The sequence below is a fragment of the Nonomuraea longispora genome (assembly GCF_004348345.1).
GTDB lineage: Bacteria > Actinomycetota > Actinomycetes > Streptosporangiales > Streptosporangiaceae > Nonomuraea > Nonomuraea longispora.
Genome location: NZ_SMJZ01000001.1, coordinates 54,460 through 140,806 on the forward strand (window position 1 = coordinate 54,460; position 86,347 = coordinate 140,806).

Annotated in this window: 90 protein-coding genes, 1 tRNA gene, 1 pseudogene and 1 riboswitch (1 of these 93 cut by a window edge); of the genes and pseudogenes, 44 read left to right on the plus strand and 48 right to left on the minus strand. The window is 70.2% G+C overall.

From position 1 onward, the window contains the following. The 4 genes from serS to E1267_RS00350 all read right to left on the minus strand — a co-directional run. On the minus strand, positions 1 to 179 hold the beginning of the coding sequence (serS, locus tag E1267_RS00335) for a serine--tRNA ligase (RefSeq protein ID WP_132328417.1). 1,084 nt of this gene lie to the left of the window's left edge; the window shows 179 of its 1,263 coding nt (coding positions 1-179); the start codon lies at positions 177 to 179; the stop codon falls past the left edge of the window. Positions 180 to 264: 85 nt separating this feature from the next. Continuing rightward, positions 265 to 1,185 carry a prephenate dehydratase gene (gene pheA / locus E1267_RS00340; RefSeq protein WP_132328419.1) on the minus strand — a complete coding sequence of 307 codons (921 nt, stop codon included), beginning with the start codon at positions 1,183 to 1,185 and terminating at the stop codon, positions 265 to 267. A gap of 70 nt (positions 1,186 to 1,255) precedes the next feature. Then, complete coding sequence (locus E1267_RS00345; RefSeq protein ID WP_132328421.1) at positions 1,256 to 1,675, minus strand: DUF4446 family protein; 420 nt, start codon at positions 1,673 to 1,675, stop codon at positions 1,256 to 1,258. A gap of 22 nt (positions 1,676 to 1,697) precedes the next feature. Further along, entirely contained in the window at positions 1,698 to 2,891 is a 1,194-nt protein-coding gene (locus E1267_RS00350) for a glycosyltransferase 87 family protein (RefSeq protein WP_132328423.1), read from the minus strand. Between the two features lie 385 nt (positions 2,892 to 3,276). Between E1267_RS00350 and E1267_RS46090 the strand changes: the two genes are divergently transcribed. After that, positions 3,277 to 5,832, plus strand: a complete 2,556-nt coding sequence (locus E1267_RS46090) for a hypothetical protein (protein WP_246063300.1) — start codon at positions 3,277 to 3,279, stop codon at positions 5,830 to 5,832. Positions 5,833 to 6,106: 274 nt separating this feature from the next. On the opposite strand, the pseudogene mptB reads toward E1267_RS46090, so the two are convergent. The 3 genes and pseudogenes from mptB to E1267_RS00370 form a co-directional block, all read right to left on the minus strand. Further along, positions 6,107 to 7,480, minus strand: a pseudogene (mptB, locus tag E1267_RS47590) (polyprenol phosphomannose-dependent alpha 1,6 mannosyltransferase MptB); the annotation flags it as partial. Continuing rightward, the gene (locus E1267_RS00365; protein WP_132328425.1) at positions 7,407 to 8,135 is read right to left on the minus strand and encodes a glycosyltransferase family 2 protein; all 729 of its coding nucleotides are present in this window, start codon (positions 8,133 to 8,135) and stop codon (positions 7,407 to 7,409) included. The gene E1267_RS00365 and the pseudogene mptB, both read right to left, overlap by 74 nt. A gap of 30 nt (positions 8,136 to 8,165) precedes the next feature. After that, on the minus strand, positions 8,166 to 8,513 hold the full coding sequence (locus E1267_RS00370; RefSeq protein ID WP_132328427.1) for an STAS domain-containing protein: 348 nt from the start codon (positions 8,511 to 8,513) through the stop codon (positions 8,166 to 8,168). Positions 8,514 to 8,702: 189 nt separating this feature from the next. On the opposite strand from E1267_RS00370, the gene E1267_RS00375 reads away from it, so the two are divergent. Beyond that, positions 8,703 to 9,107, plus strand: coding sequence for a hypothetical protein (locus tag E1267_RS00375; protein WP_132328429.1), 405 nt, complete (start codon positions 8,703 to 8,705; stop codon positions 9,105 to 9,107). Between the two features lie 78 nt (positions 9,108 to 9,185). On the opposite strand, the gene E1267_RS00380 is transcribed toward E1267_RS00375, so the two are convergent. Continuing rightward, positions 9,186 to 10,319 carry a sensor histidine kinase gene (locus E1267_RS00380; RefSeq protein ID WP_220449283.1) on the minus strand — a complete coding sequence of 378 codons (1,134 nt, stop codon included), beginning with the start codon at positions 10,317 to 10,319 and terminating at the stop codon, positions 9,186 to 9,188. Continuing rightward, positions 10,319 to 11,017, minus strand: a complete 699-nt coding sequence (locus E1267_RS00385) for a response regulator transcription factor (RefSeq protein WP_132328431.1) — start codon at positions 11,015 to 11,017, stop codon at positions 10,319 to 10,321. Before E1267_RS00385 ends, E1267_RS00380 begins: the two co-directional genes overlap by 1 nt. A 94-nt stretch (positions 11,018 to 11,111) precedes the next feature. On the opposite strand from E1267_RS00385, the gene E1267_RS43960 reads away from it, so the two are divergent. The 3 genes from E1267_RS43960 to E1267_RS00395 all read left to right on the plus strand — a co-directional run bounded on the left by E1267_RS43960 (position 11,112) and on the right by E1267_RS00395 (position 12,216). Beyond that, positions 11,112 to 11,285, plus strand: a complete 174-nt coding sequence (locus E1267_RS43960; protein ID WP_161714338.1) for a hypothetical protein — start codon at positions 11,112 to 11,114, stop codon at positions 11,283 to 11,285. A gap of 4 nt (positions 11,286 to 11,289) precedes the next feature. Then, positions 11,290 to 11,490, plus strand: a complete 201-nt coding sequence (locus tag E1267_RS00390) for a DUF6412 domain-containing protein (RefSeq protein ID WP_132328433.1) — start codon at positions 11,290 to 11,292, stop codon at positions 11,488 to 11,490. A gap of 84 nt (positions 11,491 to 11,574) precedes the next feature. After that, positions 11,575 to 12,216 (plus strand): YidC/Oxa1 family membrane protein insertase, encoded by a 642-nt coding sequence (locus E1267_RS00395; protein WP_132328435.1) that lies wholly within the window; start codon positions 11,575 to 11,577, stop codon positions 12,214 to 12,216. Here E1267_RS00395 and E1267_RS00400 read toward each other — a convergent pair. Together E1267_RS00400 and E1267_RS00405 are read right to left on the minus strand one after the other, a co-directional pair. Beyond that, a complete protein-coding gene (locus E1267_RS00400; protein WP_246063302.1) occupies positions 12,200 to 12,637 on the minus strand; it encodes an ATP-binding protein in 438 nt (145 codons plus the stop codon). The genes E1267_RS00395 and E1267_RS00400 overlap by 17 nt on opposite strands. 134 nt (positions 12,638 to 12,771) lie before the next feature. Then, positions 12,772 to 14,637 carry a sensor histidine kinase gene (locus tag E1267_RS00405; protein WP_246063304.1) on the minus strand — a complete coding sequence of 622 codons (1,866 nt, stop codon included), beginning with the start codon at positions 14,635 to 14,637 and terminating at the stop codon, positions 12,772 to 12,774. A gap of 97 nt (positions 14,638 to 14,734) precedes the next feature. On the opposite strand from E1267_RS00405, the gene E1267_RS00410 reads away from it, so the two are divergent. Next, positions 14,735 to 15,310: a methylated-DNA--[protein]-cysteine S-methyltransferase gene (locus E1267_RS00410; RefSeq protein WP_132328439.1), complete on the plus strand. Its 576-nt coding sequence runs from the start codon at positions 14,735 to 14,737 to the stop codon at positions 15,308 to 15,310. On the opposite strand, the gene E1267_RS00415 is transcribed toward E1267_RS00410, so the two are convergent. From E1267_RS00415 to E1267_RS00425, 3 genes are all read right to left on the minus strand, one after another. Then, positions 15,273 to 16,607 carry a purine-cytosine permease family protein gene (locus E1267_RS00415; RefSeq protein ID WP_132328441.1) on the minus strand — a complete coding sequence of 445 codons (1,335 nt, stop codon included), beginning with the start codon at positions 16,605 to 16,607 and terminating at the stop codon, positions 15,273 to 15,275. The genes E1267_RS00410 and E1267_RS00415 overlap by 38 nt on opposite strands. Continuing rightward, positions 16,598 to 16,710, minus strand: a riboswitch (TPP riboswitch). (Overlaps the previous gene by 10 nt.) A gap of 152 nt (positions 16,711 to 16,862) precedes the next feature. Beyond that, positions 16,863 to 17,186 carry a rhodanese-like domain-containing protein gene (locus tag E1267_RS00420; protein ID WP_132328443.1) on the minus strand — a complete coding sequence of 108 codons (324 nt, stop codon included), beginning with the start codon at positions 17,184 to 17,186 and terminating at the stop codon, positions 16,863 to 16,865. 45 nt (positions 17,187 to 17,231) lie between these two features. Further along, positions 17,232 to 17,669: a winged helix-turn-helix transcriptional regulator gene (locus E1267_RS00425; RefSeq protein ID WP_132328445.1), complete on the minus strand. Its 438-nt coding sequence runs from the start codon at positions 17,667 to 17,669 to the stop codon at positions 17,232 to 17,234. A 75-nt stretch (positions 17,670 to 17,744) separates the two neighbouring features. Here E1267_RS00425 and E1267_RS00430 point away from each other — a divergent pair, with 75 nt between their 5' ends. Beyond that, positions 17,745 to 19,223, plus strand: coding sequence for an MFS transporter (locus E1267_RS00430; protein WP_132328447.1), 1,479 nt, complete (start codon positions 17,745 to 17,747; stop codon positions 19,221 to 19,223). 58 nt (positions 19,224 to 19,281) lie between these two features. Here the strand turns inward: E1267_RS00430 and E1267_RS00435 are convergent, their stop codons facing one another. Both E1267_RS00435 and E1267_RS00440 read right to left on the minus strand, forming a co-directional pair. Then, positions 19,282 to 20,160 carry an Fpg/Nei family DNA glycosylase gene (locus tag E1267_RS00435; RefSeq protein WP_132328449.1) on the minus strand — a complete coding sequence of 293 codons (879 nt, stop codon included), beginning with the start codon at positions 20,158 to 20,160 and terminating at the stop codon, positions 19,282 to 19,284. 47 nt (positions 20,161 to 20,207) lie between these two features. Continuing rightward, the gene (locus E1267_RS00440) at positions 20,208 to 20,813 is read right to left on the minus strand and encodes a TenA family protein (RefSeq protein WP_132328451.1); all 606 of its coding nucleotides are present in this window, start codon (positions 20,811 to 20,813) and stop codon (positions 20,208 to 20,210) included. Positions 20,814 to 20,836: 23 nt separating this feature from the next. On the opposite strand from E1267_RS00440, the gene E1267_RS00445 reads away from it, so the two are divergent. Next, positions 20,837 to 21,499: a GOLPH3/VPS74 family protein gene (locus E1267_RS00445; RefSeq protein WP_132328453.1), complete on the plus strand. Its 663-nt coding sequence runs from the start codon at positions 20,837 to 20,839 to the stop codon at positions 21,497 to 21,499. Between the two features lie 5 nt (positions 21,500 to 21,504). Here E1267_RS00445 and E1267_RS00450 read toward each other — a convergent pair whose 3' ends face one another. Beyond that, positions 21,505 to 22,770, minus strand: a complete 1,266-nt coding sequence (locus tag E1267_RS00450) for an LCP family protein (RefSeq protein WP_246063307.1) — start codon at positions 22,768 to 22,770, stop codon at positions 21,505 to 21,507. Between the two features lie 289 nt (positions 22,771 to 23,059). On the opposite strand from E1267_RS00450, the gene E1267_RS00455 reads away from it, so the two are divergent. Next, entirely contained in the window at positions 23,060 to 24,406 is a 1,347-nt protein-coding gene (locus E1267_RS00455) for a hemolysin family protein (RefSeq protein ID WP_132328455.1), read from the plus strand. Beyond that, on the plus strand, positions 24,403 to 25,419 hold the full coding sequence (locus E1267_RS00460) for a hemolysin family protein (RefSeq protein WP_132328457.1): 1,017 nt from the start codon (positions 24,403 to 24,405) through the stop codon (positions 25,417 to 25,419). The genes E1267_RS00455 and E1267_RS00460 overlap by 4 nt, the downstream gene beginning before the upstream one ends. A gap of 435 nt (positions 25,420 to 25,854) precedes the next feature. Here E1267_RS00460 and E1267_RS00465 read toward each other — a convergent pair. Then, positions 25,855 to 25,937: transfer RNA gene (locus E1267_RS00465), tRNA-Leu, on the minus strand. Between the two features lie 199 nt (positions 25,938 to 26,136). Between E1267_RS00465 and E1267_RS00470 the strand changes: the two genes are divergently transcribed. From E1267_RS00470 to pknB, 7 genes are all read left to right on the plus strand, one after another. Next, on the plus strand, positions 26,137 to 26,877 hold the full coding sequence (locus tag E1267_RS00470) for an FHA domain-containing protein (protein WP_132328459.1): 741 nt from the start codon (positions 26,137 to 26,139) through the stop codon (positions 26,875 to 26,877). Between the two features lie 17 nt (positions 26,878 to 26,894). Beyond that, complete coding sequence (locus E1267_RS00475) at positions 26,895 to 27,365, plus strand: FHA domain-containing protein FhaB/FipA (protein WP_132328461.1); 471 nt, start codon at positions 26,895 to 26,897, stop codon at positions 27,363 to 27,365. Beyond that, positions 27,362 to 28,660, plus strand: a complete 1,299-nt coding sequence (locus E1267_RS00480; RefSeq protein WP_132328463.1) for a Stp1/IreP family PP2C-type Ser/Thr phosphatase — start codon at positions 27,362 to 27,364, stop codon at positions 28,658 to 28,660. The genes E1267_RS00475 and E1267_RS00480 overlap by 4 nt, the downstream gene beginning before the upstream one ends. After that, positions 28,661 to 30,055, plus strand: coding sequence for an FtsW/RodA/SpoVE family cell cycle protein (locus E1267_RS00485; RefSeq protein ID WP_132328465.1), 1,395 nt, complete (start codon positions 28,661 to 28,663; stop codon positions 30,053 to 30,055). Then, a complete protein-coding gene (locus E1267_RS00490) occupies positions 30,052 to 31,512 on the plus strand; it encodes a peptidoglycan D,D-transpeptidase FtsI family protein (protein ID WP_132328467.1) in 1,461 nt (486 codons plus the stop codon). Before E1267_RS00485 ends, E1267_RS00490 begins: the two co-directional genes overlap by 4 nt. 21 nt (positions 31,513 to 31,533) lie before the next feature. Then, complete coding sequence (locus E1267_RS00495) at positions 31,534 to 32,904, plus strand: protein kinase domain-containing protein (RefSeq protein WP_132328469.1); 1,371 nt, start codon at positions 31,534 to 31,536, stop codon at positions 32,902 to 32,904. Between the two features lie 83 nt (positions 32,905 to 32,987). Next, positions 32,988 to 34,856 (plus strand): Stk1 family PASTA domain-containing Ser/Thr kinase, encoded by a 1,869-nt coding sequence (gene pknB, locus E1267_RS00500; protein ID WP_132328471.1) that lies wholly within the window; start codon positions 32,988 to 32,990, stop codon positions 34,854 to 34,856. 138 nt (positions 34,857 to 34,994) lie between these two features. Here pknB and E1267_RS00505 read toward each other — a convergent pair whose 3' ends face one another. From E1267_RS00505 to E1267_RS00510, 3 genes are read right to left on the minus strand one after another with little or no spacing between them, the layout of a single operon-like run. Further along, a complete protein-coding gene (locus E1267_RS00505) occupies positions 34,995 to 35,567 on the minus strand; it encodes a glutamine amidotransferase-related protein (RefSeq protein WP_132328473.1) in 573 nt (190 codons plus the stop codon). After that, positions 35,564 to 35,722, minus strand: coding sequence for a hypothetical protein (locus E1267_RS43965; RefSeq protein WP_165959400.1), 159 nt, complete (start codon positions 35,720 to 35,722; stop codon positions 35,564 to 35,566). The genes E1267_RS00505 and E1267_RS43965 overlap by 4 nt, the downstream gene beginning before the upstream one ends. A gap of 1 nt (position 35,723) precedes the next feature. Continuing rightward, positions 35,724 to 36,341 (minus strand): class E sortase, encoded by a 618-nt coding sequence (locus tag E1267_RS00510; RefSeq protein ID WP_132328475.1) that lies wholly within the window; start codon positions 36,339 to 36,341, stop codon positions 35,724 to 35,726. A gap of 157 nt (positions 36,342 to 36,498) precedes the next feature. Between E1267_RS00510 and E1267_RS00515 the strand changes: the two genes are divergently transcribed. After that, positions 36,499 to 36,744, plus strand: a complete 246-nt coding sequence (locus E1267_RS00515) for a cell division protein CrgA (protein ID WP_132328477.1) — start codon at positions 36,499 to 36,501, stop codon at positions 36,742 to 36,744. A gap of 35 nt (positions 36,745 to 36,779) precedes the next feature. Here the strand turns inward: E1267_RS00515 and E1267_RS00520 are convergent, their stop codons facing one another. Together E1267_RS00520 and E1267_RS00525 are read right to left on the minus strand one after the other, a co-directional pair. Beyond that, positions 36,780 to 37,646: a rhomboid family intramembrane serine protease gene (locus E1267_RS00520; protein WP_165959401.1), complete on the minus strand. Its 867-nt coding sequence runs from the start codon at positions 37,644 to 37,646 to the stop codon at positions 36,780 to 36,782. A 115-nt stretch (positions 37,647 to 37,761) separates the two neighbouring features. Next, complete coding sequence (locus E1267_RS00525; protein ID WP_132328479.1) at positions 37,762 to 38,301, minus strand: peptidylprolyl isomerase; 540 nt, start codon at positions 38,299 to 38,301, stop codon at positions 37,762 to 37,764. 171 nt (positions 38,302 to 38,472) lie between these two features. Here E1267_RS00525 and E1267_RS00530 point away from each other — a divergent pair, with 171 nt between their 5' ends. Then, complete coding sequence (locus E1267_RS00530) at positions 38,473 to 38,961, plus strand: YtxH domain-containing protein (RefSeq protein ID WP_132328481.1); 489 nt, start codon at positions 38,473 to 38,475, stop codon at positions 38,959 to 38,961. An 80-nt stretch (positions 38,962 to 39,041) separates the two neighbouring features. On the opposite strand, the gene E1267_RS00535 is transcribed toward E1267_RS00530, so the two are convergent. Next, positions 39,042 to 39,494: a hypothetical protein gene (locus tag E1267_RS00535; RefSeq protein WP_132328483.1), complete on the minus strand. Its 453-nt coding sequence runs from the start codon at positions 39,492 to 39,494 to the stop codon at positions 39,042 to 39,044. Positions 39,495 to 39,619: 125 nt separating this feature from the next. On the opposite strand from E1267_RS00535, the gene E1267_RS00540 reads away from it, so the two are divergent. Both E1267_RS00540 and E1267_RS00545 read left to right on the plus strand, forming a co-directional pair. After that, positions 39,620 to 40,291 (plus strand): response regulator transcription factor, encoded by a 672-nt coding sequence (locus E1267_RS00540; protein ID WP_132328485.1) that lies wholly within the window; start codon positions 39,620 to 39,622, stop codon positions 40,289 to 40,291. Beyond that, positions 40,288 to 41,733: a sensor histidine kinase gene (locus E1267_RS00545; RefSeq protein ID WP_132328487.1), complete on the plus strand. Its 1,446-nt coding sequence runs from the start codon at positions 40,288 to 40,290 to the stop codon at positions 41,731 to 41,733. The genes E1267_RS00540 and E1267_RS00545 overlap by 4 nt, the downstream gene beginning before the upstream one ends. On the opposite strand, the gene E1267_RS00550 is transcribed toward E1267_RS00545, so the two are convergent. Together E1267_RS00550 and E1267_RS00555 are read right to left on the minus strand one after the other, a co-directional pair. Beyond that, complete coding sequence (locus E1267_RS00550) at positions 41,702 to 42,688, minus strand: GNAT family N-acetyltransferase (RefSeq protein ID WP_132328489.1); 987 nt, start codon at positions 42,686 to 42,688, stop codon at positions 41,702 to 41,704. The genes E1267_RS00545 and E1267_RS00550 overlap by 32 nt on opposite strands. A 184-nt stretch (positions 42,689 to 42,872) precedes the next feature. Next, on the minus strand, positions 42,873 to 43,670 hold the full coding sequence (locus E1267_RS00555; protein ID WP_165959402.1) for an MBL fold metallo-hydrolase: 798 nt from the start codon (positions 43,668 to 43,670) through the stop codon (positions 42,873 to 42,875). Between the two features lie 31 nt (positions 43,671 to 43,701). On the opposite strand from E1267_RS00555, the gene E1267_RS00560 reads away from it, so the two are divergent. After that, positions 43,702 to 44,133: a VOC family protein gene (locus tag E1267_RS00560; RefSeq protein WP_132328492.1), complete on the plus strand. Its 432-nt coding sequence runs from the start codon at positions 43,702 to 43,704 to the stop codon at positions 44,131 to 44,133. Here E1267_RS00560 and E1267_RS00565 read toward each other — a convergent pair whose 3' ends face one another. The 3 genes from E1267_RS00565 to E1267_RS00575 form a co-directional block, all read right to left on the minus strand. Further along, a complete protein-coding gene (locus tag E1267_RS00565) occupies positions 44,134 to 44,775 on the minus strand; it encodes a response regulator transcription factor (protein WP_165959403.1) in 642 nt (213 codons plus the stop codon). Beyond that, entirely contained in the window at positions 44,766 to 45,923 is a 1,158-nt protein-coding gene (locus tag E1267_RS00570) for a sensor histidine kinase (RefSeq protein WP_165959404.1), read from the minus strand. The genes E1267_RS00565 and E1267_RS00570 overlap by 10 nt, the downstream gene beginning before the upstream one ends. 62 nt (positions 45,924 to 45,985) lie before the next feature. Further along, positions 45,986 to 47,791, minus strand: coding sequence for a flavin-containing monooxygenase (locus E1267_RS00575; protein WP_132328494.1), 1,806 nt, complete (start codon positions 47,789 to 47,791; stop codon positions 45,986 to 45,988). Between the two features lie 174 nt (positions 47,792 to 47,965). Between E1267_RS00575 and E1267_RS00580 the strand changes: the two genes are divergently transcribed. After that, on the plus strand, positions 47,966 to 49,312 hold the full coding sequence (locus E1267_RS00580) for a hypothetical protein (protein WP_132328496.1): 1,347 nt from the start codon (positions 47,966 to 47,968) through the stop codon (positions 49,310 to 49,312). Between the two features lie 73 nt (positions 49,313 to 49,385). On the opposite strand, the gene E1267_RS00585 is transcribed toward E1267_RS00580, so the two are convergent. After that, on the minus strand, positions 49,386 to 49,784 hold the full coding sequence (locus E1267_RS00585; RefSeq protein WP_220449287.1) for a phosphatase domain-containing protein: 399 nt from the start codon (positions 49,782 to 49,784) through the stop codon (positions 49,386 to 49,388). Between the two features lie 810 nt (positions 49,785 to 50,594). Here E1267_RS00585 and E1267_RS00590 point away from each other — a divergent pair. The 3 genes from E1267_RS00590 to E1267_RS00595 all read left to right on the plus strand — a co-directional run bounded on the left by E1267_RS00590 (position 50,595) and on the right by E1267_RS00595 (position 52,554). Further along, positions 50,595 to 51,464, plus strand: a complete 870-nt coding sequence (locus tag E1267_RS00590) for a hypothetical protein (protein WP_132328500.1) — start codon at positions 50,595 to 50,597, stop codon at positions 51,462 to 51,464. 349 nt (positions 51,465 to 51,813) lie between these two features. Next, positions 51,814 to 51,936, plus strand: a complete 123-nt coding sequence (locus tag E1267_RS47055; protein ID WP_281283573.1) for a hypothetical protein — start codon at positions 51,814 to 51,816, stop codon at positions 51,934 to 51,936. Positions 51,937 to 51,972: 36 nt separating this feature from the next. Further along, positions 51,973 to 52,554 carry a hypothetical protein gene (locus E1267_RS00595; protein ID WP_132328502.1) on the plus strand — a complete coding sequence of 194 codons (582 nt, stop codon included), beginning with the start codon at positions 51,973 to 51,975 and terminating at the stop codon, positions 52,552 to 52,554. A 10-nt stretch (positions 52,555 to 52,564) separates the two neighbouring features. On the opposite strand, the gene E1267_RS00600 is transcribed toward E1267_RS00595, so the two are convergent. Both E1267_RS00600 and E1267_RS00605 read right to left on the minus strand, forming a co-directional pair. Beyond that, positions 52,565 to 53,221 (minus strand): glycosyltransferase family 2 protein, encoded by a 657-nt coding sequence (locus E1267_RS00600; RefSeq protein ID WP_132328504.1) that lies wholly within the window; start codon positions 53,219 to 53,221, stop codon positions 52,565 to 52,567. Beyond that, the gene (locus E1267_RS00605) at positions 53,218 to 54,189 is read right to left on the minus strand and encodes an NAD-dependent epimerase/dehydratase family protein (protein ID WP_132328582.1); all 972 of its coding nucleotides are present in this window, start codon (positions 54,187 to 54,189) and stop codon (positions 53,218 to 53,220) included. Before E1267_RS00605 ends, E1267_RS00600 begins: the two co-directional genes overlap by 4 nt. Before the next feature lie 139 nt (positions 54,190 to 54,328). On the opposite strand from E1267_RS00605, the gene E1267_RS00610 reads away from it, so the two are divergent. From E1267_RS00610 to E1267_RS00625, 4 genes are read left to right on the plus strand one after another with little or no spacing between them, the layout of a single operon-like run. After that, entirely contained in the window at positions 54,329 to 55,645 is a 1,317-nt protein-coding gene (locus tag E1267_RS00610) for a glycosyltransferase 87 family protein (protein ID WP_132328506.1), read from the plus strand. Further along, positions 55,642 to 55,941 carry a hypothetical protein gene (locus E1267_RS00615; RefSeq protein ID WP_132328508.1) on the plus strand — a complete coding sequence of 100 codons (300 nt, stop codon included), beginning with the start codon at positions 55,642 to 55,644 and terminating at the stop codon, positions 55,939 to 55,941. Before E1267_RS00610 ends, E1267_RS00615 begins: the two co-directional genes overlap by 4 nt. 29 nt (positions 55,942 to 55,970) lie before the next feature. Beyond that, positions 55,971 to 56,585 carry a TIGR04282 family arsenosugar biosynthesis glycosyltransferase gene (locus E1267_RS00620; protein WP_246063308.1) on the plus strand — a complete coding sequence of 205 codons (615 nt, stop codon included), beginning with the start codon at positions 55,971 to 55,973 and terminating at the stop codon, positions 56,583 to 56,585. After that, the gene (locus E1267_RS00625; RefSeq protein WP_132328510.1) at positions 56,582 to 57,193 is read left to right on the plus strand and encodes a methyltransferase domain-containing protein; all 612 of its coding nucleotides are present in this window, start codon (positions 56,582 to 56,584) and stop codon (positions 57,191 to 57,193) included. Before E1267_RS00620 ends, E1267_RS00625 begins: the two co-directional genes overlap by 4 nt. Here the strand turns inward: E1267_RS00625 and E1267_RS00630 are convergent. Further along, complete coding sequence (locus E1267_RS00630) at positions 57,190 to 58,011, minus strand: NUDIX hydrolase (RefSeq protein WP_220449284.1); 822 nt, start codon at positions 58,009 to 58,011, stop codon at positions 57,190 to 57,192. The two genes, E1267_RS00625 and E1267_RS00630, sit on opposite strands and share 4 nt — an antisense overlap. 163 nt (positions 58,012 to 58,174) lie before the next feature. Between E1267_RS00630 and E1267_RS00635 the strand changes: the two genes are divergently transcribed. The 3 genes from E1267_RS00635 (at position 58,175) to katG (ending at position 61,402) form a co-directional block, all read left to right on the plus strand. Beyond that, entirely contained in the window at positions 58,175 to 58,630 is a 456-nt protein-coding gene (locus tag E1267_RS00635) for a hypothetical protein (RefSeq protein ID WP_132328512.1), read from the plus strand. Between the two features lie 73 nt (positions 58,631 to 58,703). Continuing rightward, positions 58,704 to 59,141: a Fur family transcriptional regulator gene (locus E1267_RS00640; protein ID WP_132328514.1), complete on the plus strand. Its 438-nt coding sequence runs from the start codon at positions 58,704 to 58,706 to the stop codon at positions 59,139 to 59,141. Positions 59,142 to 59,173: 32 nt separating this feature from the next. After that, complete coding sequence (katG, locus tag E1267_RS00645; protein ID WP_132328516.1) at positions 59,174 to 61,402, plus strand: catalase/peroxidase HPI; 2,229 nt, start codon at positions 59,174 to 59,176, stop codon at positions 61,400 to 61,402. A gap of 46 nt (positions 61,403 to 61,448) precedes the next feature. Here katG and ehuA read toward each other — a convergent pair whose 3' ends face one another. From ehuA to E1267_RS43970, 5 genes are all read right to left on the minus strand, one after another. Further along, the gene (gene ehuA, locus E1267_RS00650) at positions 61,449 to 62,210 is read right to left on the minus strand and encodes an ectoine/hydroxyectoine ABC transporter ATP-binding protein EhuA (RefSeq protein WP_132328518.1); all 762 of its coding nucleotides are present in this window, start codon (positions 62,208 to 62,210) and stop codon (positions 61,449 to 61,451) included. A 46-nt stretch (positions 62,211 to 62,256) separates the two neighbouring features. Further along, a complete protein-coding gene (gene ehuD / locus E1267_RS00655) occupies positions 62,257 to 62,910 on the minus strand; it encodes an ectoine/hydroxyectoine ABC transporter permease subunit EhuD (RefSeq protein WP_132328519.1) in 654 nt (217 codons plus the stop codon). Beyond that, a complete protein-coding gene (ehuC, locus tag E1267_RS00660; RefSeq protein ID WP_246063310.1) occupies positions 62,907 to 63,641 on the minus strand; it encodes an ectoine/hydroxyectoine ABC transporter permease subunit EhuC in 735 nt (244 codons plus the stop codon). Before ehuC ends, ehuD begins: the two co-directional genes overlap by 4 nt. A gap of 7 nt (positions 63,642 to 63,648) precedes the next feature. Further along, the gene (gene ehuB, locus E1267_RS00665; RefSeq protein WP_132328521.1) at positions 63,649 to 64,584 is read right to left on the minus strand and encodes an ectoine/hydroxyectoine ABC transporter substrate-binding protein EhuB; all 936 of its coding nucleotides are present in this window, start codon (positions 64,582 to 64,584) and stop codon (positions 63,649 to 63,651) included. Positions 64,585 to 65,596: 1,012 nt separating this feature from the next. After that, a complete protein-coding gene (locus E1267_RS43970; RefSeq protein ID WP_165959405.1) occupies positions 65,597 to 66,067 on the minus strand; it encodes a hypothetical protein in 471 nt (156 codons plus the stop codon). A 56-nt stretch (positions 66,068 to 66,123) separates the two neighbouring features. Between E1267_RS43970 and proS the strand changes: the two genes are divergently transcribed. Further along, positions 66,124 to 67,566, plus strand: coding sequence for a proline--tRNA ligase (proS, locus tag E1267_RS00675; protein ID WP_132328523.1), 1,443 nt, complete (start codon positions 66,124 to 66,126; stop codon positions 67,564 to 67,566). On the opposite strand, the gene E1267_RS00680 is transcribed toward proS, so the two are convergent. After that, entirely contained in the window at positions 67,560 to 67,916 is a 357-nt protein-coding gene (locus tag E1267_RS00680) for a winged helix-turn-helix transcriptional regulator (RefSeq protein WP_132328525.1), read from the minus strand. The two genes, proS and E1267_RS00680, sit on opposite strands and share 7 nt — an antisense overlap. A gap of 81 nt (positions 67,917 to 67,997) precedes the next feature. Between E1267_RS00680 and E1267_RS00685 the strand changes: the two genes are divergently transcribed. Both E1267_RS00685 and E1267_RS00690 read left to right on the plus strand, forming a co-directional pair. Beyond that, positions 67,998 to 68,660 carry an NAD(P)-dependent oxidoreductase gene (locus tag E1267_RS00685; RefSeq protein WP_132328527.1) on the plus strand — a complete coding sequence of 221 codons (663 nt, stop codon included), beginning with the start codon at positions 67,998 to 68,000 and terminating at the stop codon, positions 68,658 to 68,660. 230 nt (positions 68,661 to 68,890) lie between these two features. Next, positions 68,891 to 70,435, plus strand: a complete 1,545-nt coding sequence (locus E1267_RS00690; RefSeq protein ID WP_132328529.1) for a type 1 periplasmic-binding domain-containing protein — start codon at positions 68,891 to 68,893, stop codon at positions 70,433 to 70,435. Here E1267_RS00690 and E1267_RS00695 read toward each other — a convergent pair. From E1267_RS00695 to E1267_RS00710, 4 genes are read right to left on the minus strand one after another with little or no spacing between them, the layout of a single operon-like run. Beyond that, entirely contained in the window at positions 70,425 to 71,609 is a 1,185-nt protein-coding gene (locus E1267_RS00695) for an FHA domain-containing serine/threonine-protein kinase (RefSeq protein WP_132328531.1), read from the minus strand. The genes E1267_RS00690 and E1267_RS00695 overlap by 11 nt on opposite strands. Next, complete coding sequence (locus E1267_RS00700; protein WP_132328533.1) at positions 71,610 to 72,647, minus strand: hypothetical protein; 1,038 nt, start codon at positions 72,645 to 72,647, stop codon at positions 71,610 to 71,612. A 21-nt stretch (positions 72,648 to 72,668) separates the two neighbouring features. Next, positions 72,669 to 73,715 carry a protein phosphatase 2C domain-containing protein gene (locus E1267_RS00705; RefSeq protein ID WP_132328535.1) on the minus strand — a complete coding sequence of 349 codons (1,047 nt, stop codon included), beginning with the start codon at positions 73,713 to 73,715 and terminating at the stop codon, positions 72,669 to 72,671. Further along, positions 73,712 to 74,413: a vWA domain-containing protein gene (locus E1267_RS00710; RefSeq protein ID WP_132328537.1), complete on the minus strand. Its 702-nt coding sequence runs from the start codon at positions 74,411 to 74,413 to the stop codon at positions 73,712 to 73,714. The genes E1267_RS00705 and E1267_RS00710 overlap by 4 nt, the downstream gene beginning before the upstream one ends. A 124-nt stretch (positions 74,414 to 74,537) precedes the next feature. Between E1267_RS00710 and E1267_RS00715 the strand changes: the two genes are divergently transcribed. Further along, the gene (locus E1267_RS00715) at positions 74,538 to 75,431 is read left to right on the plus strand and encodes an aminoglycoside phosphotransferase family protein (protein WP_132328538.1); all 894 of its coding nucleotides are present in this window, start codon (positions 74,538 to 74,540) and stop codon (positions 75,429 to 75,431) included. A 95-nt stretch (positions 75,432 to 75,526) separates the two neighbouring features. Here the strand turns inward: E1267_RS00715 and E1267_RS00720 are convergent, their stop codons facing one another. Both E1267_RS00720 and E1267_RS00725 read right to left on the minus strand, forming a co-directional pair. Next, on the minus strand, positions 75,527 to 76,444 hold the full coding sequence (locus tag E1267_RS00720) for a DUF6924 domain-containing protein (RefSeq protein ID WP_132328540.1): 918 nt from the start codon (positions 76,442 to 76,444) through the stop codon (positions 75,527 to 75,529). A 14-nt stretch (positions 76,445 to 76,458) separates the two neighbouring features. Beyond that, a complete protein-coding gene (locus E1267_RS00725) occupies positions 76,459 to 76,962 on the minus strand; it encodes a helix-turn-helix domain-containing protein (protein ID WP_132328542.1) in 504 nt (167 codons plus the stop codon). A gap of 87 nt (positions 76,963 to 77,049) precedes the next feature. On the opposite strand from E1267_RS00725, the gene E1267_RS45265 reads away from it, so the two are divergent. From E1267_RS45265 to E1267_RS00755, 5 genes are all read left to right on the plus strand, one after another. Beyond that, positions 77,050 to 77,319, plus strand: a complete 270-nt coding sequence (locus tag E1267_RS45265; protein WP_132328544.1) for a hypothetical protein — start codon at positions 77,050 to 77,052, stop codon at positions 77,317 to 77,319. Positions 77,320 to 77,491: 172 nt separating this feature from the next. Next, entirely contained in the window at positions 77,492 to 78,367 is an 876-nt protein-coding gene (locus E1267_RS00735) for a hypothetical protein (RefSeq protein ID WP_132328546.1), read from the plus strand. Next, positions 78,361 to 81,075: an outer membrane protein assembly factor BamB family protein gene (locus E1267_RS00740; protein WP_132328548.1), complete on the plus strand. Its 2,715-nt coding sequence runs from the start codon at positions 78,361 to 78,363 to the stop codon at positions 81,073 to 81,075. Before E1267_RS00735 ends, E1267_RS00740 begins: the two co-directional genes overlap by 7 nt. Positions 81,076 to 81,138: 63 nt before the next feature. Next, positions 81,139 to 81,465, plus strand: a complete 327-nt coding sequence (locus E1267_RS00745; protein WP_132328550.1) for a PadR family transcriptional regulator — start codon at positions 81,139 to 81,141, stop codon at positions 81,463 to 81,465. A 183-nt stretch (positions 81,466 to 81,648) separates the two neighbouring features. Continuing rightward, positions 81,649 to 82,059 carry a type II toxin-antitoxin system VapC family toxin gene (locus E1267_RS00755; RefSeq protein ID WP_132328552.1) on the plus strand — a complete coding sequence of 137 codons (411 nt, stop codon included), beginning with the start codon at positions 81,649 to 81,651 and terminating at the stop codon, positions 82,057 to 82,059. Between the two features lie 28 nt (positions 82,060 to 82,087). Here the strand turns inward: E1267_RS00755 and E1267_RS00760 are convergent, their stop codons facing one another. The 3 genes from E1267_RS00760 to E1267_RS00770 form a co-directional block, all read right to left on the minus strand. Further along, positions 82,088 to 82,237 (minus strand): hypothetical protein, encoded by a 150-nt coding sequence (locus E1267_RS00760; RefSeq protein ID WP_220449285.1) that lies wholly within the window; start codon positions 82,235 to 82,237, stop codon positions 82,088 to 82,090. 125 nt (positions 82,238 to 82,362) lie between these two features. Beyond that, positions 82,363 to 82,539 (minus strand): hypothetical protein, encoded by a 177-nt coding sequence (locus E1267_RS43980; protein ID WP_165959407.1) that lies wholly within the window; start codon positions 82,537 to 82,539, stop codon positions 82,363 to 82,365. Positions 82,540 to 83,062: 523 nt separating this feature from the next. Beyond that, on the minus strand, positions 83,063 to 84,433 hold the full coding sequence (locus E1267_RS00770) for a hypothetical protein (RefSeq protein ID WP_132328554.1): 1,371 nt from the start codon (positions 84,431 to 84,433) through the stop codon (positions 83,063 to 83,065). Between the two features lie 413 nt (positions 84,434 to 84,846). Here E1267_RS00770 and E1267_RS00775 point away from each other — a divergent pair, with 413 nt between their 5' ends. Beyond that, positions 84,847 to 86,076, plus strand: coding sequence for an IS110 family RNA-guided transposase (locus tag E1267_RS00775; protein ID WP_132328556.1), 1,230 nt, complete (start codon positions 84,847 to 84,849; stop codon positions 86,074 to 86,076). A 111-nt stretch (positions 86,077 to 86,187) separates the two neighbouring features. After that, positions 86,188 to 86,347: helix-turn-helix domain-containing protein (locus E1267_RS47060; protein WP_132328558.1), on the plus strand; the 160-nt coding region annotated here is incomplete at its 3' end.

Consider the following 86,347-nt stretch of genomic DNA (forward strand, 5'->3'; position numbering starts at 1 on the left):
GACACCGACTTGCCCATACTCTTCTGCTCGGCGCGCATGGACTCGAACGCGGTCAGCGCGGACCGCCGGCGTTCGTCCAGGTCGAGCAGCGTGTCGACGACGGAGTCGTCCTCACCGCGGGCACGCTGCGACGCCCGTAGCCGGTCGGGATCCTCACGAAGGGTACGCAGGTCAATCACAAGGAAAGGCTACCGGCGCCGGACAGCGGCCCGCCCCTCCATTTCCCCGAGTCGCCACACGACCCGCGTACCGGGTGGTCGGTGATCAGACCTGGCCGGCGCGGACCCGCGCCAGCCACTCGGCCGCCTCGCCGAACGCGTCGTCGGACGTGCCGCGCCTGATCCGCGTCGTCACCCCGTCGGCCCGCGGATAGCTGCCCAGGAACCGCACCTCGCCGCAGACCCGGTGCAGCCCCGCGATCGCCTCGCCCACGCGGGCGTCGGTGATGTGCCCCTCGAAGTCGAAGTGGAAGAAGTAGCGGCCGATGCCGTCGCCGGTCGGCCGCGACTCGATGCGCGTCAGGTTGACCCCGCGCACCGAGAACTCCGTCAGCATCTCCAGCAGCGCGCCCGGGTGGTCGTCGGCGAGGAAGACGACCAGCGTGGTGCGGTCGGAACCGGTCGGTTCGGGCAGCGGCTGAGGAGGGCCCACCCGGACGAACCTGGTCACCGTGTCGGACCTGTCGCCGATGTCGGCGGCCAACTCGACCAGCCCGTAGTGCTCGCCCGCGATCCGGGCGGCGATGGCCGCGTCGTACGGAGACCCGGGTAGCGACACCTCCTGGGCCGCGGCCGCCGTCGAAGGGGCGGCCACCACGACGGCGTCGGGCAGCTCGCGGGAGATGAAGGCGCGGCACTGGGTGATGGCGGCGGGATGCGTGTAGACCCGCTTGACGTGGACGATCTCGGTGTCGGGCCGGGCCAGCAGCGAGAACTGCACGGGCAGCAGCAACTCGGCCGTGATGAGCAGCGGCTCGCCCCAGGCGAACTCGTCGAGCGTCGTGGTGATGGCGCCCTCGATCGAGTTCTCCAGCGGCACGACGGCGCCGTCGGCATCGCCCGCGCGGGCGGCGTTGAGCGCGGCGCTCACGTTGGCGCAGGGCAGGCGCTCGGCGGTGGGGTCGAGCAGCCGCAGGGCCTCTTCGGTGAAGGTGCCTTCGGGGCCGAGATAGGCGAGTCTGGGCATGGGTCCAGAGTATCCGCAGGTGGACAGCGCATGGTGACCATTCCGGCGAGCGCGTGAGCCGCGGGCCGCTCTACGCGGGCCGGGAAACCCGTGGCGTGACCGACGGACCCAGCCCCAGCCTGGCCGCCCTGACAGCCTCCTCCTCTTCCGGCGACAGCTGCTGCTCGCCCTTCCCGCCGACCACGGACCGCACGTACGTACGCGTCTCGCTGCGCCCGTTGATCGAGGTCAGCACGATGCCGTCGCCCAGCGCATTGATCATCGCCACCGAGAACGACAACCGCCCGGTCATCTCCGCGAGGGCGTCGTACCGGCAGACGGCCACGTCCCTGATCGCCCTGAGATCGCACACGCTCTCGTGCGTGCGCCGGGCGAGCATCCGCCGGCAGTCCTCCACCGTGGCCTGCGCCCGGCGCAGGGCCAGACAGCCGATGAGCACGCCGCTGGCCCCTGCCAGAACGCCCGCGAAGACCCATGCTGTAATGAGCACGACACCGAGGGTATTCGCTGGGTCAGGCGAGCATCCGGCGTTTCGGCACCCAGGACGCCAGCAACCACACCAGGGCCAGCGCTCCCAGCCCGAACCCGTTCTGGACGATCTTCCCGAGCACCAGGCTGACCCCTGGGATGTCGGCCGCCTTCAGCGAGACACCCCACCACGGGACGGGCACCACGTAGTACAGCCACACCCCGGCCGCCACCCGCAGCCTGACCGGGTCACGGCCGTCGCCGACGATCGCACCGAGCACCACGACCACGTACGCGAGGTGGTGGATCCAGGCGACCGGCGAGAGCAGCACGGCCATCAGCCCGACGAGCGCGACCGCCGTGACGGTGTCTCCCGCCTGGTAGGCGTCCTTCGCGCCGCGGAACCCGTACCAGCCGACCGCGATCACGATCGCCAGCCAGATCGCCGACGTCAGCAGGTCGGGCATGTACAGCCGGATCAGCATGCCGCGGATCGACTGGTTGGTGGTGGCCGCGTTCGCGCCGAGGCGTTCGGGATCGAGCAGCGCCGAGAACCAGAAGTCGGCCGCGTCCTGCGGGATCACCGCGAACGGCAGCAACGTGAGCACCGCCGCCGCGAACGACGCCATGAAAAACGTCCGCCACTGCCTGGTGACCAGCAGGTAGATGAGGAAGACGCCGGGCGTCAGCTTCACCGCCGTCGCGAGCCCGATCAGGAACCCGCGCGGCCACCACGGCCTCCTGGCCACGCAGTCCGCCAGGCACAGGGCGACCAGCAGGATGTCGACCTGCCCGAACCGCACCTGATCCCTGATGGGCATCACGTACGCGCAGGCCACCATGAACAGGCCGAACACCCACGGCAGGTATTTCCGCCACGTGCCCAGGGCGTCCCTGAACGCGTAGCCGACGGTCACGGCCAGCGCCACGAAGATCCCGGCCGTCCACACCCACTGCGCCACGCCCCAGGGCATCCCGGCCAGCCCGGCCGCCAGCATCGCCGCGACCGGCGGATAGGTGAACGGCAGCAACTGCGGCGCGGGCGTGAAGTAGTCGTACACCGGCCGGCCATCGAGGAGCATCTGCCCCCCGGTGCGGTAGACGTCCAGGTCGACCAGGCGCTGGTCGTCAGGATTGGTGAGCCACGTGTGCACCAGCGGGGTCACGGCCGCCGCGACCACGAGCACCACGACCGCCCAGGCCCACCACTGCCGCCTGCTCGCCGGGCCGTCGGTCATCGCACCTTCTCCCCCGGCCTGTCGCCCGCGCCGCGGGGCGCCCTCAGCGCTTCCCCCGCGCGCAGGCGTGGTCACCGGCTCGGGTGACGGGCCGGTCGCGGACGCTTCGGGTTCGGGACTCGATGTGGTCAAGGGTCAACGGAGGGTCGCTCGCCGCACGACCGGAACCTGCCCTGCCTTCTTGGGCAGGCACGTACGTACGGACCTCATGACCGAGCAGCGTACCGTGCCCGGCACGCCCCACCCGCCGCCGGTTCGCCCAGGGTGGGTACGTCCGTTCGCCGTCCTGGCGGCGTACGGGCCGACGCACGACCCTAGGGGGTCTGCGCCCAGCATCTACGATCGAACGCACATCCTTGCCCGACGAACGCTGGAGTTCCCGCACATGCCCAACGACGCCGACGCCAGGCCGGACCCGTACGACGGCCGGCACGAGTCACGCGGCCGGCGACGTGTGCGACCAGGACGTCCGTTCCACCGCGTGATGACGTTGCTGCTGGGCACCACCCTGGCCGCGTCCATCACCCCCGCGACGGCGCACGCGCAGACCACGCAGACGACGCACACGAGGACGGCACAGGCGGTCCAGGCGACGCGCGCGGAGACCACCCACACCGCGAGCACGGAAGCGACGCGGACGGCACACACGGGAAGGGCGGGGGCGTGGGAGGTCAAGGGACGGGTGGCCGTGGTCGGCGTGCCCGGCCTCGAGTGGAGCGACGTCGACCGGTCACGGACGCCCCACCTGTGGGATCTCGTCAGCCGAGGCTCCTCCGCCTCGCTCTCCACGCGTACGGTCCCGCCCCCTGACCGGGGCATCACCTGCCCCACGGCGGGCTGGCTGACCGTCTCCGCCGGCCAGCGAGCCGGTACGCCGGGCAAGGGCTGCTCTCCGGCACCCGGGCCCCGGCCATCAGGTCGAGGCGCCACGATTCCCGGATGGGACACGTTGAGCGCGTACCAGGGCGAGACCGGCTTCGACGCCCGGCTGGGCACGCTGGGCCGGCTCGTACGGGAGGGCGGCGGGCAGGTGGCGGCGATCGGCCCGGGAGCCGCGCTTGCCGCAGCGGACACTTCCGGAAATATCCCGACCTACGCCCCTGACCTGGGCTCCGTCACCGACCTGACCCCCTACGATCTCGTCGTCTTCGAAGCCGCCGACCTGGCGACCGCCTGGGCCTCCCGCCCCCTGGACGAGTACGGCGTTCCCACCCCGCTGCCCGCCGACGACAGGAGAACGGCGGTGGCGCGGGCCGACCGGCAGATCGGCGCCCTGATCGGCAAGCTGCCCGCCGGGACCTCCGTCCTGGTAGCGGGCATCTCCGACGTGACGCCCAACGCCCACCTCCACGTGGCCATCGCCACCGGCCCGTCAGCGCCGGGTGGCCCGCCGTTCCCGCACGGCCGCCTCACCGCGACCTCCACCCGCCAGGACTCCCTGGTCACGATCACCGACCTCACCGCCACCGTCGTACAGCTCCTCGGCCTGCCCGCGACCCGCGAGATCGTCGGCCGCCCGTGGCGATCAGGGGACGCCACCCCACTCGACCCGGCCGGCGCGGTGATGGACCTGGCCGACGCCGACCTCGCCAGCCAGGTGCTCCGCGACGTACGCGGCCCCTTCTTCACCGTCCTGGTGACGGTGCAACTCCTCTTCTACGCCCTCGCCGCCCTCGCTCTCCGCCGCCGCTCCAGGAACGGCGCGAACCGCACCACCCGCCCCGAACCAGACCAGAACCACCCGCCACAAGCCGCCGCTGCCCCGCCGGACACCCCCGCACCCGGGTCACAGCGGGACGTCCCCACCAGGCCGGACGCGGCCTCGGACGTGCCGCCGTCGGCGGACGCCCGGACCGTGGGCCTGGCGAGCGCGTCCACGTTGCTCGTCGCCGTGCAGGCCGTCGCGGTCGTGAGCGGGGCCATTCCCGTGTCGACCTTCCTGGCTCAGCTGGTGCCGTGGTGGACGCTGCCGGTCCCGATGGTGTCGGTGATCGTGACGATCGTCGCCATCGCCGCCCTGATCACCGCCGCGGCCTTCGCGGGGCCGTGGCGTTCGCACGTGCTCGGACCGCTCACCGTGGTCGCCGCCGTCACCTCGCTGGCGCTCCTCCTCGACGTCATGACCGGCTCCACGCTCCAGGTCAATGCCGTGACCGGTTATGAGCCCGTCACCGGCGGACGGTTCTACGGCTTCAGCAACATCGCCTTCGCCGTCTACGCCACCGGCACCGTGCTCGGCCTGGCAGGGGTGGCCCAGTGGCTCCTCGGCAAGGGGGTGGCCAGGGTCGTGGTCGTCGTGACGTGCGCGGTCTATGGAGGGCTGGCGGTCTTCGCGGACGGATGGCCGTCATGGGGCGCCGACTTCGGTGGTGTGCCGGCCTTCGTGGTGGGTCTGGCCGTCTTCCTCATCCTCCTTTCGGGCAGGCGCGTATCGGCGTTGAGACTGGCGCTCGTGGGCCTGGCGGGGGCGCTGCTCGTGGGGACGCTGGCCGTGTTCGACTGGCTGCGGCCCGAGGTTCAGCGTACGCACCTGGGCGGTTTCGTCCAGCAGATCATCGACGGCCAGGCGTGGACGGTCGTCTGGCGTAAGTTCACCGCCATGGTCGGCGTCACGGTCGGCAACTGGTCACTGACCCTCCTCACCGTGGTCGCGCTGGCCTTCCTCCTCCTGGTGCTCGCCCGGCCGTCGCGCTGGGGCGCCTCCGCGCTCGGCCAGGTGTACGCCCTCGCCCCGGTGCTCAGGGCGGGCCTGTTCGGCACGCTCACGTGCGCGTTCGTCGCCTTCCTCATGAACGACTCGGGCATCGCCATCCCCTCTATGGCGTTGACGGTCGCGGTGCCGCTGACGCTGGCGGCGTGTGTGCGCGCCCTGCAGCTCGCCACGCCCACACCAGCAGCGCCACGGTCAGGGCCAGCAGCGCCCACGCGAGCTGAGGCCTGAGCACCGTCCTGAGCCACTCGAGGTCCTGTGGCTGGCCCTCCACCCTGGCGGGCAGGTAGGCCAGCGACAGGATCAGCAGGTGTGCGACCACGAAGCCGTCCAGTGCCGACGCCCCCACGAGCGCCAGCAGCCCCAGCGCCAGCCCGTCGTACCACGGCAGCACGTAGGGGGTCGCGAACACGTACGCCACCACCAGCACCATCGCCACGACGGGAGCCCCCTGGACCGTCCCAGAACCGGGCTCGGTGGCCCGGGAGGGAAGGGGCGACGCGCCTGGGGTGAGGCGGAACAGGAACCAGGCGATGAGCGCGAGCACCAGGAGGGAGCCGACCTGGATCTCTCCCCGGTAGGCGCTGCCGGTGCCCACGACGGACTGCAGCCAGCCCTGCGCGAGCTTCCAGAACGAGGCGTGCGAGATCGCCTTGCTGGTGCGGGTCACCGGCTCGATCGCCGCCGTTCCGACGATCGCGTAACCGGCGACGACCACGGCGAGGGCGCACCCGGCCATGACCGCCAGACGGGCAGGTCGCCGTCGCAACTCCCAGGCCGGCCCAAGAGCGACGAGACCGGCGTTGACCTTGATCGCCACGCCGAGTCCGAGCAGGATGCCCGACCCCGCAGGACGCTCCCTCGCCAGCAGGGCCGCGACCATGCACGCGATGGCGAGGGTGTCGACGTGCATGCCCGCCACCAACTGGTAGAGCAGCAGCGGGTTGGCCGTCCACAACAACGCGGCACGCAGGCGCCTGGCCGGGTCGTGCCGGGTGAACCGGTCGATGAGCAGGCCCGTCACGATGAACGCCGCGGCGTTGAACAGGGCCAGCACGAATATCGTCAGCCGGAGCGAGTCTCCGCCCACCCAGCTCGCCACCGCCTGCAGCGCCGTCGCCACCGGGCCGTAAACGCTCGGCTCCTCCCGCCACGGTTCCTCGACGGCACCGGCGATGGGGTCGCCGGGCAGATCCGCCGCGCCGTGGGCGTAGGGGTCGAGGCCCAGCGTGACCATGCGCCCGTAGACGGCGTAGTTGAGATGGTCGCCGGAACCGGACGGGGGCAGGAACGCCAGCAGCCCCGCCGCCATGCAGCCCATGAGGACCACCGATCGCACGAGGTCAGGACGGGCGGCCGGGAGCCTGCAGGCGAGGGGCAGGGCGAGCAGGAGACCGAGGCCGCCGAGGACGAGGGCGGCGGCGGCCAGGACGATCGTGAGATGCGGATCCGGCCGGACGTCGAGGGAGTAGGGCGGCTGCCAGGCAGGGCCGGTCAACGCGGGGACCATCGGCGAGGGGCCGAGCAGTCCGATGGTGAGCGTCAGCAGGATCGAGGCGCCGATCGCCGCCGCGGCCGCCCACCCGAGCCGGCCTCGTGCCTTGTCGTGCCGCGATTGCGAAGTCACCGGAAGATTCCAGCACACTCGCAAGGTGGCTCCGGACGGACGCCGGTGGGCTGTGGACAACCGCGTCCGGGGCCGCTCCCTTGTGGACGATTGTGGACGACGCCGGGGGTGTTCTCGCGTCCGAGACCGGACACCTCGGCGGCAAACGAACCGGCACGCTTTCACGTACGGGAGATGGTCAGCGTTTGGGGCGGAGTTTGTCCAGATTTTGCCTGACAAGTGGCTCCCGCGTGGCCAATGCGCGCGCCACATCGCGAAGCTGGACCGCCCGATGGAGTTGTGCCCGCCAGTCGGTGCCCGTGGCGCGGTGTGCCATGTCGACCTCGACCTCGGTGACCCGGAACCCCTTGCGCAGCAGATCGATCGTCAGCGCCGTCTCCACGCCGAACCCGTGCGCCAGCGGCCTGGCCGCCTCGAACGCGGCTCTGGTGAGGCAGCGCTGGCCGTTGAGCGGCTGGGCGGGCTCGAAGCCGGTGGCGCGGCGGATGCCCTCTTTGGACAGGCGGACGACTAAGCCGTGGCCGCCGAGCCGCACCCGGGTGGCGAACACGGCGATCGTCATGTCCACCTCGCCGGCGCGTACGGGCTCGATGAGCGGCGCGGCGGCCTGGGCTGTGTCGCCCAGGTCGGCGTCGAGGAAGAGGAGATGGCGGGGAGCGGCGTCCTCGTCGAGGAGGCGTACGGACTCCGCGCCCGTCTCCATGGCGGCGGCCTTGCCCTTGTTGCGGCTGTGACGCACCACCCGGGCTCCCGCCGCGCGGGCGACCCTGCCGGTCCGGTCGGACGAGCCGTCGTCGACGACCACGACGAGGTCGACGCCGGGCAGCGCCATGGCCGCCCTGACGGTGGCCGCGATGCGGTCCGCCTCGTTGGCGGCCGGGATGACGGCCGCCGTGTCACCGCCCATGGGACGTCACCTCCGGACCCGCGGCATCCGTCATGATCCCTCTGCTATGAGGAACTCCTGCGGCACCTCGTCGTACACGGTGAACACCGAGTCGAGGCCCGTGACCTGCAGGATCTTGCGTACGGCGGGGCGCGGCGCGGCCACGTCGAGCGCCCCGCCCTGCTCTTTCATGCGCTTGAGTGCCGAGAGCAGCACGTTCATCCCCGTGGAGTCGCAGAAATCCACGGCGGACATGTCGATGACCACCCGGCTTGGCCCCTCCTGCAGCAGCCGAGTGAACTCGGATTGCAGGTGGGGCGCCGTGTACAGGTCGATTTCTCCGGTGATGGCGACGAGCGCGCACCCGGCCTGTGATCGAGTCGAGACCTTGAGCTCCACATGGGCAGGCTAGCGGCGCGGAGGCTTCCGGTCACGTTGTCACGCCGATAGGGCAACCACAGGTTTTTGTCCTCCGTTTGGGCTTCATGGAAACGGAGAGTACGCGAAGCTTGACAGCGTGACATCGGAACTGGCAACCGCGTCATGGCGAAGGAGGGGCTGGGGCACGTCTGTCGGGCCCCCGGATCGATGAACGCAGACAAATCTGAAGATCCTCAGCGTCAGGGGCTCCGCGAACGGCTGGAGACCATCCTCATCCGCACAGAGAAGGCCACCTCATGGGATGACGAAGCAGGGCGCCTCCGCGGCCTGGTGAACCACGAAGGCTATGTCCCCATCCGCACCCGGCTCGCGGTCGAGGACCTCGACTTCCTCGCCGACGCGCGGGCCGACCTGCTCAGGTTCTCGGAGCTCGGGCTCCGGCTGCTGGACCTCCACCAGCCGAGGGACGCGGGAGGCATCACGAGTGACACGGCGCATCCCATCCTGCGGTGCAGAAGTTGCATGTGGCGCTGGCCCTGCCCGACATTTCGGGCGATGTCGGAGTCGTTCGGGCTCCCACGCTCCGACGTCGACCTCCCGGAGAGCGCCTGAATGTCCGGACGCGGCCTGACCGTGCGAACGGGGACCGCCCGGGCGTCCGGCCAGGAAGCGCCCGCGCACCCCGAGAGGTCACCCGGCGACGAGGGGCAGCCGGATCTCGAACCGGCACCCCGGCCCGTCGTTGACCACCTCGATCCTTCCGTCGTGCGCCTCCACGATCCCCTGCGCGATGGCCAGCCCGAGCCCCGCCCCTCCGTCGGCCGTGGGGGTGCGCGCGGCCTCACCCCGGAACGCCACCTCGAACAACCGGGGCAGATCCTCCTCGGGGATGCCTCCGCAGCAGTCGGTCACCGACAGGCAGGCCATGCCCGTGTCGTCCACGCGTGCCCTCAGCACCACGGTCCGGTCGGACGGCGTGTGCCGGATGGCGTTGACCACCAGGTTGCCGAGGGCCCGTCCCAGAGCCCCGGCGTCGGCCTCCACGGGCACGACGTCCGCCGCCTCGGCCGTGAGCACCACGCCCTTGGCGCGGGCCAGCGGCTCGGCACCGGCCAGGGTGTCGGCGACGAGGTCGGCGAGCCCGATCCTGGCCCGTGACAGCCGCAGGGCGCCCGCGTGGATGCGTGACAGCTCGAACAGGTCGTCCACCATCGCCGAGAGCCGCTCGACCTCCTGCTTGATCTGCCCGTGGTAGCGGGCGACCGTCTCGGGGTCGGAGACCACGCCGTCCTCCAGCGCCTCGGCCATGGCCCGCATCCCGGCCAGCGGCGTACGCAGGTCGTGGCTCACCCACGCCACCAGTTCCCGCCGCGCCCCTTCGAGCGCCCGTTCGCGCGCGTACGCCTCCTCCAGGGTGTTGGCGATCGTCTGGAGCTCGGCGGGCAGCCCCTTGGGCGCCACGAACGGCGGCTCGCGTACGGCGGCCACCAGCCGTCTGCTCTCCCCGACCACCCGCTTGGCCAGCACGAACGCGACCCCGAGCCCCACGAGCCCGCCCACGGTCACCACGCTCAGCACGAAGTCCTTCACCGCCCCCGCGATGATCATCCTCATGATGATCGCCACGACGCCCGCCAGCGTGGCCGCCACGGCGACGACCACGACCACGGCCAGCATCACGCCGATCGACCGGGTGCGCAGCCGCCACATCACCGCGACGCCGGCGAAGGCGATCAGCAGCCCGAGCCCGGCGGTGACCGCGACGACCATGGCCAGTTCGCCGACGGCCACCGCCGGCTGGGTCAGGGCGGGCACCGGAGCCATCAGGAGCCGTCTTCCAAGGGTTCGTACCGGTATCCGACCCCCCACACGGTCACGATCCTGCGCGGCCTGGTGGGGTCGGGTTCGATCTTCTCGCGCAGCCGCCGCACGTGCACGGTCACGGTGGAGGAGTCGCCGAACGACCATTCCCACACCTGGTTGAGCAGCGCGGACCGGCTGAACGCCTGGCGAGGGTTGCGCATCAGGTGGGCCAGCAGGTCGAACTCCCGCGCCGTCAGCATGACCTCCTCGTCCTCCAGCCGCACCTCGTGGGCGCCCACGTCGACCACCAGGCCGGCGTCGCGGAGCACACCGGTGCCGCCCGTGACGGAGGCGCCGCGGGCGCGGCGCAGCACCGACTGGACGCGCAGGGCCAGCTCGCGGGGGCTGAACGGCTTGGTCACGTAGTCGTCGGCGCCGGTCTCGAGCCCGACCACCCGGTCGATCTCCTCGCCGAGCGCGGTCAGCATGATCACGGGTACGGGCCAGCGTTCCCTGAGCTTCCTGCACACCTGCAGCCCGTCGATCTTGGGCAGCATCAGGTCGAGCACCATCAGGTCCGGCGGGTGCGCCAGCGCCCTGCGCAGCGCTTCGACGCCGTCGCCGACGCATTCGACCTCGTGCCCGTCGCGCTCCAGATAGCGGGCAACGACCTCGGAGACGGTCGGATCGTCGTCGACCACCAGGATGCGGCTGTTCACCACTTCACGGTACGGCCCGACTCCGCCAAGACGGCAAGGACGTCATTACTTCGTAAGCGTCGCGGATCATGCCATGAGGACGTACGGTTGTTCCATGGGTAGAGTCGTGATGCTGGTTCTCGGGACCTTGCTGGGTCTCTTCGTGTTGTTCAACTTCCTCCTGCCGATGGTGCTGGGGCTGCTCAAGGTCGCCCTGATCATCGGTGTGGTCGCTCTGCTCGTCTTCGTCGTGGTCACGGTGATGGGCAAGTCCTCAAGGTCGCATTGAGCCGGTGACGCAGTTCCTGTTCGACCCGTGGCTGGTGGGGATCACCCTGGTGGCGGTCCTGCTGCTGGTCACGTGGGCGGCCACGTTGCTGCCCGCCTTCGGCGGCGAGCCGCGGCGTTTCCCGCTGACCTACGCGCGCCGTACGGCGTTCCAGCGTCTGCGCGATCCTGACGCGGCCGGGCGTCCGCGTCCACGCGCGCCCTAGGCATGCCCCGCTTCCTTCCAAGCGGGGCTCTTCAGGCTTGAGCCGGGTGAGCCCTTCCTCCCTTCATCGAAGAAGACAGGGCTCATGATCGATTCACTTGTCACGTTCGTCATCACCGTGTCCGGTGGGCATGCCGCGCTCGGCATCGTGCTCTTCACGCTGGCCGTACGACTCCTGCTGCTGCCGCTCAACGTGCGCCAGGCGCGCACCACCAGGATCAAGGAGAGGCTCGCGCCCAGCCTGCGCGCGCTGCAGAAGCGCCACCAGCGCAATCCCGAGCGGCTGGCGAAGGAGGTCTCCGCCCTCTACGCCAAGGAGGGCACCTCGCCGTTCGCCGGGATCATGCCGATGCTGGCACAACTTCCGTTCCTGTGGCTGATGTACCGGGTGGCCACGCATCCGACCGCGCTGGCCGGTCATGACCTGTTCGGGGCTCCGCTGGGGCAGCAGGTGGCGGGCGTGATCGCGCATTACGGTCTGGCCAGCACCCCGGTTTTGGTCTTCATCTTGGTCATCGTGCTGGTCGCGGCCGTTGCGTGGCTCTCGGCCCGGCAGATCAAGATCACGGAGGAGCAGCCCGAGCTGATGAGGAAGATCATGCCGCTGCTGCCGTACGGCTCCGTGCTCGCCGCGCTGGTGCTGCCACTGGCGGCCGGGATCTATCTGCTCGTCTCCACGGCGTGGGCCGTGAGCGAGCGGGCCGTGCTCGCTAGCCGGCCTCTCTGAGCGTCGCCACCTGCCCGTTCACCGAACCGGTGCCGTGGGGGGCGGGCAGGATGGCCCACACGGTCGTGGTGTCGCCCTCGTGCCGGACGCCCCAGCTTTCCGCCACATATTCGACGATGCCGAGCCCTCGGCCGCCGAGTGAGGACAGAGTCGGGCGGCCGGCGCGTGGCTCCGTCGCCGCCCCTCCGTCGCTCACCGCCACCTCGATGTGATCCTCGTTACGCAACCACGCGACCCGCACCATGCCGGAAGGAAGCGGATGCGCGTGCCGGAGCGCGTTGCTCAGCAGTTCGCTCACCACGAGCACCGCGTCGTCGATCGCCGCGGAGAAGACCCCACAGTCCCGCAGGTCAGTGCTCAGACGCTGGCGGGCGACGGCGACGCTGGACGGCGCGTACGGCAGCAGCACCACGCTTGACACACCCACCTCCCCGTTCCCTGTGCCCCCCGCGGGAACACTCCCCGGTACGACCGAAATGCCCCGTTACTCGACCCCAGAAACCGCATCTCGATCACAGCTTGTACACATTGGACGATAGATCAGCGCAACTGTGACTACCTCGTTACCGCATCGGTGTGTCGGATCCGATAGGGCAGAACGAGCCGCATGCGGGTGCCGCCTCCCGGTCTCGGATGGGCGCTCACGTCTCCCCCTTGTGCCCTCGCGAGGCTGCGGACGATGTAGAGCCCGAGCCCTACTCCACCAAACCTTCTCCGATCGCCGCTGTCCACCTGGACGAACCGCTCAAAGATCCGCTCCCGGTCAGTAGGGGCGATACCGACGCCCTCATCGTCGACGACCACGACCACGTTGCCGGACTCCGGCCAGGCCTCCACCGCGATCAACCCGCCTTTGGGCGAGTACTTGAAGGCGTTCTCCAGCAACTGCCCGAGGACGATGTCCGTCGCCAGCGCGTCGCCCAGCACGTTCGGCAGCTTGTCGGGGATTCTCACCTCGACCCGGTGCTTGTCGGACAGCACCGGCAGCCCGAGCGTGGCGGCCTGGATCCGCTCGGCCAGGTCGAACTCCTCGATGCGGACCTTGAGCTCGTCCGCCCCCGCCCTGGAGCCCAGCAGCAGGTGGTCCATGAGCTGCCCGAGCGACCTGGACCGCTCGGCGATCGTGTGCACGGCCGCGCGGCGCTCGGGATCGCCCAGCTTGTCCCAGCGCGAGTCAAGCGTGCTGGCGAACCCCCGCACGATCGTGATCGGCGTACGCAGCTCATGGCTGGTCGTGGCGAGGAACAGGTCCTTGGCCTCCTCCAGCTCCTTGGCCGCGGTCACGTCGCGGAAGTCGATGACCACCTCGCCGGTCTCCTCGATCCGCGCGCTCACCACGTCCAGCCAGCGGCCCGTCTCCATCTGGAACGTGACCTTCTCGCCCGGCTCGGGCAGTGGGAACGGCGGAGGCCCGCCGATGACGTCGTCGGCCGAGAATGCGGTCAGCGCGGCGGCGGCCGGGTTCCAGCGGACCACGCGGCCCGCCCCGTCGAGCACGGCGATGCCGTCGGCGCTCGCGTCGAAGACGGCCCGCTCGTGGGCCCGCTGCCGCACCGCGTCCTGGTAGGCGACGGCGTTGCCCACGGCGATGCCCGCGTGCCCGGCGAGCAGTTCCAGCAGCTCCAGTTCGAGATGCCCGGGGACACGCCCGGCGAAGAGCGCGTAGAGGGCACCGTACGGGCGCCCCCCGACGGCGGCCAGGCCCAAGGTGATCGTGTGCAGGCCGTCCAGCCGCGCCCACACCAGCTCGTCGAGCCCGTTCGTCTCCAGCATGACGGTCTTGCCGGTGCGTAACAGCTTGTCCACGAGGCTCGTACGCAGGTCGGTGGTGGTGCCCCTGATGGCCTCGGGCAGCTGGTACGTGCTGACCAGGCGCAGCCGGTCACCCTCGATCAGCACGAACCCGCCCGCGTCCGCGCCGGTCAGCTCGGTCAGGCTGGCCGAGATCCGGTCGAGCACGGCCGAGAGCTCCAGCTCGGAGTTGATGTCGCCGACGACGTCCGTCAGCCGGCGCACGAGACGTTCCCTGCGCGCCATGCGATGCCTGGCCAGCTCGTCGGCCCGCGCCGGATGGTGCACGCAGATGTATCCGGCCACGGCGTTGCCCAGGCGCAGCGCGCTGATGTCCACCCGGAGGTCGAGGAGGACGCCGTCCTTTCGCAGGCGTTTGGTACGCAACGACACCGACTCGCCCGTGCGTACGCGCTCCAGCACGGCGTTGAGCTCGGCGGTCAGCTCGCCCGGCACGATCGGCGCCCGCCGCCCGAGCAGGCCCTCGGCCGTCCACCCGAACAGCCGCTCGGCGGCCTCGTTCCAGACCAGCACGCTCTGGTCACGGTCGAGCGCCACGACGGCGTTGGGCGAACCGGCGAGCACCGCACGCGCGATCTCATCGTCACTACCGGCCCATTCGTCCCCCACACCTCCATAGTGCACGTGGCTAGGTAGGTGCGTCGGGCGATCCGTCCGATACGCTGCGGTCACGGCGATTCTCGGTGGGTGTGGAGGGTGAGGGCGAATGGCGAGCGGTGATCTCGATGCCCTGTTGCGGGTGACCTCCAGCACCTACCGCGGCGAGACGCCTCCCGACATCGCGTTCGGCACCTACGACGGCGCCGTGGGCAGGCTGGTGCTGGCCGTGACGGGCAAGGGCATCGCGGCCTGCAGCTTCGAGAGCGAGAACGACGTCTTCGAGTTGGTCAGCCGGCATGTGGGCACGTTCATCGGCAACGACGCCCGGCGGCTCGACCCGGTGCGCAGAGAGCTCGACGCCTACTTCTCCGGCCGACTGCGCGCGTTCGCCACGCCGGTCGACTGGGCGCTGGCCACCACGTTCGCCCGCTCGGTGCTGCAGAAGACCATGGCGGTCCCCTACGGCACGACCACGACGCTGGAGCAGATCGGCCAGAGCATCGGCAGGCCGCGCGCGTTGCGCGCGATCGGCAACGCGCTGGCCTCCAACCCCGTCTGCGTGATCGTGCCCTGCCACCGGGTGGTGCGCGAGGACGGCGCGCTCGGCGACTACGCGGGTGGCGCGAGCGCCAAGCAGCACCTGCTCAACGTCGAGCAGCGCGCCTCCGCGACACGCCGATGACGGCGGTCACGAGGGCCGCCACCACCGCCGCGCCGAGTGCGCCGTTCATCCACGGTTGCCGGGTGAAGCCGATGGCGTCGCGGGCGGAGGCCCAGACCCCGTCCCACGCGGCGATCGTGGGCGTCGAGGTGGTCAGCCAGTAGGCGGCGAAGCCGAGCGCCCACGGCACCAGCATCGACCAGCGCGAGGGGGCGTTCTCGCCCGTGTTCCAGCGGCCGCCGCCGCCGAAGGCGAAATAGTCGACGGCCAGCACCGCGAACATCGGGACGAACACCGCCCCGATCACCCCCAGGAACGCGCCGTACGAGGTGACGTCCACGACGAGGGCGATCACGACGGTGAACACGCCGATGGCGGTCGAGATGATCCGCCGGTCCACGCGCGGCATCAGGTTCTGCAGCGACATGGTGGTGGAGTAGACGTTCGCGAACGACTGGTCGGTCTCGCGCAGCACCAGGATGCCGAAGAACAGCGCGCCCAGCGGGGCGGCCACGAACGGGTCGAACACGGCCGTGTTGTCGGCGTTCACGGCGGCGGCGCCGGCGATGGCCACGGCGTAGACGCCGAGCCCGAGGCAGGCCACCTGGGCGATCGTGTAGCCGCCGACGATCCCGGTGAACGCCGCCCGCGCGGAGCGGGAGTGCCGGGCGAAGTCGGCGGCCAGCGGCACCCAGGACACCGACAGCGCGATCACGTAGTCGACGGCCGGGGCGAACCCGGTCCACGACCCGCCGGCGGGGGCGGGCGTCTCGGACAGGAAATGCCAGGTGAACCAGATCATCGACACGATCACGCCGACGGTGACGTAGCGCCGCAGCAGCCGGATCGCGCCCAGCGGCCAGATCGTGAGCGCGGTGGTCAGCACACCCGCCACCACCACCCACACGGGGTACGCCACCCCGTCGAAGATCGCGCTGGCGGCCTTGGCGATCACCCACAGCTCGAAGGCGCCCCAGCCGAGCATCTGCACGATGTTCAGCACCGTGGGCGCGTACGAGATCCTGGCCCCGAACAGGCCGCGCAGCAGCACCATCGCGGGCTGGCCCGTACGGGTGCCGGGGATGGCGGAGAGACCGACCATGGCCGTGCCGACGAGGCTGCCGACCACCGTCGCCACCAGCGCGGCGGCCAGGCTGAGCGGCGCGTCGCCGGTCGGGTCGAGCAGGAGCAGCGCCCCTGAGAAGCCGAGGAGGCTGACACCGAGGTTGGCCCAGAGCGCGCCCTGGTCGAGCACGCCCAGGGTCTTGGGGGGCTGCCCGTCGAGGGTCAGCGGAACTTCGTCGGCCACATGCGACATCGCACACTCCCTACGCCGGCATTACCCGGACAGGTTCATGCGGTCGGCGACAGCCGTAGTCGCCCTCTCAGCCTGATTGCCTCAAGCTCCCGCGGATCGATTTGTTGTCTGCGGAGCAGGAATGTCCCAGTTCCGCGGGCCCCATGATGCCTCATCCCTCCGAGTTCGGCCAGCCCGGGAGCCGCAGGCAGGGCCACCCAGGGCACACGTGGGTGGCCCTTCTGCCTGCTCGGGAACGCCCGCAGGGTGTTCGGCTCAGGCCACGAAGGGCCGCTCCTCCGTCTCGCTGACCAGCGGACGCCCGGCCGCCTCCCACGACTGCATGCCGCCCCCGACGTTGACCGCGTCGCGCCCGAGCTGGTTGAGCCAGGCCGCCACCTGCAGCGACCGGCCGCCGACCCGGCAGACGACATAGATCGTCCGGTCGCCCGGCACCTCGTCGACCCGGCCCTGGATCTGGGTCATCGGGATGTGCACCGCCTCACGGGCGTGGCCCGCCCGCCATTCGTCCTGCTCGCGGACGTCGAGAAGGTAGGCGTCCGCGGGAATGTCGCTCGGCTCGATCTCTGGAACGGTCATGACCCCATCATCTCGCGGCGACGGCGGCCGGCGACCGGGCCCGCCTCACGGAGTGGGGCCATGAGCACGGGCGTCGTACGCGGCGCGTGCGCGGGCGATCTCCTCCTGGTGCGCCTCGGTCCAGGTGACCAGGGGCTTGATGGTCTCGTGCAGCGTACGGCCGAGCGGCGTCAGCGCGTAGTCGACCCTCGGCGGCACGACGGGGTGAACCGTGCGGCTGACCAGGCCGTCGCGTTCGAGCTGGCGCAGGGTGACGCTCAGCATGCGCTGGCTGACGCCGTCGATCTCGCGGCGGAGCTGGGTGAAACGCATGCTCTCGCAGTCGAGCATGGCGATGACCAGCAGCGACCACTTGTCGGCGATGCGGTCGAGGATCTGGCGCACCTCGCAGTCCTCACGGGTGTCCCACAGGCGGGCGTCATAGTCGTCGTCGGCCACGGTGCCCGCGGAGTAACCGAGTGATTCGGAAGTGCCTTCTTCCATGACATCCCATGATGGCCAATGATGTGGACGGTTACAACAAGGAACCGACATGCATTTGAGTAACCGGGGGTTGTCATGCCTGTCCCTGCTCGTAGGTGGGGCGTACTGATCGTTCTGTGCGGGGCCATCTTTCTCGAAGGCATCGACGTCGCCATGCTGAACGTCGCCCTCCCCGCCATCCGTGCCGACCTCGGGGTGTCCACGGGCATGCTCAGCGGCGTGGTGAGCGCCTACGTGCTCGGCTACGGCGGCTTCATGCTGCTCGGCGGCCGGGCGGCCGACCTGCTGGGCCGGCGGCGCATGTTCCTGCTCTGGCTGGGGGTGTTCCTGGCCTTCTCCGGCCTCGGCGGGGTGGCGAACGACGGCTGGGTGCTGCTGCTGGCGAGGTTCGTCACCGGGGTGGCCGCCGGGTTCATGACGCCCGCGGGGTTGTCGCTGATCACCACGAGCTTCCCCGAGGGCCGCGACCGCAACCGCGCCCTGATCATCTACGGGAGCACCGGCGCCGCCGGCTTCGCGCTCGGCCTGGTGTTCGGCGGAGTGCTCACCGAGTTCGGCTGGCGCTGGGTCTTCTTCGCGCCGGTCCTGATGTCACTGGCGATCCTGCTCGCCGCGATCGTACTGATCAAGGAGCCGCCCGCCGGCGAGCGCCCGGCGGGCGGGTTCGACCTCGCGGGCGCGGCGAGCGTGACGGGCGCGATGATGTTGCTGGTCTACGGCTTGGTACGCCTTGAGCACCCCGCCGAGGGCCTGCCGCTGACGCTCGCGGTCTTCGCCGTGGCCGCGGGGCTGCTGGCGGCGTTCGCGGCCATCGAGCGCCGCTCCCCGCACCCTCTGGTCCGCCTGCGCATCTTCAGGTCGGCCGCGCTGGTCCGCGCCAACGTGACGGCCGTGCTGCTCACGGCCTCGTTCTTCGGCTTCCAGTTCCTCGTCACCCTCTATCTGCAGGAACTGCGCGGCTGGTCACCCATGCAGACGGGGCTCGCCCTGCTGGTGGCCGCCGCCGACGTGGTGATCGCCCCGACGCTCACCCCCCGGCTGGTCAACCGGTACGGCAACGCCAAGGTCATCCTCGGCGGCCTGCTGGCGGGTCTGCTGGCGTACGCGCTCTTCCTCGGCGCCGGGCTGGACTGGACCTACGCCGCGATGGTGCCGTCGATGGCGCTGCTCGCCCTGATGTTCGCCTTCGCCTACGGCCCGCTCATGATCACGGCCACGGACGGGATCGCGTCCGCGGAACAGGGACTGGCCGGCGGGCTGATCAACTCGTCGTTCCAGTTCGGCGCCGCACTCGGCGTGTCGATGGTCACGGCCGTCAACGTGGCCGCCCTCGGCGACGCGACCACGCAGGAAGCCGGAATGGCCGCCCTCCGCACGGCCCTGACGGTCCCCGTGACGACCGCCCTCCTGGCAAGCGCCATCGCGGCAACGGCCCTCATGTCCAGACGGCCCGGCGGCACACCCGGAAACGCGGGCCAGGTGAAAACCACGGAACACGGCCAAGACGACGCTCGTCACGGCGAGCAGCCCGTGAGCCTTCACGACCGGCCATGACAGGCGCCAGCCGACATCGGCGCGTGCGGTGACGGCGGCTGTGCCGTAAGAACAAGAATCACTTCAGAAGACGAGAAAGCCTCCTGTCGGCGAGGGGCTTGCCGCCGGTCTGGCAGGTCGGGCAGTACTGCAGGGACGAGTCGGCGAACGACACCTCGCGGATCGTGTCGCCGCAGACGTCGCACGGCTGCCCCGCCCGGTTGTGCACGCGCAGCCCCGACTTCTTCTCCGCCTTGAGGTCCTTCGCGGCCAGCCCGTGCGCCCGCTCGACCGCCTCGCCGAGTGTGGTGACGATGGCTTCGTGCAGGTCGGCGATCTGTGTGTCCGTGAGCGTCGCGGCGATCTTGAACGGCGACATCCTGGCCGCGTGCAGCACCTCGTCGGAATAGGCGTTGCCGATGCCGGCGATGATCTTCTGGTCGCGCAACAGGCCCTTGATCTGGGTGCGGTTGCCGCCCACGATGCGTTTGAGCGCGGCGACCGTGAACGACGGGTCGAGGGGGTCGGGGCCGAGCGCGGCGATGCCGGGCACCTCGTCCGGATTTCTTGTGACATAGACGGCGAGCCGCTTCTGGGTGCCCGCCTCCGTCAGTTCGAAGCCGGGCGCCTGGCCCTCGTCGTCGGGCGTCAGCCGCACCCGCACCGCGAGCGGCCCCTTGCCCGGACGGACGGGCTTCGCACCCGACAGGTCGTCGCGCCAACGCAGCCATCCCGCCCTGGCCAGGTGGATGACCAGGTGCAGGCCGTCGCAGTCGAGGTCGAGGAACTTGCCGTGCCTCGCCACGCCGGTGATGGTCAACCCGCCGAGCGCCGTGGCCGGCGGGTCGAACGTCTTGAGCGCCTGGAAGCCGACCACGTCGACCCCCAGGATCGTGCGCCCCACCGCCCGCTCGCGCAGGAAGTGGGTGAGAGACTCCACTTCGGGAAGTTCCGGCATGTCACCAGGGTACGGTCCCGCGCCGCGCCGTCCACAGCCTGTGGACGCTACGGCACGCTCCAGAAGGCCAGCTCGTGCGCCATGCCCTCGGTGAACTTCGCCTCCGCCCGCGACGGGTCGGGATCGGCATCGTCGATCATCTCGGCGATGCGTACGGTGAGCGCGGCGAACCCGGGATCGGCGTACGTGTCCACCCAGGCCCGATATCTCGGCTCACTGGGCGGATTCTCGGCCAAGATCCGGCCGAGCGTCGAGTAGCCCCACATACACGGATAAAGCGCCGCCAGCCCTTCCCCGTACGACGCCGCCGACTCCAGCAGGAACCCCGTGTACGCCGCACACGCCGGCCCCTTCACCGCGCCCCCCAGATCGGCCCCGAACTCCGCCGACAACGACCTGTGCAGGTTCAGCTCGTCGTGGTACGTCGCGTGCGCCAGGTCCACCAGGTCGCCCAGATGCGCGTCGGGCGCCTGCCAGGCAAGCCGCGAGAACACCCGTACGTAGTCCAGCAGGAACAGGTAGTCCTGCTCCAGCCACGACCTGAACACCGGTTCCGCCAGGTCACCGCGGCCGATGCCGACCACGGTGGGATGGTCGAGCTGCGCCTGCAGCAAGGGACGGCCGATGGCGTGCAACTTCTCGGACAAGCTCATAAAGGGGAGGTTAGTGTCGAAACATGACTGTGACGATCGCCGAAGAGTTCCTCCTGCTGGCCTACCGGGACGACAAGGGCACCCCGCTCATCGACTCCACGCGACTCGACTCCGCGCTCGCCGGCGCGCTCCTCGCCGAACTGGCCGTGGCCGGGCGGCTGGAGCTGTCGGACAAGAAGGTGACCGTCACCGACCCGAGCCCCCTCGGCGACGCGGAGCTGGACGCCACGCTGAGCCGCATCGCCTCCGAGACCAAGGCCAGGAAGCCCGCCTGGTGGGTGCAGCGGCTGAAGACCAGCAAGCTGCGCAACCGCCTGCTGACCAACCTCGCCGGGTCGGGCGTACTGACCGAGGAGCGCAGCAGGGCCCTCGGCATCTTCCCCGTCACCCGCTGGCCGGAGGCGCACCCCGGCGTCGAGGCCGACGTACGCGAGCGGGCGGGTGCCGTGCTCAAGGGCGCCACCCCCGACGCGCGTACGGCGGTGCTGATCGCGATCACGCACGCGGCCAAGCTCGACCGCAAGGTCTTCCCCGAAGCGGACAAGCGGCGGATCAAGGAGATCTCGGAGGGCGCGTGGACGGCCGACGCCGTCGCCAAGACCATCGCCGCCATCAACGCGGCCACAATGGCCGCCATCAGCGCCGCGACCACCGCAGCCGCCAGCAGCAGCAGCGGCGGCGGCTGACCGGACTAGCGGGCGTCGATCACGCTCTTCGGCACGGGCTTGTCCTCCTTCAACGCGTTGAACAGCGCCAACGCCTTCTGCCTGTCCGACTTGACGGCCACGCCGCCGTTGGGGAGGGTCTCGTTGCCGCCGAACGGCACGACCGTCGTCACCGGGTTGTCGCCCATGGCGAGCCCCAGCGAGAGCAGGTCGAAAGCGCCGGTGCCCGAGTCGACCGTCACCGCGTCCGTGGCGCTCATCGCCAGCGGGATCGACGTGAACGGGTTGATGAGCACCCCCGGGCTGGCCGCCTTCTTGACGACCGCCGCGAGGAACTGACGCTGCCGCTTGGTGCGCTCGTAGTCGGGCAGCGCGCCGCCCTTGCGGGTGCGTACGTACCCCAGGGCCTGGGCGCCGTCGAGCACCTGCTTGCCCTTCTTGAGCTTGAGCCCCGCCTTGGGGTCGTTCACGGCGGCCGTCACGTTCATCTCGACCCCGCCCACAGCGTCCACGATGTCGACGAAGCCGGCGAACCCGATCTCCATGTAGTGGTCGACGCGCAGGTCCGTGACCGTCTCGATGGTGCGGGCCAGCAGCTGCGGCCCGCCGTTGTAGGCGGCGTTGAGCTTGTCGCGCTGCTTGCGGTAGATGGTGACCGCCAGGTCACGCGGCAGGCTGACCAGCGTCGGCCTGTCGCCGGTGTCGGGGATGTGCAGCAACATCATCGAGTCCGTACGCTGCCCGACCGCACGCCCGGTGGCCAGCTTCCTGCGCTGGGCCTTCGACAACCCCTTACGGCTGTCGGAGCCGACGAGCAGCCAGTTGGTGCCGGGACCGTCGGCGGGGCGCTCCTCGTAGTCGGTGAGCACGTCGTCGATGCCCGCCAACCGCGAGTCGATCCAGAAGAACAGGCCCACGGCCGCCACGAGCAGCACGGCCAGGAACCCGGCGATGATCTTCACGATCGTTCTGCCGGAGAGTTTCCTGCGAGGTCCCCGCGGCGGCTGCTCGCCCCTCGACCTCAGCGGCCTGATGGGACCGCCCCCGCCGCCGGAGCGCTGCCTGCCGTAGACGCGCCCGCCGGAGGGGCGGGGCCCGGCGCCGGGCGGGCCGGGCGGCGGCTCCGGGAACTGGGAGGCCGCGGGAAGCTTGTGCGTGGGCGCGCCCGACCCTCCCGCCGGGAACCGGTGCGCGGGGGCGCCGCCTGAGCGCGGGACGTCGTTGGGCCGCGGTGGCAGCGGGCGGCCGTCGCCCGGCGAGCGCATGGCCCGCGTACGGTCGTCCTCAGACACTTCGCCTTCCCTTCGCTTCGTACATAGACGCTACGTCCAACCCCCCGGCAGTGAAGGCGTTCGGTCAAGGATTTCCCACGGAAAAGTACACAGAACCAGCCGACCGTAACGGTGCGGCCGGGCAGTCGCCAAACTGGAGGCCCGTCCCGGCGCAGGCCCAGGAAACATCGAACCCATCGACGTCGTTACGGTTATGGACGACCTCTATCGAAGGGATGACCGTGTCCGCTCCGGACTCGTGGAGTCTTTGCCCGTGCTCGTGCACGGGTTCCTCTGAAGGCTCACTGCGGTGAGTACTTATCTCGGGCTGCTGGCCCTCTTCCTCCTCACGGCGGCGACCGGCTATTTCGTCGCCCAAGAGTTCGCTTTCGTCGCCGCCGACCGCGGCATTCTGCGCGAACAGGCCTCCGCCGGCGACGCCGCCGCCGAGCGGGCCCTCCAGGTGACCTCCCGCCTGTCCTTCATGCTCTCAGGCGCGCAGCTCGGCATCACGGTCACCGCGCTGCTGGTCGGATTCCTGGCCGAGCCCGCGATCGCCGTGATCGTACGCCCGTGGCTGGCCGGCTGGGGGCTTCCCGACGGCATGATCACCGGCGTCTCCGTGGCCACGGGCGTGTTCGTGGCGACCGTGGTGCAGATGGTGCTCGGCGAGCTGGCGCCGAAGAACCTCGGCATCGCCAGGCCGGAGGCGGTCGCCAAGTTCCTGGCCCGCTCGACGCTCGCCTATCTCGCGGTGGTGGGGCCGGTGGTCCGGTTGTTCGACTCGGCCGCCACCGGGCTGCTCCGGCGGCTCGGGATCGAACCCGTGGAGGAGGTCGAGCACGGCGTCACGCCGGAGGAGCTCTCGCGCATCATCGCCGAGTCCACCCAGGCGGGCGAGCTGCCTCCGAAGTTGTCGGAGCTGCTCGAACGGGCGCTGGAGTTCGGCGACCGCAACGCGGAGGAGATCATGGTCCCGCGGCCCCGCGTGGTCGTGCTGCGCGCCTCACAGCCCATCTCCGACATGCTCGACGCCATGCGCGCGTGCGGCCACTCCCGCTACCCGGTGCTGGCCGAGGACGGCGACGTCGTCGGCGTGACGGGCGTGCGCGAACTGCTCGCCTCAGGCCAGGAGGAGGGCCCGGTCTCCACGATCACCCGGCCCGCGCTGCTGGTGCCGGCCTCTGTGCCGTTGCCCGCCGTGCTGGAGCGGATGCGGGTGGCCAAGGACGACATCGCCTGCGTCATCGACGAGTACGGCGGCCTGGCCGGCGTCATCACCGTCGAGGACCTGGCCGAGGAGTTGGTCGGCGAGCTCGTCGACGAGAACGACCCCGAGCCCGTCGGTGCCCTCGAACACCCGGGCGGCATCTGGGAGGTGCCGGGCAGCCTCAGGCTCGACGAGGTCGAGCGGGCCACCGGCGTGGCCCTTCCGGAGAGTGACGACTACGACACGCTCGCCGGGCTCGTGCTCGCGAGACTGGGCAGGATGCCCAACCAGGGCGACTCCGTGACCGTACCGGTCAAACCTGACTCCGACCCGTTCGCCGAGGACGTCGAAAAGCACCTGGCGGAGCTCACGGTCATATCGCTCAACCGCCGGGTGCCTGAATGGGTGCGCCTGGCACCGGTGCGACACGCGGAGGCCGCCCGATGAGCCTGATCATTCTGAGCCTGGCGCTGCTGGCCTTCAACGCGCTGTTCGTGGCCGCCGAGTTCGCCTTCGTCTCCTCGCGCCGCCACCGCCTGGAGGAGATGGCCGCGGGCGGCAGCCGCCTGGTCAGGATCACCGCCAAGTCGGCGGTGCGCGGCGGCCGCCAGCTCTCCCTCATGCTGGCCGGCGCCCAGCTGGGCATCACCCTGTGCACGCTGGGCCTGGGCCAGGTGACCGAGCCGGCGATCGAGCACTATCTGGAGCCCGTCTTCGCCATCGCCGGCGTGCCCGAGGGCCTGCGCCTGCCGATCGCCCTGACGATCTCCCTGGCCCTGGTGACGTTCCTGCACATGGTCATCGGCGAGATGGCCCCCAAGTCGTGGGCGCTGACCCACCCGGAGCGCGCGGCGCTCCTGCTGACCCTGCCGTTTCGCGGCTTCACGTGGCTGATGCGCCCGCTGCTGTCGGCGCTCAACGGCCTGACGAACGTCATACTCCGCCTCTTCGGCGTCAAGCCGAGGGACGAGCTGGCGACGACCAGAACCCCGCGCCAGCTCGCCATGCTGGTGGGCGAGTCGGGCCGCATGGGCCTGCTCGACAGGGAGGAACACGACCTCCTGACCCGCGCCCTGCGCCTCGACGACGAGGGCATCGAACGCCTGATGACCCCGATCGCCCAGGCGGCGAAGGTGCCGCCCACGGCGGACAGCGCCCAGATCAAGCGAACGGCGACGGCCACGAACCACCTGCGCCTCCTGGTGGAGAACGAGTCAGGCGTCCAAGGCGCCCTGCACGCCAGGGACGCCCTGCTCAACCCGGAGAAGACCGCACGCGAGCTGGCCAGGGAGGTGCCCAGGCTCCGCTCGACCACCCAGATCCCCGAGGCGGTGACGGCGCTCCAGGAGGCCAGGGCCCATCTCGCCCTCGTCACGGACCAGCAGGACGCGGTCATCGGAATGGTGACCCTCACGGACCTGGTGGGCGAACTTCTGGACACCAGAACCAAAGCTGCGTAACTGTGAACTAAAACACACACCAACCGCAAGCCACCAGAAAGCGTCTTGCAACCACCAGGACGTACAGTCCGACAGGCGACCATCAGACAGTTTCTTGAAAAGGAAGACCCCGGCCCTTGCGATCCGCAACAAGCTTCGCCAATGTGGGTCTGCACAAAAGAACCCAGGAACCACCCCACACCAACTCCCGGCCTGCGGCCGGGAGGAACCACGACGTGAGGGCATGCACCCGGCAGGGTGAACCCGGCCACCACCATGACAAGAAAAAACTGGTCACCAGCCACAACATGGTTGTGAAGGGGGCTCGGGGGGAACCCCCGGGAGTGCCAGCGTCCTGCCTGGGGGTCCGGAGGGTTATCTCCCGGGAGACACGACAAGGGAACCCGAGGGAGCAACGCCTGAAAGGCTTGCGACCGAGGATCCCCTGTCAACGAGTGGGCGAGGAGGGATTTGAACCCTCACGTCCTTTCGGACACACGGACCTGAACCGTGCGCGTCTGCCGTTCCGCCACCCGCCCTTGTGGGTGCGGAAAGAACAGTAGCACGTAACAGCCACTGGTACTGAACCCGGATACGATCGCATAAGACACGGGAGCGGAGGAGCTGGGCGCGACAGCTGACGAGCGCCAGAGACGCCGTGAAGTGGAACGAGCGGGAACCGGGCGCCACGAGCGTCTGGGGGCCGCGATCATATGCACGGAGGAAGGGAGGTACCCGGTGGGAGTCCTTCAGCGCTTCGAGCGAAGGCTCGAAGGCTTGGTTGAGGGAGCCTTTGCGCGGGCGTTCAAATCTGACCTTCAGCCGGTCGAGGTCGCCAGCGCGGTTCAGCGGGAGATGGATGAGCGTGCGGCGATCGTCGCCCAAGGTCGCACGCTCGTGCCCAACGACTTCGTGGTTGAGCTGTCCACGACCGACAGCGAGCGGCTTGAGGTCTACGCCGACAGCATCAGTCACGAACTGGCCAACCTCGCCAGGGAGTACGCAAAGGAGCAGGGCTACTCCTTCGTGGGACCGGTCCGGGTGCGTTTCGAGACAGCGGGCGACCTGGCTGTCGGGCTGTTCCGCATCAGGTCGGGCGTCATCCGCGGCGCCACGGTCGAGCAGGACGAGATCCGCCAGCCGGCGAGCGACCTGCCTCCGTCGCGGCCGCACGCGTTCCAGGGGCGGCCCAGGCTGCTCGTCTCCACCCAGGACGACCCGCAGGGCGACCGTTCCTACGAGCTCACCACTCCGGTGACCTTGCTCGGCAGGGGCACCGACTGCGATCTTCGCCTGGTCGATCCGGGCGTTTCGCGTCATCACGCGGAGTTGCGTGTCGAGGGCCAGCTCGTGGCTCTCGTCGATCTCGGGTCGACGAACGGCACTTTTGTCAATGGCCAGCCGGTACGCAGGATCGAGCTCCAGAACGGCACGCGAGTGACGTTGGGGCGCACGACTCTGGTGTTCCGGCGCGATTAGGGGTAGACAGACGGTCCATGTCCGAGCTCACGCTGCTGCTGATCCGGCTCGCCTTCCTGGCGGTGCTGTGGTTTTTCGTCATTGCCGCAGTCGGCGTGATCCGGACTGACTTGTTCGGTTCACGCACGGCTCCCGCAGGCCCACGCAAAGGCGCGAAACCCGCCAAACCCGCGGCCAAACCCAAGAACAAGAAGGGTGAGCCACGCCAGCTCGTCGTTACCGGTGGCCCCCTGCAAGGCACCACCATTAACCTCACGGAGACGCCCATCACCATTGGCCGGGCGAATGACGCCACGCTGGTAGTCAGCGACGACTACGCATCCAGCCGGCATGCCCGGCTCTTCCCTCAGGACGGTCAGTGGATCGTGGAAGATCTCGGTTCGACGAACGGCACGTATCTCGACCGCTCGAAAGTCACCCGCCCGACCCCGGTGCCGCTCGGTGTTCCGATCCGCGTCGGCAAGACAGTCATTGAATTGCGCAAATGACCATCGCACTCCGCTACGCCGCCCGCTCGGACGTCGGCCTCCTCCGCGAAGGGAACGAGGACTCGGCGTACGCTAGCGGCCGCCTGCTCGCCGTCGCCGACGGCATGGGCGGGCACGCACACGGCGAGGTGGCGAGCTCAGTCGCCATCGACGCCATGGCCTCTCTGGAAGAGGCTCAACAGGGGGGTGACCTGCTCAACGCCATCGAGGCAGCCGTACGCGACGCCAACCGCAAGCTGCACGAGATGGTGGGGCGGGATCCCAGCCTCAAGGGCATGGGCACGACTCTCACGGCCATGCTCTGGCACGGCACCCAGGTCGCCCTGGTGCATGTCGGCGACTCGCGCGCTTACCTGCTCAGACGCGGGGAGCTCTACCAGATCACCCATGACCACACGCTGGTCCAGCAGCTCGTCGACGACGGGCGCATCACGCCGGAGGAGGCGGCCACGCACCCGCAGCGGTCGATCCTGCTGCGCGCGCTCGACGGCAGTGGCGAGGTCGATCCCGACCTCACGCTCCGCGAGGCGCAGGTGGGCGACCGCTACCTTCTGTGTTCCGACGGCCTGTCGGGAGTGGTGAGCGCGGAGACGCTGCACGCCACGCTCACCAACATCGACGACCCTGAAGAGGTCGTCCGCCAGCTCATCGACCTGGCGAACAGAGGTGGCGGGCCCGACAACATCACGTGCGTGCTGGCCGACGTGCTCGACATCACCGAAGGGCAGCAGGTGCCGGGTGACGCCGCCGTCGTGGGCGCCGCGGGCATGAACCGGCTGCGCGGAGGCTCAGAGGACGCCGAGCCGCCTGGGCGAGCCGGGGCGGTGACCGCACCCCAGCCGGTGATCGCTGATGACGACGGCTTCGACGAGCCGGTGGCGCAGGCGTCCCGGCGGTCGGGCCGTCGTCGTCTGTGGCCCGTGCTGGTCACCGTGCTCGGCATCGGCACGCTCGCCGTCGGCGTCGGCGGTTACTTTGGATATCAGTGGACCCAGGACCAGTTCTTCGTCGGTGCGAGGGGCGACGAGGTGGTCGTGTTCCAGGGGATCAAGGTCGAGGTGGGCCCGTTCCAGCTCTTCGAGGTCTCGCGGCCCACTGGCCGGCAGCTCTCCCAGCTGTCGGAGGCGGATCAGGCGCTCATCAAGAGCACCTTCCCCGTCACCACTGTCGACGAAGGCATCACGAGGATCAACGCGTTGAAGTTCTCCGAGGACCAGCAGAGCGAAACGTCCCCGTCCGCCAGCACGTCGCCCGCGCCGACCGCGAGCGCGACCAAGACGAAACAGCAGCAATAGATGAGCGACGTCGCCCCCGAACCGGTCCCGATGCCGGCCAAGCGCCGCGGGGCCCAGCTGATCATGCTCGCTCTCGCGGTGCTGGTCGTCATGGGCGCGTACGCCAACGTGGGCCTTGCGATGGACGACGCGATCCCGTCGGGGATGCTGACGTACGGCCTGAGCCTGGGCGGGCTGATGCTGGCCGCCTACCTGGTGCTGGCCAAGTTCGCACCCTGGGCCGATCCGCTGATCCTGCCGCTGGTGACGCTGATCAACGGGCTCGGCCTGGTCATGATCTTCCGGCTCTCCGAGTCCGACTCGAATCTGCCCTCCGCCACGCTCGCCTCGCCCAATTCCCAGCTGATGTGGACACTCGTCGGCATCGTGCTGTTCAGCCTCACTCTGATCTTCCTGCGTGACCACCGCGCCCTGCAGCGGCTGACCTACACGGCGGGCGCCTTGGGCCTGATCCTGCTGGTCTCGCCGTTGATCCCGTTCCTCGGCCAGGAGCTCAACGGCGCCAGGATCTGGATCGGCATCCCCGGTCTGGGCCAGCTCCAGCCTGCCGAGTTCGCCAAGCTGGCGCTGGTCATCTTCTTCGCCGGCTATCTGGTCGCCAAGCGCGACGTGCTCGCCCTCGCCGGGAGGCGGCTGCTCTTCATCGACCTGCCGCGCGCACGTGACCTGGGCCCGGTCCTCATCACGTGGGGCGTCAGCCTCGGCGTCCTGGTGATGCAGAAGGACCTGGGATCCTCACTGCTGTTGTTCGGCACGTTCATCGCCCTGCTCTACATCGCCACGCAGCGCGTCTCCTGGGTGATCATCGGCATCCTGCTCTTCGCGGGCGGCGCCATCCTGGCCGGCCTGGTCTTCGACCACGTCCAGCAACGGTTCGAGGTCTTCCTCAACCCGAGCGACCCCGCGCTCTTCGACCGGGTCGGCGGCAGCGCGCAGCTCATGCAGGGCCTGTTCGCCATGGGCTCGGGCGGCATCCTCGGCACGGGGCTCGGTCAGGGGCATCCCGAGCTGATCCCGCTGGCCTTCTCCGACTTCATCTTCGCCGCGATGGGCGAGGAGCTGGGCCTGACCGGCCTGATGGCGCTGCTCATGCTCTACGCCCTGGTGGTGCAGCGGGGCCTGCGCACCTCGCTGGCGGCCCGTGACCCGTTCTCCAAGCTGCTCGCGGGCGGCCTGTCGTTCATCCTCGCCTGGCAGGTGTTCATCATCGTGGGCGGCGTGACCAACCTGATTCCCCTGACCGGCCTGGTGACTCCCTTCATGTCGCAGGGTGGCTCGGCGCTGCTGGCTAACTGGATCCTTATCGCGCTATTGGTACGCATGTCGGATGCGGCGCGTAAGCCCCCGCCCCAGGCGATCCAGAACGAAGGAATGACGCAGGTGTTCCAGCGATGAACAGCACGCTCAAGCGCACGGCCGTCGCCTGCCTGGCCATGTTCGCGCTTCTGATGATCAATGTGAACCTCCTGCAGGCCGTACGGGCCGAAGACCTGCGCACCGATGCCCGTAACACCCGTAACTACTACGACCGTTACGCCATCGAGCGCGGCCGCATCACCGCCGGCGGCAAGGTGATCGCGCAGTCCGTCGAGACCGAGAGCAGCCAGTTCAGGTTCGTCAGGAAATACCCGGAGGCAGAGCTCTACGCGCACGTCACCGGCTTCTTCTCGCCGGAGAGCGCGAGCGCCATCGAGGGCACCCAGAACAAACTGCTCGACGGCTCCAGCGCCGACCTGCTGCTGAGGCGGAGCATCGACCTGTTCACCGGCGAGCCGACCAAGGGCGCCAACGTCGAGGTCACGATCAACCCCAGGGTGCAGAAGGCCGCCTACGACGCGCTGAGCCAGAGCGGCAAGCGCGGCGCCGTCGTCGCGCTCGACCCGAAGACCGGCGCGATCCTGGCGATGGTCTCGCTGCCGACCTACGACCCCGCCGAGCTGTCGGTGACCGACAAGAGCAAGGTGTTCCCGCGCTACGACGAACTGGCCAAAGAAAAGGGCCAGCCGTTGCTCAACCGCACCATCGACCGCACCTACCCGCCCGGCTCGACGTTCAAGGTCGTGACCATGGCGGCCTACCTGGAGGACGACTCCTCGCGGGGCCCCCAGACCACCGTGGAGGCGCCGCAGCGGCTCCCGCTGCCCAACACGAACATCAGCCTGCCCAACTACGGCGGCGCCGCCTGCGGCAGCGGACAGGTCACGCTGGTGTTCGCGCTGGAGCGCTCGTGCAACACGCCGTTCGGCAAGATGGGCATCGAGCTGGGCTACGACAAGGTGCAGGAACAGTCGGTCAAGTTCGGCATGGGCGAGCAGTTCGCGGTCCCGATGAGCGTGGCCAAGAGCGACTTCGGCCCGCGTGAGGACGCGGCCGCCGTCGCGATGGCCTCCATCGGGCAGCGCAGCAACCAGATGACGCCGCTGCAGATGGCCATGATCTCCGCGGGCATCGCCAACGAGGGCACGGTGATGAAGCCGTACCTCGTGAAAAAAGTCACCGACTCCAAGGGCGACTCGATCGAAGACGCCGAGCAGGAAGAGCTGAGCGAGGCGGTCAGCACCGAGACGGCGGCCAAGCTGCGCGACATGATGGTGAGCGTCGTCAGCAACGGCACCGCCAACCGGGCGCAGGTGCCCGGCGTCCAAGTGGCGGGCAAGACGGGCACCGCGGAGACGGCCGACGGCCAGCCTCCGCACGCCTGGTTCATCTCCTTCGCCCCGGCCGAGGACCCGAAGGTGGCCCTGGCGGTCATCGTCGAGTCGGGTGCGGCCAACGTCGGCGCGGAGGCGACGGGCGGCGGTACCGCCGCGCCGATCGGCAAGGCCGTGATGGAGGCGGTGCTGAACAAGTGAGTGACGGTAACCTGCTGGACCATGCGGCTCCGTAACCGCTACCTCCTGATCTCCCGCATCGCCACCGGCGGTATGGGAGAGGTCTGGCGTGCCCGTGACGAGTTGCTCGGGCGCGAGGTGGCGGTGAAGATCCTGCGCAGCCACATCCACGCGGACCCCACCTTCCGCGAGCGTTTCCGCAACGAGGCGAGGCTCACCGCGGCGCTGGCCGATCCCGGGGTGGCGCAGATCTTCGACTACGGCGAGGAGAACGACCTCGCCTATCTGGTGATGGAGCTGGTGCAGGGCGAGCCGCTGTCGGCCATCCTGGCGCGCAACGGCGCGCTCGGGGCCGAGGTGGCGCTCGACGTCGTGCACCAGACGGCCCGGGCCCTGCACGCCGCCCACTCCTCCGGGATCATCCACCGCGACATCAAGCCGGGCAACCTGCTGGTCACGCCCGAGGGCACCATCAAGGTGACCGACTTCGGCATCGCGCGGGCCCTGGAGGCGGCGCCGGTGACGCAGACGGGCACGGTGCTGGGCACGGCCCAGTACGTCAGCCCCGAGCAGGCGCAGGGTTTCCCGCTCACGCCCTCCACCGACCTCTACTCCCTCGGCGTGGTGGCCTACGAGTGCCTGGCGGGGCGCACGCCGTTCCGCGGCGACACCCAGGTGGCGATCGCCCTGCAGCACCTCAACGAGCCGCCGCCGCCGCTCGGCGTGGACGTCCCGTCGCAGGTGCGCGAGCTGGTCATGGCGCTGCTGGCGAAGGAGCCGGGGCAGCGCCCGGCCACGGCGCTCGAACTGGCCGACCGGGCCCACGTGCTGCGCGAGTCGCTGGCCGGCGCCCGGTCCGGCGCCGACCTCAGCATGCTCACCGACCCGGGCGGCTTCCGCGTACGCGAGTCGTCGCCGGAGTCGTCGCCGGAGGACCAGCAGGCGACCGACCGCATCGCCACGGCCACCGAGCCGCACGGCCCGCCGGCCCGCAGGCGCCGCAAGGGCGCGCGGACGCTGGCCGTGGTGGCCACGGCGGGCTGCGTGGCCGCGGTCGGGCTCAGCGCCGTCACCTTCGCCAACCGCCAGCCGCCCCCGCCGACGCCCGAGGTGGCCGAGCCGAGCGAGTCGCCGCCGCTGACGCCCCAGCGGACCCCACCCGCGAAGAAGAAGCGCACCAAGCGGCCTCCGGCGCTTCCGGTGAAGTCGCAACGGCCTATACCCTCTCGGTCGGCTACGGTAAGCAAGTCGGCAACACCCAGCAAGAAGCCGACGCCAAGACCGACACCCACACGGACGACGCGGACCCCTACGCCCACACCGACCCCTACGCCCACCACCACACCGACTACCCCGACACCCACCGCCTCGCCGGACCCGGGTGAGACAAACCCGCCCAAGGAGCAGACGTGACGCGCAATGGGGTCGATGATGGACACCGGCGGCCCCCCGAGCAGGCCGGTACCCAAGATGAACGGTAAGGGACAGTGCAGGAAATGACTCAGCCTCGGCTACTCGGAGGTCGTTACGAGCTCGACGGTGTCGTCGGGCGCGGCGGCATGGCCGAGGTGTATCGCGCCCGAGACATCCGGCTGGACCGCATAGTCGCGATCAAAACGCTCCGGTCCGACCTGGCTCGCGACCACACGTTCCAGGCCCGGTTCCGCCGCGAGGCGCAGTCTGCGGCCTCACTCAACCACCCTGCCGTGGTCGCCGTCTACGACACCGGCGAAGACGTCACCGACGGCACCCCCGTGCCGTACATCGTGATGGAGTACGTCGACGGCCGGACTCTGCGCGACCTGCTGCGCCAGGATCGGCGGTTGCTGCCCGAGCGCGCGGTCGAGCTGGTCGACGGCATCCTCAGGGCCCTCGACTACAGCCATCGCGGCGGCATCGTGCACCGCGACATCAAGCCGGCCAACGTGATGATCACGCGGGCCGGCGACGTCAAGGTGATGGACTTCGGCATCGCGCGGGCCATGGCCGACTCCGCCGCCACCATGACGCAGACGGCGCAGGTGATCGGCACCGCCCAATACCTGTCGCCCGAGCAGGCGCGGGGCGAGCGGGTCGACGCCCGCAGCGACATCTACTCCACCGGCTGCGTGCTCTACGAGCTGCTGACGGGCCAGCCGCCGTTCACCGGCGACTCGCCTGTCGCGATCGCCTACCAGCACGTGCGCGAGGAGCCGATCCCGCCCTCCCAGATCGACCGCGAGATCCCCCCGTGGGCCGACGCCATCGTGCTGAAGGCCATGGCGAAGGACCCGGCGCACCGCTACCAGAGCGCGGGCGAGATGCGGGCCGACATCCAGCGGGCGATGTCCGGCATGCCGGTCGACGCCCAGACGATGGCGATGACCGGCGACTACGGCCAGGGCACGCGCATGATGACCGCGCCCCAGACATCCGGCGGGCCGGCCACGCAGCGCAGCGGCGCGATCCCGCCCTACGAATATGACGAGGGCGACGGCGGCGGCCGGGGCGGCCGGCGCAGGGCTGCCGGCGGCGGTGGCGGCAACGCGGTCAAGACCGCGATGTGGATCGTGATCCCGCTGCTGATCATCGGTGGGTTCATCACGGCCGGCTACCTGGTGTTCGGCTCCAAGGACACACCGGCCGACACGCAGATCGCGATCCCCGAGCTGACCACGCAGAAGGGCACGTACGCCGAGCAACAGCTCAAGCGCCTGGGGCTCAGCGTCCAGGTGACGCAGGAGTTCAGCTCCGACGTCGAGAAGGGCACCGTCATCAAGACGGAGCCCCCCGCCGGCGCCAAGGTCGACAAGGGCGCCAGCGTCAAGCTGTTCGTGTCGAAGGGCACCGAGCGGGTCAAGGTGCCGGCCAACCTCATCGGCATGCCGCAGGCGGACGCCATGGCGGCCCTGGAGTCGGCGGGGCTGCGCGGCACGGTCAAGGCCAGAAACTCCGCCAAGGAGCAGGGCACGGTCATCGACACCAGGCCGAAGGCGGGCGAGTCGCTGGAGAAGGGCGGCACCGTCACCCTCTTCGTGCCGAAGGAACTGGCCGAGGTGCCCAGCGTGATCGGGCTCACCCAGGAGGACGCGAGTTCCCAGATCAAGAGCTCCGGGTTCAAGGTCAAGGTCTCCGAGCAGCCCAACGAGCAGCCCGCGGGCACGGTCATCCAGCAGAACCCCGGCGAGGGCACCAAGCTGCCGCAGGACACGACGATCACGATCGTGGTGTCCACCGGTCCCGGCGACACCGCCACGGAGCCGCCGCCGAGCGATGAGTTCCCCACGGACGAATTCCCGCCGGACGAGGAACCGACGGAAGATTTCCCGACGGAGGACGAGCCGCCGGCCGACGACAACCCGATCGGCGACGGCGGCCTCGGCTGAGGCTCGCACGTGACAGGGCCGTCCATCCCCTCGGGGTGGGCGGCCCTTCGTCATGTCGCGCGGACACAAAAGCGCCCCCGCCGCTCGGGGGCAACGGCGGGGACGCTCACTTGTCTGTCGTCCGGCAGGAGAGGTTTGTTACACGATCCGGCGCAGCCAATTGCCGAGCAGCCGGTGACCGTGCTCCGACAACACGGACTCGGGATGGAACTGGATGCCTTCGACGGGCGCCCGGCGGTGGCGCAGGCCCATGATGACGCCGTCGCGGGTGCGGGCGGTCACGTCGAGCACGTCGGGCACCGTGCCGGGCAGCACGGCGAGCGAGTGGTAGCGGGTCATCCGCACGGGGGAGGGCAGCGTCTCGAACACGCCCTCGCCGTCGTGGACGACGGCGCTGGTCTGCCCGTGGAAGAGGTCGGGAGCGCGGGCCACGGTGGCGCCGTGGGCGATGGCGATGGCCTGGTGGCCGAGGCAGACGCCGAGCAGCGGCAGCTTGCGCACGACCGCGTGGTGGACCAGAGGGACGCTCACACCAGCCGCCTCTGGCGTGCCGGGCCCGGGGCTGACGAGCACGCCGTCGAAGCCGTCGGCGTCTCGCACGGCCACGTCGTCACGCGACCGCACGTCGCAGTCGGCCCCCAGCTCGCGCAGGTACTGAACGATGGTGTGGACGAAGCTGTCGTGGTTGTCCACCACCAGCACACGGATCATTTCCTGACGGTCACCTCGTCCAGCGTCACCACGGGCTCGAAGAGCGGGAACACCACCCACCAGAGTACGGCCACGGCCGCGGCGACCAGCGCCAGGGCCGTCAGCACCCTGGTGCGCGTGGTGCCGGGCAGCTTGCGCCAGAGCCAGGCGTACATGTCACTCCTCTCGAGGTTCGCTCTCCTTGAGCACGCCGTACACGATGAGGCGCTCGGCGGCCGAGTACTCGGGGTGGCACGTGGTCAGGGTGATGAAGGCGCGTACGGGGCGGATGCCGGGTTTGCCGGGCACGGGGGCGAGCACGTCCACCTCGTCGGGTCGCACGATGTCCTGGGAGGTGACGCGGTAGGTGTAGCGGGCCTCGCGGGTCTCCACGACGATCTCGTCCTCGCGTTCGAGCTCGTCGATCTCGTTGAACGGGGCCGCGTACGTCGTGCGGTGTCCCGACAACACGAAGTTGCCGACCTGGCCGGGAAGGGCGCTGTCGGGGTAGTGGCCAGGGCCGCGTTTCAGGTGGGCGGTGCCGACGCCTTCGACGATGGCGTACTCGTAGTCGCGGCCCAGCGCGGGGATGCGCAGCACGGCGAGGGCCTCGCCGGGCCTGACCGCACTCAGGCGCTCCCGTGCCGCCCTGTCGGCCGCCAGCTCGCTCTGGAGCAGCAGTTGCTGCTGCTGGGTGTAGGCGCCGGTGCCCCAGAGGAGGTAGGCGCAGAACAGCATGAGGATGAGGCCCGCGGTGATGCTCGTCTCCCCCACGGCCCGGAGCATGGCCCGCATGCGATCAGGGTATTCCTGGACGATGCGGGCTCCGGGGATCGCCATGTCATGCGCGTGGCGACTATCCTTGGCACGCTCGCACTACCGCGCTTGAACTACGCTTACCGAAAGGCCTGTGGACGATCCGGAAGCCCAGGCCCTCAGCAGGAGTTACCCAGTGCCCAAGTCGAAGGCTCGCAAGAAGGCGGTTTACACCCCGCCGCAGAGGTCCCAGCAGGTCAAGGTCAGCCCCCGCTGGCTCGCGCCCACCATGGTCACGGCGTGGATCGTCGGCATCCTGTGGATCGCCGTTTATTACGTCGCGCCGCAGACCCCCTTCATCGGCGACCTCCAGAACTGGAATCTGCTGATCGGGTTTGTTTTCATCATCTTCGGTGTGGTGCTTTCCACCCGCTGGCGTTAGTTCTTTCCACAGTCTTTTCCACAGCCTGGGGAAGCTCAGCTCATGGCCAGGATGGCCGACACCCTGACCACTATGAGCACCGCCAGCAGGATCAGCGCTCCGCCGATCGCCAGCACCTGCCACAGGGTCCTGTTGTTCTTGGGGGCGTAGGCCAGCGCCCCCGCCAGCAGCGCGCCCGTGATCAGCCCGCCGATGTGTCCTGTCCAGCTGATGTTGGGGAAGACGAAGGTGATCACCAGGTTGATCACGATGAGCACGGCGATGCCGCGCACGTCCATGCTGAGCTTGCGGCCCACCACGAACACCGCTCCGAACAGGCCGAAGATGGCTCCGGACGCGCCGACCGTGGGCTGGTTGATCGGGTCGACCCAGAGGCCGAGCGCCGAGCCGCCGAACGCGCTGATCAGATAGATGGCGACGAAGCGTGCGTGCCCGAAGGCGCGCTCCAGGTAGGGGCCGATGACATAGAGCGCCCAGCAGTTGAACAGGATGTGGAACACGCCGCTGTGCACGAACGCGGCGGTGATCAGCCGGTGATATTCGTCGAGCAGGGCGACGCCTGCGGGCCACATGGCCAGTTCACCGGTGATCGCGCCGCCGGCGACATACTGCACGCCGAACACCACGACGTTGATGACCAGGATCGTGTACGTCACGATCGGCGTGCGTACGATGCCGCCGCCGAAGGTGGATCTGGCCTGGCGGATGCCCTTGTTGCCCTCGGCCACGCATTCGGGGCACTGGAAGCCGACCGCCGCGTCACGCATGCAGTCGGGGCAGATGGGACGCTCGCACCGCTGGCAGCGTACCCAGGTCTCCTTGTCGGGGTGCCGGTAGCAGGTGGGCACCGCCTCAGCGGGCTGCTCGGGCTGCGGGGGCGGGCTCGGCGGCTGGCTGGTCATGACCGAAGCCTAAGGCTTGCGCGGGGATGCCGCGTGACCGCGAGCGCCCGCGCTCCGGCGAGGCCGCCGCCGATCGGACGGCCTCGACGCGCCGGAGCGTGCTGGTGCGCGGAGGTCAGGCAGGAACGCGGTCGATGGTGACCGACTCCAGCACGACGTCCTCCACGGGGCGGTCGTTGCCGTCGGTGCGGGTCTTCGCGATGGCGTCGACCACCTCCCGGCCCTCGACGACCTCGCCGAAGATGGTGTGCTTGCCGTTGAGGTGCCGCAGCGGCGCCTGGACCGTGACGAAGAACTGCGAGCCGTTGGTGCCCTTGCCGAAGCGGATGCCCGCGTTGGCCATGGCCAGCAGATAGGGGCGGTCGAAGAGCAGCTCGGGGTGGATCTCGTCGTCGAAGTCGTAGCCGGGGCCGCCGACGCCCTGGCCCAGCGGGTCACCGCCCTGGATCATGAAGCCCGAGATCACCCGGTGGAAGATCGTGCCGTCGTAGAAGCGGCCGGTGCTCTTCTCGCCGGTGCCCGGGTGGGTCCACTCGCGCGTGCCCTCCGCGAGCTCGACGAAGTTTCGCACCGTCTTCGGGGCCTTGTTGGGAAAGAGCTCTATTTTGACGGTGCCGTGATTGGTGTTCAGGTTAGCGATCAGCTTCTCAGCCACGAGACAGCTGCCTCCCTCTATGTACAGGGTCGGTTTGTCATGTTCTCAGGGCTGAGGCCGTACGGCCCAGCCCGGGCCATCCTCCCACGGACGGCCATGATTGAGCCCTCTTGTCCAGGGAAGGTCAGGCTCGGGCACCCAACGACAGGGGAGGTTGTCGTGTCCCTGACAATGAGAAGACGCCGCGTGGTCATGGAGGTTCCCGCCACGTGGATGGGCCGGATGAAGGCCCAGGCCGTACGAACCGGCCACCGTATGGCGCCGATGGCGGACCAGGCCAAAGTGGTCACCGCCCGGCGCATCGAGGACGCCCGCTACTGGGCGGCGCCGCGGCTGGAGTCCGCGGCACACGGTGTCGAGGAACAACTCGCCCCCAAGGTCAGCCACATGCTGACCACGGCGGCCAGGAGGATCGATCCCAAGCCCGAACGGTCGCGGCGGTGGCCGATGCTCATGCTGCTGACCGGCCTTACGGTGGGGTCGATCGGCTACATGTTCTACCGCCGCAACGCCCAGCAGTGGACCGAGCACATGAAGGACTCCGCTAGCGATGCGTCACGCTGGGTCAATGAGAATGCGAGCACAGCCGCGGAGTCGGCGGACCGGATGGCCGCGAAGGCCTCCGACAAGGCGGACGAGGCATCTCGCGAGATGTCCTGAGTTCGCTGGGAAGCGCGCCCCCTGTCGACAGGGGGCGCGCTTCCGTTGTGCGAGGTTCCCCCGTCAGTGGTGTGACCTGGTCACTCGGCCTTCTTGCACTCGATCTTGACGGTCTTGTGCGGCCCCTCGCCGGCCCTGACCATGATCCCGTCGGCCGGTAGGGCGGGCTTCCACGTGTCGGCGTCGGCGCGCACGCCGCGGCGCGCCTCGCCCTCGGGCAGCTTCACGCCCTTCGCAGATGCCTGAATCTCCACCGTCTCCCTGTGCTCGGGCTTGACCGGGGCCGTCACCTCGGCAGGCTTGGCCCGCTCGACCCTGGCCGTCGCTCGGTCAGGAGCGGTCGGCTTGGCACCCTCGGCGGGCATGGCCCTGACCACCTCGATGGTCTTGCCGTCACTCGTCTTGCAGATCACCTTGGTGCCCGCGGTGAGATCCGCGAAGCTGGAGGGCTCGTCGGCCATGGCCGAGCCGGCCAGACCCGTGACGGCCAGGCCGGCGACCGCGGCGAGCACCGCGAGACGTCGCTTGATCATGGTTCTCCTCACTCGAGGTTCGATGGAACGCATCCGAGAGTGCTCGCGTGTACCTGAAGCGACGCTGAAGGGACCCGAAACGATCTTCAGGTTGGCTTTAGGTGCACTGCGGCACTCTGGTGCCTGTGCGAGTGTTACTGGTGGAGGACGAGGAGCGGCTGGCCGACCTGGTGAAGGGCGGCCTGGCCGGTGAGGGCTTCGCGGTGGACGTGGCGCACGACGGGCGCGACGGGCTCTGGATGGCCACCGAGAACACGTACGACGTGATCGTGCTCGACGTGATGCTGCCCAGGATGAACGGCTACGCCGTCTGCTCCAAGCTGCGCGAGGCGGGCGACTGGACGCCGATCATGATGCTCACCGCCAAGGACGGCATCTACGACGAGGCCGAGGCGCTCGACAACGGCGCCGACGACTACCTCGCCAAGCCGTTCTCCTACGTGGTGCTGCTGGCCAGGCTGCGCGCGCTGGTACGGCGGGGCGGGCGGGAGCGGCCCGTGTCGATCAGCGTGGGCGACCTGGTCATCGACCCGGCGGGGCTGCGCTGCCACCGGGGAGAGGCGGAGATCTCTTTGACGCCGAAGGAGTTCGCGGTGCTGCACGCGCTGGCGCGGCGGGCCGGCGAGGTGGTGTCCAAGAGCGAACTGCTGGCCCAGGCGTGGGACTTCACCTACGACGGCGACCCGAACATCGTCGAGGTCTACATCAGCGCTCTGCGCCGCAAGATCGACGTGCCGTTCGGCCGGACGACACTCATGACGGTACGCGGGGCCGGATACCGGTTGGAGGCGGCATGAGAAGGCTGAGGCTCCCGATCCCGGTGCCGTCGTTCCGAGGGTTGTCGTTCCCGGGACCGCCGTCCACAGGGCCGACGTCCACAGGGCGGCAGGGTTCGAGGCGGTCGGCTTCGGGGTTGTCGTCCGTACGGCTGCGGGCGACCGCGGCGGCGACGCTCGTGGTGGCGCTCGCGCTCGGCGCCGTCGCCCTGGGGCTGGTGGCGATGCTGCGGGGCAGCCTGGAGCGCAGTGCCGACGCCGCGGCGGTCCGGAAGGCCGTGGAGGCGGTGCCGTACGCGCAGACCTTGTCCGTCGTGCCGGCGGAGGAGGGCGGGTTCCGCCCCGCGCGGAAGGCGGAGCCGCTGGAGATTCAGCGGGCGCCCGCGAAGGGCACGAGGGAGCTGATCCACACCGACGACGGCGCGATGGCCGGGATCGCCGACCCTGACGTCCTGGTGACCAGGGCGAAGGTCGCTCCCGCCCCGACCGTCGACTGGGCCGAGCCCGGCCAGTACGCTGTCGCGGGCGTCGAGGTGCGCACCGAAGGCGGCCCTGCGATGTTGTGGTCCCGGGTCAGCCTGGCGAGCGCCGAGGACGCCCTGAACACGCTGTACGCCGCGCTGCTGCCCGGCGTGCCCGCCGTGCTGGTCGTGGTGGCGGGGATGACGTGGTTCTCGGTGGGCCGCGCGCTGGCCCCCGTGGCCGCGGTCAGGGCGAAGGTGGCCGACATCACGGCGCGAGATCTGCACCAGCGGGTGCCCGTCCCCGCTTCCAAGGACGAGATCGCCGCGCTGGCCACCACGGTGAACGCGACGCTCGACCGGCTGGAGACGGCGGTCGGCACGCACAAGAGGTTCGTCGCCGACGCGGCGCACGAGTTGCGCAGCCCGATCGCCACCCTGCGCGCCCGGCTGGAGCTGGCCGAGCGGAGCGAGCTCACCAAGGAGGCGCTGGCCGACGTGGAACGCCTGCAGTCGCTGGCCGCCGACCTGCTGATGCTGGCCAAGCTGGACGCGGGTGAGCCGCCGCGTACGGCGGAGCTGGATCTGGGGCAGGTGGCGGCGGAGGAGTCGCTGCGGGCGATGCGGCGGCCCGACGTGCGGGTGGAGCTCGACGTCGAGCCCGACGTGGTGATGAAGGGCTCACGCGCGCATCTCGACCGTCTGGTGACCAACCTGGTCGACAACGCCGTCCGGCACGCGGCCTCGACCGTGCGGGTGGGGGTCCGCGTGGAGGGCGAGCAGGCGGTGCTGGAGGTGGCCGACGATGGGCCCGGCATTCCGCCGGAGCACCGGGAGGCGGTTTTCGACCGGTTCACCCGGCTGGACGAGGCCCGCGCCCGTGACGCGGGCGGGGCTGGGCTGGGGCTTTCGATCGCTCGCGACATCGCCGCCCTGCACGACGGCACCCTGGTGTACGAAGATGCCGGATTTATCGCGAAATTTCCCCGGACTCCTGGCTAGCCGCGGGAAGAGAGCGGAGGTAACTGGTGCAGCGTCTCGTGACGGCGAAGCCCGACCCGGTGTAGACGCTGACCGCACCGGTGGGGTTGTGGGCGTCGACGCCGAGCCCGGTGCTGGTATAGCCCTGCTCGGCGAAGGCGGACAGGGCGTGGGCGATCAGCGTGCCGGCCACGCCCCTGCCGCGCCACTCCTTCAGCGTGGCGACGATCTGGATCCAGGCCTGGCGCTCACCGGTCAGCGCGTACTTCCGGTCGAAGAAGTGGGTGACCAGCCCGCCCACCGGCCGCTCACCCGCCAGGGCGACGAACGTGGCCTCGGGGACGAAGTTGCGGGAGCCGGTGATCGAGTGCCGCCAGCTCTCGGGGGTGTGCGGCACGCTGCCCCAGTGGTCGCGGAACGCCTCGTTGCGCACGTGGCGCACTCCGTCGTCGAGCTCGGGCGACCAGGTGGCGATCGAGACGCCCTCTGGCGGGCGCACCGGGGGCAGGTCGCCGGTCAGGGACCGCTCCATGCGGGCGAAATAGCGCGCGGCCGTGAATCCGGCGCCCTCCGCGAGCGCCCGGGTGCCCGGCAGGTCGTCGTAGACGTCGAACGTGATCTCCACGGGCAGCCCGGGGTAGGGCTTCGCGCTCACCCTGGGCGCCGCGCGCAGGCTCCAGTCGATGACCCGCCGGCCGAGCCCCCGCCTCCGGTGGGCCGGGTGCACGCCGCCCCACAGGTGCATCAGGTGCGTCTCCCCGGCGGACTGACGGGCCGGGAGGCAGCCGAAGGCGACGATCCGGTCGCCGTCCCTGGCCGCCAGCGTGCCCTCGGTCAGGTCGAGCAGGCGGGAGCCGAGCCGCTCCGCCACATCGTCGACGCCGTAGACGGCGCCGGTCATGTCCTCGGCCTCGATGGCGGCCCAGAGTTCGGCCAGGGGCCGGGCGTCCTCCCGTGTCAGCGGTTCCCATTGCATGCTGGAAGCCTAGGTGAGCCTCTTCACGGCTGCCGTACCCGGGTGTTCTGGAACGAGGCGAACCGCCGGCCCTCGGGCGTGCGCGTATGGGCGTCCAGACCGGCCAGGCCGCTCGACGGCGTGGTAGAGGCTGCGCGGCAGCCCGGTGGTGGTGACGACGCCGGCGTGTCGACCCCGGGCTCTCTCAGACCGCGTCGAGCTGCATGAAGGCGCGGTCGATCGCCTGCCTGGTCACGTCCTCCGGATAAGGGAAACGCCTGATCAAATCGCGCAGCCCCTCCACGTGGGCCTGCTCGGCCAGCTCGGCCACCAGGGCCAGCTCCTCGCGCTGCGCCAGCGCGTACGCCCGGTCGACCACCGCGCCGTGCCCCGGCACGATCACCGGCTCGGGCATCTCCTCCAGCATCTTCCCCAAGGTCACCGGCCAGTCGAGCGGGTACGAGTCGCTGAACGCCGGAGGTGCCCCCTCCTCCACCAGGTCACCGGCGAACACCACGCCCGCGTCGGGAACCTGTACGACGACGTCGTTGCTGCTGTGCCCGAGTCCGAAATGCCGCAGGTGCACCATGCGGCCGCCGATGTCGAGCCCGGCCGCCGTGCTGAACGTCTGGTCCGGGGGCACGATGGTGAGCTCCTCCAGTTCGTCCCGGAGCTCCGGCGAGCCCTTGATGACGCCGGCCCGCTGCTGATCGCCGTACAGCTCCAGTTCCTCCGCGCACCTGACGTGGCCCCAGATCTCGGCGGGGCGGAAGAGGGCGTTGCCGAAGCAGTGGTCGAAGTGGGAGTGGCTGTTGACCACCGTCCACGGGGCGGGGGTGATCCTCCTGATCGCGTCGATCAGGTCCGCCGCCTCCCGATAGGACGTACGGGTGTCCAGCACCAGGCAGTGCCCGTCACCCACGACCAGACCTACGTTCATGTCGTACGACCGGTGGCGCCGGACGTAGGCCCGGTCCCCCACCTCCTGCCACTGCTCGCTCATGCCCACGAACCCTACTTTTAGCATTGGACTCATGGCATATGACTTCCAAGTCGTCATCGACACGGTCGACCCGCATCCCCTCGCCGACTGGTGGGCCGACGCGCTCGGCTGGCAGGTGGAGCCCTCGAATGAGGCGTTCATCCGCGCCATGATCGAGAAGGGTCACGCCACCGAGGACGACACCACCACGCACAACGGCGCGCTGGTGTGGAAGGCGGGCGCGGCCATCAGGCACCCCGACGGGCTCGAACGTGCGCCGCGCGTGCTGTTCCAGCTCGTGCCCGCAGCCAAGACGGTCAAGAACCGCGTGCACCTCGACGTACGCGTGGGGGCCGACAACATCGAGCCGGTCGTCGAGCGGCTGACCGGCAAGGGGGCGAAGGTGCTGCACCGCGGCCGCCAGGGCCCCAACTGGTGGATCACCATCGCCGACCCCGAGGGCAACGAGCTCTGCATCACCTGATCAGCCCCGCAGGTACGCCAGCACCGCCAGCACCCTGCGGTGACCGTCGGCGGCCGGGGGCAGGTCGAGCTTGGCGAAGATGTTGGCGATGTGCTTGGCCACGGCCGCGTCGGTGACGACCAGTTCCTTCGCGATCGAGGCGTTGGAGCGCCCTTCGGCGATCAGGCCGAGCACTTCCTGCTCGCGCGGGGTGAGCCTGCCCAGCGGGTCGCGCCGCCGCCTCAGCAGCTGCCGCACCACCTCCGGGTCGACGACCGTGCCGCCCGCGGCCACCCGGTCCAGCGCGTCGACGAACTCGCGTACGTCGCCGATTCGGTCCTTCAGCAGGTAGCCCACGCCCGCGCCGCCGCCGGACTCGAGCAGTTCGGCGGCGTACGTCTGCTCGACGTACTGGCTGAGCACCAGCACCGCGAGGTCGGGGCGGAGGCGGCGCAGGCGCAGGGCCGCGCGCAGGCCCTCGTCGCTGAAGCCGGGCGGCATGCGCACGTCGGTGACCACGGCGTCGGGGCGGTGCTCGGCGACGGCGGACTCCAGGGCGGGCGCGTCGCCGACCCCCGCGACCACGGTGTGGCCGAACCGTTCGAGCAGCCCGACGAGGCCCTCCCTGAGCAGGACGGCGTCCTCGGCGATCACTATGCGCACGGGATCTCCACTCGTACCAGGGTCGGCCCTCCTGCCGGGCTGGACACCGACAGTCTTCCGTCCACGACGGCCAGCCGGTCGGCCAGGCCGGTCAGTCCCGTCCCCTGTGCCGGGTCGGCGCCGCCCACGCCGTCGTCGCGCACCTCGACGACCAGCGTGCCGCGTTCCGTCCGGCCGGTGACGGCGCCCCTGGTCGCGCGGGCGTGCCTGGCGAGGTTCGTGAGGGCCTCGCTGACGACGTAGTAGGCGGTGACCTCCACAGCGGTGGGCAGCCGTCCGAGCAGCTCGACGTCGACGTCCACCGGCACCGGCGAGCGTCCCGCGACGTCCCGTACGGCCGCGGCCAGGCCCCGGTCGGTGAGCACCTGCGAGTGCACGCCCCTGATCAGCTCGCGCAGCTCGGCGAGCGCCTGCTTGGCCTCGTCGTGGGCCTGTCCGATCAGCCGTCCGGTGGTCGAGTCCTCGGGCAGGTCCAGCCTCGCCAGGCCGAGTGCCATCGACAGGGACACCAGCCGCTGCTGAGCGCCGTCGTGCAAGTCCCGCTCGATCCTGCGGCGTTCCATCTCGAACGCGTCCACCAGCCGGGCGCGGGACCTCAGCACCTCGTTCAGCTCCGGCCCCTGCGGCACGAGGACCGCCCGTGCCATCGCCCCGCGCGCGCCGGCCCAGGCGGTGACCGTGTACGCGGCGACGGGCAGCAGCAGCACGCCCGCCACGCTGACCGCGACCCCGACGGCGGGCATCACGTTCGGCTGGACGGCCGGGGTGAGGATGAGCAGCACCGGGCCCACCACGGTGAACAGCACCATGAGCAGGTCGATCCACCACATCGCGAGCAACGTCAGGACGGCGAGCCCCACCTCACGCCCACGCCGGTCCCGTGTCTCGGGAAGGGGCACGTCGTCGACCAGCCGCAACCTCCGCGGCTCGAACCAGGCGACGGGCAGCACGGCCACCGCCACGACCGCCGCCCCCACGACGAAGCCCTGCGGCGGCTCGATGAGCGCCGCGGCGACGGCGGCCAGCGCGAAGGCCGCGCCGGGGACGGCGCCGCCCATCAGGTACGCCACACTCCGCCAGGGCCATGACGACCCGAGGAAGGGCAGCGGGCGCCTGGTCAGCGCCTCCAGCGCGGTCCTGTTGAGCACCTTACGACCGTAACCAGGGGCGGAGGGCAGGGCGATAGTCCAGGGTGTACCTTTCGCAGCTCCTACGCGCCGTTGCGGAATTCCAGCCCTTCGAACGTTCCGGACGTGCGCCACCGGTCGATGTAGCCGAAGTACGCCGTGGCCCCGTGCGGATAGCCGGCGTTGAGCCAGCTGCGCAGCCCGAGGTCCTGGCCCTCGTTGTTGTAGTAGCCCGGCGTGCAGTCGGGTGAGCCCAGAATCCCGCCGCCGCCCGACAGCAGCAGCTCGATCCAGGCGTCCTCGGCCTCCTTGGTGACCTCGATCTCGCCGTAGCCGTGGTCGAGGGCGTGCCGCACGATGATCGCGATGGTCCTGCCCGCCTCCGTGAGGTTGTGCGGGATGTTGGAGATGAGGTTCGCGCCCTGCGTCGGCTGGACGAGGAAAACGTTGGGGAAGCCGTGCGCGTGGATGCCGTGCAGCGTGCGCATGCCCTCCGCCCAGTGGTCCGACAACCTGACCCCGTCGCGTCCGGTCACCTCGTAGCCGGCGCGGCGGGTGTAGTCGGTGCCCACCTCGAAGCCGGAGGCGTAGATGACGCAGTCGACGTCGTACTCCCGGCCCGCGGCCACGACGCCCTTCTCCGTGATGCGTTCCACGCCCTTGCCGTCGGTGTCGACGAGGTGGGTGCCGGGAAGGTTGAAGGCCTGCAGGTATTCGTCGTGGAAGCACGGGCGCTTGCAGAGCTGGCGGTACCACGCCTTGAGCTTGCCCGCGGTCTCCTTGTCGGTGACGACGGCGTCGACGCGGGCGCGGATCTCCTCCATCTTCTCGAAGTCGGAGTCCTCGAAGGCGGCCAGCATGTTCTCGGTCGTACGCTCCTCGGGCGGGAGCGCCTGGATGCGCGAGCGCACGCGGCGGGCCAGATCGGTCCAGCCGTCCATGACCAGGTCCTCGTCGGCCAGCGCGCCGGTCTGGTTGGCGGTGAAGTTCTCCAGCCAACGCCGCTGCCAGCCGGGGGTCGCGACCTGGGCGAACCATTGCGGGTCGGTCGGCCGGTTGTCCCGTACGTCCACCGACGAGGGGGTGCGCTGGAAGACGTACAGCGCCTTGCAGGCCGGCGCGAGGTGCGGCACGCACTGTACGGCCGTCGCGCCGGTGCCGATGACGGCCACGCGCTTGCCGGCCAGCCGGTCCAGGGGCGCGCCCGACGGGTCGCCGCCGGTGTAGGCGTAGTCCCAGCGGCTCGTGTGGAACGCGTGCCCGCGGAACGTCTGGATGCCCGGGATGCCGGGGAGTTTGGGCACGTGCAGCGGGCCGATGCCCATGGTGACGAACTGGGCGGTGAAGTGGTCGCCCCGGTTCGTGCTGATGCGCCAGCGGGAGCGGGACTCGTCCCATTCGAGGTTCGTGACCTCGGTGTGCAGGAGGGCGTTGTCGTACAGGCCGAAGTGTTCGCCGATGCGGCGGCAGTGGTCGAGGATCTCGGGCGCGTGGGCGTACTTCTCCGTCGGCATGTGCCCGGTCTCCTCGAGCAGCGGCATGTAGACGTACGAGGCCGTGTCGCACTGCGCGCCCGGGTAGCGGTTCCAGTACCACGTGCCGCCGAAGTCGCCGCCCTTCTCGACGACGCGCACGTTCCCGACGCCGGCCTCCTTCAGCCGCGCGCCGGTGACGAGCCCGGCGAAGCCGCCGCCGATGACGGCGACCGTCACGTGGTCGGACTTCGGTGGGCGCTCGGTGAGCGGGGTGTAGGGGTCGTCGAGGTAGTGCGCGAAGCGGCCGGTGAGGCGGAGGTACTGGTCGTTGCCGTCAGGACGCAGCCGCTTGTCACGCTCTTCCCGATATTTCAGGCGAAGCGCTTCTTTGTCGATGATCGGGTGGTCGGTCATGCATCCTCCGCGACGACGAGTGGCCAGGACGCTCGGCACCAATTCCAGAATGACATTCGGGAAAACCGTCAGCAAGCCGAGTTCCCGCTCACCCGCGATCCAGGTCGGCGGCACCCGCCCGGTGACCGGAACACCCACTATTGTGGGGGCCCCGACTTCCGAGGATGCCCTTTCATGTCAGCTCATCGCGCACTGGTCATCGCCATGCTGCCCGCGATCGGGCTCCGCGTGCTCGCCGTACTCGGGTTCCCTCCCGCGCTGCTGTTCTACGGCGACTCTTTCGCATTCATGCGCGAGGAGCTGGCCCCCGGCACCACCCGGCCGTCCGGATATTCGCTGCTCCTCGCGCTGCTCCGCCCCGCACACAGCCTGACCCTCGTCACGGTGCTGCAGCACCTGCTGGTGCTGGGGCTCGCCGTGGCCGTCTACGCGCTGCTGCGACGGCGCGGTCTGCCCGGCTGGGGCTCCGCGCTGTTGGTCACGCCGCTGCTGTACGACGAGTTCATGCTGCTGCTCGAACACATGATCATGGCGGACGCGATCTTCATCGTGCTGGTCACCGCCGCGGTCGTGCTCGTCGTCTGGCGCGTCACCCCCACCACGGCCGCCGTCGGCGGGCTGCTCCTCGGCCTCGCCGGCATCACCAGGACCGTCGGGCTGCCGCTGCTCATCCTGGTCGCCGCCTACCTGCTGATCCGCCGGTACGGCTGGCGCCCGCTGGTGGCGCTGCTGGTCGCCGGCGCGATCCCGCTGGGCGCGTACGCGACGTGGACCAAGGTGGAGAAGGGCAAGTTCGGGCTGACCGAGGCCGACGGCAACTTCCTGTGGTCGCGGACCATGAGCTTCGCCGACTGCGACGTGATCAAGCCTCCCGAACGGCTGGCCGTGCTCTGCCCCAACATGCCGGTGGAGCAGCGGCCCTACCCGCCGCACTGGCTCTGGGAGGACTTCTCGCCGCTGCTCAAGGTGCCGGGCACGGCCAACCGCAACCAGCTCGCCGGCGAGTTCGGCAGGATGGCGATCCTGGCCCAGCCCGGCGACTATCTCGCCGCGGTCGCGACCGACCTGACGGAACTGCTGCGCTGGGAGCGTACGGACGTCGACGAGAAGACGCCCTACAAGCTGCCGACGTCGGAGCGGCCGATCAACGAGTCGGTGCGGGACGTGGCCGAGTCGTACGAAGCGGGGCCGGCCGCGACACGGGTGGTGGAGCCGGTCGCCGGGTGGCTGCGGGCGTACCAGCGGTTCGGGTACGCGCCCTTCCCGCTGCTCGTGCTGGCCCTCGGCGGGGCGCTGGTCGCGGCGCTGGTGCGGCGGCGGTGGGACGCGCTGCTGCCCGGGGTCGCGGCGCTCGCGCTGATCGCCTCGCCGCCCTTCCTGGCCGCCTATGACATCAGGTACGTCATCCCCGCGATCCCGCTGGTGTGCCTGGCCGTGGGGCTCACCCTCGGCGCCCGCTCACCGTCGCGCCCGGAGCCGGCCACCGCCGAACCGGAGCCCGCCGGCCGCGCCGGGGCCTGAGGCGATCAGGGAGCGGCCGAACCACTCCGCATCGGACAGTTCAGGGCGACGGGCCCCGTTGAGGACATGTCCTCTAGGCCGAGGGGAAGCCGCGGACGAAGCGGCGCTGCCACGGGGTCTCGACGGCGCCCTTGGCGTAGTGCTCGCGTACGTACGCGACCGCCTGGTTGCCGGGCACGCCGTCGAGCACGGCCAGGCAGGCCAGCGCCGTGCCGGTGCGGCCCCGGCCGCCGCCGCACGCGATCTCGACCCGTTCGTACGCGGCACGGCGCAGCGCCTCTCTCAGGGCCTCCGCGGTCGCGTGCCGATCGGACGGCAACCAGAAGTCGGGCCAGCGCAGCCACAGGTGCCGCCACTCCACCGCGGCCGGGCGGCGGCCGAGCAGATAGAGGCCGAACACGGGCAGCGGGCCTTCGGGCAGCGCGTGCCTGAGCCCCCGGCCGCGCACGAGGCGCCCCGACGGCAGTCGCATGACCCCCTCCGCGGCAGGATCCCAGGTCTCGGTCACGCGGCGAGCGTAGCCGAACCGGCGGGCGCGGTGACAACGTTCAGCTTCCGGCTGATCGAATGCCGTCTCACGCGTTGAGGGGAGAGCCCTCTGAACGTGCCCAGCCCCAGCGGTTGGAGGTCGGCTTCGCCGGCGTCCAGCGGCACCCTGGAGAAGGCCGCGTGGAGCACGACGGACTCATCCGGTACAGCGGCACCTGGTCCCCCGGCGCGTTCTTGGTCGTCACCTCGTGGTGCGCGAGGGCGTCCGGATCACGCGGCGGGTCAGGCTTTCCGGCAGGAGCCGCTTCGTGGACCCCGGACGGGAGCCGCTCGCCCGGGACGCCGGCTCTCCCCGCCGGACCGCCCGAGCGCCGGATCGGAGACGCCAGGCGAACCGCCGGACGCCGGAGCGGCGTCTGAAGTCGGCGTCGGCGCCCAGGCCTGGATGGAGCGTCTTGACGGCGACCAGGTCTGAGCCGACCAGAGCATGGGACCGAAATGCCCGAGATGCCCTATTTACGAAGAAGCTACATATTGTCGGTGGGCAGCAAATTCGGAGCACCAGATTATCAAATTAGACCGTGCCATCATCAGGATGATCTTGCCGATCACAACGGCCCTGACCTGCACAAATACCGCCATTTCGCACCCTGTTACCGAATCGCATTCCATACGAACACGATCTGACACAGCAACATCACGATCAGCCGTACACATGGTCAAATATCTAGCATCCTCTGTTATGGTCCCTTCCTGCCCGAAAATATGGGACACCCTTTACCCGAGGAGGATCATGCGGAGCGCCCGAAGGATCATCGCCATCAGCACCGCTCTGGCGGCGGCCACCGCTCCCCTGCTGGCAGTCGCGTCTCCTGCAGCCGCCGCGCAGCCCGCGACGACCGTCCAGCAGGCCCTGCCGCTGGACGACGTGCTCCCCATCCAGGGGCTCAACCCGCTGCAGCAGCTCAAGCGCGTCAAGCAGTTGCTGAAGTCCGGCTACGTGCCGCAGGCGTTGAGCGTGACGAACGCGGCCAACCCCCAGTACGCGTCCGTCTGGGTCAAGGACACCACCCGCAAGGTCAACGTACTGCAGGGCCTTTCGGCCCTCGACCTGCAGAAGCGCATCACCGAGCAGCTGAGGCTGGGCTTTGTGCCGAGCATCATCAGCGGCACCGGCTCGGGCCCCGGCGCCATCTTCGCGGCGGTCTTCGAGAAGAAGGCCTCCGGCAAGGCCGAGGCCAAGGTCGACCTGACCAAGGACGCCTTCCAGAAGCTCAACACCCAGCTCAGCGGCTCCGGTCTCAGCCTCGCCTCGGTCGACGTCTACGGCACCGTCGAGAAGCCGCTCTACGCGGCCGTCTGGGTCGCCGGCGCCGCCACCGGTGCCGTCAAGGTGAGCCTCGGCCAGACCGTGGAGCAGCGCGGCAAGGAACTCCTGGCGATGGCCAAGCAGGGTCTGCGCCCGGTTCTCATGGCCATCGAGCCCGGCCAGCTCTACACCACCGTGTGGAGCAAGGGCAGCACGACCGGTCTGAAGGAACACCTGAACCTCAACCGCGTGACCTACACCGTGCAGAACACCAAGATGAAGGCCCTGGGCTACACGCCTGTCGTCCTGGACACCGCGGGCAACACCTTCGCCGCCATCTGGAGCAAGGGCTGACCGCTCCCTCAGACACGGGATCCCGGTGAGGCCGCGGCCACCGGGATCCCGTGCGCGCCGGACACCACCTCGCCGACGCCCTGCCTGCCGCCTGCGCGTGACCGGCAGCGTACGGGACGAGCGGGGTGCGGCGCGCCGACCCCCCGACGCCGCGGCGGCCATCCCCCTCTCCCGGCGATCAGGGACGTACGTTCCTTGGTCGCCGGGCGGGCCGCACCTCGGCCACCGACGCCACGCGGCAGCGTCCGATGCCGGAGAACGAGCCGCCTCGCCGTCGCCGTACCCGTCGCGGAGTTCGCGCAGGTGCCCGGCCTGGTCGGCGATCAGGCGGTACATCACGGTCGTCACCGTGAGCGACGGCGAGATCGTGCACTGCCGCGACTACTGGAACCCGCTCGCCGCCGCCGAGACGATGGGCGGGCTCGGCGCCATGGTTGAACGTGCCGGCCGAAATGTCGTTGGTGGGCCGTAGGCTTCGCGTCGTTCGGCCAAGCAGGAGGGAAGCCGCGTGGGGGATTGGTTCCAGACGATCGTGGACGTCGAGGCGTCGCCCGAGGAGGCGGGCGCGCTGGCGGACGGCGTCCTGAGCTGGCTGGTCTCGTCCGGCGTGGTCGCCGCCGAGCGCACCGACTGCGTCATCGGCGCCGCCCTCGGCCATCCGTCGGGCCCGCGCGCCGGCGAGGTGGTGGACGCCTCCGGCTGGAGCGGGCCGTGGCAGGGCGGCCTGGAGGTCAGGGTCGGCCGCACTGTCTTCGACGGAGGGCAGGGCGACCCGACGGCCGTGACCTGCCCGCACTGCGCGGCGACGGTCGAGCTGATGAACGACGACTTCGAGCTCGACCGCGAGGCGTGGGAGCCCTTCCGCGACGTCGTGCACGAGTGGGACGAAGGGTACGACGTCGTCATCGACTGCCCGTCCTGCGGCAGGCCGGTCGAGCCGGCCGGCTGGCGGTGGGCCGACGACTATTTCGCGTTCGGCCACCTCGGCTTCAGGTTCTGGGGGTGGCCGCCGCTGCGCACCGGCTTCGTCGACGGCATCACCGTCCGCCTGGCCGGCCACCGCGTGGTGCTGCTCGACGGCAAGCTGTGAACGCCGGTATTCAGCCGAGTTCGGCCATGACCCGCCGCATGTCCGAGACGGCCTGCAGGGTGCCGCGCACTGTTCCCGTCACCTTCGAACGTCCTTCCCTGGGCAGGTAGGCGACCTCCGACTCGGCGATCCGCCAGCCGGCCGCGGCTGCCCGCAGCACCATCTCGCACGGATAGCCGAAGCGCCGGTCGGTGAGCCCGAGGTCCAGCAGCCGGTTCCGCCGGGCGGCCCGCATCGGCCCGAGGTCGTGCAGCAGGGCCCCGGTGCGGCGGCGCAGGATGCGGGCGAGCACGGCGTTGCCGATCCGGGCGTGCCAGGGCCACACGCCGCGGGCCTGCGGCCGGCGGGCACCGAGCACCAGGTCGGCCCGGCCGCCGGTGACGGGCGCGACCACCGCGGGCAGCTCGCGGGGGTCGAGTGAGGCGTCGGCGTCCATGAAGCAGACGACGTCGGCGGTCGAGGCGAGCAGGCCGGCGTGGCAGGCGGCGCCGAAGCCGCGCCGCGGCTCGTGGACGACCTGGGCGCCGAGCTCGTGGGCGACCTCGGCCGTGCGGTCGGTCGAGCCGTTGTCGACCACGATGGGCCGATGGCCGTCGGGCATGCGCCCGAGCACCCAGCCGAGCGCGGCCTCCTCGTTCAGGCAGGGGAGGATCACATCCACCGTCATGATCGGGCGAACTCCTTCATCCCGGCGTCGAAACCGATCCCGGCGTGGAACCCGAGGTCCCTGCCGGCCCGTTCGGGTGAGGCCACGATGTGGCGCACGTCGCCCAGCCGGTAGCCCCCTGTGGTCCGCGGGTCAGGCCCGCCCCGCTCGGCGGCCAGCGTCGCCGCCATCTCGCCCACGGTGTGCGGGGCGCCGCTCGCGATGTTGTACGCCCTCAGCTCCCCCGGCCGCGACGGAGCCTGCATGGCCGCCAGGTTCGCACGGGCGACGTCGCGCACGTGCACGAAATCGCGGAGCTGGCGGCCGTCCTCGAACACCTTCGGCGCCCGGCCCGCCGCCAGCTCGGAACGGAAGACCGCGGCCACTCCCGCGTAGGGCGTGTCGCGGGGCATGCGCGGGCCGTAGACGTTGTGGTACCTGAGCGCGACGGCGCTCCCGCCGGTCTCCCTGGCCCAGTTGGCGCTCAGGTGTTCCTGGGCGAGCTTGCTGGTGGCGTAGGCGTTGCGCGGATCGGGTGCGGCGTCCTCGCCGATGGAGGCGCAGCGCACCGGCTCGCCGCACCGCGGACAGTTCGGCTCGAACCGGCCCTGCTCCAGGTCCGTCACGGTACGCGGCCCCGGCCGGACCCGGCCATGCCGTACGCACTCGTAGTCGCCCTCGCCGTAGACGACCATGGAGGAGGCCAGCACCAGGCGTCCGATGCGGTGCCTGGCCATGGCGGCCAGCAGCACGGCGGTGCCGTACACGTTGACCGAGGCGTAGTCCGGCAGGTCGGACACGTCCACGCCGAGCCCGACCTTGGCGGCCTGGTGCACGACGACGTCGACGCCCGGCAGCAGCGCGTCCAGGGCCTGCGCGTCGCGTACGTCGGCGCCGTGGCGCAGATCCAGGCCGGCGACGTCGTGACCCGCCGCCTCCAGGGTCTCGGCCACGTGCCCGCCGATGAAACCGGCCGAGCCGGTGACCATCACTCTCACCCCGCCGACGCTAGCCCGTCGCTACGGCCGCGCCGAAGGGACGTAAGGGGTTCGTAAGGGCTCTTACGGACGGCGAACGGACGTCGCCGCCGCGGTCCTGGAACGGCCGCGGGATGCGAGGCTGCCGCTCGTGAACCGAAGTCTGCTCCTCGCCGGCGGCGCCCTCGCCGCCCTGGCGGCCGTCCTGCTCAGGATGGCCGCCGGGCCGCCGGGCCTGGGCTGGACGCTGGCCGCCTGGGCACTGTTCGCGGCCGCGCTGTGGCTGGTCAGGAAGGTACCGGAGCGGCGGCTCGGCACGCTGGTCGTCGCCGGCGGGATCGTGCTGGCCGCGACCGGGCTGGCGGCCCCGCCGAGCAGCAGCACCGACTCCTTCCGGTACGCCTGGGACGGCCGGGTGCAGGCCGCCGGCATCTCCCCCTACGACTTCCCGCCGGCCGACCCGGCGCTCGAACGGCTGCGCGACGACTGGCTGTTCCCCGCCGCCTGCGGCGCCCCTGCCCTGTGGTCCCTGCCCGGCGGCGGCTGCACCAGGATCAACCGCCCCGCCGAACCCACGATCTACCCGCCGGTCGCGCAGGGCTACTTCCTGCTGGTCCACTGGCTGTCGCCGGAGGGCTCCCGGCACAAGGCCCTCCAGGTCGGCGGCTGGGCGATGGCCGTGCTGACGCTGGCGGCGCTGTGCCGGTTCGCGGGCGCCCGGCGGGCGGCGTACTGGGCGTGGTGCCCCGCGGTGCCGATCGAGGCGGTGAACAACGCGCACGTCGACATGCTGGGCGTGCTGCTGGTGGTGGCGGCCTTCGCCGCCGTCCGCGCCGGTCGCGCCCGGGGCGCCCTGCTCGGCGCGGCCGTGGCGGCCAAGCTGCTGCCCGCGACGGCGCTGCCCGGCGCCCTGTCCGGCGTGCTGGCGCACGGCGTGGCGTGGCGGCGCGTCCTCGTGACCGTGGTGCCGGCCGTGCTCGTGGCGGCGCTGTCGTACGTGCCGTACGTGCTGGCCTCGGGCGCCGCCGTCGTGGGATACCTGCCGGGCTACATCGCCGAGGAGCGCTACGACGGCGCGGGCCACGGCAACCGTTACGGGGTCCTGCGGCTGCTCCTCCCCGACTCGTGGGCCCCTTATGCCGCGATCGCGCTGCTCGGCCTGGTCGTCCTCCTCGTCCTGCGCCACGGCGACGCCGACCGGCCCTGGCAGGGCGCGCTGCTGGTCAGCGGCTCGCTGCTGCTGCTGTTCACCCCCGGCTACTCCTGGTACGCGCTGCTGGTCGTCGCGTTGACCGCCCTGGACGGACGGGTGGAATGGCTGGGCGTCGCCTTGGCCGCCGCGGTCGCCTACACCGCGGGCCCGGCCGCCCCCGGCAGCCTCGGCACCCCCTTCTACGCCGCGGCCGCGCTGGCCGTGCTGATCGGCTGGGCCGTACGCCGGTCCCATGCGGTGGAGGTACGCCCGTGAACCTCAGCAGCGTCGCCGCCAGGTTCACCGGCACCCTGCGTTCCGAGCAGGTGGCCGCCAAGCTGGGCGTCTGGCTGGGCGTGAGCTTCACCGTCGCGTTCGTCACCGGGCTGTTCAGCCATTTCACGCAGCATCCGCCCGCCTGGCTGTGGTGGCCGTGCCGGCGCTGGGCCGCGCGGGCCGACAACCCGTCGATCCTGCCGCTGTCGTACGGCGTCAACCTCCTCGTCGTCCTCGCAGCGATCGCCCTGCTCGCGGTTGGGGATCACCTGCTGTCGGCATTCCGGAAGGACTGAGCACGCTGAGCCATCATCCGTTCCAGATCGTGATCATCGCCAAGGAACCGCTGCCCGGCAAGGTCAAGACCCGTCTCACCCCGCCGTACAGCCCGGCCGAGGCCGCCGCCCTCGCCGAGGCCGCGCTCCGCGACAGCGTGCGCGCCGCCGCCAAGGCGCCGGCCACCCAGCGGGTGCTCGCCCTCGACGGGCTGCCCGGCCGCTGGCTGCCCGCGGAATTCGTGGTCATCCCGCAGCACGGGGCCGGCCTGGACGAGCGCCTGGCGGCCGCGTTCGCCGACGTCCACCGGCTGCGGCCCGGACCTGTCGTACTGATCGGCATGGACACCCCCCAGGTCACCCCCGCGCTCCTGCGCGAGGCCGGCGAGGCGCTCGAACGGCACGACGCGGTGTACGGCCCGGCCGCCGACGGCGGATTCTGGCTGCTCGGCCTGCGGCGACCGGACCCGGGGCTGCTGCTCGGGGTGCCCATGTCCCATCCGGAGACCGGCAAGCACCAACTCGACCGGCTCGGACGCGCCGGGCTGGCCGTGCACCACCTGCCCGAGCTGACCGACGTCGACACCGCGGCGGACGCCGCCGCCGTCGCCGCCGAGGCGCCCGCGTCCTGCTTCGCCGCCGCCCTGCGGGAGCTGGGCCGATGATCGGGGAACTCTACGCCGACGCCCTCGCGGGAGAGAGCGCCGAGCTCGAACACGTGGACGGCACCCGCACCACGCTGGAGACCGCCCGCTGGTTCGAGCCGATCGACGGGGACGAGGAGCTTCTGAGCCACTGCTCCAGCCCCACGCTGGACGTCGGCTCCGGCCCCGGGCGTCTCACCGCGGCGTTGACCCGGCGCGGGGTGCGGGCTCTCGGCATCGACATCACGCCGCGCGCCGTCGCCCTGACCCGCCGCGCCGGGGGTTTCGCCCTGCTGCGGGACGTCTTCGACGACATTCCGGGCAGCGGCCGCTGGGCGACGGCGCTGCTCGCCGACGGCAACATCGGCATCGGCGGCAACCCCGAGGCGCTGCTCCACAGGCTCAGGCAGCTCCTGCGGCCGGGCGGCACGATCCTGGCCGAGGTCGCTCCGCCCGGGACGCGCAGCCGCGTCGACCGGCTCCGGCTGCGCCGGGGGCCGCTGACCGGTGAGTGGTTCGGCTGGGCGACCGTCTCGGCGACCGACATCCGGCGCATCGGGCTCGCCGCCGGCTTCGCGGAAGCCGACTGCTGGACCGCGTACGGCCGCTGCCTGGCCCGCCTGCGCTAGGCACGAGCCGGGCGTGTTTCCCCTGGACCCGGTGCCCCGCCTACCGGCGCATCGTGGAGACCGGAACGTTCTCTCAGGACGTGTGCATGATCCGACCCGACCGCCCCGCAGCGGCGGACGACCGGCTCCAGGTAGTCGACCAGGGGCCCGCCCAGCTCTGACGCCGAGCGTACGAAGGCGATCCGGTCGAACTCCGGGTGCTCCTCCGCGGCCGCCAGGTCCGCGAACCGCTCGCGCAGGAATGACGCCGGCCGGCTGGGCGCGCTGAACAGCACGCCGACGTTCCCGGTCGCGCCGCGCGTGACGAGCCAGAGGCTCAGGTCTTCCGGTGGCGTGTCGAGGCCGGTCTCCTCGACCAGCTCGCGGGCGGCGTGCCCGCGCAGCGCGGCCTCGTCGAGGGGGCCATCGCCCTCGGGCGGTTCCACGGAGCCGCCGGGCAGTTGCCAGCGGCCGGGCGCGACCGTGACCGGTGACATGCGCCCGACCATCAGGCGCCCGTCGTCGGCCGGCTGGACGACGGCGACGAAGAGGGACGGCAGCCAGGCGGCGGAGCCCATGACCCGGCGCAGGACGTGATGCCGGAACGTCGTGCGCACCCAGGAGACGGCCAGGTGGTGCGGCGCCTCCCACGCGAGGCTCGCGCACGCCACCACCGGGCCGTCGAACAGGTTCGGGTTGGCTCGGACCGACTCCTCCCACAGGCGGTCCATCGCCGTCCGCTCGTCCGGCGACAGCGGGGGCGCGGCGGTCTCGGCCAGGGAGAGCCGGTGGACGTCCAGGAGTTCGACGCCGTGGGTGCGCGGCAGCGGTTCGGTCACCGGCCCATGCTCACCCTTCGTGATCTACCGGTCACCGGAATTGACCTTACCTTTGTCCCCGGAGCGTCGGCCGGCACGGCCCCGCCCGATTAGACGTAGGCTCCAGATCGGCAACCATTCCCGGCCGCACCAGGCGGCGGCCCTCGCGAGGACGGAAACCGGCATGACCGTCACTCCCGCACACCTGCGCGACCTCGCGGGTCGCGCCGAGGCGCTCACCGCCGAGGTCCTGGCGCTCTGCGACCGCGCCCTCCGGCCCGAGCTCGAGCCCATCACCACCGCGCGAGACACCGCGAGCCGGTTCGCCAGAGGCGCGGAAGAGCTCCACCGCGCGGCCGACGACCTGGCCAAGCTCCAGGCGCAGCCGTGCGGGCTGCCGTGGGGCGTCTGCCCCGAGCACGGCAACACCCTCTCCTCCCGTGCCGGCGTCACGGAGTGCCGCGTGTGCCGGCGCACGTGGGACCACGACCGGCTCGGCCGGCCGTGCGAGGAGCCGGTGACGTGGAAGGTGATCGACCGGGCCGGCACGGAGACGCGGATGTGCGACGGGCACCTGCTCGGCGCCCGCGCCGCCGCCGAGAGCGCGACCTTCGTCCGCGTCGAGGAGAGCGGCTTCTGATCCGCGACACGCCGCTGATTTGTATGGTTCGTTCTCTTGTATCGTTCGTGTTTATGGGGATACGGTTGCGGCCATGACCGCACCCAGTACGCCGACGACCGCCGATGAGCTGCGCGGGGCAGGGCTTCGGGTGACGGCAGCCCGCGTCGCGCTGCTAGAGACCGTCAGGAACGGCGACCACCTCGGCGTCGAGGCGATCGCCTCCGGGGTGCGCGAGCGGGTCGGCCACATCTCCCTGCAAGCCGTGTACGAAGCCCTGCACGCGCTCACCGCCGCGCGTCTCGTACGCCGCATCGAGCCGGCCGGCAGCGCGGCCCTGTTCGAGGGGCGGGTCGGGGACAACCACCACCACGTCGTGTGCCGGTCGTGCGGTGCCGTCGCCGACGTCGACTGCGCGGTCGGGCACGCACCCTGCCTGTCCGCGTCGGACGACCACGGTTTCTCGATCGACGAGGCCGAGGTCATCTACTGGGGCCTGTGCCCCGGCTGTACCACCAGTCGCAGTTCCTGAGCGCCAGGAAGTCCCGATATCGGAAGGAATCCATGTCCGAGAACCACGAAGCAATCGTCACTGACCCCAAAACCGAGGGCGAGGGCGGCTGCCCGGTGGCGCATGAGCGCGCACTGCACCCGACTCAGGGCGGCGGAAACCGCCAGTGGTGGCCGGAGCGGCTCAACCTGAAGATCCTCGCCAAGAACCCCGTCGTGGCCGACCCCTTCGGTGGGGCGTTCGACTACGCCGAGGCGTTCAAGAGCCTCGACCTCGCGGCCGTGAAGCGCGACATCGCCGAGGCCCTGACCACCTCGCAGGACTGGTGGCCGGCCGACTTCGGCCACTACGGCCCGTTCATCATCCGGATGGCCTGGCACAGCGCCGGCACCTACCGGGTCAGCGACGGCCGCGGCGGCGCCGGCTCCGGCCAGCAGCGTTTCGCCCCGCTCAACAGCTGGCCGGACAACGCCAACCTCGACAAGGCCCGCCGCCTGCTGTGGCCGGTCAAGAAGAAGTACGGCAAGAAGCTCTCGTGGGCCGACCTGCTCATCCTGTCCGGCAACGTGGCCCTGGAGTCGATGGGCTTCAAGACCTTCGGCTTCGCCGGCGGCCGTGAGGACGTGTGGGAGCCGGAGGAGGACGTCTACTGGGGTCCCGAGTCCACGTGGCTCGGCGACGCGCGATACACCGGCGACCGCGAGCTGGAGAACCCGCTCGGCGCGGTGCAGATGGGCCTCATCTACGTCAACCCGGAGGGCCCGAACGGCAACCCCGACCCGCTCGCCGCGGCCAGGGACATCCGCGAGACGTTCCGCCGGATGGCGATGAACGACGAGGAGACGGTCGCCCTCATCGCGGGCGGTCACACCTTCGGCAAGACGCACGGCGCGGGCCCGTCCGACCACGTCGGCCCCGACCCCGAGGCCGCCTCGTTCGAGCAGCAGGGCCTCGGCTGGCGCAACACCTTCGGCACCGGCAAGGGCGCCGACACCATCACCAGCGGCCTCGAAGGCATCTGGACCAACACCCCGACCACGTGGGACAACAGCTTCTTCGAGATCCTCTTCGGCTACGAGTGGGAGCTGTTCCAGAGCCCCGCGGGCGCCCACCAGTGGCGGCCGAAGGACGGCGCCGGCGCCGGCACCGTGCCCGACGCCCACGACCCGTCGAAGCGGCACGCGCCGACGATGCTGACGACCGACCTGTCGCTGCGCTACGATCCGGTCTACGAGCCGATCTCGCGGCGTTTCCTGGAGAACCCCGACGAGTTCGCGGACGCGTTCGCCAGGGCGTGGTTCAAGCTGACGCACCGCGACATGGGCCCGGTCGAGCGTTACCTCGGCCCGGAGATCCCGTCCGAGACGCTGCTGTGGCAGGACCCGCTGCCGGCGAGGACGTACGAGCTGATCGACGCGGCCGACGTCGCCGAGCTGAAGAGCAAGATCCTGGCGTCGGGCCTGACGGTGTCGCAGCTCGTGTCGACCGCGTGGGCGTCGGCGTCGTCGTTCCGCGGCAGCGACAAGCGCGGCGGCGCCAACGGCGCCCGCATCCGCCTGGAGCCGCAGAACGGGTGGGAGGTCAACGACCCCGACCAGCTGGCGCTCGTGCTGCGCTCCCTGGAGGGGGTCCAGCAGGCCTTCAACGCCGCCCGGACCGGCAAGCAGGTCTCGCTGGCCGACGTGATCGTGCTCGGCGGATGCGCCGCCGTCGAGAAGGCCGCCAAGGACGCCGGCTTCGACGTCCAGGTGCCCTTCACGCCCGGCCGCGTGGACGCCACGCAGGAGCAGACCGACGCGGAGTCGTTCGCGGCGATGGAGATCACCGCCGACGGCTTCCGCAACTACGTCGGGAAGGGCCACCGGCTGGCCGCCGAGTTCCTGCTGCTCGACCGGGCCAACCTGCTGACCCTGAGCGCCCCCGAGATGACCGTGCTCGTCGGCGGCCTGCGCGTCCTGGGCGCGAACCACCGGCAGTCGGCGCACGGGGTCCTCACCGAGACCCCCGGGAAGCTCACCAACGACTTCTTCGTCAACCTGCTCGACCTGGGCACGACGTGGACGTCGACCTCCCCTGACCAGAACACGTTCGAGGGCCGCGACAGCGCCACGGGCGAGGTCAGGTGGACCGGCACCCGGGCCGACCTCGTCTTCGGCTCGAACTCCGAACTCCGCGCGCTCGCGGAGGTCTACGCGAGCGACGACGCGAAGGAGAAGTTCGTGGCCGACTTCGTCGCGGCGTGGGACAAGGTCATGAACCTCGACCGGTTCGACCTGCGCTGATCAGACGGGTGTCCAGGCCGGCCGGCGCGGGCCGGCCTGGACGTCCTCAGGCGTTCAGCACCGCCTGGAGGAAGTCCCGCGTACGCTGCTGCTCCGGCTCGTTGAAGATCTGCTCGGGCGGCCCGTCCTCGACGATCTGCCCCTGGTCGAACATGAGCACCCGGTGCGAGATGTCCCGGGCGAAGTTCATCTCGTGAGTGACGCACAGCAGGGTCAGGTTGCTCGACCGCGCGATGTCACGCAGCAGGGACTGCACGCCGGAGACGAGCTCGGGGTCCAGCGCCGAGGTGACCTCGTCCAGCAGCAGCACCTCCGGCTCCATCGCGAGCGCCCGCGCGATGGCGACCCGCTGCTGCTGCCCGCCCGACAACTGCGACGGATGCGCGAGCGCCTTGTCGGACAGCTCGACCATCTCCAGCAGGTCGCGCGCCTTCTCCTCCGCCTGCTCCCGCGGGACGCCGAGCGCCCGCACCGGAGCCTCGGTGATGTTGCGCAGCACGTTCATGTTCGGGAACAGGTTGAACTGCTGGAACACCATGCCGATCTTCTTGCGGACCTGGCGCAGGTGCTTCTCGTCGGCCGGTACCATCCGGTCGCCGCGCTTCATGTGCGACAGGCACTGGCCGTCGACCTCGATGGTGCCGGACGTGACCCGTTCGAGGGTCATCAGCAGGCGCAGGATCGTCGTCTTCCCCGAACCGCTCGGCCCGATGAGGGTGACGCGCTCCGCGGGCTTGACGTGGAAGTCCAGCTCGCGCAGGACCGTCACGTCGCCGAACCGCTTGACGACCTTGTCGAACTGGATCATCCACTGCTGATCGTCGCCGGCACGGGGATCTTTTTCGGACTGCGTATCAGGTATCAAGACGGCGCTCCATACGACGGACGAGCATCGACGCCGGAATCGCGATGAGCAGGAAGAACAGCCCGGCGATGGTCATCGGCTCCAGGTAGCGGAAACTCTCGGAACCGACCCCGCGGGCGAGCCCGACGACGTCGACAACGGTGATCACGGAAAGCTGCGGCGACTCCTTGAAGATCGCCACCACGTAGTTGCCCAGAGCGGGCAGGGCCCGGCGTACGGCCTGCGGCAGAACGATGCTGATCCAGGTGTAGGGGCGGGGCATGTTGAGGGCGATCGCCGCCTCCCACTGGCCCTTCGGCACACCGTCGATGCCCGCGCGGTAGACCTCCGAGGTGTAGGCGGCGTAGTGCACGCCCAGCCCGATGATCCCCGTCGTCAGCGCGGTCATCTTGAATCCGAAGTCGGGCAGCACGTAGTAGAGCACGAACAACTGCACCAGCAGCGGCGTGCTGCGGATGAACTCCATGATCGCGCCCACCGGCCGGCTGATGTACGCCCGGCGCGAGCGGCGCAGCAGTGCCACGAACAGCCCCAGCACGAACGCGAGCACCGCGCCGCCGAGAGTGGCCTGCACGGTGACCAGCAGTCCCTGCGTCAGCAGCTGGGGCAGGATCTCCAGTGTCCAGTTCCAGTCCCAGATCATCGGGCCGCCTCCACTGCCGCCGTGGCCCGCCGCCGCCGCGGCTTACCCCGGCCCACCATGCGCGCGGCCCGCCGCTCGACGAACCGCATCACCAACGTGATCGCGTACGAGAACACGAAGTAGATCACCAGCATCAGCGCGAACACGATCAGCTGGTCGCTGCCGGAGTTGACCAGCAGCCGGCCCTCGTAGGCGAGGTCGGCCACGGTGATGACGGACAGCAGCGACGTCGCCTTGAGCAGTTCGATGAGCAGGTTGTTCATCGGGGGGATCATCTCGACGAACGCCTGCGGCAGGATGACGTAGCGCATCCGTTGCAACGGCGAGAAGTTCAGCGCGATCGCGGCCTCACGCTGGCTGGGGGGCACGGCCTGCAGCGCGCCGCGCACCACCTCCGAGCCGTACGCGCCCAGGTTGAGACCGAGCGCCAGCACGCCCGCGAACACCTTGTCCATCTGGTAGCCCGTGAGGATGGGCATCGCGTAGAACAGCCAGAACAGCTGGACGAGCACCGACGTGCCGCGGAAGAACTCCATGTAGACGCGGGCGACGCCCCGGACGGTCCGCAGGGGCGACGACGCCATCAGCCCCACGACCAGGGCGATGACGATGGCGAGCGCGGCGCCGCCCGCCGCGCTCTGCAACGTGACCGCGGCCCCCTGGCACAGGAAGGGCATCGTCTCGCCGAAGACGCCGGGCAGGTCCCCGCTGCACGGGTTGACAGTCATCATGCTCGCGTCAGGAGCCCGCGCAGAGCTGCTGGGCGGTGAGCTTGGCGGCGTTGTCGACCTCGGTCTTCGTGAAGCCGAACTTCTCGATGAGCGGCAGCACGCCGTTGGAGTCCTGCAGCTTCTTCAGCTCGGCGTTGAACGCCTCGATGAGCCCGGTGTCCTCCTTGCGGAAGCCGAACCCCCCGGCGCCGAGCTGCTCCTTCCCGTCGACGACCGGCACGAACGACTCCGTGACCTCCAGCGGCTCGTCCGCGTACTGCTGCTGGAGCGTCCAGCGCAGCGAGACGGCGGTCAGCGCGATCGCGTCCACCCGGCCGGCGAGGATGCCCTTGAAGGCCGCGTTCTGGTTGGGGAAGACCTGGATCTGGCCGTCCTTCACGCCACCGGACTCCGCGTAGCCCTTCTCGACGGCGCCTTCGAGCACGCCGAGCTTGGCTCCGCTCTTCGCGATCTCCTCGAAGCTGGTGAGCTTCTTCGGGTTGCCCTTGGCCACCAGGAACGCGGTCGTGCCGGCGTAGTCGGGGTTCGAGAAGGCGATCTGCGAGCACCGCTCCGGGATGATGAACATGCCGGCGGCGATGAAGTCGTACTGCTTCGACTGCAACCCGGGGATCAGTGAGCCGAAGGAGTCGACGATCTGCGCCTCCAAAGTGTCCACGCCGAGCGCCTTGAAGATCGCGCGGGCCACTTCGGGGGCCTCGCCGGTCAGGTTTCCGTCCTTGTCGCGGTAGCCGTACGGCTGCTCGTTGGCGATGCCGACCTTGATCGTGCCCGTCTGCTTGAAGCGGGCGAGGGGGTCGGCGCCCTGCGAGGCGCCCGTGGTGCCCCCGCCCTCGTCGACGCGGCTGCAACCGGCGATGAGTGCGGGGCCGCCGACGAGAGCCGCCGCAGTGAGTCCCGAGCTTCTGAAGAAATCCCGACGCGTCCAACGGTTGGCCGTCACGCTTCACTCCCGTTCGTGCCGATATCGTAACTATGCTCATCCGAACGGATCGTCAAAGACTGGTGTCCCCGCCGTTCGGTTCCCTATGCAGGATGGGTAGGCCCGGAGATACCGTGGCCTCGCGATGCGCTCCGCCGCTTCGGCGCCGCTCGGAGACACCCGGCCCCGCGCATGCGGGCGGGCCCTCCGCCATGCGTACGTCGAACCGGCGATGCGTTTCGCCAACATGGGCCCCGAACCTAGCGGACGGACCTGTGTGCTCCTCCGAACCGTCTTCGGCCCGCGATGTTTGAGAGCCGGGCCCAGGCGGGTAGGGAAAAAGGCTTGTCCGTTTTCTGGGTGCTCCAGTGGATCGGCCTTCCCGCCCTGCTTGCCCACTAGCATATCTGACCTGGGGAAACATCGGCGGTGACGCAATCTCGTCATCTTACAGGAACGCTTTCGGAGCCGTCACGGAAAGATCTCGAACGGGGAACAGGGCGCGTGTCCAGAGGAAAAATATGTGATTCGCGTTACCTGACATTGATGTCAACCTGTGACCTGGGTAAACCCACCAGCCCCACTGACACCCGAGAGCGGACACGACCGATCCTGCCGCCGACCTGCCAGGTCAGACGCCTACGCCCATACCACTGGCTGCGGGGCTCAGCAGAATCAGATGATCTGATTGCGTGAAGGTGGAGACCGCTACTGAAGCCCGAAGTGCGGGAACACTCGACGAGGATTTCGAGGCTGATGTGGCGGCGGCTCGTGAGGCGGTCGATGACGAGATGAGACAGACGTGGCCCGACGCCTGATGTTGGACACGGGTGTACTCATCGCGGCAGAGCATCTGTGGACTCGGTGATCGAACATGTCGCGATTGCAGCCGTCACGGTGACCGAACCACCGGTCGGCGTGGAGTTGGCAGATACAGCCCGCCGACCCGGCCGGCAGACCTTCGTGGACGACGTTCTGGCGCTGATTCCCGTCGAGGAGTACACGGCAGACGTCGCCGAAGTTCACGCACGTCTCATGGCCCACGTCCGACGGGGAGGCAAGCCTCGTGGCGCGTACGATCTGCTGATCGCCGCGACAGCCGCCGGCGGTCCGCGTACGGCAGGAGGTAGGTGTTGTGGAACAGCCGGACAGGGCGCCCCTCGACCGGGCGTGCGTCCGGTTCGCGCCAGCGATCGACGTACGGACTGATCAGCTGGGTGATGGCCTGTCCGAGGTGTTCGGCCTCTTCCGGCGTCAGCCAGAGGGTGGCGCCGACGTTCGGCAGCTTGCCTCTCCACGCCTCCGGCACCTCGGCGAGTGTTGCGGCCTTCATCCGCGAATGCTCCCGGTCCAGGAAGGCGTGGCTCAGCGTGGACGCCGCCGACCGGCTCTCCTCGTCCGGTTGCTCGGAGTTCCAGGACTGCTCGATGTCGACCAGCTGCCACGGCCGGTCACGACCGGTCTGGCCGGGGACGCGTTCGATGTAGCCGTACTTGGCCAGCACCCGCAGGTGGAATTCTTTCGGATTGGGGCCCCGGCCCTGAGCGATATCCTCCCTGCATGGGACGTGATGAACGTGGTGTGACGCCTCAGCAGGAGGACTTCTCGGCCTGGTACAACGAGCTGGTCACCAAGGCGCAGCTCGTCGACCGGGGCCCGGCCAAGGGCACCATGGTCATCCGACCGTACGGCTATCGCCTGTGGGAGCTGCTCCAGGACGAGCTCGATCGCCGGATCAAGGACACCGGTCACGAGAACGCCTACTTCCCACTCCTGATCCCCGAGAGCTACCTCCGGCGCGAGGCCGATCACGTCGAGGGGTTCTCGCCCGAGCTGGCCGTCGTCACGCACGCCGGCGGCAAGGAGCTCGAAGAGCCGCTGATCGTCCGGCCCACCTCGGAGACGATCATCGGCGAGATGATGGCCAAGTGGATCTCGTCGCACCGGGACCTTCCGCTGCTGCTCAACCAGTGGGCCAACGTGGTGCGCTGGGAGCTGCGGCCGCGCATGTTCCTGCGCACGACGGAGTTCCTCTGGCAGGAGGGGCACACGGCGCACACCGACGAGGCCGACGCGATGCGGGAGACGATGCTGGCGCTCGATCTCTACGCGGAGGTCGCGCGGGACGTCGCGGCGATCCCGGTGGTGACGGGCGAGAAGACCGCGGGTGAGCGGTTCGCCGGCGCGGTGCGCACGTACACCATCGAGGGCATGATGCGGGACGGCAAGGCGCTGCAGGCCGGCACCTCCCACTACATGGGCAGCAACTTCGCCAAGGCCTTCGACATCCGCTACACCTCGGAAGCCGGTCAGCTCGAGCTGTGTCACACCACCTCGTGGGGCATGTCGACGCGGATGATCGGCGGGGTCATCATGACCCACGGCGACGACAAAGGGCTGGTGCTGCCTCCCAGGATGGCCCCCTACCAGGTGATCATCGTGCCGATCGGGCGCGGCGAGCAGGGCGTGCAGACCTCGGCCGCGGCGCGGGAGCTGGCGGGGCGGCTCAAGGCGGCGGGTGTGCGCACCCACGTCGACGATCGTGCGCAGCTCTCGCCCGGCTTCCGGTTCAACGACTGGGAGCTGCGCGGTGCGCCCCTCCGGCTCGAACTCGGCCCGCGCGATCTCGAGTCCGGCACCGTGGTGATGGCGAGGAGGCTCGGCGACGAGGGCAAGCAGAGCATCCCGCTGTCGTCCGCGCCGGAGCTCATCCCTGGCGTGCTGGAGGAGTTCCAGGCCTTCCTGCTGCGCAGGGCCACCGAGTTCCGCGACGGTCACACCGTGACGGTCGACACCTGGGACTCCTTCACGGAGGCGGTCGCCTCGGGATGGGCGCTGGCGCTGCACTGCGGCGACCCCGCGTGCGAGGCCGACATCAAGGCGAAGGTGGCGGCGACTCCGCGCTGCATTCCGCTCGACGGCGCTCCGGAGAGCGGGCGTTGCGTGCTGTGCGGTGAGGCCTCCGCCTACGGCAAGCGGGTCGTCTTCGGCCGGGCCTACTGATTCTCACGAGCGTCGATCAGCGCGTCCATGTGCGCCTCCGCCCAGGCGCGCGCCGCGTCCAGCGGTTCGAGCAGGCTGCGGCCGAGCGGGGTCAGCGCGTACTCGACGTGCCTGGCGGGGCCGGCGTGGACCGTACGCACGACGAAGCCGTCACGTTCCAAGGCCCGCAGTGACTTCGTGAGCACCTTGGGGGTGATGGTCCGCAGCGGTACGAGAAGTTCGGAGAACCGCCGGGGGCCCTCTTCGAGGCACTGAATGATCATCCCCGCCCATTTGTCCCCGATCCTGATCGGCATCAGGCCGGAGGGACAGACGGGGTCGAACATCTCCGGATCCAGCGGCTTGGTCACGGAACCACCGTAACCGCGGTATCCACGCGGTAACCACGACCCCCGCTACCTTGTGCGGCACCGCAAGGAAGAGGTGGGAGCATGGGAAAGATCGTTGTGTTCGGTGCGGGCGGGCGCGTCGGACGGGCGGCCGTCGGCGAGGCCCTTCGCCGCGGCCATCAGGTCACCGCGGTCGTGCGCGCACCGGACAGACACCAGCGCCTCACGGGGGCCACAGTCCGCGCCGGCGACGTCACCGACGCCGACGCGATCACCGACCTCGCGACCGGGCACGACGCCGCCATCATGGCCGCGTACGACGCCGGCGCGCGGCCCGACGTCTTCTTCCCTGCCGCCGCCCGCGCCCTTGTCGACGGGCTGACCCGGGCCGGGGTGGGCAGGCTGGTCACCGTCGGCCTCGCGGCCACGCTGAAGACCCCCGATGGCACACCGTTGATGGACACCCCGGGTTTCCCGCAGGAGTTCCGCCCCATCTGCCTGGGGCACGCGGCGGCGTCGGCCCTGCTGCGCTCCTCGGGCGCCAGGACGGACTGGCTGATCGTCAGCCCGGCCGGCGACTTCGACCACGCCGGCGCACGTTCCGGCCGCTACACCATCGCAGAGATCGACATGGCCGGCCGCATCTCCTACGCCGACCTGGCGGTCGCCCTGCTCGACGAGATCGACACCCCTCGCCACCACCGTACGCACATCGGCGTCACCGCGGCGGGCGGTGTCGGCGACGCGGACGACACCCGAGGTTGACGCGCCCGCCGGTCAGGGGCACTTCCGCGGGGCCGTGTCGCATGCCGCGTCCCCCCCGCGAGCGCCCGGATCCGTGACGGCAACGGAAAGCCGCTCAACCCGTTGTCCGCCCTTCACTGATCACGTTTTAATGAAGACGCGTTTAGGCGCCCGCCGACCCAGGGAGGGGAACGTACGACCGGCTTTCGGGGAGTGCGCCGTCAAGGGATCAGTGACGGGTTGGAGTCCACATGTATGACGAACCGGCACCGCCTCCCTCCCTCGCCGCGCGCGTGTGGGGACTGTTACGGCAGGCGGGGACGCTTTTCCGTCGCCGCCTCGTGGTGATCGTGGTTGTCGTCGCCGTCCTGATCTCCACCGTCGTCCTCGTGAACTACACCCAGGGCTGGTGGCCATGGGGCGGTTGTGAGACGCAGAGCGAGGATGTCGTCGCCGTCGAAGGCGAGTGCGTCGGGCTGATGGACCCGGCCGAGGGGACGATGGTTCTCGGCAAGGAATACCAGCAGCTTCTCGAGGTCATCGCGGCGGAGAACCGCGAGGTCACCGCGGAGGGCGACTACAGCACGATCGCCCTCCTCGCCCCGATGGGGGCGGGCCCGCGCGGGCTGGTCGGCGATCGCGCTCTGCACCAGCTCGAAGGGGCGTTCATCGGCCAGTACCGCGCCAACCGTTCCGAGACATTCCCCAAGATCCGGCTGGTCCTGGCCAACACCGGCCACGACGGCTCGAAGTGGCGCACGGCGGTGGAGGCCGTACGCAAGAACGCCGCGACGGGAGCGACGGGCATCCCCGGCCAGATCGTCGCGGTCACCGGGATGGGCCCGAGCCAGCAGGAGAGCATCGACGCCGCTCGCGCCCTGGCGAAGGACCCCGGGATTCCGATGGTGGCCGACTTCATCACGGCGGCCGGGTTCAACACCACGGGGGAGATCGACGACGGCGGACCCATTCCGGGGCTCACCCGCACGGCCGTCAGCACCTCGGCGCAGCTGGAAGCCATCGCGAAAGAGCTCAAGGACAAGAAGGTCAAGGGAAGCGCGGCCCTGATGTGGGCTGACGTGACCCCGCAGGGCACCAAGGACCTGTACGCCGGCTCGCTGAAGGACGCCTTCCTCGATCCGGAGCTCGGGCTGAAGGAGTATGTCGACAAGTCCGGACTCAGTTTCCCGTTCGACCCGCGTGGCGGCCCTTCGCTCCTGCGCACCATCAGCGACACGATCTGCGGCACGAAAACCGACATGATCTTCTACGCCGGCCGCCAGACGTTCATGCCCACGTTCCTCAAGCTGCTGCGCAACCGGCCCTGCCGGTCGACGCCGATCACCGTGGTCACCGGCGACGACGCCCAGAACCAGGATCCGAACGACCCGTCGCTGCACGACCCGGACGCGCCCATCAAGGTGATGTTCGTGCCGCTGGCGGAGCCGAAGCGGCTCGACCACGAGGACAACGAGCACCGTCAGCTCTACCAGCAGTTCAGGAACGAGTTCGTGGCGCCCCACCATGGCGTGAGCTTCTCCGCGGCGCACCTGGGCAGCGGGCTGGCGATCATGTCGTACGACGCGGTGACCGCCGCCGCCACCGCGGTGCAGAAGGCCGCGATCGGCGCCGACCCGTCCCAGCTCAACCTGCCCTCCACCGCGGCGGTGCGCGGGCAGCTCTATCTGTTCACTGGGACCAACGCCATCCGCGGCGCCAGCGGCGCCTTCACGCTCGACTCCAGGACCGGGGAACGGGTGAACCTCACCGCCCCCACACCCGTGACTATCCCGTGATCACGACGACGACCACCAGCGCAGCCGCCGCGACGAGGAGGAGCAGCAGCCAGCGCCGGCCGGGCATACGAGGCCCCCGTACGCGCTCCAGCTTCCCCGCCTCGGTGAGGCGGAGCACCACCGTACCGATCGTGAACCGGTCCCCCGGCCGCAGGGTCGCGTAGAGGACGGGGCTGCCGTCGATGTACGTGCCCAGGCCGCCGCTGTGGTCGTGCAGCCGGTAGCCGCCGCTCACCTTGCGCACGGTGGCGTGCGCGGGGGCGACGCCCTCCCCGTGGACGACGATGTCGGCCGCAGACCCGCTGCCCAGCGTGGTGGTCTCCTTCAGCGTTCCGAGCACGGCCGACAGGACCCGTGTACGCGGCACCGTCGCCTGCGCGTTGTCCGACTGGTGCCCGACGAGGCGGCCGAGCAGCTCCATGGTCGTGGGCCGTCGCGCCGGGTCCTTGGCCAGGCAGTCGGCGACCAGTGACCGCAGCGGCTCGGAGATCACCGTCACGTCGGGGGTCTCGGTCAGGACGCGGTTGATGATGACGGCCACGTTGCTGCCCGCGAACGGCATCCGGCCGGTGGCGGCGAAGTACATGGTGGCCGCCCATGCGTGCACGTCGGCGGGGAACCCCACCTCGGTGTCCCCCAGCACCTGCTCCGGTGCGAGATAGCCGGGGGTGCCCACGGGCGTGGTGATCACGGCGGTCGCCTCCAGGGCCCGCGCGACCCCGAAGTCCACGACCCGCGGCCCGTCGGGACCGATGATGACGTTGGCGGGTTTGAGGTCCCGGTGGACGACTCCCACGCCGTGGATCGCCGCCAGGGCGGTCGCCGTGTAGGTCGCCAGCCGTTCGAGCGCGGGCCCCGACAGCGGCCCGTGGTTGTCGACGAGCCTCTGCAGGGACGGGCCTTCCACGTACTCGCTGACGATGTACGGCTGGTCACGGTCGATGGCCGCGTCGATGATCATGGCCGTGTACGCCCTGGGCACCCGCGAGGCGATGGCCACCTCGTCGGCGAACCGCCTGCGCGCCCTCGGGTCCGCCGCCCCCTGCGCGTGGATCACCTTCACCGCGACCCGGCCGGCCTCGCTCTGCGCGAGGTAGACCGTGCCCTGACCGCCGACACCCAGGCGGCCGAGCACCTCGTAGGGCCCGATGCGCCGTGGTTCGCCGGTGTTCATTCAGGCTCCCAACGTCAGCGCGAGGACGACGGCGAACGCCGCCAGGACGACGAGCAGCACCACGACGGCGCCGCGCCGGCCCCGCGAGCCGTCGCCGGCGGCGGATCTCCCCCGCCGCCACACCTCGCGCAGGTTGGTGTCGGTTTCGACGTAGACGCGTTCAGGGGTGACGAGCCACTGCCACGACTCGCCGGCCGCCCGCCATCGCGCGATGTCCACTGACTTCGGCGAACCGTCCAGAGACTGCCGTATCAGACGGCGATGCCGCAAGGGCAGAACCCTGGCGAGCACGGCCTCGTCCACCGACCACGCCTCGGCGCTCTCCTGGAGGCACCGTACGACGGCCCACGCGAACTTGTAGTAGTCCGACTCCTGGGTGAACGCCCCTTCGCGAGGGAGTTTCCACTGCTCCGGATCGACCTCCGCCAACGCCGCACGACCTCCGGCCGGCAGGCAGGAGTCGCAGTCCAGCAGGTACACCGCGGGCGCCGGGTCGACGGTGAAGACGGCGTTGCGCAGTTGCAGATCGCCCACCACGTACCCGTGCTCGTGCAACCACTGCACCGTCGCGAGCAGCCGGCCGAGCACGGCCAGCTTGTAGGGCGGCTCGTAGTACCGCGTACCGTAGTGATCGCGCAGGGCGCTCACCCGCTCGGGCGACCGGGTGAGTTCGTCGAGGTGCCGCGGCGTCAGCCGGTCGCGCAGCTCGACGAACATCTGCCGGGGGGCGGGCCTGATCAGGATGCCGGTGATCCGGTCGTCCCGGACCGCCGCGACCGGCCACGCGCAGCGCTGGTCGAGGGTCGCGCGGTCGTGCCGGGGAAGCCCACGCCGCCAGCGCACCATGGCGAGCAGGGCGTCCTCGTCCAGCCCCGCCAGCGTCTCCTCGTCGTAGCGTTTGAACAGGAACCGGCCGGGAATTCCGGCGACCCCGCACGGCGTCAGGCTGCGCGCCTGACCTCCCGGGCGCAGGGAGTAGGCGTCGGCGTCCGTGGGGGGCGTCAGATCCGCTTCGTCGACCACATCTGGGGGGTTCATGCTGCTGCCGCCGCACTCCTGTCACATGACCGCCGTGTCGTGGCGGCCCGCCCACAACGCCAGAACGGTCCGGTCGTCGTCGTAAGTCGACAGCTGGAAATCCACGTCGTGCAGGAAGCTGCGCAGCTCGGGCGGAGAGCACCACAAGGTGGCGAGCTGCTGGGCCAGCAGGCTGCCTCCGCCGCCCATGGCCGTTCCGAACCCGTCACTGCACAGGACCAGTACGTCGCCCGGCTGCCAGTCGATCTGCCGTTCGCGCAGCTCACCGAGGTCGTCCGGCAGGGCCGACGTGAAATTGCCCGGTCGCCGCCCGTCGGGCGGGAAGAGCTCGGTCCACGTCCCGCCGTGCAGCCACAACGCCGGCGAGTCGCCGATGGCGGCGCAGGCGGCGATCCCCCGCCCGCCGTCCGCGGGGACCACCGCGATCGTCAGCGTCGTGGCGGGCGGATCCGACGCCGCGCCGGTGGCGTGGAACCTGGCGGTGGCGCGCATGACCTCCCCGGCGATGGTGGCGAAGGCCGCGTGCCAGCCGTGGTCGGGCGTCAGGGCAAGGTTCGTGGCGGCGCGTACGGCCACCGCGGCGGCGTGTTCGGCATGCGACGTGCTGCCCAGCCCGTCGGCCACGGCCGCGATGACCCAGCGTCCGTCGGCGCTCAGGCGTACCGCGTAGGCGTCCTGCAGGGGTTCGCCGCGGTAGCGGTGGCGCCGCCCGCGGATGCTGACCGCACGGACCGTGGTCTGCGCGAGCATGCCGCCGTCGAGCGCGACGCCGGGAGCGCGCGAATCCGCGCCGCCCGCCAGCAGGACGGGCAGCGGCTGGGGAGGCGGCCCGAGCGGCGCCCTCCCGCCGGCCGCGGCCGTGCGCGTCCTGCGCGACAGGACGAACCACCCGAGCAGTACGGCGCCCGCACCCACGACTCCGGACAGGATCCACCACGGCAGGCCCGCAGACCACCCGCCGCCCTGCACGGTCACCGTCACCGTGGGCTGCGGCGACGGAGTGGCAGGCGCACCCACCGGGCCGATCCCGGCGGCCAGGACCAGCCCCGCCAGCGCCGCCCTGATCATCTGAGCTGCCGCATCCCGGCAGGACCGCGCAGAACGGCCGTGTTCCTGTTGACGGAGGCGCTGATGCTGTCGGAGACGGCCTGCGCGATGCCGTGCAGCACCGTGGCCGCGCCCGTCGCGACCTCGCCCGTGAAGGCCAGCACCTCGCCCCTGAGGGTGGTGGCGACCCGCCGCAGGGTGTCCTCCTGCACCGTCCCGAAGCCGAGCGCCACGATGTACGGGGCCGGGTCGAGGCCCGCCAGCCGGTCGCGCGCCGGGCCCCAGACCTGCACGTCCTGGTGGGTCGCGCCGACGTACGGCTCGCCGTCGGTGATGAAGAAGACCACCGGCGCCCGTACGTCGAACTGCTTGGACAACTTCCTGTAGTCCTTCTCGACGATCTTCACGAGCCCCCGGAAGGCCGCCAGGTAGTCCGTCTGCATGCCCGGTTTCAGCGCGGGCACCCTGAGGGCGTCGCACGGCCTGGTCAGCGGGAGCACCACCTCGACCTTGTCGGCGAAGGACACCACGGCGACGTGCGCCGCCTCGCTGACGCCGGGGTCGCCCGCCTCCAGCTCGAACAGCAGCTCGCCCACGCAGTCGGAGAGCACCTCGAAGGGGGTGGGCCGTCCGTCCTCGCGGGCGGTGTGCATCGAGTGCGACACGTCGCAGACGATGTAAAAGGGGAAGGCGCGCGGGCGCCCGTTAGCCGATGCCATCGGCTTTTCATCCTGATAGCGATTTCCAATCTTGGCAAGACTCGCAAATTCGGTCGACAGGCCAAGCCGCCGTGCACTGTGATGGTCCGACCGCCCGCCGTACGACCATCACAGGAGCCCTCACTTGGCGACGACCGTCGATCCTCGCCCCACGATCACTGCCGCACTCGTCAGAAGGCTGGTCGACACGCAGTTCCCGGAGTGGGCCGGGTTGCCGCTGACGCTGCTCGAACCGGGCGGCTCCGATCACGTGATCTACCGGCTGGGCGAGCAGTTGACCGTGCGGCTGCCCCGCCACGCAGGCGCCATCGGACAGGCCGCGAAAGAACTCAGGTGGCTGCCCCGGCTGGCTCCCCACCTGCCCCTCGCCATCCCCTCGCCGGTGGCGGTGGGCGAGCCCGGCTTCGGCTATCCGTGGCGGTGGGCGGTGTCGCGCTGGCTGGAGGGGGAGGTGGCGACCGTCGAGGCGCTGGCCGACTCGTCCGCGGCCGCCGTGCAACTCGCCGAGTTCCTGGTGGCCCTTCAGCGGTACACGCCTGACGGCGTACGCGCCCTGCGGAGCCGCGACGGCCTCACGGGCCAGTCCTTGGAGAGCCGCGACCGTTCGACCCGGGACGCCATCGCCAAGGTCGGCGACGTCTTCGACATCACCGCCATGACCGACCTGTGGGACACCGCCTTGAAGACGCCCGGATGGGACCACCCGCCCGTCTGGTTCCACGGCGACTTCCACACCGGCAACCTGCTGACCCTCGACGGCCGCCTCCACGCGGTCATCGACTTCGGCGGGCTCGGCATCGGCGACCCGGCCTGCGACCTCACCATCGCCTACACCCTGATGTCGGCCGGCAGCCGGGCCGCCTTCCGCGCGGCGCTCGGCGTGGACGACGCCACCTGGATGCGGGGCCGCGGCTGGGCCCTCACGACCGGCCTGAACGCCTACACCTCCTACGCCGCCGTCAACCCGGTCATCGCCACGCAGACCTCCCGCCAGATCAACGAGGCCCTCATCGGCTGAGGCCGTACGACTCAGGTCGGCAGCGGGCTGATCCCGCCGTCGTCGCGCGAGGCCCTGGCCCCCGTGGCCGACTGGCGAGGCGGGCGGCCCTCATCTCAGGGGCGTTCCCACCACGGTTGTACGCCTTCCATGGCGACGAACTCGAAGAAGTCCATGTTGCCGATTTCCAGGTTGTCCGCGAGCGACCCGACCGCGTGGCAGGGAAGGACGGCGGGTAGCCCCGGGGTGTCGTACAGGTCGACCGCGGTCAGCGGCCGGCCGGGCTCGGCGAAGGTGCGGGAGTCGGCCAGCGCGACCAGCGTGGTGTGCTCGCCGGGCGGCACCAGCGCCGGCACCTCGCCCGGGTGGAGGCCCTCGAAGGCCCGGTCGTCGACGACCAGCGCCGTCAACGGGGCGTGCTCCTCGTCGTCATCGTCCATGCCGACACAGCCGTCCTCGTCAACCCCGCCCAGCTCGTCCAGCAGGGCGTGCCAGCCGTCCTCGTCGTCGAAGGAGGTGCGGACGAGCAGGGCCGTGTCGGTGGAGGGCAGTGCCGGGAACGACCGGCCCGGCGGCGCCAAGGGCACGGGGAAGGCAGGTCGGCCGGCGTCCCCCATGTACATGCCGGACCGGTCCATGCCGCGTACCAGATCGTCGAACGTGAGCGCCCCGCCCAGCAGGCCGTTCAGGATCTCGCCGAGCCGGGCCGGTGGAACGCGGACCCCACGCCCGGGAACCGCCGCCAGGTCCACCAGCAGCGGACCGTCCTCGCCGAACACCACCGGAATGTCCACCAGCACGGCGACCGGCGGCACGGGGCCGCCGTCCGGAACGAGCGCCGGGATGTCGCCGCCGTGCACGTAGTCCCATCCGGGGTTCTCGACCGGGCGCAGCCGCACCCCGCCGTCCGCGAGGTCCCGGTCTTTCCCGATCTTCGTGAGCAGGCCACCCCACTGGGCCTTGCCGTCCTCGTAACAGGTGCTGACCAGCAGCACGTCACCGGGCGCGGGCCGGGGAAGCAAAGGACGGGACATGGTTCCTCCCAGGTTCACGGGCGGGTGGCGGCGGCCCGGCGCCGCTGCGGCTCGCTGGAGGTCACCGCTCCGAGGAGGGCACGGACCCGGCCGGGCGTGTGGCCCGGCTCGCCGCGCATCACCCGGGTCAGGTGGGCCTGGTCGCTGAAGCCGAGGCCGGCCGCGAGCGCCGCCAGGTCCGTCTCGCCCTGGTCGAGGCGGGTCAGCGCGCGACTCACGCGCACGCGGTTGCGGTAGCGGCCCAGGGGCATGCCGACGTGGTGCCGGAACGTGTGGCTCAGGTGGGACGGGGAGGTTCCGAGCCGGCGGGACAGGGCCACCAGGTTGCCGCAGCCGGGCTCGTCGGCGAGAACCGCCTCCCTGGCGCGGTCGGCCGGCTCCGACCGCCCCCGCCGCACCAGCACGATCTGCGCGCCGGGAGCCGTCTCGGGAGCCGACCAGCCGCCGTGGTCGTCGGTGCACTCGACCGCGCGGAGCACGAAGTGCGGGCTCTGGATCAGCCGTCTTTCTGTACGCACCGGACAACCGTACGCAACGGCACCGACAGGACAGGCGCCGCATATTCGTTCAAGACCGGGCAGCCACCGGCGGCCGATGCTGATCGTATGCTCACTCTCGCTCCCCCGTCGGTGACGGCTGCGTGCCGGGGCCGGATGCTGGCCGTCCTGCTCACCGGGCGCGGGCTGGCCCCCGACGCGACCGTGCTGGTCCTCGCCCGCATCGCCCAGGCCATGGGGGCGGCGCTGCTCACGCCGCAGATCTTCTCCCTCGTCCACCTGCACTGGGACGGGGCGGCACGTGGAACCCGTGGGGCGCCGTGCCGCTGCTGCTGCTCGCCGGAGCCGGCCACGCCTCCCTGCGGGTGGCGTTGCTGACCCGGCCCACCACAAGCGAGAGCCGAACCGACACGCTGCCCTGAATCACCACTCCGCGCGGCGGCGCAACGGCTACGAACCATGCCCGTCCTGAATAGCTCACCATCACGCCGCCCAGGACCCTATAGCTATAAGGAGATTCAGCCGCCGTTTCTGAGAAGGGAAACGTCCCATGGCCAGAGCACGCCAGAACAGGCGTGCCAAGCCCAGGCGGGCCGCTCCCACCCCACGGGCCGAGCAGGCCGGGCCGGCCGGGCGGTGGACGGCCATGAGGACATGGCTGGCGGGAGTCCTCAGCGCTGTGATCATCACGGCGATCGGTGTCGTGTTCACCTCCTGGTTCAACGCACGCGGCCCCGACACGGTCGACCGGATCAGCGGAGAGCCCCCGATCAAGGTCGGCCACGTGGCCGTCGACCATTCGGCTCAGGACACCGCTCTGAGAGAGCCGGTGACCGATCCCGGAGAGCGCGCCATTCTGCTCGGCAACGCGTCCGGCGCGCGGGCCGACGCCGTCATGGCACGCCATGACCGGGCCCCTCTGGAAAGGGCGGACGCCACCGTCGTCCTTGTCGGGAACCGCAGCAGCGTACGCGTCATCGACATCAAGCCCCGCGTTCTCACCCGCGCACCGGTTTCCGACGGCGCCGTGCTGATCAGCACTCCCGCCGGAGAGGTCGACACGGTCGAACTCTCCGCCGACCTCGACGAGCCCGCCCCGCGTTTCACCGCCGCCGAGGACCCCGGCACGTCCTACTTCAGGACAAAGCAGATAGACCTGAAACGGGGCGAGAAGATCACGCTCTCCCTGTCGGTCAAAGGCACCGCGGCTTACTACGAGTTCGATCTCCAGGTCACCGCGCTCGCGGAGGACCGCACCGAGCAGCTGACGATCGAAGGGCCGGGCGGGAGCCCGTTCCGGGTCACCGGCACGGCCGAGGCCTACCGCGCCTACTACACCGTCTCCCCGCTGCGCGGCTGGCAGCCGATCTCTCGCGGTGAAGCGTGTGTGATCGAGCGGAAGATCCAGCAGATCAAGGGGTGCTGATCGTGCGCGGGCGGCGCGCGGTCGCCGTCCTGCTCGCGGCGGTCCTGGTGGCCTGCTCGGCCGCGTCCGCTCCTCGGCTGCCGCTCGTGCCCGTCGAGTGGCGTACGGCGTGGTCAGTGCCCACGGACGCCGGCGCCGGCGAGTCGCCCTTCGACACTCCCCGGACCGCCGTGTCCGAGCACGCGGTCGCCGTCGCGACGCGCCACGGCGCCGTACGCATCCACGACCCGCGCACGGGCAGGCTCCTGCGTTCCGTCCCCGCCGGGCCGTCGCTCACCGGCGTGTGGATCGCGGCGGACACGCTGGTGGTGTCGCGAGGTACGCCGGACGTCGCCGAGCACACCCTGCACGCCCATGATCTGACCACGGGAGCCGCGCTGTGGCGGCGCACGGTCACCGTCTCCCACCGCCGGCCCTGGGCAGACGGTCCCGGCACGTACCGGGGCTCGCGGATCATGGTTACCGAGCGCGGCATCGTGGTGTTCGAACGACCGGCCGAGCCCTTCGACCTCCAGGCCCTGGAGCTCCGTACCGGGGCGGCCACGGCACGGATGAGTTATCCGCTGGGCTGCCACCTTCGCGGCGCGGCCACCGCCCGGTCGGTGACGTTGCTCAGCTTGTGCGCGGGAGACGACCCGCGGCTCGCCTCGATGGACCCGCGCACACTGCGGCAGGAATGGACACGCCCGCTGCCGTCCTCGTCGCCGCCGGCCGAGGACACGGCGATGGACGTCACGGCCAATGCGGCAGGACACGTCCACGCCTCGGTGGGGGACGACCACTTCTACGCCGGGGCGGACGGCCGGCTGCTGCCCACCGCCCCCGAAGCCGCGCCGGTCACGACCCCCGGCCGCTGGGTCCCGCCCTTGTTCGCGGGCTCGTACTCCGCGGCGGCCGACCATGCCAGGGCCCTCCCGGGCGGTCAATGGCCGTTGGCCGCGTACCTGTTCTCCGTCGACTCCGGCACCGGGCAACTCGCCGGGTTGCCGCTCGACCTGCCGTACGACCGGGTGTCCCTGGTCGGGTCGATCCCGGGGATGGCCTTCGTGCTCAGCGGTGACGGCCGAATCACCGCGTACAAACTGGTCCACGGGCTTTCGCGCGGGCCCACGCCCTTCGGCGGTGTCCCGGCGAGCGCCTGGCCTGACGCCTGCGCGCTGCTCACCGGCCGGGACCTGTCCGTCCTCGCCGACGGCTACCGTCCGGTTCCCCGGGCGGACGGCTCTACGGCGGGAACGGCACGGACGAAACCGGCGAAATGCGACTGGATACCGCCCACGGACGACGGCGTCGTCGTCTCGCTCTCCGTGGAATGGGTGTCCTCGTCGTACGCGGGCGCACGGCAGCTGTTCACCGCCGAGGTCGGCGCCGTCAAAGAGGCCAACGCCTTCGATCCCACCACCGAGAGTCCGGGTTTCCTCTCCTACACCGTGGCCGAGACGAACGGGTTCTACGGCACGACCCTCATCAACGTGGGCCCCGTCATCGTCCGGCTGAGCTCGCTCTCGCGCGAGGCGGTGCGGCTCGTCTCCCCCACGTTGCAGCGCAGGCTGCTCGCACGATACCGGCCAGGCGTCCGCGCCCCCGGGCCCGCGCACGCGAGCGGCTGGAACCATCCGACCGACGCGGTGGTGCATGCCGAGCCGGTCGTGGTCGACGGCGTCGTCTACGCGACGAGCGGCGACGGCACGGTGTCCGCCCTCGACGCCGCCACCGGCACGCTGCGCTGGCGTTTCCGTACGGGGGGTTCGCTGCTGTTCGATCACGTGGTGGCGGACGGCACGGTGTTCGCGGCGAACACCTCCGGCAGGCTGGTCGCGCTGGACGCCGCCACCGGCCGCATGAGGTGGAGCCGCAGGATCGATGCGATCAGCGACCTCGTCTCCGAGGCCGGCCGCCTGTATGTCTGGACCAGGAAGACCCCCTTGTCCATGAGAGCCGAGGTCGTCGCGCTGAACGCCGCCTCCGGCACGAGGTTGTGGAGCTTCCGGCCGGAGGGCGACGTTCTGAACCCCGATCCCGTGCTGGCCGGTGATGTCGTCCATGTCGGCAGCGACCATGGCACCGTGTATGCGCTGGACGCCGCCTCGGGAGTCGGTAAGTGGCGCTTCCAAGCAGGCGGAAAGCGCGACCACACGCACCTGGCGAAGGCGCGCGGGTTCGTCCATGCCGCGACCACCGACGGCAGGGTACACGCGCTGCGGGGTTCCTCCGGGAAGGTCCGATGGAGCTCAAGGATCGGCGCCCCCGTCGGCTTCCGTCCGGTGGTGGCCGGCGGGACCGTGTACCTCGGCGACAAGAAGGGCACGACGTACGCGCTGGACGCCGGCTCCGGCACGCGGCTGTGGACCTTCCCCACCGAAGGCGACAAAGCCGGCTACAAGTGGACGGCCGCGGTGGCCTCCGGACTGGTGTACATCAGCGGCGTCGACAGCAGGTTGTACGCGCTCGACGCCGCCACCGGCACGGTGCGATGGAGCTTCCCGCTGGGCAAAGGCCCCGTCTCGGGTCCGGTGGTGGCGGGCGGGACCGTGCACGTGGGGCACAGCGAGGGAACTCTGCACGCGCTCGACGCCGCCACCGGCACGGTGCGATGGAGCGTACGGACCGGCGGCACGATCGAACCCCGGCCTGTCGTGGCGGGCGGCTTCGTCTACGTCGGCAGCGCGAACGGCAACCTGTACGCATTACCCGCAGCGAAGGGCTGACCGTCCTACTCAGTGATACTATGTAGCAGTACTCGGTGCCACTGAGTAGATCGGAGGGTCGGCATGGACGACCTGACGGAGATGCTGAAGGGCACGCTCGAAGGCTGCGTGCTGGAGATCATCCGCAGCGAGGAGACCTACGGGTACGCCATCACGCGCCGGCTGAACGACCTCGGCTTCACCGACGTCGTCGAAGGGACTGTTTACGCCATCCTGCTGCGGCTGGAGAGAAACGGGCTCGTCCAGGTGACGAAACGCCCCTCCGAGCTCGGCCCGCCGCGCAAGTTCTACGCGCTCAACGACGCGGGCCGCGAAGAGCTCACGAAGTTCCGGACGAAATGGGAGTACGTCTCATCACGGATCGACAAGCTCAGGGAGGGCGGGGAATGAACATCTGGGAGAATGCCGCCCGCGCCGGGCCGTGTCGCGCGCCGAGTTCGCCGCCGTGTCGCGTGGAATGCCACGACTGGACGACCGTGAATATCGCGAGGCCATGGACCGTCACGTCAATGACGATCTCTACAACCCCTACGACCGCGCATATGGCAGAGGCGAATTCGCCGAGGACGAGGGATGACCCACTCCCTGGGGCTACTCGACACCAACATCCGCGTCCTGCGTGCCGGCATAGATCCCGACGAGCTCCCCGACGAGATGATGATCAGCGCCGTCACCACCGCGGAGCTCTCGGCCGGCGTCCTGGTGGCGGCAGGAACGCGGGAACTCGCCCAGCGCATGAAGATCCTCCAGACCGCCGAAGCCGAATTCGACCCACTCCCCTTCGACGACACCGCAGCCCGCGAGTACGGCCAGTTGTGGACCGCCGTCACCGCCTCAGGGCGCGAACCATGCCCTCGCACCGCAGATCTGATGATCGCCTCTGTGGCGATCGCGAACGGGCTACCTCTGTACACCTGCAATCCCAAGGACTTCAAAGGTCCTGATCAGCTTCTTGCCGTCGTCCCGGTGACCCGTCCGCACTAGCCTCAGTCAACAACATCTTCATCGCCCGTCACGTCGTCCGGCGCCGGCGTTTCTCGGGATCGCGTACGACCCAGATGTGCTTGATCCGGTCGCCCGCGACGTCGAACGCGAACACCGTCACAATGACGCCGTGTTGCTGAGACACCAGACCCGGCTGACCGTTGACCATACGTTCCACGCGACGGGACCCGTCTCCTACAGGACCTGGCCGCGGCCATCGCTCCCATGACGCGAGAGCTCTTCACCGACCTCGACCTCGCCGATCTCCTTCCGTCTGTGCTCGACCGGCCCGCCGTCCCGCTCTCACTCCTCCTCGGTCTCGCGCTTTTCCGCCAGCGCGTACGAGAGGGCGACACCGAGACACATGGACATCGAGATGCCGAGAGAGACGTTGTGCAGCGCGACGCCCAGTCCCATACCCAGTGCGATGCCCGACCCCATGCCGACTGTCCAGTTCGGGGTGTTCTTACCGTTCGTCATGGTCCGATCTTCGTACAGGACCGTGTAGCGGTGTAGACATCGCCATCATGAGTACGACATGACAGCTGTCACACGGGCGGGTCCTCCGGGGCTCGGTCCGGCTGCGGCAGAGACCCCCTATCCGCGTGCCAGGGGTCGGCTGGATTAACACCTACGCCTGGGCGGCGTCAGTAGTCCCGAGCGGACCGTCGCCGCGGTCGCCACCGCGGCGCTGCGGGAGGACGGCCACGCCGGGCAGATCTACGACCTGACCGGCCCCGCCACGGTGACACCCCGGGAGCAGGCCGAGGCGATCGGCGCCGCGCTGGGCGAACCGATCCGGTTCGTGGACCAGACCCCGGACCAGGCACGAACACAGATGCTGACCTTCATGCCGGCGAACGCGGTGGAGACGACCCTGGCCATCCTGGGCGCGCGCCCACGCCGGCTGAGCGGAGGGCCAGCCCAGATGTCGAGAAGGTGCTGGGCCGGGCGCCCCGTACGTACGCCGACACGAGGGGAGGTCGTGACCTGGCTCGCGGCCCTACCATTGAACGGCCCTGATCCGGGCTGTCGCGAAGCCCATCCAGGTACGCAGGTGTCCTACGAGCCGCAGCAGCGGCCCCGCCAGCAGATAGACACCCACAGCGAGACCATAGGTGAGATAGATCCACTGACCAGCGCTCAAGGGCTTGCCTCCAGCCACGAACGGATACCACAACGCGCTGAACTCCGGCGTGTAGAAGCAGATCGGAGCCTCGTACTGGCCGGCTCCGTCGGGCCAGCACACCTTGGGAACGTCGACGTCTCCGAACACCGCGCCGTTGAGGCCGACCCAGATCGACAGCCCGAGTGCCAGCACGGTGACGAGGTCGGCCCCAGCCGAGTCCCCCGGCCGGTGGCACCGTACGGCAAGCGCGAACGCCGCAGGTACCGCCGCGAACAGCAAATATCGTGGCCCCCAGAACGAGGAACCGCTCCATGACCAGTACATCGCGTACAGCAGCAGCAAACCGAGCACGAACGCCAGCCACAGATCGTAGAGCTGTCGACCGGCGGCCAGGTCGCGCAGGCGCTGCCGCACGGGCAGGAACAGGCCGGGCGCGAAGAAGAGCAGGCCCTTGCCGAAGGAGAGGACCAGCGACAGCACCCCGAAAAAGATCGGATAGCTGAAACCTGGCAGGCCTGAATACGGCATGATCGTGCGGTTGCCCCGGTCATCCCCCTCATAGCCCGTAGCGAGTGGACTGCCACGACGCAGCCACGCCTCCGCCATCACCAGCCCGACCGCCGTGAGCACCACCAGCACCCAGCGCAGTCGCGGGACGTCCCAAACCCACTTGGCGACCATCATGATCAGCGCGGGCAGGGTGGCGGGCGTGTTGGCCACCCCGATGGCGACCGCCAGCCATCCCGGCCACGTTCTGCCTCCGATCAGCGCAACAGAGCCGACGAGAACGAGGATCGCGGTGAACATCTCGCCGTTGTATCCGAGCTGATGGTGGGCGAACATCGACGCGAAGATCAGCAGCAGGATGAACCTTCTCAGAAGCGGCCGGGGCAGCAGGTCACGTAGAGTGAACCAGACGAACGCCACCCCGCCGACAAGCAGAAAAAGGTTGTAGCGCAACGTCCACCAGTCCGGCGACCCCCCGATCTTCCCGATCAGCCAGAGCGGCGCCGAGAACAGCGGCCCGACCATCGAGTACTTTCCTTCCGGCAACGCCCCCTGTTCGAGCAGAGCCGTCAGTTGGTGGTAGCGGACCGAGCCGTCGCCCCAATCCAACCGAGGCAGAAGAAAGAGCATGCCGGCGAACCCGATGATGATCAGAACTGTTTCGACCGTGGCGGCCAGGCGGTTGTCGGCCTCGCGAGGCACATGGTTCGTTGGGCGCTCTGCGGCTCTGATACTCACGTTTCAAGACCATGACGGGTTGTCGATCAAGAGAGAACCAAAGACACGGCCCGGCATCATCACAAGCGACTGGCCTTGTCCAGGGGAATCTCTACCTCTATTCGCCAGCGGCGATGCGCGGGGGGGAGTGCGCGCGAGCCCGTCCTGAGCGACGCCGGCACCTAATCAGTCGTAGCGGGTTGCCCGGTAGGGCAGACTCGCTGGTTGGTAGCCGTCCGGCGGGTGAGCACTTGCGGCTCCTGGACTTCGAGTCCGGCCGAAAGACAGTGCCCCTGCCGGGTGGCCGGGAGAGTTGATCGCTTCTGGGATGTCGTTGCCCACTGACGGTGTCGGTGTGAGCACTGCTTGATTAGGTCGCTGATGGTTCTCCCGCTGGCTGCTGCAGGTGATCGTGTACTGGTTGGGGAGAGCTGTTGCGACTGTTCGTGGGGGATGACTGGGCCGAGGCGCATCACGATGTGGAGGTGATGGACGCCACGGGACGCCGGCTGGCCAAGGCCCGCCTGCCCGAGGGCGTGGCCGGGATGGCCCGGCTGCACGCGATGATCGCCGAGCGGACCGGCGAAGCCCCGGATGAGGACGTGGAGGTGCTGGTCGGGATCGAGACCGACCGGGGCCCGTGGGTGCTGGCGCTGGTCGCGGCCGGATACACGGTGTTCGCGGTCAACCCGTTGCAGGCCGCCCGCTACCGCGAGCGGCTGGCCGTCTCGGGCGCCAAGAGCGACGCGGCCGACGCGCACATGCTGGCCGACATGGTCCGCACCGACGCCCACCAGCTGCGCCCGATCGCCGGCGACAGCCCGCAGGCCGAAGCGATCAAGGTCGTCGCCCGCACCCACAAGACACTGATCTGGGAGCGGACCCGGGCCGGACAGCGGCTGCGGCACGCGCTGCGGGAGTACTTCCCCGCCGCCCTGACCGCGTTCGAGGACCTGGACGCGGCCGAAGCCCTTGATCTGCTGGCCAAGGCCCCCGACCCGGCCTCGGCCGCCAAACTGACGGTCGGCCAGATCAGTGCGGCGCTCAAACGCGCCCGCCGCCGCGGCGACCTTGCCGCACGCGCCACCGACATTCAGGCAGCGCTGCGCACCGAACACCTCGGTCAGCCCGAGGTGGTCACCACGGCCTACGCCATGTCGGTTCGGGCGCTGGTCGCGGTCCTGGCCGTGCTCGGTGAGCAGGTCAAGACCCTGCAGGGGCAGGTGGAGGAGTGTTTTGGCCAGCACCCGGCCGCTGAGGTCATCGTCTCCCAGCCCGGACTGGGACCGATCCTCGGCGCCCGGGTGCTCGCAGAGTTCGGCGACGACCGCGACCGCTACGCCAGCGCCAAGGCTCGCAAGAACTACGCCGGAACCAGCCCCATCACCCGGGCCTCGGGCAGGAAGAAGAGCGTCCTGGCCCGCTTCGTGCACAACGACCGGCTGGTCGATGCCCTGATGACCCAGGCCTCGGTGGCGCTGCGCGCCTCGCCCGGCGCCCGCGCCTACTACGACAAGCAACGCGCCCGCGGAGTCGGCTACAACACCGCGCTGCGCCAACTCGCCAACCGGCTCGTCGGCATCCTGCACGGCTGCCTGAAAACCGGCACGCTCTACAGCGAAGCGACCGCTTGGTCGCATCACGCTCAGAGTGCTACGGCTTGACATTCAAACTCCTGGGATGTCTTTCGGGTACGCCCACTACAGCGGTTGAAAGTCTGAGGTGACACGGCGTGGTTGCGTGCTCGCGGCGGGGTTCGGGAGTATGCCGGTGGGATGCGTTATCCGGATGGTGGTGGTCTGACCCCGGCGGCGCGAGCCAAGCGTGAACAGGTCCGCTTGGAGGCTGCCGGGCTGTTCGCGGCGGGCATGTCGCCGCCTGTGGTGGCCAAGAAGCTGCGGGTCTCACGCAAGTCGGCCTATGTCTGGCACCAGG

What these genes read in the sequence shown, in the direction of transcription:
- pheA (WP_132328419.1), bottom strand. Translation starts at nt 1,185, where the DNA reads ATGCCCAGACTCGCCTATCTCGGCCCCGAAGGCACCTTCACCGAAGAG.
- E1267_RS00350 (WP_132328423.1), bottom strand. Translation starts at nt 2,891, where the DNA reads ATGACCGACGGCCCGGCGAGCAGGCGGCAGTGGTGGGCCTGGGCGGTC.
- E1267_RS46090 (WP_246063300.1), top strand. Translation starts at nt 3,277, where the DNA reads ATGCCCAACGACGCCGACGCCAGGCCGGACCCGTACGACGGCCGGCAC.
- E1267_RS00365 (WP_132328425.1), bottom strand. Translation starts at nt 8,135, where the DNA reads ATGGGCGGTGACACGGCGGCCGTCATCCCGGCCGCCAACGAGGCGGAC.
- E1267_RS00375 (WP_132328429.1), top strand. Translation starts at nt 8,703, where the DNA reads ATGAACGCAGACAAATCTGAAGATCCTCAGCGTCAGGGGCTCCGCGAA.
- E1267_RS00380 (WP_220449283.1), bottom strand. Translation starts at nt 10,319, where the DNA reads ATGGCTCCGGTGCCCGCCCTGACCCAGCCGGCGGTGGCCGTCGGCGAA.
- E1267_RS43960 (WP_161714338.1), top strand. Translation starts at nt 11,112, where the DNA reads ATGGGTAGAGTCGTGATGCTGGTTCTCGGGACCTTGCTGGGTCTCTTC.
- E1267_RS00395 (WP_132328435.1), top strand. Translation starts at nt 11,575, where the DNA reads ATGATCGATTCACTTGTCACGTTCGTCATCACCGTGTCCGGTGGGCAT.
- E1267_RS00410 (WP_132328439.1), top strand. Translation starts at nt 14,735, where the DNA reads ATGGCGAGCGGTGATCTCGATGCCCTGTTGCGGGTGACCTCCAGCACC.
- E1267_RS00415 (WP_132328441.1), bottom strand. Translation starts at nt 16,607, where the DNA reads ATGTCGCATGTGGCCGACGAAGTTCCGCTGACCCTCGACGGGCAGCCC.
- E1267_RS00420 (WP_132328443.1), bottom strand. Translation starts at nt 17,186, where the DNA reads ATGACCGTTCCAGAGATCGAGCCGAGCGACATTCCCGCGGACGCCTAC.
- E1267_RS00425 (WP_132328445.1), bottom strand. Translation starts at nt 17,669, where the DNA reads ATGGAAGAAGGCACTTCCGAATCACTCGGTTACTCCGCGGGCACCGTG.
- E1267_RS00430 (WP_132328447.1), top strand. Translation starts at nt 17,745, where the DNA reads ATGCCTGTCCCTGCTCGTAGGTGGGGCGTACTGATCGTTCTGTGCGGG.
- E1267_RS00435 (WP_132328449.1), bottom strand. Translation starts at nt 20,160, where the DNA reads ATGCCGGAACTTCCCGAAGTGGAGTCTCTCACCCACTTCCTGCGCGAG.
- E1267_RS00440 (WP_132328451.1), bottom strand. Translation starts at nt 20,813, where the DNA reads ATGAGCTTGTCCGAGAAGTTGCACGCCATCGGCCGTCCCTTGCTGCAG.
- E1267_RS00445 (WP_132328453.1), top strand. Translation starts at nt 20,837, where the DNA reads ATGACTGTGACGATCGCCGAAGAGTTCCTCCTGCTGGCCTACCGGGAC.
- E1267_RS00460 (WP_132328457.1), top strand. Translation starts at nt 24,403, where the DNA reads ATGAGCCTGATCATTCTGAGCCTGGCGCTGCTGGCCTTCAACGCGCTG.
- E1267_RS00475 (WP_132328461.1), top strand. Translation starts at nt 26,895, where the DNA reads ATGTCCGAGCTCACGCTGCTGCTGATCCGGCTCGCCTTCCTGGCGGTG.
- E1267_RS00480 (WP_132328463.1), top strand. Translation starts at nt 27,362, where the DNA reads ATGACCATCGCACTCCGCTACGCCGCCCGCTCGGACGTCGGCCTCCTC.
- E1267_RS00485 (WP_132328465.1), top strand. Translation starts at nt 28,661, where the DNA reads ATGAGCGACGTCGCCCCCGAACCGGTCCCGATGCCGGCCAAGCGCCGC.
- E1267_RS00490 (WP_132328467.1), top strand. Translation starts at nt 30,052, where the DNA reads ATGAACAGCACGCTCAAGCGCACGGCCGTCGCCTGCCTGGCCATGTTC.
- E1267_RS00495 (WP_132328469.1), top strand. Translation starts at nt 31,534, where the DNA reads ATGCGGCTCCGTAACCGCTACCTCCTGATCTCCCGCATCGCCACCGGC.
- pknB (WP_132328471.1), top strand. Translation starts at nt 32,988, where the DNA reads ATGACTCAGCCTCGGCTACTCGGAGGTCGTTACGAGCTCGACGGTGTC.
- E1267_RS00505 (WP_132328473.1), bottom strand. Translation starts at nt 35,567, where the DNA reads ATGATCCGTGTGCTGGTGGTGGACAACCACGACAGCTTCGTCCACACC.
- E1267_RS43965 (WP_165959400.1), bottom strand. Translation starts at nt 35,722, where the DNA reads ATGTACGCCTGGCTCTGGCGCAAGCTGCCCGGCACCACGCGCACCAGG.
- E1267_RS00510 (WP_132328475.1), bottom strand. Translation starts at nt 36,341, where the DNA reads ATGCGGGCCATGCTCCGGGCCGTGGGGGAGACGAGCATCACCGCGGGC.
- E1267_RS00520 (WP_165959401.1), bottom strand. Translation starts at nt 37,646, where the DNA reads ATGACCAGCCAGCCGCCGAGCCCGCCCCCGCAGCCCGAGCAGCCCGCT.
- E1267_RS00530 (WP_132328481.1), top strand. Translation starts at nt 38,473, where the DNA reads ATGAGAAGACGCCGCGTGGTCATGGAGGTTCCCGCCACGTGGATGGGC.
- E1267_RS00535 (WP_132328483.1), bottom strand. Translation starts at nt 39,494, where the DNA reads ATGATCAAGCGACGTCTCGCGGTGCTCGCCGCGGTCGCCGGCCTGGCC.
- E1267_RS00545 (WP_132328487.1), top strand. Translation starts at nt 40,288, where the DNA reads ATGAGAAGGCTGAGGCTCCCGATCCCGGTGCCGTCGTTCCGAGGGTTG.
- E1267_RS00550 (WP_132328489.1), bottom strand. Translation starts at nt 42,688, where the DNA reads ATGCAATGGGAACCGCTGACACGGGAGGACGCCCGGCCCCTGGCCGAA.
- E1267_RS00555 (WP_165959402.1), bottom strand. Translation starts at nt 43,670, where the DNA reads ATGAGCGAGCAGTGGCAGGAGGTGGGGGACCGGGCCTACGTCCGGCGC.
- E1267_RS00560 (WP_132328492.1), top strand. Translation starts at nt 43,702, where the DNA reads ATGGCATATGACTTCCAAGTCGTCATCGACACGGTCGACCCGCATCCC.
- E1267_RS00575 (WP_132328494.1), bottom strand. Translation starts at nt 47,791, where the DNA reads ATGACCGACCACCCGATCATCGACAAAGAAGCGCTTCGCCTGAAATAT.
- E1267_RS00580 (WP_132328496.1), top strand. Translation starts at nt 47,966, where the DNA reads ATGTCAGCTCATCGCGCACTGGTCATCGCCATGCTGCCCGCGATCGGG.
- E1267_RS00585 (WP_220449287.1), bottom strand. Translation starts at nt 49,784, where the DNA reads ATGCGACTGCCGTCGGGGCGCCTCGTGCGCGGCCGGGGGCTCAGGCAC.
- E1267_RS00590 (WP_132328500.1), top strand. Translation starts at nt 50,595, where the DNA reads ATGCGGAGCGCCCGAAGGATCATCGCCATCAGCACCGCTCTGGCGGCG.
- E1267_RS00600 (WP_132328504.1), bottom strand. Translation starts at nt 53,221, where the DNA reads ATGACGGTGGATGTGATCCTCCCCTGCCTGAACGAGGAGGCCGCGCTC.
- E1267_RS00605 (WP_132328582.1), bottom strand. Translation starts at nt 54,189, where the DNA reads ATGGTCACCGGCTCGGCCGGTTTCATCGGCGGGCACGTGGCCGAGACC.
- E1267_RS00625 (WP_132328510.1), top strand. Translation starts at nt 56,582, where the DNA reads ATGATCGGGGAACTCTACGCCGACGCCCTCGCGGGAGAGAGCGCCGAG.
- E1267_RS00635 (WP_132328512.1), top strand. Translation starts at nt 58,175, where the DNA reads ATGACCGTCACTCCCGCACACCTGCGCGACCTCGCGGGTCGCGCCGAG.
- E1267_RS00640 (WP_132328514.1), top strand. Translation starts at nt 58,704, where the DNA reads ATGACCGCACCCAGTACGCCGACGACCGCCGATGAGCTGCGCGGGGCA.
- katG (WP_132328516.1), top strand. Translation starts at nt 59,174, where the DNA reads ATGTCCGAGAACCACGAAGCAATCGTCACTGACCCCAAAACCGAGGGC.
- ehuA (WP_132328518.1), bottom strand. Translation starts at nt 62,210, where the DNA reads ATGATCCAGTTCGACAAGGTCGTCAAGCGGTTCGGCGACGTGACGGTC.
- ehuD (WP_132328519.1), bottom strand. Translation starts at nt 62,910, where the DNA reads ATGATCTGGGACTGGAACTGGACACTGGAGATCCTGCCCCAGCTGCTG.
- ehuC (WP_246063310.1), bottom strand. Translation starts at nt 63,641, where the DNA reads ATGATGACTGTCAACCCGTGCAGCGGGGACCTGCCCGGCGTCTTCGGC.
- proS (WP_132328523.1), top strand. Translation starts at nt 66,124, where the DNA reads ATGGGACGTGATGAACGTGGTGTGACGCCTCAGCAGGAGGACTTCTCG.
- E1267_RS00685 (WP_132328527.1), top strand. Translation starts at nt 67,998, where the DNA reads ATGGGAAAGATCGTTGTGTTCGGTGCGGGCGGGCGCGTCGGACGGGCG.
- E1267_RS00690 (WP_132328529.1), top strand. Translation starts at nt 68,891, where the DNA reads ATGTATGACGAACCGGCACCGCCTCCCTCCCTCGCCGCGCGCGTGTGG.
- E1267_RS00695 (WP_132328531.1), bottom strand. Translation starts at nt 71,609, where the DNA reads ATGAACACCGGCGAACCACGGCGCATCGGGCCCTACGAGGTGCTCGGC.
- E1267_RS00700 (WP_132328533.1), bottom strand. Translation starts at nt 72,647, where the DNA reads ATGAACCCCCCAGATGTGGTCGACGAAGCGGATCTGACGCCCCCCACG.
- E1267_RS00705 (WP_132328535.1), bottom strand. Translation starts at nt 73,715, where the DNA reads ATGATCAGGGCGGCGCTGGCGGGGCTGGTCCTGGCCGCCGGGATCGGC.
- E1267_RS00710 (WP_132328537.1), bottom strand. Translation starts at nt 74,413, where the DNA reads ATGGCATCGGCTAACGGGCGCCCGCGCGCCTTCCCCTTTTACATCGTC.
- E1267_RS00720 (WP_132328540.1), bottom strand. Translation starts at nt 76,444, where the DNA reads ATGTCCCGTCCTTTGCTTCCCCGGCCCGCGCCCGGTGACGTGCTGCTG.
- E1267_RS45265 (WP_132328544.1), top strand. Translation starts at nt 77,050, where the DNA reads ATGCTCACTCTCGCTCCCCCGTCGGTGACGGCTGCGTGCCGGGGCCGG.
- E1267_RS00735 (WP_132328546.1), top strand. Translation starts at nt 77,492, where the DNA reads ATGGCCAGAGCACGCCAGAACAGGCGTGCCAAGCCCAGGCGGGCCGCT.
- E1267_RS00745 (WP_132328550.1), top strand. Translation starts at nt 81,139, where the DNA reads ATGGACGACCTGACGGAGATGCTGAAGGGCACGCTCGAAGGCTGCGTG.
- E1267_RS00755 (WP_132328552.1), top strand. Translation starts at nt 81,649, where the DNA reads ATGACCCACTCCCTGGGGCTACTCGACACCAACATCCGCGTCCTGCGT.
- E1267_RS43980 (WP_165959407.1), bottom strand. Translation starts at nt 82,539, where the DNA reads ATGACGAACGGTAAGAACACCCCGAACTGGACAGTCGGCATGGGGTCG.